Annotated in this window: 95 protein-coding genes, 1 tRNA gene, 3 pseudogenes and 3 riboswitches (2 of these 102 only partly in view); of the genes and pseudogenes, 29 read left to right on the plus strand and 70 right to left on the minus strand. The window is 72.6% G+C overall.

Annotated elements, in window-relative coordinates; genetic code table 11:
* The 3 genes from ACWCQK_RS00510 to ACWCQK_RS00520 all read right to left on the minus strand — a co-directional run.
* On the minus strand, positions 1–1,387 hold the 5' portion of the coding sequence (locus ACWCQK_RS00510) for a putative bifunctional diguanylate cyclase/phosphodiesterase (RefSeq protein WP_451150278.1). It extends 749 nt beyond the left edge of the window; only the first 1,387 of its 2,136 coding nucleotides appear in the window; it begins with the start codon at positions 1,385–1,387; the stop codon falls past the left edge of the window.
* Positions 1,384–2,196 carry an SAM-dependent methyltransferase gene (locus tag ACWCQK_RS00515; protein WP_451150280.1) on the minus strand — a complete coding sequence of 271 codons (813 nt, stop codon included), beginning with the start codon at positions 2,194–2,196 and terminating at the stop codon, positions 1,384–1,386. The genes ACWCQK_RS00510 and ACWCQK_RS00515 overlap by 4 nt, the downstream gene beginning before the upstream one ends.
* A 321-nt stretch (positions 2,197–2,517) precedes the next feature.
* A complete protein-coding gene (locus ACWCQK_RS00520) occupies positions 2,518–3,456 on the minus strand; it encodes an SCO0930 family lipoprotein (RefSeq protein ID WP_451150282.1) in 939 nt (312 codons plus the stop codon).
* A 766-nt stretch (positions 3,457–4,222) separates the two neighbouring features.
* Between ACWCQK_RS00520 and ACWCQK_RS00525 the strand changes: the two genes are divergently transcribed.
* The 3 genes from ACWCQK_RS00525 to ACWCQK_RS00535 all read left to right on the plus strand — a co-directional run bounded on the left by ACWCQK_RS00525 (position 4,223) and on the right by ACWCQK_RS00535 (position 5,889).
* On the plus strand, positions 4,223–4,351 hold the full coding sequence (locus tag ACWCQK_RS00525; RefSeq protein WP_451150284.1) for a hypothetical protein: 129 nt from the start codon (positions 4,223–4,225) through the stop codon (positions 4,349–4,351).
* Between the two features lie 16 nt (positions 4,352–4,367).
* Positions 4,368–5,132: a bestrophin-like domain gene (locus ACWCQK_RS00530; protein WP_451150286.1), complete on the plus strand. Its 765-nt coding sequence runs from the start codon at positions 4,368–4,370 to the stop codon at positions 5,130–5,132.
* 211 nt (positions 5,133–5,343) lie between these two features.
* Complete coding sequence (locus ACWCQK_RS00535; RefSeq protein WP_451150288.1) at positions 5,344–5,889, plus strand: hypothetical protein; 546 nt, start codon at positions 5,344–5,346, stop codon at positions 5,887–5,889.
* A 111-nt stretch (positions 5,890–6,000) separates the two neighbouring features.
* Here ACWCQK_RS00535 and ACWCQK_RS00540 read toward each other — a convergent pair.
* A pseudogene (locus ACWCQK_RS00540) lies at positions 6,001–6,402 on the minus strand (hypothetical protein); the annotation flags it as partial.
* 749 nt (positions 6,403–7,151) lie between these two features.
* Here ACWCQK_RS00540 and ACWCQK_RS00545 point away from each other — a divergent pair.
* Positions 7,152–7,823, plus strand: coding sequence for a class F sortase (locus ACWCQK_RS00545; RefSeq protein ID WP_451150290.1), 672 nt, complete (start codon positions 7,152–7,154; stop codon positions 7,821–7,823).
* A gap of 30 nt (positions 7,824–7,853) precedes the next feature.
* Here the strand turns inward: ACWCQK_RS00545 and ACWCQK_RS00550 are convergent, their stop codons facing one another.
* Both ACWCQK_RS00550 and lysX read right to left on the minus strand, forming a co-directional pair.
* Positions 7,854–8,693 carry a polysaccharide deacetylase family protein gene (locus ACWCQK_RS00550; protein ID WP_451150292.1) on the minus strand — a complete coding sequence of 280 codons (840 nt, stop codon included), beginning with the start codon at positions 8,691–8,693 and terminating at the stop codon, positions 7,854–7,856.
* An 89-nt stretch (positions 8,694–8,782) separates the two neighbouring features.
* Entirely contained in the window at positions 8,783–12,061 is a 3,279-nt protein-coding gene (gene lysX, locus ACWCQK_RS00555; protein WP_451150294.1) for a bifunctional lysylphosphatidylglycerol synthetase/lysine--tRNA ligase LysX, read from the minus strand.
* 87 nt (positions 12,062–12,148) lie between these two features.
* Between lysX and ACWCQK_RS00560 the strand changes: the two genes are divergently transcribed.
* On the plus strand, positions 12,149–12,610 hold the full coding sequence (locus tag ACWCQK_RS00560; RefSeq protein ID WP_385774276.1) for a universal stress protein: 462 nt from the start codon (positions 12,149–12,151) through the stop codon (positions 12,608–12,610).
* A 4-nt stretch (positions 12,611–12,614) separates the two neighbouring features.
* On the opposite strand, the gene ACWCQK_RS00565 is transcribed toward ACWCQK_RS00560, so the two are convergent.
* Complete coding sequence (locus tag ACWCQK_RS00565) at positions 12,615–13,763, minus strand: CapA family protein (protein ID WP_451150296.1); 1,149 nt, start codon at positions 13,761–13,763, stop codon at positions 12,615–12,617.
* 210 nt (positions 13,764–13,973) lie between these two features.
* On the opposite strand from ACWCQK_RS00565, the gene ACWCQK_RS00570 reads away from it, so the two are divergent.
* The 3 genes from ACWCQK_RS00570 (at position 13,974) to ACWCQK_RS00580 (ending at position 15,975) form a co-directional block, all read left to right on the plus strand.
* On the plus strand, positions 13,974–14,519 hold the full coding sequence (locus ACWCQK_RS00570) for a sigma-70 family RNA polymerase sigma factor (protein ID WP_451151746.1): 546 nt from the start codon (positions 13,974–13,976) through the stop codon (positions 14,517–14,519).
* A gap of 136 nt (positions 14,520–14,655) precedes the next feature.
* Complete coding sequence (locus ACWCQK_RS00575) at positions 14,656–15,171, plus strand: hypothetical protein (RefSeq protein ID WP_451150298.1); 516 nt, start codon at positions 14,656–14,658, stop codon at positions 15,169–15,171.
* 141 nt (positions 15,172–15,312) lie between these two features.
* Entirely contained in the window at positions 15,313–15,975 is a 663-nt protein-coding gene (locus tag ACWCQK_RS00580; protein WP_451150300.1) for a zf-HC2 domain-containing protein, read from the plus strand.
* A 21-nt stretch (positions 15,976–15,996) separates the two neighbouring features.
* On the opposite strand, the gene ACWCQK_RS00585 is transcribed toward ACWCQK_RS00580, so the two are convergent.
* The 3 genes from ACWCQK_RS00585 to ACWCQK_RS00595 all read right to left on the minus strand — a co-directional run bounded on the left by ACWCQK_RS00585 (position 15,997) and on the right by ACWCQK_RS00595 (position 19,484).
* On the minus strand, positions 15,997–16,860 hold the full coding sequence (locus ACWCQK_RS00585; protein WP_451150302.1) for an Fpg/Nei family DNA glycosylase: 864 nt from the start codon (positions 16,858–16,860) through the stop codon (positions 15,997–15,999).
* Positions 16,861–16,891: 31 nt separating this feature from the next.
* A complete protein-coding gene (locus ACWCQK_RS00590; protein ID WP_451150304.1) occupies positions 16,892–18,979 on the minus strand; it encodes a SpoIIE family protein phosphatase in 2,088 nt (695 codons plus the stop codon).
* Positions 18,980–19,049: 70 nt separating this feature from the next.
* Entirely contained in the window at positions 19,050–19,484 is a 435-nt protein-coding gene (locus ACWCQK_RS00595; RefSeq protein WP_451150306.1) for a hypothetical protein, read from the minus strand.
* A 127-nt stretch (positions 19,485–19,611) separates the two neighbouring features.
* On the opposite strand from ACWCQK_RS00595, the gene ACWCQK_RS00600 reads away from it, so the two are divergent.
* Positions 19,612–21,033, plus strand: coding sequence for a lipase maturation factor family protein (locus tag ACWCQK_RS00600; protein ID WP_451150308.1), 1,422 nt, complete (start codon positions 19,612–19,614; stop codon positions 21,031–21,033).
* Here ACWCQK_RS00600 and ACWCQK_RS00605 read toward each other — a convergent pair.
* The 8 genes from ACWCQK_RS00605 to ACWCQK_RS00640 are packed head-to-tail and all read right to left on the minus strand — an operon-like array spanning position 21,021 to position 28,996.
* Complete coding sequence (locus tag ACWCQK_RS00605) at positions 21,021–21,923, minus strand: amidohydrolase family protein (protein ID WP_451150310.1); 903 nt, start codon at positions 21,921–21,923, stop codon at positions 21,021–21,023. The two genes, ACWCQK_RS00600 and ACWCQK_RS00605, sit on opposite strands and share 13 nt — an antisense overlap.
* Entirely contained in the window at positions 21,920–22,234 is a 315-nt protein-coding gene (locus ACWCQK_RS00610; RefSeq protein WP_451150312.1) for an L-rhamnose mutarotase, read from the minus strand. The genes ACWCQK_RS00605 and ACWCQK_RS00610 overlap by 4 nt, the downstream gene beginning before the upstream one ends.
* A complete protein-coding gene (locus tag ACWCQK_RS00615) occupies positions 22,231–23,217 on the minus strand; it encodes an aldo/keto reductase (protein WP_451150314.1) in 987 nt (328 codons plus the stop codon). The genes ACWCQK_RS00610 and ACWCQK_RS00615 overlap by 4 nt, the downstream gene beginning before the upstream one ends.
* Positions 23,214–23,972 carry an SDR family NAD(P)-dependent oxidoreductase gene (locus tag ACWCQK_RS00620; protein WP_451150316.1) on the minus strand — a complete coding sequence of 253 codons (759 nt, stop codon included), beginning with the start codon at positions 23,970–23,972 and terminating at the stop codon, positions 23,214–23,216. The genes ACWCQK_RS00615 and ACWCQK_RS00620 overlap by 4 nt, the downstream gene beginning before the upstream one ends.
* Positions 23,969–25,309: an L-fuconate dehydratase gene (locus tag ACWCQK_RS00625; protein ID WP_451150318.1), complete on the minus strand. Its 1,341-nt coding sequence runs from the start codon at positions 25,307–25,309 to the stop codon at positions 23,969–23,971. The genes ACWCQK_RS00620 and ACWCQK_RS00625 overlap by 4 nt, the downstream gene beginning before the upstream one ends.
* A gap of 36 nt (positions 25,310–25,345) precedes the next feature.
* Complete coding sequence (locus ACWCQK_RS00630; protein WP_451150320.1) at positions 25,346–26,371, minus strand: ABC transporter permease; 1,026 nt, start codon at positions 26,369–26,371, stop codon at positions 25,346–25,348.
* Entirely contained in the window at positions 26,364–27,941 is a 1,578-nt protein-coding gene (locus ACWCQK_RS00635) for a sugar ABC transporter ATP-binding protein (RefSeq protein WP_451150322.1), read from the minus strand. Before ACWCQK_RS00635 ends, ACWCQK_RS00630 begins: the two co-directional genes overlap by 8 nt.
* A complete protein-coding gene (locus tag ACWCQK_RS00640; protein ID WP_451151748.1) occupies positions 27,938–28,996 on the minus strand; it encodes a sugar ABC transporter substrate-binding protein in 1,059 nt (352 codons plus the stop codon). Before ACWCQK_RS00640 ends, ACWCQK_RS00635 begins: the two co-directional genes overlap by 4 nt.
* Positions 28,997–29,182: 186 nt before the next feature.
* Here ACWCQK_RS00640 and ACWCQK_RS00645 point away from each other — a divergent pair, with 186 nt between their 5' ends.
* Positions 29,183–29,911, plus strand: a complete 729-nt coding sequence (locus ACWCQK_RS00645; protein ID WP_451150324.1) for a FadR/GntR family transcriptional regulator — start codon at positions 29,183–29,185, stop codon at positions 29,909–29,911.
* A gap of 125 nt (positions 29,912–30,036) precedes the next feature.
* Here ACWCQK_RS00645 and ACWCQK_RS00650 read toward each other — a convergent pair whose 3' ends face one another.
* The 6 genes from ACWCQK_RS00650 to ACWCQK_RS00675 form a co-directional block, all read right to left on the minus strand.
* Positions 30,037–33,057 (minus strand): alpha-mannosidase, encoded by a 3,021-nt coding sequence (locus ACWCQK_RS00650; protein WP_451150326.1) that lies wholly within the window; start codon positions 33,055–33,057, stop codon positions 30,037–30,039.
* Positions 33,058–33,088: 31 nt separating this feature from the next.
* Positions 33,089–35,161 carry an endo-beta-N-acetylglucosaminidase gene (locus ACWCQK_RS00655; RefSeq protein ID WP_451150328.1) on the minus strand — a complete coding sequence of 691 codons (2,073 nt, stop codon included), beginning with the start codon at positions 35,159–35,161 and terminating at the stop codon, positions 33,089–33,091.
* Positions 35,158–36,414, minus strand: a complete 1,257-nt coding sequence (locus ACWCQK_RS00660; RefSeq protein ID WP_451150330.1) for a glycoside hydrolase 5 family protein — start codon at positions 36,412–36,414, stop codon at positions 35,158–35,160. Before ACWCQK_RS00660 ends, ACWCQK_RS00655 begins: the two co-directional genes overlap by 4 nt.
* A 131-nt stretch (positions 36,415–36,545) precedes the next feature.
* Positions 36,546–37,451: a carbohydrate ABC transporter permease gene (locus tag ACWCQK_RS00665; RefSeq protein ID WP_451150332.1), complete on the minus strand. Its 906-nt coding sequence runs from the start codon at positions 37,449–37,451 to the stop codon at positions 36,546–36,548.
* Positions 37,448–38,350 carry a carbohydrate ABC transporter permease gene (locus ACWCQK_RS00670; RefSeq protein WP_451150334.1) on the minus strand — a complete coding sequence of 301 codons (903 nt, stop codon included), beginning with the start codon at positions 38,348–38,350 and terminating at the stop codon, positions 37,448–37,450. The genes ACWCQK_RS00665 and ACWCQK_RS00670 overlap by 4 nt, the downstream gene beginning before the upstream one ends.
* A gap of 6 nt (positions 38,351–38,356) precedes the next feature.
* Positions 38,357–39,649 carry an ABC transporter substrate-binding protein gene (locus ACWCQK_RS00675; RefSeq protein WP_451150336.1) on the minus strand — a complete coding sequence of 431 codons (1,293 nt, stop codon included), beginning with the start codon at positions 39,647–39,649 and terminating at the stop codon, positions 38,357–38,359.
* Positions 39,650–39,912: 263 nt separating this feature from the next.
* On the opposite strand from ACWCQK_RS00675, the gene ACWCQK_RS00680 reads away from it, so the two are divergent.
* Together ACWCQK_RS00680 and ACWCQK_RS00685 are read left to right on the plus strand one after the other, a co-directional pair.
* Positions 39,913–40,968, plus strand: coding sequence for a LacI family DNA-binding transcriptional regulator (locus ACWCQK_RS00680; RefSeq protein WP_451151750.1), 1,056 nt, complete (start codon positions 39,913–39,915; stop codon positions 40,966–40,968).
* Positions 40,969–41,244: 276 nt separating this feature from the next.
* Positions 41,245–42,609, plus strand: a complete 1,365-nt coding sequence (locus ACWCQK_RS00685) for an amidase (RefSeq protein ID WP_451150338.1) — start codon at positions 41,245–41,247, stop codon at positions 42,607–42,609.
* A gap of 39 nt (positions 42,610–42,648) precedes the next feature.
* Here ACWCQK_RS00685 and ACWCQK_RS00690 read toward each other — a convergent pair whose 3' ends face one another.
* Both ACWCQK_RS00690 and ACWCQK_RS00695 read right to left on the minus strand, forming a co-directional pair.
* Positions 42,649–43,131, minus strand: coding sequence for an N-acetyltransferase family protein (locus ACWCQK_RS00690; protein WP_451150340.1), 483 nt, complete (start codon positions 43,129–43,131; stop codon positions 42,649–42,651).
* A 61-nt stretch (positions 43,132–43,192) separates the two neighbouring features.
* Positions 43,193–43,366, minus strand: coding sequence for a hypothetical protein (locus ACWCQK_RS00695; protein ID WP_451150342.1), 174 nt, complete (start codon positions 43,364–43,366; stop codon positions 43,193–43,195).
* A 461-nt stretch (positions 43,367–43,827) separates the two neighbouring features.
* Here ACWCQK_RS00695 and ACWCQK_RS00700 point away from each other — a divergent pair, with 461 nt between their 5' ends.
* Entirely contained in the window at positions 43,828–44,277 is a 450-nt protein-coding gene (locus tag ACWCQK_RS00700; RefSeq protein ID WP_451150344.1) for a hypothetical protein, read from the plus strand.
* A 142-nt stretch (positions 44,278–44,419) separates the two neighbouring features.
* Entirely contained in the window at positions 44,420–45,229 is an 810-nt protein-coding gene (locus ACWCQK_RS00705) for an SDR family oxidoreductase (RefSeq protein WP_451150346.1), read from the plus strand.
* Here the strand turns inward: ACWCQK_RS00705 and ACWCQK_RS00710 are convergent.
* The 5 genes from ACWCQK_RS00710 to ACWCQK_RS00730 form a co-directional block, all read right to left on the minus strand.
* The gene (locus ACWCQK_RS00710) at positions 45,208–46,701 is read right to left on the minus strand and encodes an SDR family NAD(P)-dependent oxidoreductase (protein WP_451150348.1); all 1,494 of its coding nucleotides are present in this window, start codon (positions 46,699–46,701) and stop codon (positions 45,208–45,210) included. The two genes, ACWCQK_RS00705 and ACWCQK_RS00710, sit on opposite strands and share 22 nt — an antisense overlap.
* A gap of 104 nt (positions 46,702–46,805) precedes the next feature.
* On the minus strand, positions 46,806–48,146 hold the full coding sequence (locus ACWCQK_RS00715; protein WP_451150350.1) for a wax ester/triacylglycerol synthase family O-acyltransferase: 1,341 nt from the start codon (positions 48,144–48,146) through the stop codon (positions 46,806–46,808).
* A 207-nt stretch (positions 48,147–48,353) separates the two neighbouring features.
* Positions 48,354–49,574 (minus strand): glucose-1-phosphate adenylyltransferase, encoded by a 1,221-nt coding sequence (gene glgC / locus ACWCQK_RS00720; protein WP_451150352.1) that lies wholly within the window; start codon positions 49,572–49,574, stop codon positions 48,354–48,356.
* A 139-nt stretch (positions 49,575–49,713) separates the two neighbouring features.
* A complete protein-coding gene (glgA, locus tag ACWCQK_RS00725) occupies positions 49,714–50,865 on the minus strand; it encodes a glycogen synthase (protein WP_451150354.1) in 1,152 nt (383 codons plus the stop codon).
* Positions 50,866–50,912: 47 nt separating this feature from the next.
* A complete protein-coding gene (locus ACWCQK_RS00730; RefSeq protein ID WP_451150356.1) occupies positions 50,913–51,722 on the minus strand; it encodes a (2Fe-2S)-binding protein in 810 nt (269 codons plus the stop codon).
* Positions 51,723–51,931: 209 nt separating this feature from the next.
* Here ACWCQK_RS00730 and ACWCQK_RS00735 point away from each other — a divergent pair, with 209 nt between their 5' ends.
* On the plus strand, positions 51,932–53,230 hold the full coding sequence (locus ACWCQK_RS00735; protein WP_451150358.1) for a DMT family transporter: 1,299 nt from the start codon (positions 51,932–51,934) through the stop codon (positions 53,228–53,230).
* On the opposite strand, the gene ACWCQK_RS00740 is transcribed toward ACWCQK_RS00735, so the two are convergent.
* The gene (locus tag ACWCQK_RS00740) at positions 53,220–54,431 is read right to left on the minus strand and encodes a transglycosylase family protein (RefSeq protein WP_451150360.1); all 1,212 of its coding nucleotides are present in this window, start codon (positions 54,429–54,431) and stop codon (positions 53,220–53,222) included. The genes ACWCQK_RS00735 and ACWCQK_RS00740 overlap by 11 nt on opposite strands.
* 278 nt (positions 54,432–54,709) lie before the next feature.
* On the opposite strand from ACWCQK_RS00740, the gene gndA reads away from it, so the two are divergent.
* Positions 54,710–56,149, plus strand: coding sequence for an NADP-dependent phosphogluconate dehydrogenase (gndA, locus tag ACWCQK_RS00745; RefSeq protein ID WP_451150362.1), 1,440 nt, complete (start codon positions 54,710–54,712; stop codon positions 56,147–56,149).
* Positions 56,150–57,090: 941 nt separating this feature from the next.
* On the opposite strand, the gene ACWCQK_RS00750 is transcribed toward gndA, so the two are convergent.
* From ACWCQK_RS00750 to ACWCQK_RS00770, 5 genes and pseudogenes are all read right to left on the minus strand, one after another.
* On the minus strand, positions 57,091–57,729 hold the full coding sequence (locus ACWCQK_RS00750; protein WP_451150364.1) for an aspartate/glutamate racemase family protein: 639 nt from the start codon (positions 57,727–57,729) through the stop codon (positions 57,091–57,093).
* An 8-nt stretch (positions 57,730–57,737) separates the two neighbouring features.
* A complete protein-coding gene (locus tag ACWCQK_RS00755) occupies positions 57,738–58,085 on the minus strand; it encodes a GNAT family N-acetyltransferase (protein WP_451150367.1) in 348 nt (115 codons plus the stop codon).
* Positions 58,086–58,130: 45 nt separating this feature from the next.
* On the minus strand, positions 58,131–58,550 hold the full coding sequence (gene panD / locus ACWCQK_RS00760) for an aspartate 1-decarboxylase (RefSeq protein ID WP_451150369.1): 420 nt from the start codon (positions 58,548–58,550) through the stop codon (positions 58,131–58,133).
* Positions 58,551–58,780: 230 nt separating this feature from the next.
* The gene (locus tag ACWCQK_RS00765; RefSeq protein WP_451150371.1) at positions 58,781–59,026 is read right to left on the minus strand and encodes a chaplin; all 246 of its coding nucleotides are present in this window, start codon (positions 59,024–59,026) and stop codon (positions 58,781–58,783) included.
* Between the two features lie 152 nt (positions 59,027–59,178).
* Positions 59,179–59,589: pseudogene (locus ACWCQK_RS00770) on the minus strand (DUF2083 domain-containing protein); the annotation flags it as partial.
* 126 nt (positions 59,590–59,715) lie between these two features.
* A riboswitch (cobalamin riboswitch) is annotated at positions 59,716–59,993 on the plus strand.
* Positions 59,994–60,159: 166 nt separating this feature from the next.
* Here ACWCQK_RS00770 and metE point away from each other — a divergent pair.
* Complete coding sequence (gene metE / locus ACWCQK_RS00775; RefSeq protein WP_451150373.1) at positions 60,160–62,478, plus strand: 5-methyltetrahydropteroyltriglutamate--homocysteine S-methyltransferase; 2,319 nt, start codon at positions 60,160–60,162, stop codon at positions 62,476–62,478.
* A 618-nt stretch (positions 62,479–63,096) separates the two neighbouring features.
* Here metE and ACWCQK_RS00780 read toward each other — a convergent pair.
* The 4 genes from ACWCQK_RS00780 to ACWCQK_RS00795 all read right to left on the minus strand — a co-directional run bounded on the left by ACWCQK_RS00780 (position 63,097) and on the right by ACWCQK_RS00795 (position 67,695).
* Complete coding sequence (locus ACWCQK_RS00780; RefSeq protein ID WP_451150375.1) at positions 63,097–63,855, minus strand: CbtA family protein; 759 nt, start codon at positions 63,853–63,855, stop codon at positions 63,097–63,099.
* A 21-nt stretch (positions 63,856–63,876) separates the two neighbouring features.
* Positions 63,877–64,098, minus strand: a complete 222-nt coding sequence (locus ACWCQK_RS00785; protein ID WP_451150377.1) for a CbtB domain-containing protein — start codon at positions 64,096–64,098, stop codon at positions 63,877–63,879.
* 38 nt (positions 64,099–64,136) lie between these two features.
* Positions 64,137–64,287: riboswitch (cobalamin riboswitch) on the minus strand.
* Between the two features lie 156 nt (positions 64,288–64,443).
* The gene (locus ACWCQK_RS00790; protein ID WP_451150378.1) at positions 64,444–65,529 is read right to left on the minus strand and encodes an enoyl-CoA hydratase/isomerase family protein; all 1,086 of its coding nucleotides are present in this window, start codon (positions 65,527–65,529) and stop codon (positions 64,444–64,446) included.
* 258 nt (positions 65,530–65,787) lie between these two features.
* Positions 65,788–67,695 carry an ABC transporter ATP-binding protein gene (locus ACWCQK_RS00795; RefSeq protein ID WP_451151752.1) on the minus strand — a complete coding sequence of 636 codons (1,908 nt, stop codon included), beginning with the start codon at positions 67,693–67,695 and terminating at the stop codon, positions 65,788–65,790.
* Between the two features lie 171 nt (positions 67,696–67,866).
* Here ACWCQK_RS00795 and ACWCQK_RS00800 point away from each other — a divergent pair, with 171 nt between their 5' ends.
* Positions 67,867–68,799, plus strand: a complete 933-nt coding sequence (locus ACWCQK_RS00800) for a lysylphosphatidylglycerol synthase transmembrane domain-containing protein (RefSeq protein WP_451150379.1) — start codon at positions 67,867–67,869, stop codon at positions 68,797–68,799.
* Between the two features lie 156 nt (positions 68,800–68,955).
* Here the strand turns inward: ACWCQK_RS00800 and ACWCQK_RS00805 are convergent, their stop codons facing one another.
* On the minus strand, positions 68,956–69,708 hold the full coding sequence (locus ACWCQK_RS00805) for an SDR family oxidoreductase (protein ID WP_451150380.1): 753 nt from the start codon (positions 69,706–69,708) through the stop codon (positions 68,956–68,958).
* Positions 69,709–69,780: 72 nt separating this feature from the next.
* Here ACWCQK_RS00805 and ACWCQK_RS00810 point away from each other — a divergent pair, with 72 nt between their 5' ends.
* Positions 69,781–70,545, plus strand: coding sequence for a crotonase/enoyl-CoA hydratase family protein (locus ACWCQK_RS00810; protein WP_451150382.1), 765 nt, complete (start codon positions 69,781–69,783; stop codon positions 70,543–70,545).
* A gap of 108 nt (positions 70,546–70,653) precedes the next feature.
* On the opposite strand, the gene ACWCQK_RS00815 is transcribed toward ACWCQK_RS00810, so the two are convergent.
* Genes ACWCQK_RS00815 through ACWCQK_RS00825 form a run of 3 tightly spaced genes read right to left on the minus strand, consistent with a single transcriptional unit; the run spans position 70,654 to position 74,737 of the window.
* Positions 70,654–71,877: an NAD(P)/FAD-dependent oxidoreductase gene (locus ACWCQK_RS00815; RefSeq protein ID WP_451150384.1), complete on the minus strand. Its 1,224-nt coding sequence runs from the start codon at positions 71,875–71,877 to the stop codon at positions 70,654–70,656.
* Complete coding sequence (locus ACWCQK_RS00820; protein ID WP_451150386.1) at positions 71,874–73,301, minus strand: FAD-dependent oxidoreductase; 1,428 nt, start codon at positions 73,299–73,301, stop codon at positions 71,874–71,876. The genes ACWCQK_RS00815 and ACWCQK_RS00820 overlap by 4 nt, the downstream gene beginning before the upstream one ends.
* Positions 73,298–74,737 carry an FGGY family carbohydrate kinase gene (locus ACWCQK_RS00825; RefSeq protein ID WP_451150388.1) on the minus strand — a complete coding sequence of 480 codons (1,440 nt, stop codon included), beginning with the start codon at positions 74,735–74,737 and terminating at the stop codon, positions 73,298–73,300. The genes ACWCQK_RS00820 and ACWCQK_RS00825 overlap by 4 nt, the downstream gene beginning before the upstream one ends.
* Before the next feature lie 299 nt (positions 74,738–75,036).
* Between ACWCQK_RS00825 and ACWCQK_RS00830 the strand changes: the two genes are divergently transcribed.
* The 4 genes from ACWCQK_RS00830 (at position 75,037) to ACWCQK_RS00845 (ending at position 81,463) form a co-directional block, all read left to right on the plus strand.
* The gene (locus ACWCQK_RS00830; RefSeq protein ID WP_451150390.1) at positions 75,037–76,020 is read left to right on the plus strand and encodes a hypothetical protein; all 984 of its coding nucleotides are present in this window, start codon (positions 75,037–75,039) and stop codon (positions 76,018–76,020) included.
* Between the two features lie 113 nt (positions 76,021–76,133).
* Complete coding sequence (locus ACWCQK_RS00835) at positions 76,134–77,714, plus strand: amino acid permease (protein ID WP_451150392.1); 1,581 nt, start codon at positions 76,134–76,136, stop codon at positions 77,712–77,714.
* A gap of 201 nt (positions 77,715–77,915) precedes the next feature.
* Entirely contained in the window at positions 77,916–79,007 is a 1,092-nt protein-coding gene (locus ACWCQK_RS00840) for a mechanosensitive ion channel family protein (RefSeq protein ID WP_451150394.1), read from the plus strand.
* A gap of 236 nt (positions 79,008–79,243) precedes the next feature.
* Entirely contained in the window at positions 79,244–81,463 is a 2,220-nt protein-coding gene (locus ACWCQK_RS00845; protein WP_451150396.1) for an NADP-dependent isocitrate dehydrogenase, read from the plus strand.
* A gap of 238 nt (positions 81,464–81,701) precedes the next feature.
* Here the strand turns inward: ACWCQK_RS00845 and ACWCQK_RS00850 are convergent, their stop codons facing one another.
* On the minus strand, positions 81,702–82,043 hold the full coding sequence (locus ACWCQK_RS00850; RefSeq protein ID WP_451150398.1) for a DUF5713 family protein: 342 nt from the start codon (positions 82,041–82,043) through the stop codon (positions 81,702–81,704).
* A gap of 82 nt (positions 82,044–82,125) precedes the next feature.
* Here ACWCQK_RS00850 and ACWCQK_RS00855 point away from each other — a divergent pair, with 82 nt between their 5' ends.
* Positions 82,126–82,923 carry an N-formylglutamate amidohydrolase gene (locus ACWCQK_RS00855; protein ID WP_451150400.1) on the plus strand — a complete coding sequence of 266 codons (798 nt, stop codon included), beginning with the start codon at positions 82,126–82,128 and terminating at the stop codon, positions 82,921–82,923.
* A 17-nt stretch (positions 82,924–82,940) separates the two neighbouring features.
* On the opposite strand, the gene ACWCQK_RS00860 is transcribed toward ACWCQK_RS00855, so the two are convergent.
* From ACWCQK_RS00860 to ACWCQK_RS00870, 3 genes are read right to left on the minus strand one after another with little or no spacing between them, the layout of a single operon-like run.
* Positions 82,941–83,471: a hypothetical protein gene (locus ACWCQK_RS00860; RefSeq protein ID WP_451150402.1), complete on the minus strand. Its 531-nt coding sequence runs from the start codon at positions 83,469–83,471 to the stop codon at positions 82,941–82,943.
* A 5-nt stretch (positions 83,472–83,476) separates the two neighbouring features.
* Complete coding sequence (locus ACWCQK_RS00865) at positions 83,477–84,115, minus strand: RNA polymerase sigma factor (RefSeq protein WP_451150404.1); 639 nt, start codon at positions 84,113–84,115, stop codon at positions 83,477–83,479.
* Positions 84,112–85,548 (minus strand): S8/S53 family peptidase, encoded by a 1,437-nt coding sequence (locus ACWCQK_RS00870; protein ID WP_451150406.1) that lies wholly within the window; start codon positions 85,546–85,548, stop codon positions 84,112–84,114. Before ACWCQK_RS00870 ends, ACWCQK_RS00865 begins: the two co-directional genes overlap by 4 nt.
* 116 nt (positions 85,549–85,664) lie before the next feature.
* Between ACWCQK_RS00870 and ACWCQK_RS00875 the strand changes: the two genes are divergently transcribed.
* Positions 85,665–88,268, plus strand: coding sequence for a CHAT domain-containing protein (locus tag ACWCQK_RS00875; RefSeq protein ID WP_451150408.1), 2,604 nt, complete (start codon positions 85,665–85,667; stop codon positions 88,266–88,268).
* Positions 88,269–88,295: 27 nt separating this feature from the next.
* Here ACWCQK_RS00875 and ACWCQK_RS00880 read toward each other — a convergent pair whose 3' ends face one another.
* The gene (locus tag ACWCQK_RS00880; protein WP_451150410.1) at positions 88,296–90,152 is read right to left on the minus strand and encodes a LuxR family transcriptional regulator AbsR2; all 1,857 of its coding nucleotides are present in this window, start codon (positions 90,150–90,152) and stop codon (positions 88,296–88,298) included.
* A gap of 95 nt (positions 90,153–90,247) precedes the next feature.
* Here ACWCQK_RS00880 and absR1 point away from each other — a divergent pair, with 95 nt between their 5' ends.
* On the plus strand, positions 90,248–91,333 hold the full coding sequence (gene absR1 / locus ACWCQK_RS00885; RefSeq protein ID WP_451150412.1) for a beta-glucuronidase AbsR1: 1,086 nt from the start codon (positions 90,248–90,250) through the stop codon (positions 91,331–91,333).
* Between the two features lie 182 nt (positions 91,334–91,515).
* On the opposite strand, the gene ACWCQK_RS00890 is transcribed toward absR1, so the two are convergent.
* The 16 genes from ACWCQK_RS00890 to paaA form a co-directional block, all read right to left on the minus strand.
* On the minus strand, positions 91,516–92,646 hold the full coding sequence (locus ACWCQK_RS00890) for an LLM class flavin-dependent oxidoreductase (protein WP_451150414.1): 1,131 nt from the start codon (positions 92,644–92,646) through the stop codon (positions 91,516–91,518).
* A 14-nt stretch (positions 92,647–92,660) separates the two neighbouring features.
* Positions 92,661–93,740, minus strand: coding sequence for an LLM class flavin-dependent oxidoreductase (locus ACWCQK_RS00895; protein WP_451150416.1), 1,080 nt, complete (start codon positions 93,738–93,740; stop codon positions 92,661–92,663).
* The gene (locus ACWCQK_RS00900) at positions 93,737–95,113 is read right to left on the minus strand and encodes an NtaA/DmoA family FMN-dependent monooxygenase (RefSeq protein ID WP_451150418.1); all 1,377 of its coding nucleotides are present in this window, start codon (positions 95,111–95,113) and stop codon (positions 93,737–93,739) included. The genes ACWCQK_RS00895 and ACWCQK_RS00900 overlap by 4 nt, the downstream gene beginning before the upstream one ends.
* A gap of 18 nt (positions 95,114–95,131) precedes the next feature.
* Positions 95,132–96,340 (minus strand): LLM class flavin-dependent oxidoreductase, encoded by a 1,209-nt coding sequence (locus tag ACWCQK_RS00905; protein ID WP_451150420.1) that lies wholly within the window; start codon positions 96,338–96,340, stop codon positions 95,132–95,134.
* Positions 96,341–96,412: 72 nt separating this feature from the next.
* Positions 96,413–96,499, minus strand: a complete 87-nt coding sequence (locus ACWCQK_RS00910) for a putative leader peptide (RefSeq protein ID WP_451151754.1) — start codon at positions 96,497–96,499, stop codon at positions 96,413–96,415.
* 55 nt (positions 96,500–96,554) lie between these two features.
* On the minus strand, positions 96,555–97,271 hold the full coding sequence (locus tag ACWCQK_RS00915) for a GNAT family N-acetyltransferase (RefSeq protein WP_451150422.1): 717 nt from the start codon (positions 97,269–97,271) through the stop codon (positions 96,555–96,557).
* 75 nt (positions 97,272–97,346) lie between these two features.
* Positions 97,347–98,372 (minus strand): transporter substrate-binding domain-containing protein, encoded by a 1,026-nt coding sequence (locus ACWCQK_RS00920; RefSeq protein ID WP_451150424.1) that lies wholly within the window; start codon positions 98,370–98,372, stop codon positions 97,347–97,349.
* Positions 98,373–98,469: 97 nt separating this feature from the next.
* Positions 98,470–99,264, minus strand: a complete 795-nt coding sequence (locus tag ACWCQK_RS00925; RefSeq protein WP_451150426.1) for an amino acid ABC transporter ATP-binding protein — start codon at positions 99,262–99,264, stop codon at positions 98,470–98,472.
* The gene (locus ACWCQK_RS00930; RefSeq protein ID WP_451150428.1) at positions 99,261–100,238 is read right to left on the minus strand and encodes an amino acid ABC transporter permease; all 978 of its coding nucleotides are present in this window, start codon (positions 100,236–100,238) and stop codon (positions 99,261–99,263) included. The genes ACWCQK_RS00925 and ACWCQK_RS00930 overlap by 4 nt, the downstream gene beginning before the upstream one ends.
* A gap of 384 nt (positions 100,239–100,622) precedes the next feature.
* A riboswitch (SAM riboswitch) is annotated at positions 100,623–100,732 on the minus strand.
* 67 nt (positions 100,733–100,799) lie between these two features.
* Positions 100,800–101,705, minus strand: coding sequence for a glutathione S-transferase C-terminal domain-containing protein (locus ACWCQK_RS00935; RefSeq protein WP_451150430.1), 906 nt, complete (start codon positions 101,703–101,705; stop codon positions 100,800–100,802).
* 134 nt (positions 101,706–101,839) lie between these two features.
* A complete protein-coding gene (locus ACWCQK_RS00940; RefSeq protein ID WP_451150432.1) occupies positions 101,840–101,950 on the minus strand; it encodes a putative leader peptide in 111 nt (36 codons plus the stop codon).
* Positions 101,951–102,150: 200 nt separating this feature from the next.
* Positions 102,151–103,260 carry a 1,2-phenylacetyl-CoA epoxidase subunit PaaE gene (gene paaE / locus ACWCQK_RS00945; protein WP_451150434.1) on the minus strand — a complete coding sequence of 370 codons (1,110 nt, stop codon included), beginning with the start codon at positions 103,258–103,260 and terminating at the stop codon, positions 102,151–102,153.
* Positions 103,260–103,787, minus strand: a complete 528-nt coding sequence (paaD, locus tag ACWCQK_RS00950) for a 1,2-phenylacetyl-CoA epoxidase subunit PaaD (protein WP_451150436.1) — start codon at positions 103,785–103,787, stop codon at positions 103,260–103,262. Before paaD ends, paaE begins: the two co-directional genes overlap by 1 nt.
* Positions 103,781–104,632 carry a 1,2-phenylacetyl-CoA epoxidase subunit PaaC gene (gene paaC, locus ACWCQK_RS00955; protein ID WP_451150438.1) on the minus strand — a complete coding sequence of 284 codons (852 nt, stop codon included), beginning with the start codon at positions 104,630–104,632 and terminating at the stop codon, positions 103,781–103,783. The genes paaD and paaC overlap by 7 nt, the downstream gene beginning before the upstream one ends.
* Positions 104,633–104,642: 10 nt before the next feature.
* Complete coding sequence (gene paaB, locus ACWCQK_RS00960; protein ID WP_385774426.1) at positions 104,643–104,930, minus strand: 1,2-phenylacetyl-CoA epoxidase subunit PaaB; 288 nt, start codon at positions 104,928–104,930, stop codon at positions 104,643–104,645.
* Entirely contained in the window at positions 104,927–105,898 is a 972-nt protein-coding gene (paaA, locus tag ACWCQK_RS00965; protein ID WP_451150441.1) for a 1,2-phenylacetyl-CoA epoxidase subunit PaaA, read from the minus strand. The genes paaB and paaA overlap by 4 nt, the downstream gene beginning before the upstream one ends.
* Before the next feature lie 195 nt (positions 105,899–106,093).
* Here paaA and paaI point away from each other — a divergent pair.
* Both paaI and paaK read left to right on the plus strand, forming a co-directional pair.
* Positions 106,094–106,465 (plus strand): annotated as a pseudogene (gene paaI, locus ACWCQK_RS00970) (hydroxyphenylacetyl-CoA thioesterase PaaI); the annotation flags it as partial.
* 200 nt (positions 106,466–106,665) lie between these two features.
* Positions 106,666–108,021, plus strand: a complete 1,356-nt coding sequence (gene paaK, locus ACWCQK_RS00975; protein ID WP_451150443.1) for a phenylacetate--CoA ligase PaaK — start codon at positions 106,666–106,668, stop codon at positions 108,019–108,021.
* 113 nt (positions 108,022–108,134) lie between these two features.
* Here paaK and ACWCQK_RS00980 read toward each other — a convergent pair whose 3' ends face one another.
* The 3 genes from ACWCQK_RS00980 to ACWCQK_RS00990 all read right to left on the minus strand — a co-directional run bounded on the left by ACWCQK_RS00980 (position 108,135) and on the right by ACWCQK_RS00990 (position 112,465).
* Positions 108,135–110,216, minus strand: coding sequence for an NPCBM/NEW2 domain-containing protein (locus ACWCQK_RS00980; RefSeq protein ID WP_451150445.1), 2,082 nt, complete (start codon positions 110,214–110,216; stop codon positions 108,135–108,137).
* 699 nt (positions 110,217–110,915) lie between these two features.
* Positions 110,916–110,989, minus strand: a tRNA-Pro gene (locus ACWCQK_RS00985).
* Between the two features lie 42 nt (positions 110,990–111,031).
* Positions 111,032–112,465 carry an MFS transporter gene (locus tag ACWCQK_RS00990; RefSeq protein ID WP_451150447.1) on the minus strand — a complete coding sequence of 478 codons (1,434 nt, stop codon included), beginning with the start codon at positions 112,463–112,465 and terminating at the stop codon, positions 111,032–111,034.
* A 373-nt stretch (positions 112,466–112,838) separates the two neighbouring features.
* On the opposite strand from ACWCQK_RS00990, the gene ACWCQK_RS00995 reads away from it, so the two are divergent.
* A complete protein-coding gene (locus tag ACWCQK_RS00995) occupies positions 112,839–113,426 on the plus strand; it encodes a TetR/AcrR family transcriptional regulator (protein WP_451150449.1) in 588 nt (195 codons plus the stop codon).
* Between the two features lie 163 nt (positions 113,427–113,589).
* Here ACWCQK_RS00995 and ACWCQK_RS01000 read toward each other — a convergent pair whose 3' ends face one another.
* Positions 113,590–113,960, minus strand: partial view of an SRPBCC family protein gene (locus tag ACWCQK_RS01000; protein ID WP_451151756.1) — the 3' portion only. The gene runs 253 nt beyond the window's last position; the window shows 371 of its 624 coding nt (coding positions 254–624); the start codon falls outside the window, past its right edge; it ends in the stop codon at positions 113,590–113,592.

Here is a 113,960-nt window from a genome sequence, read left to right on the forward strand (position 1 = left end):
GCTCCAGGGCGGTCGGCAGCGCCGTGGTGAGCCCGTGCCGGGTGATGGCGCGGGCGTCGGCCTCCGGGTCGGCGAGCTCGAAGCGGTTGCCGCCCGCCGACTTGGCCCGGTACATCGTGATGTCGGCGCTGCGCAGCACCTCGGCCGCGCTGCGCTCCTGCGCCGCGCCCTCGACGACGCCGATGCTGCCGCGCACGGTCAGCTCGCGGCCGTCGACGCTGATCGGGGCGATCAGGGCGTTCATGATGCGGGTGGCGAGCTCGTCGACCTCGCGCTGGGTGTCCGGTCCGGTGGTCAGCGCCACGAACTCGTCCCCGCCGAGCCGTGCGACCATCTCGCCGGGCGCGGTGGCGCAGGACTGGAGCCGGTCGGCGACCTCGACGAGCAGCCGGTCGCCGGCCGCGTGGCCGAGGCTGTCGTTGATGGTCTTGAAGCCGTCCAGGTCGAGGTAGCACAGGCCGAACCGCTGGGCCGCGCCGGCGCCCAGCGCCTTCTCCAGCCGTTCGAAGAACAGCGTGCGGTTGGGCAGGCCCGTGAGCGCGTCGTGCGTGGCCTCGTAGCGCAGCCGGAGGTTGAGCAGGCGGCGCTCGGTGGTGTCCTCCATCAGCGCCAGCTGGTACTGCGGCGCGCCGTCGGCGTCGCGCAGCAGGGAGACCGTCAGGTTGGTCCACAGGACCGTCCCGTCCGGGCGGTAGAACGCCTTCTCCACGTGGTAGTGCTCGCGGTCGCCGCGGACCAGCTCCTCGTACAGCCGCCAGACCTGCGGCGCGTCCTCGGCGTGCGTCCACTCCCGGACGTTGCGGCCGCGCACCGTCTGCTCGGAGCCGCCGAACATGCGCAGCATCGCCCCGTTGACCTCCAGGACGTTGCCGTCCAGGTCGGCGATGCTGATGCCTATGGCCGCGCCTTCGAACACGGCCCGGAAGCGTGCCTCGCTGGCGTGCAGCGCCTGTGCGACCACGCCCTGGGCCTGGAGCGCGGCCTGGGCGATCGCCTCCTGTTCGGCGAGCGTGCGCTCGCGCAGCGCCTGCGCGTACCCGGCGGCCATGGCGTGCTGGAGCCGGGAGGAGCGGGTGCGCAGGTCCTCCTGGGAGCCGTTCTCGCCGCAGTAGAGCACGAGGTAGGCGTCGACGCAGTCCAGCGCGCAGCTGAGCGCGTCGGGGTCCGTGCAGTGCGTGGCGACGAGGGCGGCGCCGACCGCCTTGCCCGCGTCCGCGTCGAAGTGCCGGGCTCGCAGCGCCTCGCTCAACCGTCGTGCCAGCGGCAGCAGTTGCTTCTCGAACTCCGGCCGGGTCAGTGATGTCGAGGTGACCGGGAACACCGCCCGGCTCCAGATCGTGGCGAAGCGGCGCAGTCTGTCCTCCGGGCCGTCCGGCTCCGCGGTCACGCCGTACGCCCCACGCCCGCGAACCCGGAGAAGGCGTAGGGGTCCTCGTCCTCCGGCGCTGTGTCCGGCCGCCAGCGCGGCATCGGCACCAGTCCCGGTTCCACCATGTCGTACCCTTCGAAGAACCGCTCGATCTCGTTCCGAGAGCGCATGATGAGCGGGTTGCGAATGTCCTTGTATACGTCCACCGCGCCCTCGGCCCGCTCCGCCGACAGGGGAATTCCCTCGTACGAGGCATGCGTCAGGACCAGCAGGCTGCCGGGCGCGAGCGCCGCGCTCAGCTCGGCCACCGCCGCGTAGGGGTCGTCCGCGTCTTCCACGAAGTGAAGTATGGCAACGAGAAGCAGCGCCACTGGCCGATTCAGGTCGATCGTGCGCTGGACCTGCGGGCTCGACAGGATCTCCCGGGGCTTGCGCAGGTCGGCCGCGACGACGTCCGCGTCGTCGTTTCCCGCGAGCACCGCCTCGCTGTGCGCGACGGCCACCGGGTCATGGTCGACGTACATGACCCGGGCGCCGGGGGTCACGGCCTGGGCGATCTCATGGACGTTGCCGAAGGTGGGGATGCCGGAGCCGATGTCGAGGAACTGGGTGACGCCCTCGGCGGCCGCGAAACGCACGGCGCGGCGCATGAACGCCCGGTTCGCCTGCATGATCTTGGGCAGTCCCGGCAGGAACTCCATGGCCTTGCGGGCCGCTTCCCGGTCGACCTCGAAGTTGTGCGAACCGCCCAGGTAGTAGTCGTAGATCCGCGAAACGCTCGGCACCGAGATGTCGATGCTCCGTGGGGCCCAAGCGGGACGCTCCATCCATCACTCCAAGGCGTAGGCGATCCGGTGTTCGAGCAGAGGCTACTGATCGCCTGCCAAAGGGGCGAGCAGAAACGGAAATTGACCATCCGTTCCCGGTCACTGCCTGCGGCACGTGCCACGTCGAGGCCGGGCGCCCCGCGCCGGGAGAAGTACGCGGCGTGATCCGGAGAGTCGCGAAGACGCGTGAAGGGTGAGTCACCGTCAGGAAAATTTCGGGTGAACGCAGCACAGCGGTCCGCCCCCTCCGTGCGGTGCGGAGGGGGCGGACCGAGGGCCGTGCGCGCTGCGGGCAAGGATGATCAACCCTGGGGAGGCGATCTACTCCTTGGGCGCGCCGACCGGCTTTCCGTCGGGGGCCACGGCGTACCACGTGCCGCCGACGCCCTGACCGTTGATGTCCCCGGGAGCCTTGTCACCGGAGAAGGTGTAGATCGGCCAGCAGTTGACCGTCTGCTGCTTGACGCCGTCGGGCCGGGTGAAGCTCATCAGGCCCTTCTTCACGACACCCTCGGTGTCGTTCGTGGCCACGGGACCGACGGCCGGCCACTTCTCCAGGCAGGCGCCGGTGCAGGCGGAGACCGGCTTCGGCCACGCCTTGTCCTTCAGGAAGCGGTAGACCGTCATGCCGTCCTTGTCGACGACGATCTCACCCAGGTTGGCGTCCTTGCGGGTGGACAGCCCGGGCAGGCTGGCCAGCTTCGCCTTCTTGCCGTCGGGGGCCAGCGAGAACCACTTGCCGCCCACGCCCTGACCTGTGGTGTCGCCGGCCTTGGTGTCCTTGGCGTAGCGGTACGCGGGCCAGCCGCCGACGGTCAGCTGCTTCGTGCCGTCGGTACGGGTGACCTCGCCGAGCAGCGCCTTGTCGATGCCGGCGCCGGCCGTGGCGTCGTCCGCGGGAACGGGCGGCCAGGCCGTGGCGCAGTCGCCGTCGCAGTTCGACTTGGGCGGCTCCGCGGTGTCCTGGTCGAAGCGGTACAGGGTGAGACCGGTGCTGTCGGTGAGCACCTTGCCGAGTTCCGCGTTCTGGGAGACGGCCAGTTCACCGGCGGTGGAGGTCTGCGCCGCGGGGGCCTGCGTACCGGCCGCGGCACCGTTGCCCAGGCCGGTTCCGGCGCTTCCGTAGCTGCCGGCCGCGGCCGTGGCACCCACGTTCTGACTCGCCGCCGGCGTGCCGCTTTCCTGGCCGCACGCCGTCGTCAGCGCCAGCACGGACACAGCGCTCGCCACGAGAGAGGCGCTCCGCCAGGAGGTCTTCATCGTCAACTCCCCGATCGTCACAAAATGTTGCAACCCCCTCTGGGTCGCCGCACGACCATGGGTACGCAGCCGGACGGGGGTTGTGTTCAGCCGTATCGCGAATTTCTTTCCGGACCCTGTGACACGGGACGTGCCGTCTCGTACGCGTGTGCGTCCGGCGGGGTCCGCGGGGGCACCTCGCTCAAACCGCCGTACGAGACCTTTCCCCCCTTCGGGGCATTCCTCGGGCGCTGCGGCGTGTGGGGCACCGGCAGGGCGAATGATCTCCGTCGTGCATGGACCCCTAGCCGCCCGATCCGCCCTCGCCGCAAGGGTGTTGGCCCTCCTCGCGCTGACCTGGATCCTCGTGGGCGCACCGGCGGGGACGGCGGCGGCCGATGCCTGCGCGTGGGCCTCGACCGGCCCCGACGGCACGGACGCGGTGGCGGTCGCGGGAGACGACACCTGCCCCACCCCCACTCCCCCGCCGTGCCCGACGCCGACGCCGACCCCGAAGCCCACACCGACGCCGACCCCGACCCCGAAGCCACCGCCGAAACCGACCCCGAAGCCGACCCCGAAGCCGACCCCCAAGCCTCCGCCGCCCGCCCCGGCCCCGCCTCCGAAGCCCCGGCCCGAACCGCCGCCGCCTCCGCCGCCCCCACCGGCGCCGCAGCCCGCCGCACCCCGCCCGCGTCCGGTGCCCGTCGCGCCGCCGGCGCCCGCGCCGCCGAAGCCGCCGCCCGAACCGTCGCCCAAGCCCACCCCGCGCCCCTCCGTGACGCCGGTGAGCTATCCGCAGTACCGCACCGTGCCGCCCCGGCGGCGTACGCACGGCGCCACGTCGCCCGTCGTCTACGTCCTGCTCATCACGATGCCCGCGGTGGTCGCGGTCGCCGCGCTGCGCCCGCGCTGATCCCTGGAGGTACCTCTTGCCGGAATGGCTTGTTCTCACCCTCGCCATGGCGGCCGCGTGCGCCGTGGTGATCGTCATCACCTTCGTCCGCAATCGCCGGGCGGCCGAGGACGAGGACCCCGACGAGACCCCGGACGTCATCGAGTACATGACGATGTGGATCGGCGTGGTCTACGCGATCGTCCTGGGCCTGGCCATCGCGGGCGTCTGGGAGGCGCGCAGCGTCGCCCAGGACCACGTCCAGGCGGAGGCCCAGGCACTGCACGAGATCTCGGAACGGGTCCGGGCGTATCCGCCCGACGTACGTGACCGCATTCGGGCGGATGTCAACGCCTATGTCGGACACGTCGTGACCACCGAGTGGAAGGCGATGGCCGACCACGGGGACGTCACGGACCGGGGCACCGAACTGCTCCAGCACATCCGTGCGGACGTCACGGACTACCAGCCGAAGTCGGACTTCGAGGCCCAGGCCTATCAGCCGCTCCTCGACCAGGTCGCCGCCGCGGACCAGGCGCGCAACGCCCGCGCCGACTCCACCGGGGCCACCATGCCCGGCGTGGTGTGGTTCGGACTGCTCATCGGAGCCGCCATCACCATCGGGATGGTCTTCGCGCTCCAGATCCGGCGTACGGCCAGGGAGCTGATCCTGGCCGGGCTGTTCTCGGCGCTGATCGCCTTCCTGCTGTTCCTGATCTGGGACTTCGACGCGCCCTACAGCCGGGGTATCACCGCGTCGGCGGAGCCGTTCCTGAAGCTCTTCCCGCACGCGGGCGGCTGACAGGGATTCGCGGGGGGACGTCCACGACACGCCCCGGCGTCCCCCGCAGGCGGGACAGGACGTCCCCTGTACGGCCCACACGGTTAACCCGTTCGCGCGACAGCGATCGCGGGGAGGCGCTCCTCTTCCTAGCGTTTGGGTCATCGAGACGCGGCGTCGGCGCGGGCGGAATGAATCCCGCGGCCGCTCCTCGGAGACCGGAGGATCCGCCATGCCCGCGATACGCGTCGTCTCGGCCTCTCTGCTGGGCCTCGGCGCCCTGGCCATCTCCGCGTCGGCGGTCGTCGCGAGCGGCGGCGACGACGACCACGACGCGACGCCGTTCGGCTTCGGGCTGCTGCCCCACAGCGTCGCGGCGGGCGGACAGGTCACCTTGCAGATCGACCGCGACGACGATGACGGCTGCGAGGGGGAGGCCACGGTCACCTCCGGGGTCTTCGACACGGTGCGTATCGCCTCGGACCGGGCGTCGGCCACCGCGACCATCGACCGGGACGTACGGGCCGGCGCCGCGTACCAGGTGACGTTCACCTGTGACGGCGAGAGCGGGACCGCGGAGCTGACCGTCACCGAAGGCGGGCCGGACGGCGCCACGCCGTCGCCGACGCAGGTACCCCGGGCGGTCGAGGCCGGTGAGGGCGGCACCCTCGGCGGGTTCGACCTCAAGGAGATCGGTCTGGGCACCGCGCTCATCGCGGGCTCGATCGGCGTGGCCTACCACCTCGCGCGCCGCCGCGGCGAGGAGGACGGCGCCTGAGGGCGGCGACCGATGGCACCGCGCACCCCACGCGACCAGGTCCGCGCCCCGGACCCTGATTCCAGGATCCGGGGCGAAGGCCCTTCGAGGCGCGGGAGAACGGCAGAGGGGTCAGGCGCGCTTCTCGGCGCGGCGGCGCATCCAGAACACCCCGCTTCCGAGGAAGGCCGAGCCCACGAGCCCGCCGCCGATGGCCATGTCGGTCGGCGTCGCGCCGACGGAACTGCTGCCGCCGAGACCGCCGTTCACGCCGCCGATGACGGTGAAGATGCCCTGGGCGGTCTGGGTGCGGCCGTTGCAGTTGACCGTGATGTCGTAGGAGCCGGGAGCGGCGTTGCTGTCGATGGTCGCGGTGCCCCTGGAGGTGTCGTTGCCGCCTCCGCTGTACGGCCGCAGCGAGACGGTGCCGAAGGCGGCCGACGACGCGGTGCCGCCGTTGCGGCAGCCCTCCACGGTGATGGTGAGTTTGCCGCCCCTGGCGATCACACTGGGCTGGGCGGTGATGTTGCCCGGACCGAACCCGTTGTTGAAGTTGTTGTTGAAGCAGTTGTTGTTTCCGAAGCCGTTGTTGTTGTACCCGTTGTTGTTGTTGAAGCCGTTGTTGTTGAACCCGTTGTTGTTGTTGAACCCGTTGTTGTTGTTGAACCCGTTGTTGTTGAAGCAGTTGTTGCGCCCGCCCCCGTTGTTGCCGAAGCCGCCGCCCCAGTTGTTGCCCGGCCCGATCACAATGGTTCCCGGCCCGACACCCGGGACGACGCCGCCGACACCTCCGACGCCGCCGATTCCGGGGACGGCCGGCCCGACCCCGGGGACGGCGGTACCACCGGTGACGCCCCCGCTGCCCATCCCGTCCGCGACGGCCGCGGGGGCGGCGAGCCCGAGGACGGTGACCACTGAGGCCGCGGCCGCCAGGGCACGTGAGTTTCGCATGTCATCCTCCGCGGAAGACGCCCCGGGAACCGTCCCCGGAAGATCGGCGAGAAAGCGTCTCCCGATAGCACCCTCAGTTGCCGTGCACGCGGGCGCATTTCGGGAATGGTCCGTCCTGGTGAGGAGACACGCCGAAGGAAATCCCACAATCTGATATTGCCGCAGGTCACGGACCGTCAGAAATTTCCTGGTCGGGGCCGACTCGGATGGCGCACCGCGCGACACGGAGCCACCCGTTCGCCTGCACCCCGTCGCCGGTTCCGTCCCCGGGACTTAGCGTTGACGCATGCGCGAGATGACGCGGCGACGGCCGTGTCGAGAGGGGATGGCGAATGTCTTTGTACGGGCTGTCCGAGGTGGCGGAAGAGGAGGAGCGGCAGCGGAAGCGCGCACCGTGGGGCGTGATAGCGCTGGTCCTGCTGACCGGTCTCGCGCTCATCCGCAATGGGTCGGGCGAGTTCGACGTCGGACCGCCGCAGCCCGCGGCCGCGGCGGCCACGGACAGCCGCAGCGCCCAGAGCACCTTCGCCGGAACCCCCGCCTCGCTGCCGTACTCCGCGGTCGACCGGGTCAGGATCCCCGCGATCCAGGTCGACGCGCCCGTGACCCCGGTCGGACTGGACGCCAACGGCTGGGTCGACGCGCCGCCGCCGGAGGACCCGAACCTGGCCGGCTGGTTCACCGGTGCCGTCTCGCCCGGCGAGAAGGGCACGGCCGTGATCGTCGGTCATGTCGACAACACCAAGGGCCCCGCCGTGTTCTACGGTCTCGGCGCCCTGAAGAAGGGAAACCGCGTCGAGGTCCAGCGCAAGGACGCAAAGACGACGGTCTTCGAGATCTACGGCGTCGAGGTCTTCGACAAGGACACCTTCCCCGGCGACCGCGTCTACGCCTCCAAGGGAACCCCCGAACTGCGGGTCATCACCTGCGGCGGCGGTTTCACCAAGCAGAACGGCTACGACGGGAACGTCGTCGTCTTCGCCCGCCTGGTCGAGGTCCGCTGAGCGTCCCCCGACCGGGCGGGCACGGGCCTGTCACACGTACTGCCGGCGCGGGACCGTGATGTGGTAGCCGGAGTCCAGCAGCCACGGCAGGTACTCGCGGAGCGCCCGGACGCTCTGGGAGCGGTCGCCCCCGGCGTCGTGCGAGAGGATCACGACGCCGGGGGCGGCTCCGTTCTCCACCCGGTCGACGACGGTGGCCGTGCCGGGGGTGGTCCAGTCGAGGGAGTCGACGGTCCAGGCCAGGGAGTCCATGCCGAGTTCGGCGCCGAGCTGGAAGGCGGCCCGGTTCCAGGCGCCGTAGGGGGCCCGGAACCACTTCGGGCGCTCGCCGTACGCGTCCTCGATGACCTCGCAGGTGCGCTCCATCTCGGAGCGGATCCGGGAGCGGCTGAGCTGGGTCAGCAGGGGGTGGGTCCAGGTGTGGTTGCCGACGATGTGTCCCTCGTCCGCCATCCGCGCCAGCAGGCCCTTGTTCTCGGCGGCCATCTCCCCGCACACGAAGAACATGGCGCGCACGTCGTACTCGCGCAGGGTGCTCAGGATGCTGGGGGTGTAGCGCGGGTCGGGGCCGTCGTCGAAGGTCAGCACCATGGTGCGGCCGCTTCCCGACATCTTCAGCAGCGGTTCGCGGCGGACCGGGGTCCGGCCGGGCGAGGCGTGCGGGGGCCCGTATCCGGTCAGCGGCTCGAGGCGGTTGGCGGAGGGCTTCGACGGCAGGCGGCGCGCCGGGGCGCCCGCGGCCGACACCGCGGCCCTGACCGGCTCGTCACCCGTGTCGAGCGCGAGCAGACCGGCGGCTCCCGCCGCGCTCAGGGCGGCGGCGCCCGCGAGCAACGCGCGGCGCCGCGTGAGGAACTGATCACTCTTCATGACTCATCAGTCGCCCGCCCCGGGCCCGGCGCACCACAGCGACACCGGGGCGGCCGCGGAAATCCACCCGCCCGGCCCAGCGTTCGGGGTCAGCGGCGGCGCACGAGGGGGAACGGCAGTGTCTCGCGGATGGTGCGGCCGGTGAGGAACATGACGAGCCGGTCGACACCGATGCCCAGTCCGCCGGTGGGCGGCATCGCGTACTCCAGGGCGTCGAGGAAGTCCTCGTCCAGCTCCATCGCCTCGGAGTCTCCCCCGGCGGCGAGCAGGGACTGCTCGGTCAGGCGGCGGCGCTGCTCGACGGGGTCGGTCAGTTCGGAGTAGGCGGTGCCGAGTTCGGTGCCGAAGGCGACGAGGTCCCAGCGTTCGGCGAGGCGCGGGTCACGGCGGTGCTGCCGGGTGAGCGGGGAGACGTCGGTCGGGAAGTCCTTGTAGAAGGTGGGCGGTCCGGTCTTCTCCTCGACCAGCCGTTCGTACATCTCCAGGACGACGTCGCCCCGGCCGTCGTCGGCGGTGTACGGCACGTGCGCCCGGTCGCACAACCGGTGCAGGGCGGGCAGTTCCGTGTCGGCGTCGACCGTCTCCCCCAGTGCCTCGGAGATCGCGCCGTGGACGGTCTTGACCGGCCAGTCGCCGGAGATGTCGTACTCCGTGCCGTCCCTGTGGGCGACGGGGCGGCCGAACGCGGCGGTCGCGGCGCCCTGGATCAGCTCGCGGGCGAGGTCGCGCATGACGTCGTAGTCGGCGAAGGCCTGGTAGGCCTCCAGCATCGTGAACTCGGGATTGTGCTTGTGGGAGACGCCCTCGTTGCGGAAGGTGCGGCCCAGCTCGAAGACCTTCTCCAGGCCGCCGACGCACAGCCGTTTCAGATACAGCTCGGGGGCGATGCGCAGGTACAGGTCGAGGTCGTAGGCGTTGATGTGGGTGGTGAAGGGGCGGGCGTTGGCGCCGCCGTGGATCTGCTGGAGCATCGGCGTCTCGACCTCCAGGTAGCCGCGGTCGAGCAGCCCCTGGCGCAGGGCCTGTACGGCGGTGGAGCGGGTGCGGACGATGTCGCGGGCGGCGGCGCTGGTCGCCAGGTCGAGATGGCGCATCCGGACCTTGGCCTCGGGGTCGGTGAGGCCGCGGTACTTGTCGGGCAGCGGGCGCAGGCACTTGCCGGTGAGCTGCCAGGAGGTGACGAAGACGGTGGGCTCCCCGCTGTCGCTGGTGCCCGCGCGGCCGGTGACGCTGACGAGGTCGCCGATGTCGGTGTCGGCGGTGAACCGGTCGAGGGCGGGGCCGGAGTCGGCGCGGGTGAGGGCGATCTGGCGATCGCCCGACCAGTCCCGCAGGACGGCGAAGACGATGCCCCCGAAGTCGCGCACCAGCAGGACCCGGCCGGCGACGGTGACCCGCCCGTCGCGGGGGACGCCCGCCAGGGTGTGGGTGCGGGGCGGGACGCCGACGGGGTAGGGGTCGACGCCGGCTGCGCGCAGCCGGTCCAGGGTGCGGTGGCGGACGCGGACCTGTTCGGGCAGGCCCGCGTCCGGTCCGGCTCCCTGGACCTCGTCCTCTCCGTCGAGGCCGAGCGCCGGCGGCGACGGCGGCTGCCCGGTGGCCGCCCGCTGCCGCGGGTTCTTGGCGTGCCCCTTCCCCCAGAGGGTGCGCAGCGAGGGTACGGAGACGAAGCCCTCGGCGATGCCGGAGGCGAGGCCGATGCGGGCCAGGGCGGCGGCGTCGCCGTAGCAGAGGAAGCGCGGGTACCACTCGGGGCGGTACTTGGCGTTGGCGCGGTAGAGGGCCTCCAGCTGCCACCAGCGGGAGAAGAACAGCAGCAGGCGGCGCCAGAGGCGCAGCACGGGTCCGGCGCCGATGCGGGCACCTTCCTCGAAGGCCGAGCGGAACACGGCGAAGTTGAGGGAGACGCGGCGCACGCCCAGTTTCGGGGCGGCGGCGCACAGTTCGGCGACCATGAACTCCATCACGCCGTTCGGGGCGCTGCGGTCACGGCGCATCAGGTCCAGGGAGACGCCGTCCGTGCCCCAGGGCACGAAGGAGAGCAGGGCGAGCAGCCGGCCGTCCTCGCTCAGCGCCTCCACGAGGAGGCAGTCGCCGTCGGCGGGGTCGCCGAGGCGGTCCAGGGCCATGGAGAAGCCGCGTTCGGTCTCGGTGTCGCGCCAGGTGTCGGCCTTGTCGACGATCTCCTCCATCTCCGCCTCGGTGAGGGTGCGGTGGCGGCGGATGCGGCAGGTGGCGCCGGTGCGGCGGACGCGGTGGACGGCCTGGCGGGTGACGCGCATCTCGCGGCCGCCGAGGTCGAAGCCGGCGGGGTGCACGATGGCCTCGTCGCCCAGGTGGAAGGCGCCGAGGCCGGCTCGGGCGTACGCTCTGGCGCCGTTCTCGGAGGCGCCCATGACGGCGGGTGCCCAGGCGTGGTGGCGGGCCACGTCGAGCCAGGCGGCGACGGCGTGCGGCCAGGCCTCCCGGTCGCCCACGGGGTCGCCGCCGGCGAGGCAGACGCCGACTTCGACGCGGTAGGTGACCGCGGCCTTGCCGCTGGGCGAGAAGACGACGGCCTTGTCGCGGCGGGTGGCGAAGTAGCCGAGGGAGTCCTGCTCGCCGTAGCGCCCCAGCAGGGCGCGGACGCGCTGCTCCTCGTCGTCGTGCAGGGCGGCTTCCAGGCGCTGGGAGCGGAACAGCGCGGCGGCGGCGTTCAGCAGGGCGAGGGCGCCGAACAGGCCCAGCAGGAAGTACAGGGCGCGGGGCGGGCGGCCGTCGAAGGAGCGGGCCGGGACCAGACCGCCGAGGACCCGGGCGGCGGCCCAGGCCAGGTGCTGGCTCGCGGGGAGGGTGCCGGGGAAGAGCGAGACGAGACCCCAGCCGGCCAGGACCGCCACGCCGAGTCCGGCGATCAGCACGGCGAGCGCCCGGCGCACGGCGCCGCGGCGGGAGGCGGCGTAGAACTCCCCGCGGGCCACGACGAGCAGGACCAGGGCCAGGCCGCACACCACGAGGGAGGGCAGTGACTCGGCGTAGAGGCCGACGGCCACGCCGACGGCGTCGGTCAGGACCAGCAGGCCGAGGTAGACCACGACCAGCCACCAGGCGATCCGTTTGCGGGCGGCGGTCGCGCCGGCCAGCAGGAACAGGAAGACGGCGTAGGCGAGGCTGCCGCCGACGGGGACGGTGAGCAGTTCGAGGAAGCGCACGACCGGACGCAGCGGGACGCGCAGGGGCGGGATCAGGGACGGCAGCGCGCACAGCAGGCCGAGGGCGCCGAAGAAGGCCGCGAAGGCCCCCGGCACCCTGGCGAGGATGCCACCGCCGGGCGGCCGTATCGGGCCCGGGGCGTCCTTGGCCGCGGCGGGCTCCACGGTGGCACTCATGGTCCGACTCTAGGAAGACCGCGGCCGCTCCGCCCGTCGAGCGTCCCGCGCGGCGACCGGACCGGAAGGCTCCGATAGCCTCGGGGCGTGACGGAACAGCATGCTTCGCGGTTCGAGCGGGGCACGGACGGCCCCAAGGTCATTGTGGTCGGAGTGGACGGCTCCGACTCCTCGCTCCGGGCCGCGGCATATGCCGGTGGCCTGGCCCGTCGGCAGCGGGCGTTGCTCGCCGTGGTCTACGTGCAGCCGGTGATGGCGGCGGGCGCGGCCCTGGGGGCGCCGGTGGCCGAGACCACCGACGAGATCGCCGAGGAACTGATCGAGCAGATCCGGGACGCCGCCGAACGGGTCAAGGGGATATTCGAGGTGCGCTGGGAGTTCCACACGTTCCGCGGCGATCCCTTCGGCGGCCTGGTGAAGGCGGCGGACGAGCTCAAGGCCGACGCGGTGGTGGTCGGCGCCTCCGAACAGGCCGGCCACCGCATCATCGGCTCCGTCGCCATCCGCCTGGTGAAGGCGGGCCGCTGGCCGGTCACGGTGGTGCCCTAGGGCGTCACTCGCCCATCACCAGGCCGTCCTTCGCCGCGCCGCGGCTCAGGACCACGTCGCGGATCCGGTCGCGTACACCCTCGACGTCGGCGCCCTGGGTGAGCGCCTGGTTGAGGTTGACCAGGCGGCCGGCGTCGACGTCGAACACCTGCGGGACGAACTCGGCCTTGGTCACCTCCCAGCGTGCGCCGGGCCTGGCGGGCGGGGTGAAGGTGAAACGGCCGAGGGTGGACTGGTTGCCGCGCGGTTCGCGCACGCCCTGGTGGTCGAACATCTCGCCGGCGATCTGGTCACCCATCCCGTAGATCACCCAGGTGCCGTTGACCTTCTCGTACGCCTGCGGGACATGCGCGTGGGTGCCGACGATGAGGTCGATGTCCGGACGGCCGCCGGTGCGCGAGGCGGTGAGTTGCCGGGCGAGGGTCTGCTGCCGCGCGTCCGGCTCGTCCTGCCACTCGGTGCCCCAGTGCACGGAGAGCACGACCACGTCGGCGCCCGCCTTCCGGGCGGCCCTGGCGTCGGCGACCATACGGTTCTCGTCGATCAGGTTGACGGCCCACGGCTGGTCGACGGGCAGCGCGTTGCCGTTGGTGTCGAAGGTGTACGCGAGGTGGGCGACCGTCGCCGACCCGGTGCGCAGCATGGTGACGGTGCGCGCCTCCGCTTCGCTGCGGGCCGTCCCGGCGTGCGCCACCCCGAAGGCGTCGAGCGCGTCGAGGGTGCGCCGGATGCCCGGGGCGCCGTCGTCGAGGCTGTGGTTGGAGGCCGTGGAGCAGCCGTCGTAGCCGGTGGCGGCGAGGCCCTCGGCCACCTCGGGCGGGGACTTGAAGTCGGGGTAGCCGGTGTAGGCGCCCGGGGTGCCGTACACCGTCTCCATGTGACACAGCGCCAGATCCGCGCGGGAGACGACCGGTTCGATGTCGGCGAACATCGGCCGGAAGTCGTAGCCCGTGCCGCCGGCGTCGAAGCGGGCCCGGTCGATGATCGAGGTGTGCGGGAGTACGTCACCGGAGGCGACGAGGGTGAAACTGCGGGCCCCGGTCGGGGCGGGCCGGCCCACCCGGTCGGGCTGGCGCTCATGGGCCTGGCAGGCGGCTGCCGCGGCGAGAAGGGCCGTCAGGGCCAGGGCCACCTGTCGTCTGCGTGCGATCATCACTCACCCCGTCGTGATCGTATTTACGCACAAATAGGTATGAGTTTGGCGGCCGCCGCAAACAACCCCGGGGTTCCCATGACCCCATTGGGTCGCAGAGGTGACGCGGGCGGACCGTTCGTCGGACCGTTCGTCGACGCGATCGACCGTCCGTCGCAGATCCGTGTGCGTGCCCTGTCCCCGGACGGCCCCCTGCGCTCCCATACGGCCATGACGGCCGCAACCCTCCTCACGAAGTCGACGACCGCCGAACACGAGCTGGTCGCGTTGCAGCGCGAGCACGGCCGACCGCTCTTCGCGCTGCTGCTGAGGCTCTGCGACGGCGACCGGCAGCGCGCCGAGGATCTCGTGCAGGAGACGCTGGTGCGCGCCTGGCAGCACCCCGAGGCGCTGCGCGCCGACGCCTTCGACTCCGTACGGCCCTGGCTGCTGACCGTGGGACGGCGGCTCGCGATCGACGCCCGGCGGGCCCGGCAGGCGCGTCCGGCGGAGGTCGGGGACGCGGTCCTGGAGCACGCCCCGGTCTGCGCCGACCACGCCGAGCGGTCGGCTGCCACACTCGACGTGCGCGAGGCTGTGAAGACACTCACTCCGGAACACCGCGAAGTCCTGGTGCTGGTGTACTTCCAGGGGGCCAGTGTGGCGGAGGCCGCGGCGGCCCTGGGGATCCCGCCCGGTACGGTGAAGTCCCGCGCATACTACGCGCTGCGGGCCCTGCGCCGGGTTCTTCCCGGATACGCGGCCGACCTGCGCTGAAACCAATGGGAAAGTCAAACCTCCGTAAAGCGCCTTGCTGAGGACCCCTGTTGAGTAATCGGCTGTCCTCATCCGTGTTCCGGACCGGGGGCCCGGGTTCGGGCGACGCGCACGCACCGGAGGAAGGCAGGAAGGGATGCTGCACAGAGGTCAACAGAACACGGACGGCACCGACGGCGGTGAACTGGTCGTCCCCATGGCGTGGTTGTACGCCGAGTACATCGCCGACGAGCTGCTGCGGACCGGCGATCTGATGCCGCCGACGTCCTTCGAGTTCCGGGCCGGGCGGGACGCCCTGGCGCTCACCATCTTCCTGTCCGACACCGACGGCGAGCTCTCCGGCATCCGGGTGGTCACCCAGCTGGAGACCTGGCTCTCGCTGACCGCCTACGACCAGCCGTGGCAGGACTGGGTGCACGACCGGATGGCCGAGCTCACCGCCGGGGCGAGCGAGTCGGCGGGGCCGACGCCGGACCTGGAACTGGCCGCGGCGGCCTGGCGCTGGCTCCAGGAGACGGAGCTGCTCGCACCCGATCTGAACGCGGTCCCGGGCGGCGGAGCGCCGGTCGGCGAGGACGACGGACCGAAGGTGTGGACACCCGCGTGGCAGCTCGGGCTGCCCTTGGGACATCTCGCGATCCATCTTTTCTAGAATCCGACCAATCCGCGGGCCGGACCGCTACGAACTCGTTAGTTGCGATTCTCCGCGGGGCTTGAGTGATTCGGCTGTCGGGTGCGTACCGGTGGGAGCAAGCAGTAACCCCACCAACACCCAACGGCACGAGGATTCTGCATGAGGTCCCTGGAAAGGCATCGCGACGTCGGCGCGTACGCGCTCGGCCTCCTGGACGAGGTGGAGGCCTTCCGCTTCGAGGACCACCTCATGGAGTGCCCCCAGTGCTCCGCGCAGGTCACCGAATTCGGCCCCACGACAAGGCAGTTGCAGCTCTACCGGCGGGCGACGCCGCGTACCGTCCATCCCATGGCCGGTCCCGGCCCCCAGCTGCTGGACCGCCTCCTCGGCGAGGTCACGACCCGGCACCGGGCCCAGCGCCGGCGGCTGGTCTTCGCCCTGGCCGCCTCCGTGGCGGTGGCGCTGGCCGGGTCCGCGCTCTCGATGACGGCGGGCGGTGGCGGCGCCGACGGTTCCGACGACGTACGGGTCGCGGCCACCGACGAGCGGTCGGGGGTCTGGGCCCAGGTCACCGCCCACGACGAGAACTACGGCAGCGACGTGGAACTCCAGGTCAAGGACGGGGCCGGCCCCCGCTCCTGCCGCCTGGTCGCCGTCGGCCGCGACGGCTCGGAACAGACGCTGGCCGGCTGGATGGTCCCGAAGCACGACGCCCGCCCGCTCACGATGCACGGCGGCTCCGCCTTCCACCACGACCAGGTCGCCCGCTACGAGGTCCGCACGGACGAGGGCGAACACCTGGTCACCCTCACCCCGGAGTAGGCACCGCGCGCGGACCGATCGTCACTTCAGCAGCCGTGACAGCCTGCGGTCCGCCAGCGGCCTGCCGCCCGTCTGGCAGGTGGGACAGTACTGGAGCGAGGAGTCGCTGAAGGAGACCTCGCGGATGGTGTCGCCGCACACCGGGCAGGGCTCGCCGGTACGGCCGTGGACGCGCAGGCCGGTCTTCTTCTCGGCCTTCAGCCGGCCGGCGGCCAGGCCGCGGGAGCGCTCGACGGCCTCCGTCAGCGTGCCGCGCAGGGCCGCGTACAGGCCGCGGACCTCCTCGGGAGTCAGGGAGGCGGTCAGCTTGAACGGGGACATCCGCGCCGCGTGCAGGATCTCGTCGCTGTAGGCGTTCCCCACCCCCGCGATCAGGCTCTGGTCGCGCAGGGCGCCCTTGATCTGCCGGCGCTCCCCGGTGAGCAGCGCCGCCAGCCGGGCCTCGTCGAAGTCGTCGGCGAGCGGGTCCGGGCCGAGCCGGGCCACGCCCGGGACCTCCTGCGGATCCCGTACGACGTGGACCGCGAGGCGCTTCTGGGTGCCCGCCTCGGTCAGGTCGAAGCCCGCGCCGGTCTCCAGGGCCACGCGCAGGGCGAGCGGGCCCTTGCCGGGGCGGGGTGAGCCGTCCGGGAGGGGGTCCTTCCAGTGCAGCCAGCCCGCGCGGGCCAGATGGGTCACGAGACGGAGCCCGCCGTCCGTCGCGATGTCGAGGAACTTGCCGTACCGGCCCACGGCGGTCACCTCCCGGCCCTCCAGGGCGGTGACCGCGGGGTCGTACGTCTTCAGCACGCTGATCGCGACGGGCAGCACCCGGACCAGCTCGTGACCGACCAGGTTTTCGGTGAGGAAGTCCTTGAGCGCTTCCACCTCGGGGAGTTCCGGCATACGTCCAGGGTGCCATCCCGGCCCCGGCCGGTCAGGTCCGCTCCGGCACCGCGAACTCGCACCACACGCACTTCCCGCCGCCCCGCGCCTCCACCCCCCACACGTCGGCGAGCAGCTCCACCAGGAGCAGGCCCCGTCCCGAGACCCGGTACTCCCCGGCCTCGCGGCGGCGCGGCAGGGCGCTGGAGGAGTCCTCGACCTCCACCCGCATCCGGCGCCCGGAGCCGATCAGGAGCCGCAGGGTGACGATGGCGGCGCCCTCGGTGTGCATGAGCGCGTTGGTGATCAGTTCGTCGGCGACCAGTTCGACCTCGTCGGCGCGCTCGCGGGCGCCCCAGGCGCGGACCGCGGCGCGGATCATGTGCCGGGCGTGGGTGAGCGCCTCGGGGTCGCCGGGGGCCACGTGCTGCTGGAGGCGCCCGCCGGTCTGCCGGGAGTCCGGGCCGCGGCGGCGCAGCAGGAGCAGCGCCACGTCGTCGTCCCCGCCCCGTTCGTCGGCCATCTCGATGAGCAGGTCGGCGAGGGCGCGTACGTCCTCGGGGCCTCCGGCGACGAGCCCGGTGAGCATCTTCATGCCGACGTCGAGGTCGGCGCCGGGCTGTTCGACGAGGCCGTCGGTGCACAGCAGCAGGGTGTGGCCGGGGTCCAGTTCCATGGTGCAGACGGGGTAGTCCAGGGCGCCGAACTCCGCGGACAGGCCGAGCGGCAGCCCGCCCGGGACGACGACGCGGCGGCAGCTGCCGTCGGGCGCCCGCAGCAGCGGGTCGATGTGGCCCGCCCGGACCATCTGGACCACGCCGGTGGACAGGTCGGCCTCCGCGTACAGGCAGGTGGCGAAGCGGTCGGTGTCCAGTTCGTGCAGGAAGACGGAGGCGCGGGCCATCACGGTGGCCGGGGTGTGGCCCTCGGCCGCGTAGGCGCGCAGCACGATGCGCAGCTGGCCCATCACCGCGGCCGCGTGCGTGTCGTGGCCCTGGACGTCGCCGATGACGGCGCCCACCCGGCCGCCGGGCAACGGGATCAGGTCGTACCAGTCGCCGCCGATGTCCCGGCCGTGGGAGCCGCCGATGGTGGCGGCCCGGTACCGCACGGCGACGTCGGCGCCGGGCACGCTCGGGATGGTGCGCGGCAGCATGGCCTGTTGCAGGCCCTGGGCGATGTCCTTCTCCTGCTCGTAGAACATGGCCCGTTGCAGGCTCTGCGCGATGCTGCTGCCGAGGGCGACGAGGATGTTGCGTTCCTCGGGGGTGAAGCCCCGGCGGTCGCCGTAGAGCAGGCCCATGGCGCCGATCGGACGGGCCTGGACGATGAGCGGGAGATAGGCGGCCGCGGTGATCTTCAGGTCGGTGATGTTCGGCCACAGGATCGGATAGCCTGCGGCGAACTCCTCGGCGGACTCGATGAACCGGGGGGTCAGGGTGCGCACGACCTCGCTCATCGGGTACGGCTCGTCGATGCCGGTCACCAGGGTGTCGGGCACGAAGCTGCCCTCGGGGCCCTCGGCGACCAGACGGATACGGCCGGCCTCGACCAGGCCCATGACCAGGCTGGTCGCGCCGAGGTGGGTGAGACCGCGGGTGTCCTTGAGCACGTCGATGACGTCCCGCACGGTACGGGCGTGCGCGAGGGCGGCCGTGGTGAGCTGCACGACGTTGGTCTGCTCCCGGCGGGCGTCGTCGAGGGCGGCCTCGTCGCGGCGCTCCGCGAGGTCCTCGAGCTCTTGTCTGGCGTCGCGGACGATGCCGACGATCCGGCGCGGGCGGCCCGTCTCGTCGCGGCGGATGTAGCCCTGTGTGTGGGTCCAGCGCAGGGTGCCGTCGCGGCAGCGGAGGCGGAAGTAGGCGCCGTAGTTCTCGCTGCCGTCCTTGATCGCCTGGGCCAGCAGTGTGTCCAGACGCAGGCCCTCGGACGCCGGGACCCGCATGGAAAGGGTCTGGGGGTGGCCGTCGTACTCGTCGGGGCGCACGTCGAAGATCTCGTGGGCGAGGGCGTCCATGTGGAACAGACCGGCGTCCAGGTCCCAGTCGAAGCTACCCATGCGGTTGAGCGCGAGGATGGGGTCCGGGTGGGCGGGCCAGTCGTCCGGGAGTGACTGGGCGCTCCCTCCCCGATCAGCCATGGGGCCACCTTGCCAGGGTTTGTCTGATTCTTCGACCGGTGAGTGCACGGTCAGTCGTGGTCCGTCCTGGTCAGCCGGCGAAGAGGTCGGTGGGGCTGTCGAAGATGCTGGCGGCGGCGCCGGAGCCGTCGAGCTCAGCGGTCCCGCCGACCTCGGCGCTCTCGTCGGCCCCAGGGACCTCGGGGACCTCGGAGATCGCACTGCGATCGTCGGTCCCGTCGGGGTAGTCGGGGAGGAGTCCGCCGCCGAGGCGCAGGTCCGGTATCTCCGGCACCATCAGGGGACCGATCACGTCGGAGAGCGACTCGGAGCGCGAGCCGGAGCCTTCCGGCGCGCCGGCGCCGCCGAGGACGGTGGTGTCGGCGGTGACCGGCCGGGGTGCCGTGGTCCGCGTCGGCCACTGTTCCCCGCCCTCGCCGCAGGCGGCGACGAGAAGCGCCCCGGAGAGCGCGCAGACCGTGAGAAGGGATCTGAAGTACGTCTGCACCGCGCGCTCCCGGATCATCTCGGCATCCCGCACCCTCTCGGGTGATTCAGGACTATTGTCTGCTTCGCTCACATGGGTTACGCAACCGGAGGAGCGAGGCACGCAGAGTGACGGGCCGCAGAATGGAGGAGAGGAGCGCACGGCTGTGGACTGGTTCACCGCATCGGAGTACTGGCTGAGCCGGCTGGTCTTCCAGCGCGGTCTGGCCGCCGTGTACCTCCTCGCGTTCCTGACGGCGGCCCGGCAGTTCCGCGCGCTGATGGGCGAGCGCGGGATGCTGCCGGTGCCCCGCTTCGTCGCACGGGTGCCGTTCCGGCGGGCGCCCAGCCTGTTCCAGCTCCACTACTCCGACCGCTTCTTCGCGCTCTGCGCCTGGTCGGGGTGCGCGCTGTCGGCCGCGCTGCTCGCGGGGCTGGACTCCCTGCTGCCCCTGTGGGGCGGGATGCTGCTGTGGCTGGTGACCTGGGCGCTGTATCTGTCGATCGTCAACGTGGGCCAGACCTGGTACGCGTTCGGCTGGGAGTCCCTGCTGCTGGAGGTCGGCTTCCTCGCCGTGTTCCTGGGCAACGACGAGGTGGCCCCGCCGGTGCTCGTGCTGTTCCTGCTGCGCTGGATCCTGTTCCGGGTGGAGTTCGGGGCGGGCCTGATCAAGATGCGCGGCGACGCGTGCTGGCGGAAGCTGACCTGCCTCTACCACCACCACGAGACGCAGCCGATGCCCGGCCCGCTGAGCTGGTTCTTCCACCATCTGCCCAAGCCGGTGCACCGCGCGGAGGTGGCCGCCAACCACGTGACCCAGTTGGCCGTCCCCTTCCTGCTGTTCACCCCGCAGCCGGTCGCCACCGCCGCCGCGGCCCTGATGATCGTCACGCAGCTGTGGCTGGTGGCGTCGGGCAACTTCGCCTGGCTGAACTGGATCACCATCGTGCTGGCCCTGTCCGCGCTGCGGATCCCCGGCTCACGGCCGTCCGTGCCCGCGACACCGCTCTGGTACGAGGTCGTGGTCCTCGCCGCCTCCGCGCTGGTCCTGTTCCTGAGCTACCACCCGGTGCTGAACATGGTCTCCCGCCGCCAGGTCATGAACCGGTCCTTCGACCCGCTGCACCTGGTGAACACCTACGGCGCGTTCGGCAGTGTCAGCCGGGTCCGCTACGAGGTCGTGGTCGAGGGCACCCTCGACGCCGTACCGCGCGAGGACTCGGACTGGCGGGAGTACGAGTTCCGGGGCAAGCCGGGCGGTCCACGGCACTGGCCGCGCCAGTTCGCGCCGTACCACCTGCGGCTCGACTGGCTGATGTGGTTCGCCGCGCTGTCGCCCGCGTACGCCGAGACGTGGTTCGGCGCGCTGGTGGAACGGCTCCTGGAGAACGACCCTGACACGCTGCGGCTGCTGCGGCGGTCGCCGTTCCCGCCGGACGAACCGCCGCGCTACGTCCGTGCCCGCCTCTTCCGCTACCGCTACACGACCTGGCGCGAACTGCGCGAGACCGGTGCCTGCTGGGAACGGGTCCACGTGCGCGAGTACCTGCCGCCGACGCGGCTCTCGCACACCGCTCAGCGGCCCTGAGCGGGCGGGCCGACCGGGCGGTCGCGTGGAGCGGCGCCCCGGCTGGCGGCCCCGAGGCCGTAGACGGCGGTCGCGGTGCCCTCGTGCACCCGGGCCCGCTCCGCCGCACCGAGGCCCGCGGTCAACTCGTCCGCGGTGGCCATGACTTCGGCGTAGGTCGCGGCGAGCGTGCACACCGGCCAGTCCGATCCGAGCATCAGCCGGTGCGGGCCGAAGGCGTCCAGCACGGTGTCCGCGTACGGGCGCAGGTCCGCGGTGCGCCAGGTCCGCCACCGCGCCTGCGTGACCAGACCCGACAGCTTGCAGACCGTGTTGGGGAGGGCGGCGAGGGCGCGGACCGCGGTGGCCCACGGCTCCCGTCCGTCCGCGGCGACGGGCGGTTTGCCGAGGTGGTCCAGGACGAAGGTGAGTTCTTCGTGGCGGGCGGCGGCCGCGGCGCAGGCGGGCAGCTGGTGCGGCAACACCACGAGGTCGTAGGCCAGGCCGGCCGCGGCGACGGCGGCGAGGCCCCGGCCGACGTCCGGACGCAGCAGCCACCGCGGGTCGGCTTCGTCCTGCACCTGGTGGCGGATGCCCTTGAGGTAAGCGCCGCCGGGGAGTTCGCGCAGCCGGGCGAGTTCGTCGGCCACGTCCGGGCGGGTGAGGTCGGTCCAGCCGACGACCCCGGCGATCAGCTCGTGCCCGGCGGCGAGGGCGAGCAACTCCGGGGTCTCCTCGGCCACGGTGACGGTCTGGACGAGGACAGTGCGGTCGACTCCGGCCGCCCGGGTCTCGACTTCGAGGTCGGCGACGGTGAAGTTCCGTCGCAGCGGACCGAGTTCGGGGCCGGTGATCCAGTCCTGGTCACGGACGGACAGGTCCCAGACGTGGTGGTGCGCGTCGACGGTCACGGCAGCTCCCAGACCACGGGCAGGCCTGCGTCGGTGCCCTCCCGGGAGTAGTCGTGCACGACGTCCAGCAGTTCCGCCATGCGTGCCTGCCAGGCCACGTTGACCGGCAGCCGCTCCAGCTCCGCCAGCAGACGCGGGTAGTCGTCGCACTCCAGGAGGTGGAAGAGGTCGGTGCCGCTGCGCCAGATCGTCCAGGACGTCGCGCCGGCCGCGCGGATCGCGTCCGTGAGTTCCTTCGGGACGGCGCGGTGGGCGGCCTCGTACGCGGTGACACGGTCGGCGCGGACCCTGGTGTGCAGGGCGATCCTCATGACGGGTCCTCCCCCGGGACGGGCACGTCGGCGGGCAGCAGGCCGGTCTCCCGCAGCTCCCGCCAGAAGGCCGCGGGGACGGCGGCGGCGAACTGCTCGGCGCAGTCGGCGACCTCGGACGCGGAGCGGGCGCCGACGAGCACGCCGGCCACGGCGGGGTGGGCGGCGCTAAAGGCGAGCGCGGCGGCCCGCAGCGTGGTCCCGTGGCGCTCGGCGACCGACTTCAGCCGCAGGGCGCGGGCGAGCAACTCGTCCGACGCTTTTGCGTAGTCGTAGGTCGCGCCGGGCTTCGGGTCGGCCAGCAGACCGGAGTTGAAGGCGCCGCCGACGACGACCGCGGTGCCGCGGGCGGCCGCCGCGGGCAGCAGATCGGTGAGCGCGCTCTGGTCGAGCAGGGTGTAGCGGCCCGCGCACAGCACCACGTCCACGTCCGTGTCCCGGACGAACCGCGCGAGCATCTCGGCCTGGTTCATGCCCGCGCCGATCGCGCGGACCACACCCTGCGAACGGAGCTTCTCCAGCGCCGGGTAGCCCTCCCGGAAGGCCTGTTCGGCGTGGTCGTCGGGGTCGTGGAGGTAGACGACGTCCACCCGGTCGAGGCCGAGCCGGTCCAGGCTGGCCTCCAGGGTGCGGCGTACGCCGTCGGCGCTGAAGTCCCACACGCGGCGCCGGTCGGCGGGCACGGCGAAGCCGTCGCCGAGGTCGTCGCCCGTGCTCTCGGCGGGTTCCAGGCGGCGGCCCACCTTGGTGGAGAGGGTGTACGCCGACCTCGGACGCGTGCGCAGGGCGGCGCCGAGGCGGCGCTCGGACAGGCCGAGGCCGTAGTGGGGCGCGGTGTCGAAGTAGCGCACGCCCTTCTGCCAGGCGGTGTCCACGGCCCGGTGTGCCTCCTCCTCGCCGACCTCGGTGTACAGGTTGCCGATGCCGGCGGCGCCGAAGGCCAGGCCGGTGATCTCGACGCCGCTGCGGCCGAGCGCGCTCACCGCTGTCCCGCCGGACGCGGCCGCAGGCCCTGCATGCCGCCGTCGACCGCGAGGGACGTGCCGGTGGTCGCGCCCGACAACGGGCTCGCGAGATAGGCGATGGCGCCCGCGACCTCGGCCGCCGTGACCAGCCGGCCGGTGGGCTGGCGGGCCTCCAGGGCGGCGCGCTCGGCGGCCGGGTCGTCGGCCGCGTCCAGCAGCCGCCCGATCCATGGCGTGTCCGCCGTACCGGGGTTGACGCAGTTGACGCGGATGCCCTCGCGGACGTGGTCGGCGGCCATGGCGAGGGTGAGGGAGTACACGGCGCCCTTGGTGGCGCTGTACAGCGCCCGTTGCGGCAGGCCCGCGGTGGCCGCGATGGAGCAGGTGTTGACGACGGCCGCGTGCGCCGACGCGCGCAGATGCGGCAGGGCGGCACGGGCCGTGCGGACCATGCCGACGACGTTGACGTCCAGGACGCGGTGCCACTCGGCGTCGTCGTTGTCCTCGACGGTTCCCTGGGCGCCGACGCCCGCGTTGTTGACCAGGACGTCGAGACCGCCCAGTTCGGCGACGGCGGCGGCCACCGCCTCGCGCACGGACGTGTCGTCGGTGACGTCGGCCCGGTGCGCGAGCAGGGGTTTCGGCACGGACGAGGGGTCCAGGTCGAGGACGGCGACCCTGGCGCCCCGGGCCGCGAGGAGTTCGGCGGTGGCCCGGCCGATGCCGGAGGCGCCGCCCGTGACCAGCGCCGTCAGTCCCTCGAAGTCCGTCATGCCGCCTGCCCCTTCTCCGGGTCGGGACCGGCGGCCCAGTAGGTGCCGCCGGGGAACGTGTACCGCGCGATGGACTCGGGCCGCATGGTGGCCGAGAACCCCGGCGCGGTGGGTGCCGCGTAGTGTCCCTCACGGATCACCACCGGGTCGACGAAGTGGTCGTGGAGGTGGTCGACGTACTCGATGACCCGGTCGTCGGTGGTGCCCGAGAGCGCGACGTAGTCGAACATCGACAGGTGCTGGACGAGTTCGCACAGGCCGACCCCGCCCGCGTGCGGGCAGACGGGGACGCCGAACCGGGCCGCGAGGAGCAGCACGGCGAGGTTCTCGTTGACCCCGCCGACGCGGGCCGCGTCGATCTGGACGATGTCGACGGCACCGGCCTGGAGCAGTTGTTTGAAGACGATCCGGTTCTGGACGTGCTCACCCGTGGCCACCTTCACCGGGGCGACGGCCCGGCGGATCGACGCGTGGCCGAGGATGTCGTCGGGGCTGGTCGGCTCCTCGATCCAGTAGGGGTCGAACTCGGCGAGGGCCTTGGTCCAGGTGATCGCCTCGTCGATGCCCCAGCGCTGGTTGGCGTCGATCGCCAGCCGGATGCCGGGGCCGATCACCGAGCGGGCGACCCGGCAGCGGCGTACGTCGTCCGCCAGGTCGGCGCCCACCTTCAGCTTGATCTGCCGGAAGCCGTCGGCGACCGCCTGCGCGGCGAGCCGGCCGAGCTTGTCGTCGTCGTAGCCGAGCCAGCCCGCGGAGGTGGTGTAGGCGGGGAAGCCGCGCTCCAGCAGCCGGGCCCGGCGCTCCTCCGCGCCCCGCCTGCCGCGGCGCAGCAGGTCGAGGGCCTCCTCAGGGGTCAGCGCGTCGGTGAGGTAGCGGAAGTCGATCTGGCGCACCAGCCAGGCCGGGTCGGCGTCGGCGAGGAGTCGCCACAGCGGTTTCCCGGCGCGTTTGGCGGCGAGGTCCCACACGGCGTTGACGACCGCTCCGATCGCCATGTGCATCACGCCCTTCTCCGGCCCGAGCCAGCGCAGTTGGCTGTCGCCGACCAGGTCGCGGTTCAGGCTGCCCGGGTCGGCGCACAGTTCGGCCACGTCCCGTCCGACCACGTGCCCGCGCAGTGCCTCGATCGCGGCGACCTGGACCTCGTTGCCCCGCCCGATGGTGAAGGTGAATCCGTGCCCCTCGTGTCCGTCGGCGGCGTCGGTGCGCAGGACGACGTAGGCGGCCGAGTAGTCGGGGTCCGGGTTCATCGCGTCGGAGCCGTCGAGCTCGCGCGAGGTGGGGAAGCGGATGTCGTGGGTGTCGACCGCGGTGACGCGGGCCAAGGACGCGGACACAGAGGGCCTTTCGGTCGGTGACAGGGAGCGCGGGTGTCAGTCCTGGGCACGACCGGTCGTCACCCGGGCGATCATCAGGGCGACCAGGATGATCCCGCCGTAGATGGCCTGGATCCAGAAGGACGGGACCTGGGCCAGGGTGAGCAGGTTCTGGACGACTCCCAGCAGGAGTACGCCGGTCAGGGCGCCGAACATGGTGCCCTTGCCGCCGTCGAGGCTGATGCCTCCGATCACCGCCGCCGCGAACACGGTGAAGATCATGTTGTTGCCCTGGTTGGCGCTGATCGCGCCGACGTACCCGGTCTGCATGATCCCGCCGACGGAGGCGAGGACACCGGCGACGACGAACACGCCGAGCATCACGCGCTCGACCCGGATGCCGGCCGCGCGGGCCGCCTCCGGGTTGCCGCCGATGGCGTACAGGGCGCGGCCGACGCGGTGGTACCTCAGGACGAATCCGGCGACGCCGAACGCGATCCCGGCCAGCCACACCGACATCGGGACGGAGACGAAGGTCGTGGTCGCCAGCGAGTAGAAGGAGTCCGGCATCCCGAACAGGGTCTTGCCCTTGGTGGCGCCCACCAGCAGTCCGCGCAGCACGATCAGCATCGCGAGGGTCACGATGAACGCGTTGAGCTTGAACCTGACGACCAGCACGCCGTTGAACGCGCCGACGACCGCTCCCGCCACGAGGACGGCCAGCAGCGCGAGCGGGGCCGGGAGTTCGGTCCCCCAGCCGGACTGGGCGGCGGGCAGCACGAGGAGCGCGCCCACGGCGGGCGCGATGCCGACGACCGACTCCAGGGACAGGTCGAACTTGCCGGTGATCAGCACCAGCGACTCGGCGAGCACGACCATGGCGAGCGCGGCGGAGGCGCCGAGGATCGAGATGAGGTTGCGTTCGGTGAGGAACGAGTCGTTGACCACCGCCCCGAGCACCATCAGCAGCAACAGGGCGGGGACCAGGGCTAGTTCGCGGGCGCGGCGCAGAAGCACCGTCCTGGCCGAGCCGGGGACCGAGGCGCGGGGTGGTGCGAGGGGCGCGCGCTTCGTCTCAGTCATCCGGGGCCCGCTCTCCTCGGCCGGTGGTCCGGGGGTGGTCCCCCGGGGAGATGCGGTGGCCATGGTCCACTCCTTCGATGGAGGCGATCAGCTCGTGGTCGCGCCAGCCCGCCGGGTGCTCGGCGACGACGCGGCCGTGGAAGAGGACGAGGACGCGGTCGCAGCGGCGCAGGTCGTCGAGTTCGTCGGAGACGACGAGCACGGCGGTGCCGTCCTCGCGGGCGCTGTCCATCCGGGCGAGCAGCGACTGCTTCGACTTCACGTCGACGCCCGCGGTGGGGTTGATGAGGACCAGCAGGCGCGGGTCGGAGGCGAGGGCGCGGGCCATGACGACCTTCTGGGCGTTGCCTCCGGACAGGTCGGACACCGGCTGCTGCGGGCCCTCGGTCTGGATGTCGAGTCGCTCGATCAGCTCGCCGGCGAACCGGCGTCTGCGGTCGGTGGCGACGAAGCCGAAGCGGCCCAGCCGGTCGAGGACGGCGAGGGTAGTGTTGTCGCCGACGGTCATGCCGGACACGAGGCCCTGCTCGTGCCGGTCGCGCGGGACGCAGCCGACACCGGCCCGCTGCGCGCCGCGCACATCGCCGAACGGCAGCGGCCGGCCGTCGAGCAGGGCCGTCCCGGCCGTCGGGGTGTACAGGCCGGCCAGGGTCTCGGCCAGTTCGGTCTTGCCGCTGCCGCTGGAGCCGGCGAGTCCGACGACCTCCCCGCGCCGGACGGTGAGATCGATGCCCTCGTACGACGGTGAGGTGAGCCCCCGTGCGTCGAGCACCACGGGGGAGCCGGCGGGTACCGCGTCCCGGGCGTGCTCGCGCGACTCGGCCACCGTCTCCGCGGCCATCGCCTCCACCAGGGCCGTCCTGGGCAGTTCGGCGACCGGGGCGGTGGTGATCCAGCGGGCGTCGCGCAGCACGGTGACGGTCTGGCAGACCTCGTACACCTCCTGGAGGTGGTGCGAGATGAACAGGAAGGTGACGCCGGAGTCCTGGAGGGCGCGCATGCGGGTGAAGAGCCGCTCGATCTCCCGGCTGTCGAGCTGGGCGGTCGGCTCGTCGAGGACGATGAAGCGGGCGCCGAAGCTCAACGCCCGCGCGATCTCGACCATCTGACGGTCCTCGACCTTGAGGTCGGCGGTGCGCGCCTCGGGGTCGACGCGCACGTCCCAGGTGTCGAGCAGCCGGGCGGCCTCGGACTTCAGCCGCCGCCAGCTGATGAATCCGCCGCGGGCGACGGGCTGACGGTTGATGAAGAGGTTCTCGGCGACGGTCAGTTCGGGGACGACGGTGGGCTTCTGGTAGACGCAGGCCACCTTGCGTCGCCAGGCCTCGCGGTCGGCGAGCGGCGGGGCGGGCTCGCCGTCGAAGCGGATGTCGCCCTCGTCGGGGGCCTGGAGGCCGGTGAGCAGGGTGACGAGGGTGGACTTGCCGGCGCCGTTGCGGCCGACGAGGGCGTGGGACTCGCCGGGCAGCACGGTGAGCCGGCCGTCGGCGAGGGCGACGGTGGGGCCGTACCGCTTGACGATGTCCCGCGCCTCGACCAGGGGTGTGCGCGGGGACTCCTGGGCGTTCATCCGACGGTGTTGCCCCACAGCTCGGGGTCGTCCACGTTGTCCTTGGTGACCAGCGGCGCGGGCAGTTGGTCCTCCAGGATGCCGCCGGGCAGTTCCACGATCGTGGAGTCGTGGTCGGTCGGGCCCGGCTGGAACGTCTTCCCCTCCATCGCCGCCTTGATGTAGTACATGCCGTACTTGGCGTAGGCGTCGGCGGGCTGGGAGACGGTCGCGTCGATCTCGCCCTTGCGGATGGCGTCGAACTCCTGCGGGATGCCGTCGTTGGAGACGATCGCGATGTGGCCCGCCTGCCCGGCCTTCTTGAGCATGCCCTTCGACTTGAGGGTCTGGAGCGTGGGCGCGAGGTAGACGCCGCCGGCCTGCATATAGATGCCCTTGAGGTCGGGGTTGGCGTTGAGGAGGGTGTCCAGTTTGGAGGCGGCGGTGTCGGACTCCCACTTCGCGGGGATCTCCAGCACCTCCAGCTTCGGGAAGTTCTTCTTGACGCAGGCGCGGAACGCCTCCGAGCGGTCCCGGCCGTTGACCGAGGCGAGGTCGCCCATGATCTGGACGACCTTGCCGGACGGGATCTGCTTGCCGAGGTACTGGCAGGCCTTCTCCCCGTAGGCGACGTTGTCGGCGCGCACGACCATCGCGACCTTGCCCTTGTCCGGGGCCACGTCGACGGCGACGACCGGGACGCCCTTACGTTCGGCCTGGTCGAGTCCGGCCTCGATGGCCGCGCTGTCCAGCGGGGCGACGACGAGACCCTTCACGCCCTGGTTGAGCTGGTTGTTGATGTCGGTGATCTGCTGCGAGGGGTCACTGTTGGAGTTGACCGTCTTCAGCGCGTCGACACCTTCCGACGTGGCCATCTTCGGCACGTAGTCGTTGTACGACTGCCAGAACGGCGAGGTCAGCAGGGGCAGGATCACCCCGACCTTGCCGGTGCCGCCGCCCCCGGCGGCGGCACCGCCGGTGTCCTTGGTGCTGCCGCAGGCCACGAGCGTGAGAGCGGCGCAGGCGGCCAGCGCCGCCGCACGCGTCACCCGGGAGGAAGTCCGTCCGCCCCGCAGTCCGTTCCGCGATCCGTTCCGCACTTGTCAGCTCCTCGTTGAGCGTCATCGAGCAGTTGCCCGCATATTTATCAGACCACTTCGGGCCCGCAACACCCTTCGACAGCAATTCTCCGGGGTTTCGAGGCATAGTGGTCCGACCACCTTGGTGGCTAGACTGCGGCGCACAGCAACAGGAGGAGCGGTGTGGACGAGACCGTGACGCGAGGGGCGGACTCCGGACCCGCCGCGCAGAAGGGCACGGTGACGCAGCGCGCCATCGAGCGGATCAAGGCGCTGATCGCGGAGGGGCTGCTGGAGCCGGGCCAGCGGCTGCCGACGGAGCGCGACCTCGCGGCCCAACTGGGCATCTCGCGCAGCTCGATGCGCGAGGCGATCCGCGCGCTGACCGTCATGGGCGTCCTGGAGGCCCGGCACGGCTCCGGCATCTACGTCACCCAGCTGGAGGCCGGGGACCTGCTGGAGACGTTCGGCGTCGTCGCCGACCTGTCCCGCGGCCCGCGTCTGGTGGAACTGCTGGAGGTGCGCCGGGTGCTGGAGTCGACGGCCACCGCGCTGGCCGCCGCGCGGATCACACCGGAGCGGCTGGCCGAGGTCGAGAAGCACCTGACGGCGATGAACGCGACCGACGATCCGGAACGGATCCTCGCCCACGACCTCGCCTTCCACCGCGAGATCGCGGCGGCCGCCGGCAACGACACCATGGCCGCCATCCTGGAGGGTCTGTCCTCCCGCACCTTCCGCGCCCGCGTCTGGCGCGGTTACCAGGAGGAGGGTGCCTTCGCACGCACCCGCCGCGAGCACGCCGCGATCCACCGCGCCCTGGTCGCCCGGGACCCGGAGGCGGCCAGGGCGGCCGCCGCCGCGCACGTGGGGGAAGTGGAGGAGTGGCTGCGCGGCCAGGTGGGGGCGTAGGCGACAGGTGCTCGCGGGCGGGGTGCGTGGGCGGACGGGGCGCGGGCGGGGACGTGGCCACCGGGGTGCGGGCGGGGGCCGGCGCGCTCCCGCCCTGACCGCCGGCACCCCGCCCCGCCCCGGGTTCAGGCCCGCGTGAGCCGCAGCGTGACCAGCTCGAAGGGACGCAGCCGCAACCCGACCGCGCCGCCGTCGGCTTCGGGCGCCGCCGCCCCGGCGAGCGGACGCTCCAGCAGATCGGTCACCGTCACGCGCGCCACCTCGAAGCCCGCCGTCAGCGTGGCCCGTACCCGTCCCCCGTGCGCCTCGTGGCAGCGCACCACCACGTCACCGCTGCCGTCGTCGGCCAGCTTGACCGCCGTGACGACCACCGCGTCCCGGTCGACCGTCACCAGCGGGACGACCTCCCGCCCGCCGCCGACCCGCCGCGGGGGCTGGTTGATCCGCCAGCCCTCGCGCACCGCGTCGCCGACGGCGGCGCCCGGCACCAGCGCGTGCCGGAAGCGGTGCACACCCTGGTCGGTCTCCGGGTCGGGGAAGCGCGGGGCACGCAGCAGGGAGACGCGGACCGTGGTGGTCGTGCCCCGGTCGCCCTCGGTGCGCACGGTACGGGTCACGTCGTGGCCGTACGTCGAGTCGTTGACCAGCGCCACGCCCCAGCCGGGCTCCTCCAGGTGCACGAAACGGTGGTTGCAGGCCTCGAACTTGGCCGCCTCCCAACTGGTGTTGGTGTGCGTGGGCCGGTAGTGATGCCCGAACTGGGTCTCGGACGCGTACCGTTCGGCGTGCACGTCCAGCGGGAACGCCAGCTTGAGGAACTTCTCGGTCTCGTGCCAGTCGACCTCGGTGTCCAGGACCAGCCGCCGCTCCCCCGGCGCCAGCGTCAGCACCTGGGTGACGCGCGAGGCACCGAAGGACCGCACGATCCGCACCGACCCGGCGTCCGCGCCGGGGGCGACCTCGTCGGCGTCGGTCAGGTCGGTGACCGTGTTGCGGTAGAACTCGTCCACGTCCCAGGCGTCCCACAGGTTGGGGAAGTCGGGGTGGAGCTGGAGAAGGTTCGCCGCCCGGCCGGGTGCGACCGTCTCGCGGTCCGCCGCGATGTCGTACGCCGACACGACGAGACCCTCGGCGTCGATCCCGACGCGCAGGAGGCCGTTGTCCAGGACGTACCCACCGTCGGGTCGCGGGGTGAGCGCGGTCCGCCCCTCGTTCACCGCGGTCGCGGCACCGCCCGCCGGGATCCCGTCCCTGGAGTGCGGCGCCGCGTTGAAGACCAGCGGGATCGTGCCCTCACCGGCCAGGGCGCGCTGGGCCGCGTCGATGATCGCGTCGAGCTCGCCGGCCAGCCGCGCGTAGGTCGCCCGGGCCTCCCGGTGCACCCAGGCGATCGACGAGCCGGGCAGGATGTCGTGGAACTGGTGCAGGAGCACCGTCTTCCAGATCCGGTCCAACTCCTCGTAGGGGTAGGGGAATCCGGTACGGACGGCCGCCGTGGCGGCCCACAGTTCGGCCTCCCGCAGGAGGTGTTCGCTGCGCCGGTTGCCCTGCTTGGTCCTGGCCTGGCTGGTGAGGGTGGCGCGGTGCAGTTCGAGGTAGAGCTCGCCGACCCAGACGGGAGCGTCGGGGTACTCGGCCTCGGCCTTGTCGAAGAACTCCCGCGGGCTCTCCCAGACCACGGTCGCCGAGCCTTCGAGGTCGCGCAGCCGGGCCGCCTTGGCGACCATCTCCCGGGTGGTGCCGCCGCCTCCGTCGCCCCAGCCGGTGGGGGCGAGGGAGTGCCGCGCGACGCCCTTGTCCTTGAAGTTGGCCGCCGCGTGGGCTATTTCGCTGCCCTTCATCGAGCAGTTGTAGGTGTCGACGGGCGGGAAGTGGGTGAAGATCCGCGTCCCGTCGATGCCCTCCCAGCGGAAGGTGTGATGCGGGAACTTGTTCACCTGTGACCAGGAGATCTTCTGGGTCAGCAGCCGGGTGGCGCCCGCGGCCCTGATGATCTGCGGCAGTCCGGCGGCGAAGCCGAAGGTGTCGGGCAGCCACGCCTCGTCGTTCTCGACGCCGAACTCGTCGAGGAAGAACCGCTTGCCGTGCACGAACTGCCGGGCCATCGCCTCGGAGCCGGGCATGTTGGTGTCGGACTCGACCCACATCCCGCCGGCCGGCACGAACCGGCCGTCCGCCACCGCCTTCTTCACCCGGGCCCACACCTCGGGCCGGTGTTCTTTCACCCAGGCCCACTGCTGGGCCTGCGACATGGCGAAGACGAAGTCCGGCTCGTCCTCCAGGAGCGCCGTCATGTTGGAGGTGGTGCGGGCGACCTTGCGGACGGTCTCGCGCAGCGGCCACAGCCACGCCGAGTCGATGTGCGCGTGGCCGACGGCGCTGATCCGGTGGGCGGAGGGCACGGCGGGGGCGGCGAGCACCTCGGTGAGGTGGGAACGGGCGCCCGCCGCTGTGGAGTTGACGTCCTGGAGGTCGATCGTGTCCAGGGCCCGCTCCACCGCACGCAGGATGTCCCAGCGGCGGGCCGACTCCACCGGCAGCTCGGCCATCAGCTCGCCGAGCACCTCCAGGTCCATGACGAGCTGCCAGACGGTCTCGTCGAAGACCGCCAGGTCCATGCGGGCGAGCGTGTACTGGGGTTCGACGCCGGCGGTGTCCTTGTCGCCGAGCCGGGTGGGCAGGAAGGGGTGGTAGTCGAGGATGACGGGGTTGGAGGCGGCCTCGATGTGCAGCAGCACCTCTTCGCCGCCCGCCGCGGGCGCGCCGACGCGGACCCACTGGTTGCGCGGGTTGAGGCCCTTCACCGGGGTGCCGTCGGGCCGGTAGACCAGGCCCTCGCACTGGAATCCGGGCATGTTCTCGTCGAAGCCGAGGTCGAGGATCGCCTCGACGGTCCGGCCGGCCCACGCCTCGGGCACGGTCCCGGCGACCCGGAACCAGCTGGTGCCCCAGGGAGCACCCCACCGGGCGCCGACCCGGATCGGCTCGGGTTCGCCGGCGAGTCCCTCGGCGACCGGCACCGGTTCGCCGGGGGCGTGCCACACCGACACGTCCAGCGGCACCGACTCGGGGTACACGGCGGGGCGGACGCGCTCGTCGAGGACGCGCCTGAGGCGGGCTTCGACCAGGCTGCGGTCGTCATGCATGCGGGGTGCTCCGTTGCTGGGTCGGGGATGGTTACCAGGTGTGCGTGACGGTCACGGGGGCCGACGACGTGTACAGCTCCCCCACGGCACGCAACTCCAACCGCGCCTGTGTCTCTCCCTGTTCGGGCCGCAGACCGGTGACGAAGTAGGCGCGCTGGCAGGTGCCGCCCAGGAAGCGGCGGGTGCCGTCGGGCAGCAGCCGGTGCAGCGTGTAGTGGCGTACGTCGCCGGGGGCGGCGGTCCACGCCAGGCGCAGGTCGCCGCCGGACGCCGCGGTGACGTGCGGGTCCAAGGGCGCGGCCGGCGTGCCGACCGTGTCGCGGACCGCGAGCCCGCCCAGCCGCCAGCGCACCGGGCCTGCGGTCGCGGTGAGCCGCACGCCCAGCGCGTGGACGGTCCCGGACAGGCCGCTGAGCGGGACGGCCACGGTCCGCCAGCCGTCGGGCGACTCGTCGGCCGAGCCGGCCCTCCTGCTGCCCGCCCGGTTCACGGGGTTCACGGGCAGATACGTGTACGCGGGTGTCGCGCCCGCGGCGCTCGGCTCCGTGGTGGCCACGGCGAGCTCGACAGTCACCGCGCCCGCGTCCGTCCGGTGCGTCAGCTCGACGACCGTGTCGGCACCGATCGGCAACCGGGTCGCGTACACGTCCAGCACGGCCGGCTCGTCGAGTCCGCCGTCGACCAGCACGCTGCTGCCACCCCGCCAGGCGTCCGCGAAGTCGAAGGCGACGGTCGGCCGCTCCCCCCGCGTCCGCACCACCCACTGCCGAGACGGCAGCCGGTCCTGGAGCCCGAGATGGTTCCACGGGACGTCCGAGGTGACCGCCCCCTCCTCGTACCACCGCAGCCCGTGCCCGGTGTTGAAGACGCTCGCGAACGGCAGCGAGGTCACCGTCGAGCGGTCCGCGACCGACACCGCGGGGGCCCGCCAGGGGTCGGTGGTGTCGGGCCGCGAGGGATCGAGCGACCGCCCGCTCCAGAACCGGTCGTCGGCGGCGTGGAAGGCACCCGGGGTCCTGCCGCCCGTAGGCAGGTGGTTACGGGTCCACTCGGGGCGGTAGAAGCCGAGGGAGGCGATGTGCGCTCGGTTCGCCGGCACGATCGCGTCCCAGTTCACGCCCGAGTTCGAGCCGTTGGACTCGACGTCGACGCCCGCCCACAACTCGTAGGGACTGCGGCCGAGTTGCAGGGCCTTCTGGCCGGAGGAGGCCAGGGTCCCGGCCGACCAGCGGAAGTCGACGAACATGTCGTCGGCCGCCTGGAAGAACGCCTGGTTCTGGCTGTCGAGCGCGCCCTGCCAGCTCACCGTGCCGTTGACGGTCATCGCGTCGTACCAGGTGACCCGCTGTCCGCGGGCCGCCGCGAGGGACTTCAGCTCCCGCACGAAGCCGAGCATGTCCGTGCCCAGCGCGGTGTTCCCGCCACTCGTCTCGGCGTTGACGAACCAGCCGTCGAAGCCGTACGCGGCCGCGACCGCGACGAGCCGCTCCGCGAGCGGGTAGTGCCCGGCCGCGTCCTTCTGCACCAGATCCCGCGTCCACCGCAACTGCCCGCCGTAGGCGGTGGGCGGCAGGAAGATGTTGCCGAGGACCGGCACGCCGTGCCGGTGGGCCGCGTCGACGATCGGCGCGTTCGGGGCGAGGATCAGCCCCTCGCCGGACGAGCCGCCCCAGAACACCAGCTCGTCGAGGTAGGACCAGTGGGTGAGCGCGTAGTAGTCGGCGGTGGCCGAGCCCTGGGACGGATTGCCGGAGGTCGGTCCGAAGGAGACCAGCGACTGGACACGGGCCTGTCCCGTGCGGGCGGTGCCGTTCGCGGGGGCCGGGGTGAAGCGGGCCGCGAGCGGCACGGACGCGGCGTTGAAGGCGAGGTCCGCGTCCCCGGCGGCCGTCCAGGTCTTCAGACTGCGCCAGGTGATGCCGGTGCCCGGGGTCCCGGAGGGCAGCGAGTCCGGGTACCAGTAGGAGGCGTACGGCGGGAGCGCGGTGGCGTCGGCCTCGGCGGCCGTGGTGGCGTCGGCGTTCGGCGCCGCGAAGGCGGGCGGCGGCGACAGCAGGGCGGCCGTCGCGCCGGCGAGCAGGACGGTGCGTCTGGTGGGGTTCACGAGCTGGTGCCTCCTGGTGGGGTGTGGAGTACCTGATCGGGAGTGACGACCTCGGTGATCCCGCGGTCGGCGAGGTGGTCCTTGTCCTCCGCGCGCGCGTCGAGGACGGTGGTGGGGCGGGCGCCGTCGGCGGTGAGCCGGAAGAAGGCGTCGAAGACGGGGCCGCCGGGTGCGCAGACCGAGCGGGTCGAGGGGTCGGCGGGTACGACGAGCGCCGTGGTGCGGGCGGCCGGGGCCGACCGGGGTTCGCGGGCCGCGCGCGCGAGTGCGTGCGCGAGGTCCTTGGGCCGCCGGTCGTTCGTCAACAGACCCAGTCCGTATTCGAGTTCGGGAAAGTCCGCGAGATCGCGGGACACGTCGTGGGAGCACCACCAGGTGATGCCCCACAGTCCGGGGCAGTCCAGGGCGTTCGCGACGGTCGCCGCGGTGAAGGCGGCGGCGTGCTCGGGCGGCACCAGCGGCGCGGGGGCGCCGACCTCCTGGAGCCAGACCGGGCGCCGCGGGTCGTCGGCCCAGGCCTTGCCGAGTTCGATCAGGTACGCGGCGTGGTGCTCGGCGGGGACGGAGGTACGGCCGTGCCGCTGGGCGGTGCCGTTGAAGACCCAGGAGTGGACGGCCGTCAGGGCGCCGCGCCGGGCGGCCTGGGCGGGGGTGAAGGGCTGGTCGTCCTGGTACCAGGTGGCGTCGTACTCGGCGTGCAGATGGAGCCTGCCGGGCGCGCCCTCCTCGCAGGCGGCGAGCATGCGCTCCAGCCAGGCGTCGATCTCGTCCGGCGTGGCCCGGTCGGGGTCCGGGTGGGGGCCGGCCGAGAACTGGTTGACCTCGTTGCCGAGGGTCATGCCGAGGAAGTTGGGGCGGTCGGCGAGGGCCGCGGCCAGGGTGCGCAGATAGGCCGCCTGGCCGTCGAGGACGTCCGGGTCGGTGAAGAGGTTGCGGCGGTGCCAGGTGCGGGTCCAGGCGGGCAGGAAGTCGAAACTGCTCAAGTGGCCTTGCAGGCCGTCCACGTTGACGTCGAGACCGCGTTCGGCGGCGGCGTCCACGAGCCGGACCAGGTCCTCGACGGCGCGCGGGCGGATCAGGGTGCGGTTGGGCTGGAAGTAGGGCCACAGCGGGAAGACCCGGATGTGGTCCAGGCCCAGCGCGGCGATGGAGTCGAGGTCGGCGCGCACGGAGTCGAGGTCGAAGTCGAGCCAGTGGTGGAACCACCCGTCGCTCGGGGTGTAGTTGACGCCGAAGCGCACGGCAGCAGGCATACGGAAGTCCTTGGACGGGGCGGCCACTGGAACGGGAGCGGGAGTGGGAGTGGGATGGGGAACAGGAGCGGGAGCGGGAACAGGAACGAGCTCCGGAGCGGCAGCAGGAAGGGGAACGGGCATCAGGCGGTTCAGCCCTTCACCGCGCCCTCCCCCACCCCGCGGAAGAAGTACCGCTGCAGACAGGCGAACAGGGCGATCAGGGGCGCGACGGCGATGACCGTGCCGGCGGCGACGAGCCGTTCGTCGTTGGCGAAGGTGCCGTGCAGGTAGTTGAGGCCGATGGTCAGGGTGAACCGGGACGGGTCGCTGAGCACGATGAGCGGCCACAGGAAGTCGTCCCAGGCGCCCATGAAGGCGAAGATCGCGACGACGGCGAGGGTCCCCTTGACGGCGGGCAGCGCGATCCGCAGGAACCGCTGCCACACGTTCGCGCCGTCGACGTAGGCCGCCTCCTCGATCTCGTAGGGCAGGTTGCGGAAGGCGTTGCGCATGAGCAGCACGTTCATGGCGCCGATGCTGCCGGGCAGCACCACGGCCACGAGGGTGTTGTTCAGGCCGAGTTCCCGCATGGTCGTGAACTGGGCGATGATGATGCCCTCCACGGGCACGAGCATCGCCAGGACGAAGGCGAGGGTGGTGGCGCGGCGGCCTCGGTAGCGCAGCCGGGCCAGGGCGTAGCCGGCGAGCGCCGAGCCGACGCAGTTCGTCACGACGTTGGCGCCGGCGACCTTGAGCGAGTTGAGGGCGTAGTCCCAGACGGGGATGGTGGCGCCGACCCGCTCGTAGTTGTGCGGGGTGGGGTGTTCGGGCAGGAACGTCGGCGGCGTGTCGTAGATGTCCTCGGTCGGACCCTTGAGCGAGGTGGACAGCTGCCACAGGAACGGGCCCACGGTCAGGGCGAGCACGGCCAGCAGCAGCGCGTAGCGCAGGACGAGTTCTCCCACCCGGACGCGGCGGCCGTACTCGTCGGCGACCCGGGGTTCCCGGGCGGCGGCCGCCTCCCGGACGGGCCGCACCTTCTCGGCGACGCTCATGCCCGCTCCCTCCGGTCGGCGCGCAGCACGAGCAGCATCAGCGCGACGGTCACGACGAAGACGACGACGGAGAGCGCGGAGGCGTAGCCGACCCGGCCGGTCAGACCGGTTCCGGTGCGCTGGACGAGCATGACGAGCGTGGTGTCCTCGCCCGCCGGGCCGCCGCTCGGGCCCGCCATCAGGTACACCTCGGAGAACACCTTGAACGCGGCGACCGAGGACAGCGCGGCGACCAGCACCATCGTGGAGCGGACGGCGGGGACGGTGACGCTGAGGAAGCGCCGTACCGGGCCCGCGCCGTCCACGGCGGCGGCCTCGTGCAGTTCGCGCGGCACGTCGGCGAGCGCCGCCAGATAGATGATCATGTAGTAGCCGAGGCCCTTCCAGACCGTGACGGCCATGGCGCTCAGCAGAAGCAGCCACTGGTCGCTGAGGAAGCCGACCCGGCCGAGGCCGACGGTCTCCAGCAGCGAGTTCACCAGGCCGCGTTCGTCCAGCAGCCACACCCAGATGAGCCCGACCACGACGATCGAGGCGACGACCGGGGTGTAGAAGGCGGAGCGGAAGAAGGTGATGCCGGGGATGTTCTTCCGCACCAGCAGGGCGAGCAGCAGGGGCAGGACGACGAGTGCGGGGACGACACCGACGACGTAGAGGGTGCTGTTGCGCAGGCCGATCCAGAACATGTCGTCGTGGAGCAGTTCGCGGAAGTTGGCGAGTCCCACGAAGTGGCCCGGGATCAGGGTGCGGCGGTCGGTGAAGGCGTTGACCAGGGTGGAGACGAACGGGTAGAGGATGAAGACGCCGATGATCAGCAGTCCGGGGGCGGCGAACAGCCAGGGGCTGCTGGGCAGTTGGCGCCGAACCCGGGACGCCCGGGGCACGGTGGGACTCGTCATGACGGTTCAGCCCTGCTGCTGGAGCAGCCGGTCGCAGGCCTTGACAGCGTTGTCAAGAGCCGCCTTGGGGCTTTCCTTGCCCTGGAGGGCCTTGGCGACCTCGTTGCGCAGCGCGGTCTTCATCTGCTCGCTGAACAGCACCGGCGTGTAGTTGACCGCCGTCTTCAGGGACTTGGCGGCGGCGACGCGGACGCGCGTCTCGTCGGTCCCGTCCTCCTTGGTGAAGTAGGGGTCGTCGAGCGAGCCGGCGGTGCTGGGGAAGATGGCGACCTGCTCGGCGAACGACATCTGGTGGCGGGCGTCGGTCACGTAGTGCGCGAACGCGACGGCGGCGGGTTTCCGCCCGCTCCGCGCGTTGACCATCACGCCCATGACGTACATGTTGGCGTGGCCGGTGCTGGTGATCTGGTCGGTGATGCCGATGTTCTTGTAGAGGCCGGGCGCCTGCTTCTTGAAGTTGCCGAGGTCCAGGGCGCTGCCGGGGTTCATGGCGACGGCCTCGGTGAGGAACTTCTTGCCGGACGACTCGGGGGTGGCGGTCAGCGCCTGCGGGTCGAGGGCCTTGGCGTCGTAGAGCTGCTTGTACCGGGTGAGGAGTTCGACGCCCTTCGCGTCGTTGAAGGCGAAGCCGGTGCCCCGCTGGTTCATGAGCGCGACGCCGTAACGGCCGAAGTCCTCGACGGTGGGCACGTTGGCGAGGGTGGCGACCTTTCCGTCGCTCCTGTGCGCCAGTTCCAGCGCGTCCGTGAAGAGTTCGTCGTACGTCCTCGGCGGCTGCTCGGGGTCCAGTCCCGCCTTCTCGAACAGCGACTTGTTGTAGAACAGCGGGCCGGTGTTGAGGTACCAGGGGAAGGCGTACGTGCCGGTCGTGCCCGGTATCCGGTGGCTGGCCCAGGCGCCGTCCAGGTACTCCTCGCGGTACTGGGCCGCCGCCTTGTCGAGGTCGAGGGCGAGGCCCGCCCGGGCGAGCGGGGCGACGAGGTCCGGGGAGACGTTGACGACGTCGGGGAGGGTGCCGCCGGCCGCGTCGGCGCTGATCTTGTCGGCGTAGCCCTCGGCCGGCTGGTCGATCCACTTCACATGGGTGCCGGGGTACTGCTTCTCGAAGTCGGCGATCAGGCCCTCGAAGTACGGCTTGAAGTTGGCCCTCAGGTTCCAGGTCTGGAAGGTGATGTCGCCCTCGACCTTGCCCGAGGCGTCGGCCGATCCGCCGTCGTCGCCTCCCGAGCCGCAGGCGCTCAGCGGCAGGAGGACCACGGCGACGGCAGCGGCGACGAGGGATCTGCGGGAGATGCGCACGAGGGTGGCTCCTTTTGCGGGTGGGGGGTGGCCGTTGGGTGCCGGGGCAGACCTTGCACGTCACACTCCGGGCACGTCAATGGATTCGACCCGACTAAATTCATTAGTTCAGAGAATGTGCAGGTCAGACGGCAATTGATCACTCCTTGCGGACGATCACTAATGCGCATTAGATTTATCTCACTCAAGCGCATTAGTGCGTCGTTTCGGTGGAATGAGGAACAGCGGTGGCGGAAAAGCGCTCCCTGGCACGCCGGCCGACCATGAAGGACATCGCGCAACGCGCGGGTGTCTCCCAGAGCGCGGTCTCCTTCGCGCTCAACGGCCGTCCCGGGGTCTCGGAGGTCACCCGGGACCGGGTGCGCCGGGTGGCCGAGCAACTGGGCTGGCGGCCCAGCACGGCCGCCCGCGCACTGTCCGGGGAGGGCGCGGCGACGGTGGGCTTCGTGCTGGCGCGGCCGGCGGCGACGCTGGGTGTGGACTCCTTCTTCCTGCAACTGGTCTCCGGCATCCAGGAGGTGCTGGCGGAGCGTCATCTGGGCCTGCTGTTCCAGGTGGTGGAGGACATCACCGACGAGTGCGCGGTCTACCGGCGGTGGTGGGCCGAGCACCGGGTCGACGGCGTGCTGGTGGTGGACCCCCGCACCGACGACCCGCGCCCCGGGCTGCTCGACGAACTCGGCCTGCCCGCGGTGGTGATCGGCGGGCCGCCGGACGAGCGCCACCCCGGGTTGTCGACGGTGTGGGCGGACGACGCGGCCGCGATGGCGGCGGCCGTGGACCGGTTGTGCGCGCTCGGCCACCGGCGGATCGCGCACATCGCCGGGCTGCCCGGGCTCGCGCACACCGAGCGCCGGATCCGCGCGCTGCGGGCCGAGGCCGAGCGGCGCGGTCTGACCGAGGTGCGCTCGGTGACCACCGACTACTCGGACGCGGAGGGCGCCGCCGTGACCCGCCGGGTGCTGCGCGGCACGGATCCGCCGACCGCCCTCGTCTACGACAACGACGTGATGGCCGTCGCGGGCGTCGACGCGGCGGCGGACCTGGGTTTCTCGGTGCCGGCCGACGTGTCGGTGGTGGCCTGGGAGGACTCGGCGCTGTGCCGCATGGTCAAGCCGTGGCTGTCGGCTCTCTCCCGCGACAGTGTGCAGTTCGGACGTACGGCGGCCGAGGAACTGGTCGCGCTGCTGGACGGGGGCAGGGCCCGGACCGTCCGCGTGCCGGTGCCACGCCTGGTGGAGCGGGACAGCACGGCGGTGGCGCGGGCCGGTGACCGGGACGGCAGGCGACGCACGGAGGTGGCCGGCACCGGCGGGTGAGCGGGAGAGCGGGAGAGGAGAACGGAGCACACGGGTGGCCCCGGCCCCCGCCGGGCCGGCGGGGGCGGCCGGGTCCGCAAGGGTCGGCGGGAGCGGCCGGGTCCGCAAGGGGTCGGCGGGAGCGGCCGCGTCCGCAAGGGGTCGGCCGAGGTCCGCGGGGGTCGGCCGGCGGGTCGCGAGAAGGCGATCACCACCTCTCGACGCGGGGCGTGCGCCGGTGCAGAGTTCTCCCTACGTACGCGCCAGTAGCACCACTCCGTCCCTATAGGAGCGCCCGTGACCAACTGGGTCGGCCGGACCGCCGCCGAGATCGCCGCCGCCGTCCGCGAGAAGCGGGCCACGCCCCGCGAGGTGGTGGCCGAGCACCTCGCCCGCATCGAGCGCCTCGACGGCCGCGTCGGCGCCTTCCGTACCGTGCGGGCCGAGGCGGCCCTGGCCGAGGCCGACGCGCTGGCGGAACGAACCGACCTCGGCGAACTGCCCCTGGCGGGCGTGCCGGTGGCCGTCAAGGACAACCTGGCCGTGCGCGGCGAGTCCACCCGGGTCGGCTCGGCGGCCACACCCGACACGCCCGCCGACGCCGACCATGTCACCGTGGCCCGGCTGCGGTCGGCGGGCGCGGTGGTGGTGGGGCTGACCAATGTGCCGGAGCTGTGCATCTTCGGCACCACGGAGGGCGTGCACGGCACGTCCCGCAATCCGTGGGACACCTCGCGCACGGCGGGCGGTTCGTCGGGCGGCAGCGCCGCCGCGGTCGCCGCCGGGATGGTGCCGATCGCGCTGGGCAACGACGGCATGGGCTCACTGCGCATCCCGGCCGCCAACTGCGGGCTCGTCACCGTCAAGCCGGGCCACGGCGTGGTGCCCGCCGGCATCAGCGACGGCGACTGGTTCGGCATGTCCGAGAACGGTCCGCTGGCCACGACGGTCGAGGACGCCCGGCTGATGTTCTCGGTCCTGGCCGACACGGAGGTCGTACGGGAGGCGGAGCCCGGCAGCCACCGGATCGCCGTCTCGGTGCGCAGCCCCCTGGCCGGGGTCACGATCAGCGCGCCGTACGCGACCGCCGTACGGGAGGCCGCCCGGCTGCTGGCCGACGCGGGGCATCAGGTGCGGCGGGCCGAGCCGCCGTACCCCCTGTCGCTCGGTGTCACCTCGCTGGCGCACTGGACGGCGGGCTCGGCCGTCGACGCCCGGGGGCTCGACCCCCGGCTGCTGGCCCGGCGCACCCGGGTGCACGCCCTGGTCGGGCAGCGGTTCCTGGAGGGGGTACGCACCGGGGAGGGCCGCGAGCGGCTGCGCCGGCGCCTGGAGCCGTTCTTCGCCGAGCACGAGGTGCTGCTCACCCCGGCCCTCGCCCGGCGTTCTCCGAGGTCGGCGCCCTGGCACGAGCGTGGCTGGCTGCGCAACGTGCTGGTCAACACGCACTACTCGCCGCTGACCCCGCCGTGGAACCTCACCGGCTGGCCCGCGATGGCGGTGCCGTTCGGCACGCTGCCCTCGGGCGCCCCCACCGCCGTCCAGCTGGTGGGTCTGCCCGGGTCGGAGGGGCGGCTGCTGCGGCTGGCCGAGCAGCTGGAGGAACTGCGGCCCTGGCGCCGGACGGCGCCGCTCGACCAGGGCTCCGCGACATCGGGCTGATCCCGAACGGCAGGCTCCGGGCCTCGCTTCGGGCGGGTGTCAGAGCGCCTTGTGCATGAGGTGCAGTCCGACCGGGCCGTGCCGCGGGTGCTCGTACGCCTCCGGCACGGTGCCCAGGACGGTGAAGCCGAGGGACGTCCACAGCCGTACGGCCGGGTTCGTCTCGACCACGGCGTTGAACACCATGGCGCGGTAGCCGGCGGCCTTCGCCTCGGCCAGGACGTGCTCGGCGAGGGCGCGGCCGGTGCCCCGACCGGCCCGGTCGGGGTCGACCATGAAGCCGGCGTTGGCGACCCGGGCGGCGGGGCCGGCGTAGTTGGCGGTGAGATAGGCGGAGCCGACCACCGCTCCGGCCGCGTCCTCGGCGACGTAGACGCGCTTGGCCGGGCTCATCCACAGGGCGCGTGCCGCCTGCTCGGAGGTGTCCGGGTCCCAGGTGTACGTCTCGGCGGCGGCGACGATGCGGTGCCAGAAGGGCCAGATCCGCGGCCAGTCGTCGGCGGTGGCTTCTCTGATCGGCATGGGCGTGAGTCTCGCACGCCCATGCGTCCGGCGATCGCGATGGTCCTGCCCCGGGACGGGGTCAGTCCACGCTGGGCAGGATGTGCGGCTCGGCGAGGTCGTCCTCGTAACCCGCCAGGCGGATCGGGGCGGACCGGGCCCACACGTCGAGGCTGCCGAGCTGTCCGTTCCGGCGGCCCGCGCGCTCCGAGGGTTCCTTGGGGCGCTCCTCGCGATTCGTCTTCTCTGGTGTCACCGCGCACTCCTTATGTGTCGGTCACCCTCGGGACGTGCCGACCGGTTCTCCGGCCTCTTCTCGACGCCCGCTCGGGTCCTGCTGACGGCGGTTCGGACGCGGTGGCGCCGGTTGAGTCACAGTGAGAGCAGGCCGTTGTGGACCGGCTTGTCCCATGACGGACTCCGGGTGTGGGTGGGACCCCTTGCTGCTGTCCGTCGGCTACAGAGTAACCAAATGAGCGGGTAAGCGCTCAGTGGGGAGTGAAAACTTGGGGTAACTATCGCAAGTCACTCACGCGCACTCTCCTTTGATTTAAACCTCATTGAACCGCTTCGCGCCTTTCGTCATTCACTCGTTCGGCCTACTTCGCCCAAAGTGACGCCGAGACGGCCAGGCAGTTCAAGTGCCGTTGGCCCGGTGGCAAGCAGGCCATGATCTGCTGGCGTACCGCAACGGCTGTCTCGCGGGAGGACCGACGCATGGAGCTGCGCAGCGTCGAGGAGCTGATGGACCTGCTGTACGCCTCCCGGGGCGTCCGCGACACCCGGGTGCCCGGCCGCACTCCGGTCGACCTGCACGAGCACGCGCTGCGGACGGCGGCGCTGCTGCGCCGGAGCCGCCCCGCGGACAAGGAACTCCAGGTGACCGGGCTGGTGCACCCCATAGGCCAGCTGCTGCGGCCCGGCGACCCGGCCGGGCAGGCCGACCACGCGGCCGACGCCGTGCGCCTGCTGCTCGGCGACCGGATCTCCCGGCTGATACGCCGGCACCCCTGGCTGGGCCCTCCGGCCGACGACGAGCTGGCGACCCTGCGCCACGCGGCCGAGGAGGGCCGCACCACCGGGTTCGACGCCGGCGTCCTGGAGGACTGGCGCACCGTCCTGGAACTGGTGGCCGAGCGCCACTCGACACTGCGCACGGTGGACTGAGCACCGTGAGCACCACGGACTGAGCACCGGGCACGGCGGATCAGGCGGGGCGGATCATCCCGTACGTCGGATCGCTTACGGCGGACCACGCACGGTGGACCGAGGGCTGTCGTCCCACGGGCCGCCGTGAGACGGTACGGCGGTGACGTCGTCCGACGCGCTGGCGGGCAGGGCCGCCGTGGTCACCGGGGGCACGCGCGGGATCGGGCGCGCGGTCGCCCGGGAGCTGGCCGCGGCCGGGGCCCGGGTGTGCGTGACCGGGCGCGACGCGGACGCGGTACGGCGGACCGCCGAGGAACTGGACGGCATCGGTCTGGCGGGCGGCGTGGCCGACCCCGCTCATCCACGGGAACTGACGGACCTGGTCCTGCGCGAGTTCGGCCGGATCGACATCGTGGTCAACAACGCGGCGACGAACCAGCCGCTCGGGCCGCTCATGGACGTCGGTCCGCAGGCGTGGCGCGAGGCGTTCGCCGTCAACGTGGAGGCGCCGCTGCGGCTGGTGCAGTGCGCGTGGCGGGCATGGCTGCGCGAGCACGGGGGCGCCGTGGTCAACATCTGCACCGAGGGCGCGGAGCATGTCGGGCCGAACGTCGGCGCCTACGGCACCAGCAAGGCGGCCCTGCTGCACCTCACCCGGCAGCTCGCGGGCGAGCTGGCGCCCGGGGTGCGGGTGAACTCCGTCTCCCCCGGTCTCGTCCGCACCGAGATGGCGCGGTTCGTGTGGGAGCCGGGAGAGGCGGAGGTCGCCGCCGGCCTGCCGACGGGCCGGATCGGGGAGCCGGAGGACGTCGCGCGGGCCGTGGCCTGGCTGGTCTCCGACGCGGCGGAGTGGATCACCGGGGCCGATCTGCTGGTGGACGGCGGGACGCGGGTGCGGGCCGCGTACTCCTCAGGGGCGTACGCGGTCCACGACCGGTTGCGCGGGGCTCACCACTTGCCCGGCGCGTAGTCCTTCAGGAAGACGCCGTACAGGTCCTCGCCCGCCTCGCCGCGCACGATCGGGTCGTAGACGCGGGCGGCTCCGTCGACCAGGTCGAGCGGGGCGTGGAAGCCTTCGTCGGCCAGGCGCAGCTTGTCGTAGTGCGGGCGCTCGTCGGTGATCCAGCCGGTGTCCACCGAGGTCATGAGGATGCCGTCGGTCTGGAACATCTCCTGGCCACTGGTCCGCGTCACCATGTTCATGGCGGCCTTGGCGGCGTTCGTGTTCGGGTGGCCCGCGCCCTTGTAGCCGCGGCTGAACACCCCTTCCATCGCCGAGACGTTGACGACGTACGCGCGCTCGCCGGTCGCCCGGCGGGCGGCCTCGGCCATCAGCGGCCGCAACTTGCTGATCAGGATGAACGGCGCCGTGTAGTTGCACAGCTGGGTCTCCAGCAGCTCCACGGGGGAGATCTGCTCGATGGTCTGCACCCAGGTGTTGCTGTCGACCACGTCGGGGAGCAGGCCGCCCGCGTCGATGGCGGTGCCCTCCCGGTGCCGGACCACGCTGGCGTTGCCCGCGACCAGGGCGAGGTCGGCCACCTTCTGCGCGTCCAGCCCGGTGGCGCCGACGGGCAGCGCGGTCAGTCCGTCGACCGCGCCGGAGTTGAAGGCGCCGATGACGTGGCGGGCGGGCAGCTCACCGGCCGGCAGCGGGGCGCTCTCGCTCTCGACGAGCGCGGCGTAGGCGGAGGGCAGGCGGCGCACGGTCTGGGTGGCGTTGTTGATCAGGATGTCGAGCGGACCCCGCTCGGCGACCTGGTCGGCCAGCGCCACGACCTGCGCCGGGTCGCGCAGGTCGATGCCGACGACCTCCAGGCGGTCGATCCAGTCCGCGGAGTCGTCCATGGCCTTGAAACGGCGGATCGCGTCGTTGGGGAACCGGGTGGTGATGGTGGTGTGGGCACCGTCACGCAGCAGCCGCAGCGCGATGTACATGCCGATCTTGGCGCGGCCGCCGGTGAGCAGCGCGCGCTTGCCGGTGAGGTCGGTGCGGGCGTCACGGCGGGAGCGGTTCAGCGCGGCGCAGTCCTGGCAGAGCTGGTGGTAGAAGTAGTCGACCTCGACGTAGCGGGTCTTGCAGGTGTAGCAGGAGCGCGGGCGCTGGAGTATCCCCGCGATCTGGCCCTCCTCCGTCACCGACGACGGCAGGATGCCTTCGGTCTCGTCGTCGATGCGCTGGGCGGAGCCGGTCGCGGTGGACTCCGTGACCGACCTGTCGTGCGCGGTCTTGGCGGCCCGGCGCTCCTGGCGGCGGCGCTGCTTGACCGTGCGGTAGACGCCCGCGGTGGCCCGGCGCACGGCGATCGCGTCGGGGTGGTCGACGTCCAGCTTGTCGAGTTCCTCGAGCACGCCGAGGCAGACGGCCAGCCGCTCCGGGTCGATACCGGGCCCGTACACCACCTCGTCCGTGGTCGCCGTGCCGTCCTGCGTCACCGTCATCGCGCTGCCGATCCCTGGAGTCCCGTCGCGGCGCTCCTACCGCGCTCGCTTTCGAACGCGGAATTCTAACGGAGCGCCGGACCTCGGGGCCAAAACGCCGATGATCAAGCGCCGCAGGCCTCGATCAGCGTCCGGACCTCCTCGGACAGCGCCTGGGCGAGCCGGTCCAGGTCCGGCACGGCCTTCGCGTCGGCGACGAGCCCGTAGTGGACGCGTCCGCGGTAGGTCGAGACGGCGACCGCCAGGGACTGGCCGCGGGCGAGCGGGGCGAGCGGGTACACCTCGGTGACCGGGTTGCCGCCGAGCTTCAGTCCGAGGCTGGGCAGCGGCACGCTGGTGACCAGGATGTCGAACCAGAGCCGGGCCGCCTGGCTGACCAGCGGTCCGCCGAGCCGGTGGCCGAGCGCGGGCACGTGGTCGGCGAGCAGGGCGACCGCGCCCGCGCCGCGGTGCGACCCGGCGTCCTTGTTGCGGTCCATGGCGGCGCGGACCGCGCCGAGCCGGCCGAGCGGGTCGGGCTCGTCGACGGGCAGCCGCATCAGGTAGCCCGACAGCCGGTTGCCCTGGGGGTGCGCGGTGCGCGGCCGGCGCCGGGAGACCGGGATGAGCGCGCGGGGCGCGACGCCCTCGCTGCCGTCGCCGCGCTCGTCGAGCCAGTGGCGCAGCGCGCCGGCGACGACGGCGATGAGGACGTCGTTGACGGTGCCTCCCACCGTCTTGCGGACCCGGTGCACGTCGTCGAGGTCGATGACCACCCCGGCGGTGCGCCGGGTGCCGGTGGACTCAGCGGTGAGCGCCGGGACGGGACGCATGGCGAGGGTGGACGCGGCGACGGAGGCACCGATGTCCAGGGCCCGGCCCGCGTCGGACAGCGCGCCCCGCAGCAGCCCCGGCAGCCTGCGCACATCGGGCAGCAGTCCGCGTGAGGGCGGCTGGACCGGGCGCGGCCGGGGCGCCGGCATGTCCATGGGGTCCAGGACGGCGGCGGCGAGCGTCAGCGCCCGCAGGCCGTCGGCGAGGGCGTGATGGAACTTGAAGAGCACCGCGAAGGACACGCCGTCCGCGCCCGGCAGCACATGGGCCTCCCACGGGGGACGGCCGCGCTTGAGCGGGCGCTCCATGAGCCGGCCGGCGTCCACGTGGAAGTCCGGGGTCGGGGCGTGCAGCCGGACGTGGTGCAGGGGGTCGAACTCGGGGTCGCTCTCACGGGTCGCGCCGCCGAAGGCGAGGGGCCGGCGCAGGTCGAGCGGCTGCCACACGTCCCGGATCCGCATGCGCAGCCCCGGTACGGCGGCCGCGCGGGCGGCGAGCAGGTCGGCCGCGTGCGCCGCGGCGGTGGGCGAGCCGGCCGAGAAGACCCCGAGCGCTCCGATGTGCATGGGGTGCTCGGCGGACTCGATGTTCCAGAACGCCAGGTCGAGAGGGGCGAGCAGGTCGGAAGTCAAAGGCTTGCCTCGCGTCGACGTGGGGACGGGTCAGCAAGCAGTCAATCGCCCGCGGGCGATTACGGTCAAGCGCGGTCAGGCTACGCACAGTAAACAGCGTATTAAGTCCCGGTCACGTCGCCTCACCAATCCCGCTGGTCACAGGGGTGTGACCGGCGTGGCCGAGAACAACCCGTGCGGGCTATGACACCAGCTGGCCCGTGCGGGCTATGACACCAGCTGGCCCTTGCCCAGCGCGATCACTCCGCCCGCCGACACGGTGTACAGCTCCGTGTCCCGCTCCGGATTCACCCCGATGGTCGCACCCGGCGGCACCTGGACGTTCTTGTCCAGGACGGCCCCGCGCACCACCGCGCCCCGGCCGATGTGGACGTTGTCGTGCAGGATCGAGCCCTGGACGACGGCTCCCGGGTCGACCACGACCCCGGGGGACAGCACGGACCCGGTCACCTGGCCCCGGATCAGACAGCCGGCGCTGATGATCGACTCGCCGGCGATCCCGCCGGAGCTGAAGCGGGCGGGCGAGAGCTGGTTGGAGTGGGTGTAGATCGGCCAGTTGCGGTTGTAGAGATCGAAGGCGGGGCGCTCGGCGATCAGGTCCATGTGGGCGTCGTAGTACGCGTCGAGGGTGCCGACGTCGCGCCAGTAGCCCTGACCGCGGGTGGTCTCGCCCGGCACGTGGTTGGCGCTGAAGTCGTACAGGTGCGCCTCACCTCGGCTGGTGAGCTGGGGCAGTATCGAGCCGCCCATGTCGTGCACGGAGCCTCGGTCCTCGGCGTCCCGCTGGAGCGCCTCGATCAGCACCTTGGTGGTGAAGACGTAGTTGCCCATCGAGGCGAACACCGACTCCGGATCGTCGGACAGCCCCGGCGGGTCGGCGGGCTTCTCCAGGAAACGGTCGACGGTCTGGCCGTCCGAGCCCGGGGTGATCACGCCGAACGACGACGACTCGGTGCGCGGCACCCGTATCCCCGCCACCGTCACGCCCGCCCCGCTGTCGATGTGCTGGGCGAGCATCTGTCGCGGGTCCATGCGGTAGACGTGGTCGGCACCGAACACCGCGACGTACTCGGGCCGTTCGTCGTAGATCAGGTTCAGCGACTGGAGGATCGCGTCGGCGCTGCCCAGGTACCAGTGCGGGCCGAGCCGCTGCTGCGCCGGGACGGGGGTGACGTAGTTGCCGAGGAGGCTGGACATCCGCCAGGTGGTGGTGATGTGCCGGTCCAGCGAGTGCGACTTGTACTGCGTCAGGACGCAGATGCGCAGGATGTCGCCGTTGACGAGGTTGGACAGGACGAAGTCGACGAGACGGTAGGTGCCGCCGAAGGTGACCGCGGGTTTCGCGCGGTCCGTGGTCAGGGGCATCAGACGCTTGCCCTCTCCGCCCGCCAGCACGATGCCGAGCACCGAAGGCCCTCCACGACGCATGGCCGCTCCCCTCACCCTGGTTGACCCATGCCTGCCCCTGAGCAGTTCGCACCAAGCCTGTCCGAGGAGTCCCGAGCCCTGCTTCGTGCGGTCCCCGAGCCCTCTTTCCCGCGATCCCCGAGCCGTATGCTCCGTCCGGCTAGGCCGGTTTGAGGACCTCCTCGTACAGCCCGACCGTGCGCCGCGCCACCGCGTCCCAGCCGAACTCGCCCACCGCGCGCTCCCGTCCGGCCTCGCCCATGCGCCGGGCCGCCTGCGGGTCGCCCAGCACGGAGTCCAGCGCCCGCGCGAGCCCCGCCTCGAAGTCGTCGTCCACGGACACCAGCAGGCCGGTCCTCCCGTCCTCCACGACCTCGGGAATGCCGCCGACCCGCGAGGCCACCACGGGTGTGCCGCAGGCCATCGCCTCCAGGTTGACGATGCCGAGCGGCTCGTACACCGAGGGGCAGACGAACACGGAGGCCTGGGTGAGGAGTTGGATCACCTCCGGACGCGGCAGCATCCGCGGGATCCAGTGCACGCCGTCACGGGCGCGGCTCAACTCCGCGAACAGCTCTCGGAACTCACGGTCGATCTCCGGTGTGTCGGGCGCGCCCGCGCACAGCACGACCTGTGCCGACGGATCGATGTCCCGTACCGCGCGCAGCAGATGGGGGACGCCCTTCTGACGGGTGATCCGTCCGACGAACAGCACGTACGGCCGGGCCGGGTCGATGCCCAGGCGGGCGAGCACGTCGGTGCCGTGGTCGGGCCGGTACAGGCGGGTGTCGATGCCGTTGTGCACGACGTGCACCCGCTTCGGGTCCAGGGCCGGATAGCAGGCCAGGATGTCCTCGCGCATCGCGCCCGACACCGCGACGACCGCGTCGGCCGCCTCGACCGCGGCCCGCTCGGCCCAGCTCGACAGGGCGTATCCGCCGCCGAGTTGCTCGGCCTTCCAGGGGCGCAGCGGCTCCAGCGAGTGGGCCGTCAGCACATGCGGGATGCCGTACAGGAGCTTGGCGAAGTGGCCGGCGAGGTTCGCGTACCAGGTGTGCGAGTGGACGAGATCGCGTCCTTCGACGGCCGCGGCGATCGACAGGTCCGTGGAAAAGGTGCGCAGCGCGTCGTTGGCTCCGTCGAGGGCGGACCAGGAGCGGTGGCGTACGACGCCCTCCGCCCGGCCCTCTCCCCAGCAGTGCACGTCCAGGTCGACGAGGGACCGCAACTCCCGGGCGAGGAACTCGACATGGACCCCCGCGCCGCCGTACACGTCCGGGGGGTACTCCCGGGTCAGCAGTCCCACTCGCACCCGGAACCCCCTGTCTCGGCCTGTCTCGACGGCTGGTTCCCTCATGGTCACCCAGATGCGTCGCGCGGGGAAGAGCACGGGGGTCGTGTGAAGCAACAGTCGCCGCAGACACCCCCGCCGGGCACCCGGTAGTACAGGCAGCAGCTGCGGCGCCGGAACGCGGCACCGGTCAGGGTGCCGGTCCCGGCCAGGAGAGGGTGGCCGAAGAGCTCCGCCGTCAGCGAGCGGGCTCCCGCGGCAACGTCCGGACGGCCGTTCGCCCACGCCCAGCGCTCCAGCTCCCGGGCCGCCCCCGCCAGCGCGGATCCGGCGTTGCCCCACAGCAGGCCGGACGCCACCCGGTAGCGGGCCCGTACGAGCTCCGTCAGCGGCCGGAGGTGACCGTCCAGTACGGCACCGGCGATCGTCGCCGCGTCCCCCGGCAGCGGACGCACCCGCGACAGCCACAGGTCGTCGGGAGCACCGCCGTCGGCGTCCCAGTGCAGCAGGCCGGGGTCGAGGTCGGGAATCCGGCCGTACAGCACGGCACACCCGAGCGCCGCCGACCACAGCCGGGCCGCGAGCGCCTGGTGCGCCACCGACGCCCCGACCCGCACCTCGGGCGTCCGCAGACTCCGCGCGACCTTGGCGACACGGAAGGCGAGAGGATCCGCGGGGATGCCGGGGACGCCGGAAATCCCCGATGCCTGATTTCTATAGATTTCCTCCATGGTCGACGATGGTCCGGACGGCGCTCCGGACGATGTCGCGGCCGCGGGTGGGACCGTGCGCAGGACGAAGAAGCCGCCGAGCGGGCGGAGGGCGGCGAGAGCCGGGTCGAGATCGGGTTCGAGGTCCACGACCAGCAGTAGTACCAAGACCGGTAGGAGCGGTGATCAGCCGGTTCCCCTCCGTGTCACCCACCCTGGGGAGGAGCGCCCTCCTTTCGTACTCCATCGGCAGTAGGACCCATTGACTGCTCAGGGACGACGACGGGAAGGGATCGGCAGGGCAGGGTGTTCTTCATGGAAGACGACCGTTCGCCGCGCCGGGCCCAGCGCCCCCGCCTCACGCAGAGGAGCCGACCGTGAGTGGCCTCGCGTTGTCCGTGGTCCTGTCGCTCGTCTCCGCCGTGGCGTACGCAGGCGGCGCGATCGTGCAGGAGCAGGTGGCGGTGTCCTCACCCGAGGAGCAGTTCGCGCCGCTGCGCCGGGCGGGCTGGTGGGCGGCGGTCGCGCTGAACGGTCTCGGCGGACTCCTCCACGTGGTGGCGCTCGCGTACGGACCGCTGAGCCTGGTCCAGCCGCTGGGCGCGCTGACCATCGTCTTCGCGCTGCCCATGGCCGCCCTGTTCGTCGGCCGCAAGGCCGGTGCCACGGCCTGGCGGGGCGCGATCATGGCGACGGTCGGACTCGCGGGTCTGCTCTCCCTGGTGGGCTCGGCCGACGCGCAGTCGCTCGACACCGCCCAGCGGGTGGGCGCGGCCGTGGTCACCGGTGGTGCGGTGGTGGCACTGATGCTGGCCGCCCGGGCCGCGCACCGGCACCCGGCGGTGCGCAGCGTGCTGCTGGCCATCGCGGCCGGCGTCGCGTTCGGCATGTCCTCGGTGTTCACCAAGACGGTCGCGGTCGACTGGACCGGCGGCTTGGTGGCGGGCGACCTGCCGTCCCTGGCGGTGATAGGCGTTCTGGCCACGGCCGGCATGCTGCTGTCGCAGGCCTCCTACCGGGGCGCCGGACTCGCCGCTCCGCTGGCCACGCTGACGGTCGTCAACCCGGTGGTGGCGGCCGCGGTGGGCATCACGATGTTCGGCGAAACCTTCCGCTACGGCACCACCGGCACGGCGCTCGCCCTGAGTTGCGCGGTGGTGGCGGCGGGCGGCCTGATCCTGCTGACGACCGAGCGCCTGACGCGGACGGCGGCGGAAGAGGCGGCCGCGCAGCACACGGCCGAACCTGCGGCTGCGGAGCTCACGAGTGCGGAGCTCGTGGACGCGGAACTCGTGGACGCGGGGACGGCGGAGACCGTATTGCGGACCGGCGCGGTGACGGTCGCCGGAGCTGCTCCGGTGCCGGAGCCACGGGCGGAGGCGGACGCACTCCTCCTCGCGGAGATCGCTGAGATCGCGGAGATGCGGGACATCGCGGAGATGCGGGAGGCCGAGCAGGTCACCGGGGTCCCGCGGATCCCCGGGCAGGCGGTCGCCGCGCGGCTGCGGGTGGACGGCCCCGAGCCGGTCCCGCTCGTGCGGCGGCTCCCCGACGCGGACGGGCAGCCGGACGAGCGGCCGCAGGACGAGCCGCCGTACTACTACAGCTCCTTCTACGGCGGCCCGTTCGTCCTGATGCCCGTCGTCGCCCGGCGTCGTACGCGCGTCAGATCCTGACGCCGCCGGCCCGCAGATAGGCCACCGGGTCGACGTCCGAACCGAATCCGGGCCCCGTCCGCACCTCGAAGTGCAGATGCGGGCCCGTGCTGTTGCCCGTCGACCCCGAGCGGCCGATGCGCCGGCCGCCGTCCACCGACTGCCCGGGCTTCACCGAGATCGCCGACAGGTGCGCGTACTGGGTGTAGCGCCCGTCGGAGTGCCGGATGACCACCTGGTAGCCGAAGGAGCCGGACCAGCCGGCGCTGACGACCTGCCCCGCCGCGACCGCCTTGACGGTCGTCCCCGTGGCCACGGGGAAGTCGACGCCCGTGTGGTAGCCCTTCGACCAGGAGGAACCCTGCGCGTGGTACGGCGTGCCCGTACCGGCGTCGACCGGGGCGACCAGGGAGTGGCCGGTGGTGGTCGACCCGGTGTCGCTCGAGACGGCCTTCCGCGCGGGGTGCGCGGGGGTCGTGTGGCTCGGGGTGGTGTGACTCGGGGTGGCGTGGCTGGGGGCGGTGTGGGTCGGGGTCGTCGTGCCGGCGGCCTTGGCGCGCAGGTTCAGCCGCTGGCCCGGCAGGATCAGGTCGGGATCCGCGCCGACGGTTCTCCGGTTGGCGTCGTAGAGCCCCCGCCAACCGCCTCGGACCCGCTGCTCGTCGGCGATCCCGGAGAGCGTGTCCCCGCGTACCACCGTGTACATCTCGGCTGTGCCGGCCCGGGACTGGGGCGTGGTCTGCGGCTGCACATCCGGTGCCGAGGCCCGCGTGGAGGTCGGCGCGGAACCCTTGGCGGTCCGGGTCGACGTAGTGCCGGCCGGGTGAATGTCGGGCGTGTCGCCGCCGCGGGTCAGTCCGGCCCGTCCCGAGCACACCGGCCAGGCACCGGGCCCCTGTCCCTTCAGCACCTTCTCCGCGACGGCGATCTGCTGGTCCCGGGTGGCCAGATCCGCCCGTCGCGCGTACGCGGTGCCGCCGTACGCCTCCCAGGTGGACTGGCTGAACTGCAGTCCGCCGTAGTAGCCGTTGCCGGTGTTGATGCTCCAGTCGCCGCTGGACTCGCAGGCGGCGACCTTGCTCCAGGTGTCCACGTCGGCCGCCTGAGCGGCACCCGCGCCGATCAGCGGGATCGCGATCCCGGCGCTGCCCGCCGTGACGGTGAGTGAGGCGCGGTTGATCCTGTTCGGCTGATACCGGCGGTGCCGGCCGCGTACGGCCATGGGGAGCCCCCTCGACATGCGTCAGGAGGGCCAAAAGTAAGCGCCGCGAACAGGCCAGGACAAGACAGCAATCAGCCGCCCTGTCACACAAGTGACGAGTAATCCATCCGAGTTGCGAAACGGCTGAGGCAGGTGGGGGTTCCCGCGCGTATCTGCGTAGGCAACATGGAACAGCCCGGACGTGCGGTCGGCGTACCGGAACGTCAGGATGGTCGATGCGGCAATACTGGCGGACACGACCGGCACGACCGAGATCAGGATCCTTAGGAGCCAACCGTATGAGCACTACAGCCCAGATCGGCGTCACGGGTCTCGCGGTCATGGGCCGCAACCTCGCCCGCAACTTCGCGCGCAACGGTTACGCGGTCGCGCTGCACAACCGGACGGCGGCGCGTACGCACGCCCTGGTGGAGGAGTTCGGGCACGAGGGGGACTTCGTCGCGGCCGAGACCGCCAAGGACTTCGTGGCGGCACTGGAGCGGCCGCGTCGTCTGGTCATCATGGTGAAGGCCGGCGAGCCGACGGACGCGGTGATCCAGGAGTTCGCCCCGCTCCTGGAGCCCGGCGACATGATCATCGACGGCGGCAACGCGCACTTCGCCGACACCCGGCGCCGCGAGCGGGCCCTGCGCGAGCAGGGCATCCACTTCGTCGGCATGGGCGTCTCCGGCGGCGAGGAGGGCGCGCTGAACGGACCGAGCATCATGCCGGGCGGCCCGAAGGAGTCGTACGACTCCCTCGGCCCCATGCTGGAGAAGATCTCGGCGAAGGCCGAGGACGGCGCCCCCTGCGTGACGCACGTGGGCCCCGACGGCGCCGGGCACTTCGTGAAGATGGTCCACAACGGCATCGAGTACGCCGACATGCAGCTCATCGCCGAGGCGTACCAGCTGCTGCGTGACGTCGCCGGGTACTCCCCCGCGCAGATCGCGGAGATCTTCCGCACCTGGAACACCGGCCGGCTCGACTCGTACCTGATCGAGATCACGGCGGAGGTCCTGTCGCACGTGGACGCGGCGACGGGCAGGCCCTTCGTGGACGTCGTCGAGGACCAGGCCGAGCAGAAGGGCACGGGCCGCTGGACGGTCCAGATCGCCCTGGACCTGGGCGTCCCGGTGTCCGGTATCGCGGAGGCGGTCTTCGCCCGCTCCCTGTCCGGCCACAGCGCGCTGCGCGAGGCCTCGCGGGGCCTGGCCGGCCCGACGGCCTCGGCGCTGTCGGACTCCGAGGCGGCCTCGTTCGCGGACCGCGTGGAGCAGGCGCTGTACGCGTCGAAGATCGTGTCGTACACGCAGGGCTTCCACGAGATCGCGGCGGGCAGCGACGAGTACGACTGGGACATCGACCTCGGTGCCGTGTCCTCGATCTGGCGCGGCGGCTGCATCATCCGCGCGGCCTTCCTGGACCGCATCCGGGCCGCCTACGACGCCCGGCCCGACCTGCCGAGCCTGCTGTCCGACAAGACGTTCGCGCAGGAGATCGCCGGCGCGCAGGACGACTGGCGCGAGGTCCTGATCGCGGCGACCCGCGAGGGCGTCCCGACCCCCGGCTTCGCCGCGGCGCTCGCGTACTACGACGCGCTGCGCGCCGAGCGGCTGCCGGCCGCGCTCACCCAGGGCCAGCGGGACTTCTTCGGTGCGCACACCTACCGGCGGACGGACCGCGAGGGCTCGTTCCACACGCTGTGGGGCGGGGACCGGTCGGAGGTCGAGGCGTAACAGCGGCGCTGTCGGCGCTGGACACCGGACGGCGGGCGACCTTCGAGGCCGCCCGCCGTCGGCATGCCGTCCGTCGTGTCAGGTGAGCGGCGGCCCCGGCTCGGGGGCCGGCACCGGTTCCGGGCCCGGCGGGACCGGCGACGGGGCGGGGCCCGGGGGCGGGCCCGGACGCGGGGGTACCGGCGGTCCGGGCGCCGGGGGCGGCGTCGGCTTCGGAGGCCGCGCGGGATCCGGGACAGGGGCCGGGGGCTGTACGGGGTCCGGAGGCGGCGTCGGGGTCGGCGGCTGTGCGGGATCCGGGTAGGGCTCCGGGGGCCGCGGGTCGGGGCCCGGCGGTGTCGGTCCGGGTGGGGCGGGGTCGGGATAGGGGTTCGTCATGGCGTCCCTCCGGCCGATCGATGATCCTTCGCACAGGACTACTCCCCCGCGTACCCGGGGTCCGCGCCACCACTCACCTGCGGGCGCGGCCGACCGGGGGACGGTCGACTGACTCGCGGGCGTCGACGACGGGGGCGGTCGGCTCGCTCACGGGCGTCGGCGACAGGGAGCGGGCTGCCCACTCGCGGGCGACGACGACGGGGGACGGTCGACCCACTCGCGGGCGTAGACGACAGGGGACGGTCAGTCCACTCGCCGGCGCCGACGACAGGGACCGGGCGGCCCGCTCTCGGGCGACGACGACGGGGGACGGTCGACCCACTCGCGGGCGTCGACGGCAGAGGACGGTCGACCCACTCGCGAACGTCGACGCCAGGGCCGGTCCACCTCGTCCGGGGCTCCACCGCCCCGCCTCGCCCCGCCCCGCCTCGCGCCCCAACCCGCCCCACCCCGCGCGGGGGACGGCGGGGATCTCGCCCGTCCCGCCCGCCGCGCGGCAGGCGTGTCCACCGCCCGGTCCGGCGCGCGACGGATGCCCCACCGTTTCCGCGCTCGCGCCGGTCTCAGGCGCGCCGGGTGGCCTCGGCGGCGGCCGTCAGGCCTGGGCGGGGGCTGGAGAGCAGCGGGATCGGGGTGGTGGCGAGGTACTGGGCCGGGGCCATGGAGGCCTGGGCCAGGACGATCACGTCGGCGGCGGTGACCTCGTCGGCGACGGCGGCCACCCGGCGGACGTACGCCGCGCCGTCGCCCGCCTCGAAGCGGGCCCAGGCGCCGTCGACCAGCACGGTGCGGACCGTGACCGGGCGGCCGGCCCGGCGGGCCTCTTCCTCGATCAGCGCCGCCGTCGGCGCGAGGGTGCTCTCCAGCGCGGCGAGGACGACGACGCGCGCGCCCCGCGCCACCGCGGCCGCCGCCATCGGGCGGTCGACGCGCAGGACCGGGACCCCGGCCTCGGCGGCGTACGCCTCCGCGACGCCGCCGAGGGTGGAACAGGTGCACAGCACCGCCCGCGCGCCGTCGGCCACGGCACGGTCGACGACGACGCGTACGTCCGCGGCCACGGCGTCCGGGCCCGCCGCGCGCGCCCGCTCCAGCAGCCCTTCGTCGACGAAGTGCCGTAGTTCCAGGCCTGGATGGGCCTCGTCGCGCAGGGCGTCGAAGACCGGCACATGGACGGGCGACGTGTGCAGGAGGGCGAGCACGGGAGGGGTCAGAACCTTCCGGGGTGCGCGATCAGCCAGTCCTTGGCCGCCCGCAGCAGCTCGGGGGCGACCGCCGGTGCCTCGTCCGGGTGCCGTTCGGCCCACTTGACGACGTACGGGCACAGCGGTGCCACGGGCACGCCCTCACGCCCGGAGATGGCGTAGAGCTCGCGCGCCAGCGAACCCGCGATGCCCTTCCCCTCGTGGGCGGGTTCGACGACGGTGTGCACGGGGACCAGCGCCCGCTCAGGGGCTTCCAGCACGAAGTACTCGATGTGGCCGACCACTTCGCCGTCGGCGCCCAGCGCCTCCAGGCGACCGGCCGGACGGTCGTCACGGATCTCGATGTCGCTCACACGCACTCCTCGAAGGACGGAAGAACAGTCGAACGGTCCCGACGGTCAGGCACCGGCCGCCTGCGGACTGCGCTCCTGGTCCGAGCCCGGTACCGGCTCCGACGGGTCCGCGCCCAGGGCGACGATCCGGTTGCCGGCGTCCACGTGCACGACCCGGGGGCGCAGGGTACGGGCCTCGGTGTCGGTTACCTGAGCGTAGCTGATGATGATCACAAGATCGCCGGGGTGGACCAGATGGGCGGCGGCGCCGTTGATCCCGATCACCCCGGAGCCGCGCTCCCCCTCGATGACGTACGTCTCGAGCCGGGCGCCGTTGGTGACGTCGACGATGTGGACCAGCTCACCGGGCAGCAGGTCGGCGGCGTCCAGCAGCTCGGCGTCGATGGTCACCGATCCCACGTAGTGCAGGTCGGCCTGGGTGACGGTGGCCCGGTGGATCTTGGACTTGAACATGGTGCGCAGCATGGAGGTACTCCCGAAGCTAGGCTCCCTGCCTGCTTTCTTGCAGGTCAAGGGCTGTCTACGCACCATACAACCGGTCGCCTCCCCGGTGCACGGGCCGGTGTCCCGGTCGCGCGGGGCCCGGCCCGGCGGTGTTCCGTGAGGTCGCCGGGACGGGAGTCCGCGGTGCTGTCCGGCGCCGTCGCCTCGACGGCCAGGTGTCGGGGCGACGGCGGCGGGGCGGGTCGGTCGGCTCAGCCGACGTTGGCGCAGGTGTTGCCGAAGGCCGGGTTCAGCAGGCCGATGACGTTCACCGAGTTGCCGCAGACGTTGATCGGGATGTTCACCGGGATCTGGATCACGTTGCCCGACAGCACGCCCGGGGAACCGGCCGCGACACCCTGGGCGTCGCCGTCCGCCGACGCGACGGCGGCGCCGCCCAGCACCACGGCGCCCGCCGCGACCAGCAGACCGGCACCGCGCATCACACGAGACCTCATACAGCTCTCCTTCACTGAGTGACCATCGGCGGAAGAGACCGCCGTCCGTCGCTCCATCGCGGCGGACACGGGGAATCCGCGCCCGCGGCGGCCGGGGATGGGTGCGGTCCGTCGTATCCACCCGGACGGAGTACATGCGTCACGCTGTCCGGTCAGGGCGTCGGATCGGTGACGGGGTACGGCACGAAGGTGCTGGTGTTCTGGTCGATCCGCAGGGGGTGACCCAGGGGCGGCGCGGCGCGCTGGGGGCAGTCGAGGCGTTCGCAGACGCGGCAGCCCATGCCGATGGGGGTGGCGGCGGAGGCGTTCGCGAGGTCGAGGCCGTCGGAGTGGACGAGCCGGCGGGCGTGGCGGAGTTCGCAGCCGAGTCCGATGGCGAAGGTCTTGCCGGGTTCGCCCCAGCCGCCGCGGTGCCGGGTGAGGGCGCGGGCCGTCCACAAGTAGCGTTGACCGTCGGGCATTTCGGCGATCTGGACGTGGATGCGGCCGGGGGCGGCGAACGCCTCGTAGACGTTCCACAGGGGGCAGGTGCCGCCGGCGCGGGAGAAGTGGAAGCCCCGCGCCGGCCGCGCGGCCATGGAGGCGCGGGGTGCGCTTGCCGCCCCGGTCCGTGCCACGCCGGTCCGCCACGTGGCCCACCTCACCATCCGAATGACGGACGTGACACGGCACGCGTGCCGCCGTCCCCTAGGGTGGCGGGTGCAGCTGGTTCGCCCCGTCCGCCAGGCGGGATGCGTCGCAAGAGGGAACCCGGTGGAAATCCGGGACTGCCCCGCAGCGGTGAGCGGGAACGACCGCCGTCATACGCACTGGGTCCACAGAACAGGGCCTGGGAAGCGACGGCCAGTAGGTGTCCTCGTACGAGTACGACGTACGACTTCGCGCGGCTTGATCCGAAGCCGCACGGAACTCGCACGACGAGGACGTGCCCGCGAGTCCGAAGACCTGCCAACTGCCCGCGCGCGGACGACTCGTGCGCGGACATCCCGGTGACCGCGAGGGCGGGTCGGCGACCATACCAGGCGGAGTCGCCCGCGCCCTGTCGCGCGAGGTCGCACCCGTCCGGTCGTCACCCTTCGCGCTCTCGTCCCGTCTCCGGGATCTCAGGGATTCATCTCGCGAAGGAGATCTCCGTGACCAGCAAGCCACCGGCCGCGTCAGCACGGGCCACCGTGTACGGCTACCCCCGCCAGGGACAGAACCGCGAACTGAAGAAGGCGATCGAGGGCTACTGGAAGGGCCGCATCAGCGCCGACGCCCTCCGTGCCACCGCCGCCGAACTGCGCCGCGCGAACTGGCGGCGACTGACCGCGGCCGGCATCGACGAGGTGCCCACCGGCGACTTCTCGTACTACGACCACGTGCTGGACACCAGCGTCATGGTCGGCGCCGTCCCCGCACGCCACCGGGCCGCCGTCGAGGCGGACGCCCTGGACGGCTACTTCGCCATGGCGCGCGGCACCCAGGACGTGGCGCCGCTGGAGATGACGAAGTGGTTCGACACGAACTACCACTACCTGGTGCCGGAGCTGGGCCCGGACACCGTGTTCACGGCCGACTCGGCCCAGCAGGTCGGTGACCTGACACAGGCGCTCTCCCTGGGCCTGGCCGCCCGGCCCGTCCTCGTCGGTCCCGTCACCTACCTCCTGCTCGCCAAGCCCGCCCCGGGCGTCGCCGCCGACTTCGACCCGCTCACCCTGCTCGACCGTCTGCTCCCGGTGTACGCGGAGGTCCTCGCCGACCTGCGCGCGGCCGGCGCGCAATGGGCACAGCTGGACGAGCCCGCCCTCGTCCAGGACCGCACCCCGGCCGAACTGAACGCCGCCGCTCGCGCCTACCGTGAGCTCGGCGGTCTCGCCGACCGGCCGAAGCTGCTGGTCGCCTCCTACTTCGACCGGCTCGGCGACGCCCTGCCGGTGCTGGCCAAGGCGCCGGTGGACGGGCTCGCGCTCGACTTCACCGAGGCCGCGGCGGCCAACCTGGACGCGCTGGCCGCCGTGGGCGGACTGCCCGGCAAGCACCTGGTCGCCGGAGTCGTGGACGGCCGCAACATCTGGGTCAACGACCTGGAGAAGTCCCTCGCCACCCTGGGCACCCTGCTGGGGCTGGCCGACCACGTCGACGTCTCGGCCTCCTGCTCACTGCTCCACGTCCCGCTCGACGCCTGCGTCGAACACGACATCGAGCCGCAGATCCTGCGCTGGCTCGCCTTCGCCCGGCAGAAGACCACCGAGATCGTGACCCTCGCCAAGGGACTCGCCCAGGGCACCGGCACGATCACCGCGGAACTCAGCGCCAACCGCGCCGACCTCGCCTCCCGCGCCGGTTCACCGATCACCCACGACCCCGCCGTACGGGCGCGCAGCGGCGCGGTCACGGACGCCGACGGACGCCGGTCCCAGCCGTACGGCGAGCGGGCCGCGGCCCAGCGCGCCCACCTCGGCCTGCCCCTGCTGCCGACGACCACCATCGGCTCGTTCCCACAGACCGGTGAACTGCGCACCGCGCGGGCCGATCTGCGCGCCGGCCGCATCGACACGGTCGGCTACGAGGAGCGCATCAGGGCCGAGATCCGGGAGGTGATCTCCTTCCAGGAGAAGACCGGCCTGGACGTCCTGGTGCACGGCGAGCCCGAACGCAACGACATGGTGCAGTACTTCGCCGAGCGGCTCACCGGCTACCTCGCCACCCAGCACGGCTGGGTGCAGTCGTACGGCACGCGTTACGTCCGGCCGCCGATCCTGGCCGGTGACATCTCCCGTCCCGAGCCGATGACCGTACGCTGGACGGCGTACGCCCAGTCGCTCACCGGCCGTCCGGTCAAGGGCATGCTCACCGGGCCGGTCACCATGCTGGCGTGGTCCTTCGTCCGCGACGACCAGCCGCTCGGCGAGACCGCGCGGCAGGTGGCCCTCGCCCTGCGTGACGAGGTCGGCGATCTGGAGGCGGCGGGCACCTCGGTCATCCAGGTCGACGAGCCCGCCCTGCGGGAGACGCTGCCCCTGCGGGCCGCCGACCACGCCGCCTACCTGGCCTGGGCGACGGAGGCGTTCCGTCTCACCACCGGCGGGGTACGTCCGGACACGCAGATCCACACCCACATGTGCTACGCCGAGTTCGGTGACATCGTCCAGGCCATCGACGACCTCGACGCGGACGTCATCAGCCTGGAGGCCGCCCGCTCCCACATGCAGGTCGCCCGTGAACTCGCCGCCCACGGCTACCCGCGCGAGGCGGGACCCGGTGTGTACGACATCCACTCCCCGCGCGTCCCGGAGGCCGAGGAAGCGGCCGCGCTGCTGCGCACCGGCCTCAAGGCCATCCCCGCCGAGCGGCTGTGGGTCAACCCGGACTGCGGTCTGAAGACCCGCGGCTGGCCCGAGACCCGCGACTCCCTGGAGAACCTGGTCGCCGCGGCCCGCACGGTCCGCGGGGAACTGCCGCCCGCCTGACCCGGACACCGCTTCGGGCCGGGGTGCCGCGCGCGGCCCGGCCCGTCGCATGTCCCGTGCGTGGTAGTCGAGTTGCCCGGTGACGGTGATCCCGTCGAGTGAACGGGCCGTGTGGTTCGAGCGGTTCAGGAGGTCAGGCCGCGGTGGCCGCGCAGCAGGTCCGCGACGGCGCAGCGCAGGCAGTCGGTGACCGTGCCGGGCTGCGCCGGCGTGGCGGTGGGGCAGGGGCCCGGGTGGTCCGGCCCGGCCGCTCGCCGCGCCGGTGGCACGCCTGCGGCGGCGCGGAGACCAGGTCCTCCAGTGCCCGCAGCAGTCGCTCGGTCCGCTTGGCCTGATGGGCGAGGACCCGCACGCGGGCGCTCTGTCCGCCGATCTACCGTCGGCCGGCCATGAGTTGGTCGTACTCCGCCGGGGTCAGGGCGACCACCTCGTGGCCGCCGAGTGTGATGCGGCGCGGCTGCGGCTGTCTGCTCACTCGGGTCCTCCGCTTCTCGCCCGCGTGGTCAGCGGGTGATCGGCCGGGTCGATGCGTGCTGTCCGTGGTCCGGGTCGCCGGTGTCCGGAGAACGCGAGAGGGCCCCCGGACGGTTCCGCGGGCCCTCTCGTGTCTCGGCTCGTTCAGTTGGAGGCGGCGACTGCCCGCCCTGGTGCGACGGTCTCCGGCTCGGGGTGCAGCAGCCGTTCGGCCAACTCCCCGAACACGAGGCCGAATCCGGCCCACAGGGTGACCTGCATGGCGAGAGCCGATACGCGGAAGCGCCACAGCAGCGCGGCCGGGAAGTCGCCCGGTACCTCGTTGATGACGGGCAGGAACGCGTAGGCCAGTCCGATCACCACGGCGAAGGCGAGCACGGCGACGACCGTGGCGTACCAGGTGCCCAGGGCCGGCGCGAGGCGCTTGCCGAGGATCGTGGCGCCGACGGCCAGCAGCACGCTGAGGACCATCATCAGGAAGTACAGCGTGGTCCGCTTGCCGATGGTGTCGGGGTCGCCGACGGACGGCGGGTTGGCCGGGTACTTCAGGAACGGCACGACGTACACCGCGAGCAGTGCCACGCCGGACAGCAGCAGGGCCGTGGCCCGCGCGGAGAAACGGCCGACCCGGCCGAGCGCGAAGCAGTAGGCGAGCGCGGCGATACCGCCGAACGCGATCCCGTAGACCAGGACGCCGGTGGCGAGACCGGCGGTGGACTGGAGGGAACGGGAGACCAGTTCGACCTCGTGCTCGTGCGCGGGGGCGTGCGCCTCCTCGAAGCCGATGGCGCTGTCGACGCTGGGTTCACCGAGGAAGTAGGCCACGATCAGGGTCAGCACGCCGGCCGCGAGGCCGGCGAGCATGCCCCGCACGAGAAGGTTTCTTACGGTTGCGGAGTTCATGGGTCTGCGGCGTCCCTCGGGTCAGTGGCAGGGGAAGCCGAGAAGGTGGCGGGCGTCGTGCACCCACTCGTGGACTTCCGCGCCCGAGACGACGGAGGTGGCGCCCTGCTCCGCGCCGACGAAGTACAGCAGGACCAGCATCAGGACGCCGAAGAAGACCGCCCAGGGAGCGATCGCCGCGATCGGCAGTTTGGCGGGAAGGACAGGGGTGGTTGCGGTCGGCTGGGCGACGTGCTGCGCCATGGCAGGGGCCTCCTTTGGGAGTTCGCGTCCCATCTCGGTGGTGCACATGACGACGGCTACGGGTCTGACTCACGGGCCGCCCCGGCGGGGCTGCTCGCTCACAGTGGCGCGACCGTGCCGGATTTCCACCGGCTTCCGTTCTGTCGTCGTCGATACCGCACCGACGGTACCGCCTGGCGCGAACATGGCCAAGACCGGGCCACCTGCGTGATCTTCCTCTCGCGGCGGGCGGCCAGGCCCGGGTGACGTGCGCGGTCACGACCACGGATCCGTGACCGGCCTACCCGGGCCCGGCGTGCGGGGGCCCGCCCAGGAGCACGCGTCAGATGAGCGCGACGGTACCGCTCACCGGGCCCCCTCCGGCGGGATGTCGGGTCCGGCCAGGCCGAGTTCGCGTTCGCCGAGGGGGGCGAAGAAGCGGGCGACGTCGGCGTCGGTGACCTCCGCGAGGGTGGCCGGCGACCAGTGCGGGTCGCGGTCCTTGTCGATGACCTGGGCGCGGATTCCCTCCACCAGGTCGGGGGTCGACAGGGCCGCGCAGGAGACGCGGTACTCCTGGTCCAGGACCCGTTCCAGCGAGCCGAGCCGGCGGGCACGGCGCAGGGCGGCGAGGGTGACCTTCAGGGCGGTGGGCGACCTGCCGAGCAGGGTCTGGGCGGCCTCCTTGGCGGCCAGGTCGCCGTGGACGAGCAGCCGCTGGACGATCTCCTCGACGCTGTCGGCCGCGTAGCAGTCGTCGATCCACGCCCGGTGTCCCGCCAGTTGTCCGGGCGACGGCTGCCGTACATGGCGTGCGAGGGCGTCCCGTACGGGCGTCCCGGCGAGGTCGCCGACGAGGTCCGGCAGCGCGGCGGACGGTACGCAGTGGTCGGCGAGTCCGCACAGCACGGCGTCGGCGGCGCCGATCTGCGCTCCGGTCAGCGCGAGGTGGGTGCCCAGTTCGCCGGGCGCGAGCGCGAGCAGGTGGGTGCCGCCCACGTCCGGCACGAACCCGATGCCGGTCTCCGGCATGGCGATCCGGGACCGCTCGGTGACCACGCGGACGCCGCCGTGGGCGGAGAGGCCGACGCCGCCGCCCATGACGATCCCGTCCATGACGGCGACGTACGGCTTGGGGTAGCGCGCGATGCGCGCGTTGAGCCGGTACTCGTCGCGCCAGAACGCGGCGGCGACGCTGCCGTCCCCGTCGCGGGCGTCGTCGTGGACCACCCGGATGTCGCCGCCCGCGCACAGGGCACGGTCCCCGGCACCGGTGAGGACGACGGTCTCGACGGCCGGGTCGTGCTCCCAGGCGGTGAGCGCCTCGTCGATGCGGCGCACCATCGCGTGGTTCAGCGCGTTGAGGGCCCTGGGACGGTTGAGGGTGATGTGGGCGGCCCGTCCGGTGATGCTCAACAGCACCGCCTCCTGGCCGTCGCCCGTTCCGCTCATGCCACTCGCTCCGTTCGTCGCGTCCATGCCGGTCTTGCGCACGCTCCCGTCGAGCCGCGGCCCACGAGGTCGCGCTCGCCCGGTCTCGTCGGAGCCTTCCAGCGTCCCGGGCCCCGTCTCTTGATCCTCTCCGGGAGACGGGGCAGGTCCAAATCCTCGCGCCGTCGTGGTCCCGTGACCGGCTCGTCCGGTGCGCACGGCGCCCCGGGGGCGCCCGGGTGGGTACGGGGTCGCGGGGCGGCGGGGCAGCTGGTTCGCCTACGCGGCCGTTCCCTCCGCCGATGCGATCTCCGCCACGGTGTCGGTGGCCGCGGGCTGCGCGAACTGGGTGCGGTACAGCTCCGCGTAGCGGCCGTCGGCCGCCAGGAGCTGTTCGTGGGTGCCGCGTTCCAGGACGCGGCCCGACTCGATCACCAGGATCTGGTCCGCCGCCCGCACCGTGGACAGCCGGTGGGCGATCACGATCGCGGTGCGGCCGGCCAGGGCCTCGGTGAGCGCCTCCTGGACGGCCGCCTCCGAGGTGTTGTCGAGGTGGGCGGTGGCCTCGTCGAGGATGACGACCCGCTGGCGGGCCAGCAGCAGCCGGGCGATGGTCATGCGCTGGCGTTCGCCTCCCGAGAGGCGGTAGCCGCGTTCGCCGACGACCGTGTCGAGGCCGTCGGGCAGGGCGCGGACGAGGTCGTCGAGACGGGCGCGGCGCAGGGCGTCCCACAGTTCGGCCTCGGTGGCGGCGGGCCGGGCGAGCAGCAGGTTGGCGCGGACCGACTCGTGGAAGAGGTGGCCGTCCTGGGTGACCATGCCGAGGGTGGCGCGCAGGGAGGCGGGGGTGAGGTCGCGGACGTCGACACCGCCGAGGCGTACGGCGCCCTCGTCGACGTCGTACAGGCGCGGCAGGAGCTGCGCGATCGTGGACTTGCCGGCGCCGGAGGAGCCGACGAGGGCGATGGTCTGGCCGGGTTCGGCGCGGAAGGAGACGCCGTGCAGGACCTCGGAGCCGTCGCGGGTGTCCAGGACCGCGACCTCCTCCAGGGAGGCGAGGGAGACCTTGTCGGCGGACGGGTAGCCGAAGCGGACGTCGTCGAACTCGACGGAGACCGGCCCTTCGGGCACCTCGCGCGCGCCCGGCCGTTCCGCGATGAGCGGTTCGAGGTCGAGCACCTCGAACACCCGCTCGAAGCTGACGAGTGCGCTCATCACCTCGACGCGGGCCCCGGCGAGCGCGGTGAGGGGGGCGTAGAGGCGGGTCAGGAGCAGGGCGAGGGAGACGACCGCGCCGGGCTCCAGGGTGCCGCGCAGCGCGAACCAGCCGCCGAGGCCGTAGACGAGGGCCAGGGCCAGGGCCGAGACCAGCGTCAGGGCCGTCATGAACACCCACTGGGTCATGGCCGTACGCACCCCGATGTCCCGGACATGGCCGGCCCGGACCGCGAACTCCGCCGACTCGTCCTCCGGCCGGCCGAACAGTTTCACCAGGGTGGCGCCGGGGGCGGAGAAGCGCTCGGTCATCCGGGTGCCCATCGCCGCGTTGAGCGTGGCCGCCTCGCGCTGCATACGGGCCATCCGGCCGCCCATGCGCCGGGCGGGCAGGACGAAGACGGGGAGCAGGCCCAGGGCGAGCAGGGTGATCTGCCAGGACAGGGTGAGCATGACGGCGAGGGTGAGCAGCAGCGTGACCAGGTTGCTGACCACCCCGGAGAGCGTGTTGCTGAACGCGCGCTGGGCGCCGATGACGTCGTTGTTGAGACGGGAGACGAGCGCCCCCGTACGAGTGCGTGTGAAGAACGCCACCGGCATCCGCTGCACATGATCGAACACCGCCGTCCGCAGATCGAGGATGAGCCCCTCGCCGAGCGTCGCCGACAGCCCTCTGCCCAGGATGCCGAGCGCCGCCTCCAGCACCGCGATGAGCGCGATGAGCAGGGCGAGGCGGACGACCGTGCCCTCGTCCCCGTGCGTCACGATCGCGTCGACGACACGTCCGGCCAGGACGGGTGTCGCCACCGCCAGCAGCGCGGTCAGCACGCCGAGGAGGACGAACAGCGCGATGCGGCGGCGGTGCGGGCGGGCGAACACGCCGATGCGGCGCAGGGTCGCACGGGCGTAGGGACGGCGTTCCTGCTGGGCGTTCATGACGCTGTACAGCTGCGTCCAGGCGGTGGTTTCCATGCTCATGAGAGAGAACGTAGAACCTCAAGTTTCGTTGAGGTCAATGTCCGGCCGAAACACGCGCAGACGAAGGACCCGATGACCTGCACTCCCCAGCCGCTTCCCGTCCGTAAGCCGCCGTCCCCACTGTCGCAACCCCTCGTTGACGTGGTGCGGAAACCCTCTCCGAATGTGACACGCGTCCCCGTCCGCAAGATTCTGTGCCTGCTTCCGTTGCTGATCCTCGGCGTGGTCGCGGTCCAGCACCGGTCGGTGCTCGCCGAGGGCTTCGGCCATCTCAGGGGCGCCGAGTGGCCCTGGCTGCTGGCCGCGGCCGCCGCCACCTGTCTGACCTGGGTCGCCGCGGCCTTCACCCGGCAGGGCGCGGTGGTCGAACGGCTGCCCAAACGGCGGCTGCTCGCCACCCAGTTCGCGGCGGGCGCGGCCAACCACCTGCTGCCCACCGGGCTGGGCGCGAGCGCCGTCAACCTGCGCTTCATGACGGTGTGCGGGGTGCCGCTGGCCCGCTCCTCGGCCGCCCTCGCGCTGTATCTGCTCGCCGAGTCCGTGGGCCGGCTGGGCCTGCTGACGGCCCTGCTCCTCGCCTTCCCGCACGCGCTGCGGATCGGCACGCTGCTGCCGCACGCCGCGCTCGGCCCGCTGCTGTGGGGCATCGGCGCCGTCGTGGTGGTGGCCACGGGCGTGCTCGTGCTGGTCCGGCGGCTGCGTACGGCGGTGTTCTCCTTCCTGCGCACCGCGCTGGGCGAGGCGCGCTCGGTGCACACCCGTCCGTCGCGCGCGTTCGCCCTGTGGGGCGGTTCGCTGGCGTTCCCCGCCCTCCAGGCCGCCGGTCTGGCCGCGGTGGGACAGGCGCTGGGGCTGCCGGTGCCGCCCACACACATCGCGCTGGCGTATCTCGCGGCGACCGTCGCCGTGGCCCTGGTGCCCACGCCGGGCGGACTCGGCTCGGTCGAGGCGGCCCTGATCGTGGCGCTGGTCGCGGCGGGCGGGCCGGTGGCGCTGGCCACGGCGGTGGTCCTGGCGTACCGGATCATCACGGTGTGGCTGCCCTTGCTGCCGGGCGCGCTGACGCTGGGCGCGCTGGTGCGCCTGAAGGTCATCTGACCGGGACACGCGCGCCGGGGCTGTGACTGCGCCGGGGCTGCGCGGCTGCGGCTGCGGCTGCGGCTGCGGCTGCGGCTGGTCACGATCCCGGGGGATGCGTCGGGGTTACGGCCGCTCACGACCCACCACCCCCTCGTGTCCCATATGTCACACCTGTCACCAGGGCACGGGCCTGCCGTCCCGGAAGAAGCCGCCGTTCGGGCCGTCGTCGGGGAGGGTGGCCGCCCAGACCACCCCGGCCGCGCCCTCGGGCACGGGGCGGCCGCCACCGCCCATGTCCGTGGCGGTCCAGCCCGGGCAGACGGCGTTCACCAGGACCCCGTGCCGGCCCAGCTCGCCGGCCAGGAGCCGGGTGAGGGCGTTGAGCGCGGCCTTGGAGACGCTGTAGGCGGGCGTGCCTCCGGTCATCCCGGCCAGCGAGCCGCCCTCGCTGCTGACGTTGACCACCCGGGGGTGCGGACTGCGCCGGAGCAGCGGCAGCAGCGCCTGGGTGACCCGCCAGGCGCCGAACAGGTTGGTCTCCATGGCCCGGTGGACCTCGTCGAGGTCGGCCGAACGGGCCTGCGCCCAGGTGTCGTAGAGGATCGCCGCGTTGTTGACCACGACGTCCACGCGCCCGAGGTCACGGGTCACCCGGTCCGCCATCGCGGCCACGCTCGCCTCGTCGGCGACGTCGAGCCGAACGGCGGTCACCCGTCGGCCGCCGGGATCGACGCGCTGGGCGGCGGCCTCACCCTTGGCGAGGTCGCGGGCGCCCAGCACCACGTGATGGGCGCCGCCGTCGGCGAGCTGGCGCACCACCTCGTAGCCGATGCCGCGGTTGGCGCCGGTGACCACGGCGACGAGCGGTGTTCCGGTACTGCCGGTAGTGCCGGTGCCTCCGGTACCGCCGTTGCGTCGTACTGCCATCGGGAACTCCTGTGAGTAACTCGTCCCGGAGGACACGTCGTACGGACGCGTCGTACAGAAGGGGATTCCACCATGCCGATCCGGACGGAACGCCGGGGACACGTCACCACTGTGGTGCTCTCCCGCCCCGAGGTGCGCAACGCGGTGGACGGCCCGACGGCCGCCGAACTCGCGGCCGCCTTCCGTGAGTTCGAGGCGGACGACGAGGCGCGGGTGGCGGTGCTGTGGGGTGAGGGCGGTACGTTCTGCGCGGGCGCCGATCTCAAGGCGATGGGCGGCGGGGACGGCAACCGGGTGGCCGAGGACGGCGACGGGCCGATGGGTCCGACCAGGATGCGGCTGTCCAAACCGGTGATCGCCGCCGTCGCCGGGCACGCCGTGGCCGGCGGCCTGGAGCTGGCGCTCTGGTGCGATCTGCGGGTGGCCGAGGAGGACGCCGTGTTCGGGGTCTTCTGCCGCCGCTGGGGCGTGCCGCTCATCGACGGCGGCACGGTACGGCTGCCCCGGCTGATCGGTACGAGCCGTGCCCTGGACCTGATCCTGACGGGCCGCCCGGTCCCGGCCCGGGAGGCGTACGAGATGGGACTCGCGAACCGGGTGGTCCCCACCGGCACGGCGCGCGCCGCGGCCGAGGAGCTGGCCGCGGCGATCGCCGGCTTTCCCCAGGCGTGCCTGCGCGGCGACCGGGCCTCGGTCCTCGACCAGGAAGGCCTGGACGAGACGGCGGCCCTGCGCGGCGAACTCCACCATGGAAGAGCCGTGTTGGAGGAGGGGCTGGCGGGTGCTGCACGGTTCGCCGGTGGTGCGGGGCGGCACGGGTCGTTCGACGACCGGTGAGCGGCCAGGCGTCCAGGCGGTCAAGCGGTCAAGCGGTGAGACCGCAAGGCGGTCAGACGGCCAGGCGGTCAGACGGCCAGGCGGCCACGCGGTCAGGCGGCCAGACGGTCAGGCCGTCGACACCCGCACCGGGCCGCCTGTCGGGTCGACCCGACGGGTCCAGGCCGCGGTCAGGGGCAGCGGGCGGTTCGGCAGCACCGTACGGAGCCGCGGGGACTCGGTGTGCAGGAGCCGGCCGTCCTGGGTGACACGCAGGACAGGGCGGGTGAGGACCACCGAGGTGCGCAGGACGTACGGGATGCGGTCGGCCGGGGTGACCCGGTTCGGGGCGATCCAGCGCAGGGGCGCGGCCACGAGCAGGGGGACGCCGTCGGGCCGCTCGCCGGTCGCGAGCCACGCGCGGACCTCGGCCGCCGCGTGCGCGCCCTCACGGACCGCGGTCGCCGCGCTCTCCACGGCGTGCAGCACACTGCCCACGGCGAACACGCCCGGCCGTGAGGTGTGCAGCGTGCCGTCGACGGCCGGCCCCCGGGTGCCGGGGTCCAGCGACAGCCGTCCGCGCCGCGCCAGTTCGTGGTCGGGGACGAAGTCGCCGGTGAAGACGACCGTGTCGCAGGCGAGCGTGGTCGTACGGCCGTCGCGGTGGCGGACGCGGACACCCGACAGGCGTCCGTGTCCGACGAGTTCGGTGACGGTGGTGTCGGTCAGCAGGGGAACGCCGTGCCGCAGCCGGGAGTCGGCGGCGCGTGCCCGCGCCGTCTGGGCGCACGGCAGGTCGGTCACCAGGGCGACGACGTCGGCTCCGGCGGCCCGTACGGTGGCGGCGGCGCGGTACGAGACGTCCTGCGCGCCCACCACCACCGCGCGCGTGCCGATGTGCTGCCCGTACAGGTGCACCGCCTGCTGGAGTTCGCCGGTGGTGTACACACCGGCGGGGCGGGTGCCGGGCACCAGCCGTGCGGCGCGCGGGCGTTCGCGGGCGCCGGTGGCCAGGACGACCGCCCGCGCGGCGATCGGCTCCGGGCCGCCGGGGCCGACCGTGTGCAGGGAGAGCGGTCCGGCCCAGTCGAGAGCCGTCACGCCGGTGCGGACGCGCGCGCCGGCGCCGGTGGCCGCCTCCGTGAGCAGGCGCGCGTACCGCGGGCCGGTGAGCGGGTGCGCCCAGGTGCCGTAGCCGCCGTGCGCGCAGTGCCGGGGTACCCCCCCGGCCTCTTGCTCACGCTCCAGCACCTCGACTCGGCCCGCGCCCGCGGCGGCGAGCCGGGCGGCCGTCGCGAGCCCGGCGGGCCCGGCTCCGACGACGAGGACGTCGACCTGGCGCACGGCCGTCACGACCGGGCCTCCTCGAACAGCGCCCGGACCGTCGCGCCGCAGTAGAACCCCTGGCAGCGGCCCGCCCGCGCCCGGGTGCGGCGGCGCAGGCCGTCGAGGGTGGCCGGGGGGATCGTGGCGGCCAGGGCGTCACGGATCTCGCCGCGTGAGACGCGTTCGCAGTGGCAGACGAGGGTGCCGTACTCCGGGTCGGCGGCGATGAGTTCGGCCCGCTGGTAGGGGCGCGTGAACGCCTCGCCGAGGTTGGGCATGCGGACCGGCTCCAGCTCCCGTACCGGGGCGGGGTCGAGCCCGTCGGCGACGAGCAGTTCGACGACGTGCGCGGCGATGGCGAGGGACGCCGTCAGCCCGGTGGAGCGGATGCCGCCGACGGTGACGTACGCCTGCCCGGGGTGCGCGCGGATGCGGTAGTCGTCGTGCTCGGTGGCGGCGCGCAGGCCCGCGTAGACGGCGGTGACCTCCTCGGCGAGCAGCTCGGGCAGGATGCGACGGCCCCTCTCGCGCAGCCGTGTGAGCGCCTCGGCGGTCGAGCCGGTGGCCCCTCTGTCGTCCAGGTCCTCGGCGGTGGGGCCGAGCAGTACGTTGCCGTAGACGGTGGGGGCGACCAGGACGCCCTTGCCGAGCGCGGTGGGGACGGGCAGCAGGATGTGGCGGACCAGGTCGCGGGCGGGCTTGTCGAAGACGACGAGCTGGCCCCGGCGCGGGGTGACCGTGAAGTCGTGGTGGCCGAGCAGGCGGTCGAGGGTGTCGGCGTGCAGACCGGCCGCGTTGACCAGCCTGCGGGCGCGCAGTTCGCCCCGGGGGGTGCTGAGGACGTGGACGCCGTCCCGCCGGTTCACCTGCTCCACAGGGGTGTTGAGGTGGAGGTCGACACCGTGCCGGACCGCCTGGGTGGCGTAGGCGAGGGTCGTCGTCCAGGGGCAGACGATGCTCTCGCCGGGCACGTGCAGGGCGCCCAGCGCGCCGGGGCCGAGGCGCGGCTCGCGGGCGTACAGCTCGGCGACGTCCAGCAGCCGGGTGGTGTGATGGTCGTTGCGCTCGGCCTTGTCCGCGAGCCGGGGCAGGGCGGCGAGCTGTTCCTCGTCCCAGGCGACGAGCAGCGCGCCGACCGGTTCGACGGGGATGCCGCACTCGGCGGCGTACGCGGTCAGCAGCCGCGCGCCCTCGCGGACGAGACGCGCTTCCAGGGAGCCGGGGACGGCGTCGAAACCGGTGTGCAGGATCGCGGTGTTGGCCTTGGACGTGCCCTGGCCGACGTCGTCCTGCGCCTCGACGAGCGCGACCCGCAGCGCCGGGTGCCGGGCGAGCTCCCGGGCGATCGCGCACCCCACGACTCCGGCCCCTACGACGGCCACGTCGTACGTCGTCGCGGGCAGGGGACCGGGCGGAGGATCGAGCGGGGGGTCCGGTGTGCCGACCGTCACGCGGGCGTTCCGTCGAGGAGGCCGGTCACGGCGGTGTGGAAGGCGGCGCGGCGTTCGGCCGCCTCGTCGGCGGTGATACGCGGTTCGTAGACGGCGGCGGGCTTCCAGTCGGGCAGGGCGTCGGCGACCGTCAGCCCGGGGGTGGCGCCGAGCTGGGCCAGCGCGCCGGTGCCCAGGGCGGTCGCGTCGGGCAGCGCGGAGACCTCCACGGGCCGTTGCAGCAGGTCGGCCTGGGTCTGCATGAGCAGGGCGGAGCGGGTGAGGCCGCCGTCGACGCGCAGTTCGGTGAGCGGGACGCCCTGGTCGGTCGCGGCGGCCTCGGCGAGAGCGGTCACCTGGGCGGCGAGGCCCTCGCACAGGGCGCGCACCACGTGTCCGGGACCGGTGTCGAGGCCGAGCCCGCTGAGCGAGCCGCGGACGTCGCCCCGCCACCAGGGAGCGGCGAGGCCGGCCAGCGCCGGTACGAAGGTGACGCCGCCGGTGTCGGGGACCGTGCCGCCCACCCGGTCGAGGTCGGCGGCGCCGGTGATGACGCCGAGTCCGGTGAGCCAGCGGACGGCGGAGGCCGCCGTGTAGACCTGCCCGTCGAGGCAGTATCCGGTGCAGCCGTCCAGGCGCCAGGCGACGCAGCTGACCAGTCCTGAGGTGCCGCGTATCGGGGTGTCACCGGTGTGGGAGAGGAGGAACGCGCCGGTGCCGTAGGTGCACTTGGCGCCGCCGGGCTCGGTGACGCGCTGGGCGAGCAGGGCGGCCTGCTGGTCGACGACGAGGCCGGTGAGCGGGATCTCGGGGCCGAAGGCGGTGGTGGTGCCGACGGGCACGGCGTTGTCGACGACGTCCGGGAGCCGTTCGCCGGACAGCCCGTACAGGTCGAGGGCGCGCGGCGACCAGGTGGTGAGGTCGAGGTCGAGGAGCTGGGTGCGGCCGGCGGTCGCGGCGTCGGTGACGTAGGCGCCGGTGAGGCGGTGCACGAGCCAGGTGTCGCTGGTGGTGACGACTCCCTCGCGGGTGAGGTGCCGTCGTATCCAGGCCATCTTGGGCGCGGCGAAGTAGGGATCGAGGGGCAGCCCGGTGAGATCACGCAACTCATCGGCGTGGTGGGCCATTTCGGCGCAGACCGAGTCGGCGCGGCGGTCCTGCCAGACGAGCGCGTCGGTCAGCGGGCGGCCGCTTCCCGGATCCCAGGCGAGCACCGTCTCGCCCTGGTTGGCGAGACCGAGGGCGGTGACGGGCTCCCCCGCCTCGGCCAGCGCGCGCGTCCCGGCCTCGACGACCGAGGCGAAGAGCTCGCCGGGGTCGACCTCGACCAGTCCACCGGGCAGATGACGGGGGTGCACGGCGGTGAACCCGGTGCCGATGACGCCGCGTTCGGGGCAGATCACCAGCGCCTTGGTTCCGGACGTGCCCTGGTCGACAGCGAGCACCGGACCTGTCATCGCGCCCCTTTTCCGAGTGATCCGGAAGTGATCACAGCCCGACAGCCTGCCGTCGCCGCAGGTACCGCGTCAAGCGACGGCCGCCCCCGCGCCCACCTCGTCGTTCGCTGGCTGAAGAACAGTCAACTACCCGTGTACATAACGAAGTTCGCGACGAACGGGAAAGCATGGGTGATGCGGAACGGCCGCCTCTATAGTGACCGCCGTCCCGGCGATCTCCTCGACATGCCGCCCAGAGGAGGGCTGTTGTTACTCCACCCTGCCGTCTTGCCCCGCCCTCGCCCGAGGACGGCCGGCTGATGGCCAGAGAAGGAGCCCGGCCCTCCTACGACCCGGCGGGCCACGACTCCGCGCTGCGCGCCGCCCTCCAGGAGCTGCGCACCGGACGGTGGATGTCGATGCGCGGGCTGCTCGCCGAGACCACGGCATGGTGGCAGTGGACGCGGCGCACCCAGGTGCTGGCGACCGCGGCAGCCGGTACCGACGTGGTGCGGGCCTGGCTCGCGGAGGAGCCGTCCAGTGTCCCGGCCACGGTGATGCACGCCAGGGTCGCCGTGGAACGGGCCCTGCGGGCGCACCGCGAGGGCCACCGCCGGGCCCATGAGCTGTGGATCGAGGCCTGGGACGCGAGCAGGACCGCCGCCGACGCCGCCGCACCGGATCCGGTCCCGTGGGTGTGCCTGCTGTCGCTCGCCCAGCTGGACCGGCGGCGGCTGTGGGACGAGCACCGGGTGGCGGCGCCCGAGCCGACGCTGCCGCCCGGCCCGTGGGGCCTGCTGGCCGAGGCCGACCGGCGCGACCCGTACAACCGCGAGGCCCACCACCGGATGCTCCAGTTCCTGTACAAGCACGCGGCCTCGGAGCGGCTGGCCGAGGCGACCGACTACGCGCAGCGGGCCGCCGCCGCCGCGCCGCCGGGCTCCGCGCTGCATCTGCTGCCGCTGTACGTCCGGGCCGAGCGCTACCGGCGCGGCGGCGGCCGCGACGCCGCGCTGGACCTGCACTGGGTGGCGGAGGACGCCACCCGCGAGGCGCACCGGGCGCTGCTCTCCTGGTTCGAGCGGACCGGCGCCGAGGAGCGTTCTCCGCTGGACCTCAACCATCTGGCGCACGCCCTCTGGGGCGCGCTGCGGTTCCCGGACGCGGCCCGGGTGTTCGAGGCGCTCGGGCCGTACTACACGCCCGTGCCCTGGGCGTATCGCGCCCCGGAGGGCGGCGGCGGCATGGAGATCTTCCTCCAGGCCCGGACCCGCTCCCGGGCCGCCGCGGACGACCCCGGCTGACGGCCCGGCGGACGGCCCCTGCCGACGGCCCCGCCGACGCCCCCGCCGGATGGTCCCCGACGTTCCCCCCACCGATGTTCCCCCGATCACCCCTCTCCCTACGGAGGTTCCGTATGTCCCGCACCTCTGATCCGTCCGATCCGCCCCTGTCCACGGCGAGTTCCCTCGACGCCTCCCTGGAGGGTCCGCGGGCCGCGCACAGTCCGCACGACGAGGAACAGCGACTGCGCGAACTCGGCTACCGTCCGGTGCTGGCCCGCCGCATGGGCGGCTTCGGCAACTTCGCGATCAGCTTCTCGGTGATCTCGATCCTGTCCGGCTGCATGACCCTGTACGGATTCGGCATGGGCGCCGGCGGCCCCGCCGTGATGCTGTGGGGCTGGGCCGGAGTCGGCCTGTTCGTGCTGTGCGTGGGGCTCGCCCTGGCCGAGGTGACCAGCGCGTATCCGACGTCCGGCGCCCTGTACTACATGGCCGACCGGCTCGGCGGCCGACGCTGGGGCTGGTACACGGGCTGGCTGAATCTGCTCGGCCTGCTCGGCGCGATCGCCGGTATCGACTACGGCGCGGCGCTGTTCGCCGGGGCCTTCGCCAACCTCCAGTGGGGCTTCGAGCCGACGCCCGGCAAGACGATGCTGATCTTCGCCGCGATCCTGCTGCTGCACGCCGTGCTGAACCTGTTCGGAGTGCGGCTTGTCAGCGTGCTCAACTCGATCAGCGTGTGGTGGCACCTGGCGGGCGTCGCGCTGATAGTCGGCGCGCTGGCGATCGTCCCCGACCACCACCAGTCGCCGTCCTTCGTGTTCACGGAGTTCGTCAACGACACCGGCTGGGACAACCCGCTGTACGTGGCCGCGATCGGCCTGCTGCTCGCCCAGTACACCTTCTCCGGCTACGACGCCTCCGCCCATCTCTCGGAGGAGACCTCCAACGCCTCGGTGTCGGCGGCACGCGGCATCGTCCGCTCCATCTGGGTGTCGTGGCTGGCCGGATTCGTCCTGCTCGCCGGTCTCACCTTCGCCATCCAGGACTACGACGCCACCCGGGCCAGCGAGACCGGGGTGCCGCCCGCGCAGATCCTGCTCGACGGGCTCGGCACGGACGGCGCGAGCGCGCTGCTGATCGTCGTGATCATCGCCCAGTTGTTCTGCGGGAACGCCGAGGTCGCCGCGGCCAGCCGGATGGTGTTCGCGTTCAGCCGGGACAAGGCCCTGCCCGGCTCCGACCTCTGGCGCCGGGTCAGCAGCCGTACCCAGACCCCGGTCGCGGCCGTATGGCTGTCGGTGGTGGTGGCCGGCCTCCTCGCGCTGCCGTCGCTGTACTCGGCGACCGCGTACGGGGCGGTCACCGCCATCAACGTCATCGGCATCACCCCGGCGTACGCCATCCCCGTGCTGCTGCGGCTGCGCGCGGGCGACCGTTTCCAGCCGGGCCCCTGGCACCTGGGCCGCTGGAGCAGGCCGATCGGCTGGATCGCCGTGGTGTGGGTGGCCTGTGTGACGGTGCTGTTCTGCCTGCCGCAGTCGTCGCCGGTGACGGTGGACACGATGAACTACGCGTCCGTGGCCCTCGCCGTCGTACTGGTCCTCGCCACGGTGTGGTGGTTCGTCGCCCGCCGTTCGTACGGGACGCCCACGACCGCCGCCTACGGCTCCGACCGCGAACAGGCCGAACTGGCCGAGGGAATCGTCTGACCGGCGCATTCGGTCCGCCGCTCCTGGTACGAACTGCTGTGCCGGATACGGCAGGATGAGCGGTCGCGCCCGTCACCGTCGTCCCGGACGGGGCCGGCGCGACCGCACATCCCGCAATCGAGCAGGTGACAACGTGACGAGACTTCACAGCCGGCCGCCGGCGGCCCGATCCGCCGCGGACCATCCCACCGGAGGTGACCGGTGAACCGCGCGCTGACCCTGGACGACCTCATCCTCGCCGGAATAGCCGTGGCGGCGGGCCTGTTGGCGGCGTTCCTGTCGCGCACGGTGCTGCGCTGGCTGGCCAAGCACGCCAAGCGCACCCGCTGGAGCGGCGACGACGTCATCGTGGACGCCCTGCGGACCGTCATCCCCTGGTCCGCGATCGCCGGCGGCGCGGCCGCCGCGGGCGCGGTGCTGCCGCTGACCAGGCCCCTCCAGCGGACCGTCAACCAGAGCCTGACGGTGCTGCTCATCTTCGTCGTGACGGTGTCGGCGGCCCGGGTGATCGCCGGGCTGGTGCAGTCGGTCACGCAGTCCCGCTCCGGTGTCGCCGGTTCGGCGACGATCTTCGTCAACATCACCCGGATCCTGGTCCTGGCCATCGGCTTCCTGGTGGTGCTCCAGACGCTGGGCATCTCGATAGCGCCGATGCTCACCGCTCTGGGCGTCGGCGGTCTGGCCGTCGCGCTGGCACTCCAGGACACCCTGGCCAACCTCTTCGCGGGCATCCACATCCTCGCCTCCAAGACCGTGCAGCCCGGCGACTACATCAAGCTGAGCAGCGGCGAGGAGGGGTACGTCGAGGACATCAACTGGCGCCAGACGACGGTCCGCGCGCTGTCCAACAACCTGATCGTCATCCCCAACGGCCAGCTCGCGAAGTCGAACATGACCAACTTCATGCGCCCCGAGCAGCAGTTGACGATCCTGGTCCAGGTGGGGGTCGCCTACGACAGCGATCTCGACGAGGTGGAGCGGGTGACCCTGGAGGTCGTCGCCGACACGATGACCGAGATCGCCGGAGCGCTGCCCGAGCACGAGCCGGCGATCCGCTTCCACACCTTCGGCGACTCCCGCATCGGTTTCACGGTGATCCTGGGCGTGGGCGAGTTCAGCGACCAGTTCCGGATCAAGCACGAGTTCGTGAAGCGGCTGCACCGGCGCTACCGCGAGGAAGGGATCCGGATCCCGGCGCCGACGCGGACGGTCGCGTTGCAGCAGGGGGCGGTGGTGATCCCGCAGCAGCGCGTGGGGGACGACGTCGTACCGGCGGACGTCACCGCACCCTGAGGGGAGGCGACCGGAGAGGCGGTCCCGGAGACGACTCCGGGATCGACACCGGGATCGGACCCTGAAGGGTTCCAGGAGTCGGCCGCTCGCACTGTTCGCACACCTGTTCGCATTCGGGTGATTCGGGCGCCCCGCTCCCCGGCGGGGCGCCGCACCGGGCGGACCCCTGTCGAGCGGAGGACTCCCACGAGATATCTTGATATCGAGCAATGTTGCAGACGTGGAGCGGAGCACCGGTGACTGACTCGACCATCATCTATACGCACACTGACGAGGCCCCGGCCCTGGCGACGTATTCCTTCCTGCCGGTGGTCCGGGCGTACGCCGCGCAGGCGGGTGTCGACGTGGAGACGCGCGACATCTCGCTGGCCGGGCGCCTCATCTCCGTGTTCCCGGAGTACCTGGCCGAGGACCAGCGCATCCCGGACGCGCTGGCCGAGCTCGGTGAGCTGGCCAAGACGCCCGAGGCCAACATCATCAAGCTGCCGAACATCTCGGCGTCGATCCCGCAGCTGAAGGCCGCGGTCGCCGAGCTCCAGGCGCAGGGCTACGCGCTGCCGGACTACCCGGACGACCCGAAGACCGACGAGGAGCGGGAGATCCAGGCCCGCTACGACAAGGTCAAGGGCTCCGCCGTGAACCCGGTCCTGCGCGAGGGCAACTCCGACCGCCGTGCCCCCGCGTCGGTCAAGAACTACGCCAAGACCCACCCGCACCGCATGGGCGCCTGGTCGGCCGACTCGAAGACGAACGTCGCCACGATGGGCGTCGACGACTTCCGCTCCACCGAGAAGTCCGCCGTGATCTCCGAGGCGGGCACGCTGCGGATCGAGCTGGTCGGCGACGACGGCTCCACCACCGTGCTGCGCGAGTCGGTACCGGTCCGCGAGGGCGAGGTCGTCGACGCCTCGGTCATGCACGTGGCGCCGCTGCGCGAGTTCCTCACGGCGCAGATCGCCAAGGCCAAGGCGGACGGCGTGCTGTTCTCCGTGCACCTCAAGGCCACGATGATGAAGGTCTCCGACCCGATCGTCTTCGGTCACGTGGTGCGTGCCTTCTTCCCGAAGACGTTCGCGCGCTACGGCGAGCAGCTCGCCGCCGCCGGCCTGACCCCGAACGACGGTCTGGGCGGCATCCACAAGGGCCTGGAGTCCCTGCCCGAGGGCGCCGAGATCAAGGCCTCCTTCGACGCCGAGCTCGCCGAGGGTCCGGCGCTGGCCATGGTCGACTCCGACAAGGGCATCACCAACCTGCACGTGCCGTCCGACGTGATCGTCGACGCCTCGATGCCGGCCATGATCCGCACCTCCGGTCACATGTGGGGCCCGGACGGCCAGGAGGCCGACACCCTCGCGGTGCTGCCGGACTCCTCGTACGCCGGTGTCTACCAGGCCGTGATCGACGACTGCCGGGCCCACGGCGCCTACGACCCGTCGACGATGGGCTCGGTCCCGAACGTCGGTCTGATGGCGCAGAAGGCCGAGGAGTACGGCAGCCACGACAAGACCTTCGAGATCCCGACCACCGGCACGGTCCGCCTCGTGGACCAGGCCGGCAACGTGGTGATCGAGCAGACGGTCTCGGCCGGCGACATCTTCCGCGCCTGCCAGACCAAGGACGCCCCGATCAAGGACTGGGTGAAGCTGGCCGTCACCCGGGCCCGCGCCACCGGCAGCCCGGCCGTGTTCTGGCTGGACGAGACCCGCGCGCACGACGCCAACCTGATCGCCAAGGTCCACGCGTACCTCGCGGAGCACGACACCGAGGGCCTGGACATCCGGATCCTCGCCCCGGTCGAGGCGACCAAGCTGTCGGTCGAGCGCATCCGCCGCGGCGAGGACACGATCTCCGTCACCGGCAACGTGCTGCGCGACTACCTCACCGACCTGTTCCCGATCCTGGAGCTGGGCACCAGCGCCAAGATGCTGTCGGTGGTCCCGCTGATGGCGGGCGGCGGCCTGTTCGAGACGGGCGCCGGCGGCAGCGCGCCGAAGCACGTCCAGCAGCTGGTCAAGGAGAACTACCTGCGCTGGGACTCGCTGGGTGAGTTCTTCGCCCTGGTGCCGTCCCTCGAGCAGTACGCGAAGACCACGGACAACGCCCGTGCCCAGGTCCTCGCCGACACCCTCGACCGCGCCACGGCGACCTTCCTCAACGAGGACAAGTCCCCGACCCGTCGCGTCGGCGGCATCGACAACCGTGGCAGCCACTTCTTCCTGTCCCTGTACTGGGCGCAGGAGCTGGCCGCGCAGACCGACGACGCGGACCTGGCCAAGGCCTTCGCCTCGCTCGCCGAGACGCTCGCCACGAACGAGCAGCGCATCGTCGACGAGCTGAACGCCGTCCAGGGCCGGCCGGCCGACATCGGCGGCTACTACCAGCCCGACCCGGCCAAGGCCGCCGCGGTGATGCGCCCGTCCGCCACCTGGAACGAGGCGCTCGCGTCCCTCGCCTGAGCCTGACGCGCCGGGCCCCCGGGCCCGTCGTCCCGTACCCGCGCCCCCGGTCGGCATCGCCCGACCGGGGGCGCGGGCATGTCACCCACCGCGGCGAGGCGGAGTGACGGATCTCCTTCGGCCGCGCGAGGTGGTCGCGTCACCGTGAGGGCGTGACGGCCTCCTCATGGGGACGGAGCAGGCCGCCGGACTCGTGCGGGAGATCTCCGGGTGAGCGACGACTTGACCGGGGTCCCGGTCACCACTCCCGCGTCGCGATGAGCTTCTCCACGTCCGCGTCCGAGAAGCCGTAGGCCCGGGCGACGAACCGGAAGTCCTCGGCTATCTCCTCGCGCGCCACCGTCTCGATCTCGCTGCCGGCCGCCTCGAACTCCGCCTCCAGGTCGTTGAACTCCTCGGTGGCGGCGCGGGTGAGGGCGTAGAGCGCGGTCAGGTCGGCGGGCCGCTCGGCCTCGATGCGCTCGCACAGGCGCAGCAGGATCCCCCGGCCCCGGTCCAGCACCCGGTCCGGGTAGTAGTCGTCGGCGTACAAGGCCCGCAGAAACGGGTGCGTGCTCACCCGCGCGTCGCTGACCGGCATGGCGCTGCCCGCCCTTCCTCGGCGTTCGATGTGACACCTTGATCGTGCACCACGCCACTGACAACGCTCCCGGAGCCGCCGTATGACCCCCGCCGCACCCTCCTTCGAGCTGCTGCCCGGCGCCGACGACTCGCCCGTCCTCCTGCACGTGCCGCACTCCGCACGGGAGATCCCGCCGGCCGTGCGCGCCGGGATCCTGCTCGACGACGCGGCGCTGGAGAGGGAGCTGGACCACATCACCGACGCGCACACCGCGCGGCTCGCCGCCGAGGCGGCCGAGGTGGCCGAGGTGCCGCCCTGGCGGTTCGTCAACCGGCTGTCCCGGCTGGTCGTCGACCCGGAGCGGTTCCCGGACGAGCGCGAGGAGATGCTGGCCGTGGGAATGGGCGCGGTGTACACCCGCACCACGCACCGCGACGCGCTACGGCCCGGGGACACCGATCCGGAGCCGCTGGTCGCGCGCTACTTCCGCCCGTACGCACAGGCCATGACGCGGGCCGTGGAAGAGCGGCTGGCCGCGGTGGGGCGGGCCGTCGTCGTCGACGTGCACTCGTACCCGACCTCGCCGCTGCCCTACGAACTGCACGGCGACGGTCCGCGACCGCCGGTCTGCCTGGGCACCGACGCCTTCCACACCCCGCCGGGCCTGCTGGCGGCGGCGCGAGAGGCGTTCTCCGGGTTCGGGGAGGTCGGGCTGGACAGCCCGTTCGGCGGAGCGTACGTGCCGCTGGAGTTCTACGGCCGGGACGCGCGGGTGAGCGCCCTGATGGTGGAGATCCGCCGGGACACGTACATGAGCGAACCGGGCGGCCCGGCGGGAGCGGGGCTGACCCGGCTCGCCGCCGCGCTGGCCGCCCTGGTCGACGCCGTCCCGCGCTGACCCCTCGAGGCCGTGGCTCAGGCGCGCAGCCACTCCGTGACGACCACCTCGCCGCCGGTGCGCAGCCGTAGCGCGAACGGACCGGAAGGGGGCGCGTCGCAGGCGAAGCGGCCCAGGTCGTCGGCGGTGAGCGGGGCGGCCGACTGCGGACCGCTGAGCACCTCGATGCGGGCCGTCTGTGGCGGGAGCACCTGCCCCATCAGGCCCTCGGCGGTCACCTCCACGTCCACGGTCAGCTCGCCCGTGGAGAAGGTCAGCATCCGGGGCGGGTCGTCCGCTCCCCTGACCGGAAGGGCGTCGGTCAGCGAGTCGAAGGTCAGCTCGGCGACCCGCGCGTCGAAGTCGTGCAGCGCGTAGGCCTCCACCGCGATCCGGTACAGCTCGGCCGGTACCGGGTCGAGGATGGCGGCGGCCTGCCGGAGTTCCTCCTCCAGGCTGTCGCAGTCGAGTTCGGCGTCCAGACCGTCGTCGTAGGCGTCCTCGTCGAAGACGTCGTCGCGGGTGCCGTCGCCGCGGTTCGTGTCACCGATGTCGTTCATGTCGCTCATGTCGTTCACCGTGCTCCCCGTGCGTCGAGTCGGGCCCGCAGGCGCCGCAGACAGCGCTGGCGCGTCGGGCCGATGCTGCCGACGGCGATGCCCAGCGCGGCGGACACCTCCTGATAGCTGGGCGGCTGCGCGGCCATCAGGACACGCAGCAACTGGCGGCAGCGGTCGCCGAGTTCCTCGAACTCCTGCCACAGCCGCCGGACGCGCTCGCTCTCGGCGGCGGCCTCCTCCGAGTCGAGGACCGACTGCTCCGGCGTCCGGTCCTCGCTGACCCGGTCGAGCAGGTGCGGATCGTCGGTCGGGGTCAGCCGCCGCAGGCTCTTGATCACCTTCAGGCACTCGTGGCGCGCGGTGCTGGCCAGCCAGGAGCCGGCCTTCTCCGGCTCGCGGATCCGCCCCAGGTGCTGGGCGAAGCGGAACCACACGGTCTGGTACACCTCGTGCCCGTCGGCGTCGGAGAGCCGGTGGGCCCGCACCACGGACCACACCAGGGGGCTCAGCCCCTCCACGAGCGCCTTCCAGGCGGCCGCGTCACCGTCGACGGCCGACCGGACGAGCGCGCCGACATCTGTACGGTCCACGGCCCCACCCCTCGTGTACGGCAAGTCATCGTACGCCGTGGAAGGGGCACTTCCGGCCCTCATGCCGGAGGAGCGAACTGCACGACCGACACCGGGCGCCACGTCGGCGGGCGCAGCGCCGGCACGTGCGCCCCGCGCACCTCCGCGAACTCGGTGTTCGCCGCCAGCAGTCGCTGACGGGCGGCGCGCGCGTCGGACTCCGTGTTGGCGGTCATGTACGAGGCGATCAGGCCGGCGGCGACCGGGGTGGCGAAGGAGGTGCCGCTCCACTGCGCGAACCCCTCGAACATCACCTGGTCGGGCTTGCCCGCGCCGCTGTCCCGTTCCTCGCTCAGCATCCCGGTGTGCCGGGGCGCCTGGCAGGTGCAGGAATAGGTGAAGCCGTAGCGGCAGGCGTCGTACGTGGAGTGCCGGTAGACGTACGGGACGGGCGCGTCGAAGCCGGTGAGGGAGCTGGTGAGCCGCTCGCCGGGGGCGTAGACCCGCACCCAGGAGCCGTGGTTGCTGAAGCAGGCGCCGAACTCGCCGTCGCCGCGCAGCGCTCCGACCGAGAGCACGGTGTCCTCGTACTCGGGCAGGGAGGCGTAGGCGGCGGGCCAGAAGGGGGTGGCGCTGGCGTTGTTGCCGGCCGCGGCGACCAACAGGGTGCGCTGGGTGCGCAGTTCCTGCATGAAGGCCTCGACGCCGAGCAGACCGTCGGTACGGCCGTTGGAGGTACCGGCGGAGAGGCTGATGATGTCGGGCCAGCCGTCGCGGTCGACGGCAGCGAAGAGCGCCTCGCCGAAGTCGGACTCCAGGATGGCGCCCGCGTCGTTGAGCGTGTTGCGCACGGTGATGTCGGTGTTGGGCGCGACGGCGGCGAGGAGTCCGGCGATGAACGTGCCGTGGCCGACGTACTGCTGGAGCACGCCCTCGTCGTCGGTCTCCTGGAGCTGGGCGTCCCCGGTGGTGTGCGCGAGCAGCGGGTACGACCGGTGGTCGTGCATCAGGCCTGTGTCGATCACCAGGACGCCGACGGCGGTGCCCTGGTCGTAGGCCGTCCCGGCCGCCGCCGGGTTGGGCGCCTCGGTGAGCGGGGCGGGCACGGGCTCGTCGCCGGGGCAGGCGTTGACCGCGATGGACACGACGTGGTTGCGGCTGACCAGGCGCCGGCCCGCGCGGCCCTCCGCCTCCCGCAGGGCGCGCAGGGCGCCCGCCACCGCGCGGTCGCCGCGCCGGTCGCCGTGTCCGGGGTCGCCGACCTGGATCCGGGTGATGCCGGAGCGGTTGGTCTGCGGGCCCGCGCGGCGCACGTGGTCCGCGTCCAGGCCGGTGGTGTCGGTGAAGTGGGTGCGCACGGCGTCCTCGACGACCCGTGCCTCCTCGCCGTCGCGGGCGAGCACGACACCCTTCTCGTAGATGAACTCGGCGGAGTCGTCCGGGCCCAGCGCGAGGGAGACGTCCGGAAGTGAGCGCTGGATCTGGTCGAACTGCTCGTGGAATCGCTGAGGTGCCATGCGTGTCCTCCCACTGAGGCGGTGGTCGTCAATCAGAGCCGCGGAGCCGTCGATTGATACAGCGCCGGACCCGGGTGACATGGTTACGGAAGCCCTGGAGCACTACCATCCGTTGAGTGACAGCGGGAAGCGAATCGGTTCTCGAACTGCTGCCGATGGTGTTCGCCGCCCCCAACGACGCGCTGGCGCGGGCGGAAGGTGTGCTGGGCGCCGATCCGCCGCCGTTGCACGCCTCGATCGCCCACCAGGTGATCGGCATCTGGCAGCGGGACTGGGGCGACCTGCGGATCGCCCTGCGGCATCTGCGGCGTGCCCGGGACCTGGCGGCGCGCGCGGAGTCGGCCGAGCGGGAGGCTGACGTGCTCGGCACGCTCGGCGTGGCCCTCGTGCACGCCGGCCGCACCCGGCAGGGCCTGGCGGCCTTCGAGCGGGGCGTGGGACGCGGCAGCGGACACACCCGGGCGCGGGTGCTGTTCCGGCGGGCGTACGCCTGGTGGGTGCTGGGTCACCATCGCGAGGCGCTGGAGGACGTACGCAAGGCGATCCCGGTGCTGCGCCAGGCCGACGACGTCATCTGGACGGCACGCGCGCTCACGCTGCGCGCCACCGTGCACCTGGCCCTCGGCGCGGTGGACCGGGCGGACGCCGACTTCGGCGCCGCCGAGGCACTGTGGGACACCACCGGCCAGGAACACGACAAGGCGGACGCCGTGGAGAGCCGGGGCCTGGCCGCGTTCCGCTCCGGTGACGTGCCGGCGGCGCTGCGGCTGCTGGACGAGGCCGAGGAACGGTACGCGAAGCTCGGCACACCGACGTTCATGCTCAACATCCGGCGCTGCGAGGTGCTGATGGCCGCGGGGCTCGCGCCGGAGGCGCTGACCGAGGCGGACGCGGCGATCGGGGTCCTCGACGGGATCGGCGGGCAGTCCACCCGCAAGGCGGAACTGCTGCTGGGCGCCGCGCGGGCGGCCCGGCTGTCGGGTGATCCGCACACCGCGATAGCCCGCGCGGACCTGGCGGTGCGGCTGTTCGCCGCGCAGCGGCGCGGCTGGTGGGAGACGCACGCCCGGCTGGTGCTGATCGAGGCGCGGGTGGCCGCCGGGCGCGGCTCGGGGCGGCTGGTCGCGGACGCGGCGGCGGTGGCGGAGCGGCTGGCCTCCTTCGGCGCGCCGGCCGCGCCGGAGGCCTCGCTGCTGGCGGGCCGGATCGCGCTCGGCCTCGGCTGGACGGCGGACGCCGAACGGCATCTGGCGGTCGCCGCGCGCGGCCGGTACAGCGGGCCGCCGCTGGCCCGGGTCACGGGCTGGGCCGCGCAGGCGCTGAGCGCCCGGGCGGCCGGTTCGGGCCGGGGTGTGCTGGAGGCCTGCCGGCGCGGTCTGGACGTGCTCGACGACCACCGGATGACGCTGGGGGCCTCGGAGTTGCGGGCCCGTGCCACCGAGCAGGGCGCGGAACTGGCGGCGCTGGCTCAGCAGGCGAGCCTGGCCCGGGGCGGGCCGCGGCGGCTGCTGGAGTGGAGCGAGCGCTGGCGGGCCACCGTGCTGTCGGCGCCTCCCACCCGGCCGCCCGCCGACCCGGCGCTGCTGAGCGGGATGACGGCCTTCCGCGAGATCGCGGCGCGGGCGGAGGAGGCGCGCAGGGACGGCCGTCCGGTGCCGGCCCTGGAGCGCGAGCAGCGGCGGCTGGAGCGGGAGGTCCGCTCCCGGACCCTGCACATCCGCGGTGCCGATCCCGGCGGCGGGGACCGGTTCGACACCGGCCGGCTGCTGGAGCGGCTGGGCGACGAGCGGCTGGTGGAACTCGCCGTGGTGGACGGGCGGGTGCACGTGCTGCTGTGCGGCCGGGGCCGGGTGCGGCGCTACGCGGCGGGGCTGCTCGTCGACGCGGAGCGGGAGGCCGAGTACCTCCAGTCGGGGCTGCGGCGGCTGGCGCATCCGGGGGCGGAGGGCCGGCTGCCGGTGGTGGAGGCGGCGGGGCGGCGGCTGGAGGAGCTGCTGCTCGGTCCGGTCGCCGGGCTGCTGGGCGGCGGACCGGTCGTGGTGGTGCCGCCGGGCCGGCTGCACCGGGTGCCGTGGGCGGTGCTGCCCTCGCTGCGTGAGCGGGTGCTGAGCGTGTCGCCGTCGGCGAGCAGCTGGCTGCGCGCCCGGGAGACCGATCCGCCGCCGGGCGGACGTCATGTGCTGGTCCGTGGGCCGGGGTTGGCGACCGGGGGCGCGGAGGTGCCCGACCTGGCCGACCGGTACGGCACGCCGACCGTGCTGGAGCACGCCGACGCGCGCGTGCCGAGGGTGCTGGAGGAGCTCGACGGGGCCGCCCTGGCCCATATCGCGGCGCACGGCACCTTCCGCGCGGACAGCCCCCTGTTCTCGTCGCTGCGGATGGCCGACGGGCCGCTCATCGTGCACGACTTCGAACGCCTGGACCGCAGCCCGTACCGGATCATCCTCTCCAGCTGCGACACCGCCCGGCTCGCCTCGGTCGGGGCCGACGAACTCCTCGGTCTGGTCACCGCGTTGCTGCCGCTGGGCACCGCCGGCGTGGTGGCGAGCAGCGCGCCCGTCAACGACGCGGCGGTGGTGCCGCTGATGCTCGCCCTGCACAAGGGCCTCAGCGTGGGCCTGTCGCTCGCCGAGGCGCTGCGTGACGCCCGGGGCGCGCTGCCCGGCGACGCGACGCACCAGGCGACGGGTTGGGCGTTCACGGCGTTCGGGGCGGCGTGAGGGCCCCGGGACCGGCCTCGTCCCGACTCAGGCCGACCGTGTCCGCGGCTCCTCGGCCGTGAGCGTGGGCAGCGCGCCCCGGTCGCCGGTGCCCAGGCGGCTGTAGGCGCTGTAGAGGTGGTTGCCGACGGTGCGCACCGAGAGGGTGAGCTGTTCGGCGATCTGGCGGTTGGTCAGGCCGGCCGCCGCGAGGGTGACGATCTGCCTCTGCCGGGTGGTGAGTTCGCCCAGGACCAGGCCGGACAGGGCCGGGGTGCGGGCGCCCGGGCAGCGGCGGGCGAGGGCGACGGCGCGGGTGCGGGAGGTGCGGGCGGCGCTCGGGTCGCGGTGCGCCCGTACGGCCTGGGCGTGCGCCTCCGCGGCGAAGAGCAGGAAGCCGCGTTCCTCCAGCGCCTCGGCCGCACGGTCAAGGGCGGGTCCGTCGCCGTGCGCGAGGGCCCGCGCGTGCGCCGCGAGCACGCCGTCGGCGGGGAGCCGGCGGGCGGCCTCGCCCGGGTCGCCGAGGCGGACCGCTTCGTAGCGGGCGTACACGTCGTGGTCCCCGGCCGGTTCGCGCAGCGCCTCCCGTGCCGCGTCCAGGTCGCCGCGAGCGGCCGCCCGCCAGGCCGCCGGGACACCGTCGGCGACGGCCGCGTCCTTGGCCGTGACCTCGCCCGTCTGGGCGACGGCCAGGGCCAGTTCGGCGCGGCAGGCGGTGCCGTCGGGATCCCCGGGCGGTGCCTCCCGGTCGTCGCGCAGCCCCTCCCGCGCCCAGGCCGCCGCCTCGCGCAGCTGCCCCCGCAGACGGGCGGACCGGGCTCGTACGGCCGCGTGCCCGGGCGGCAGCGGCGCCCCCTCCGCCACGAGCCACCGCCCCACGGGCGCCGCCAGGTCCCGTACGTCCGCCTGCTCGATGCGGTGTTCCAGCGCGGCCGTCTCCGTCTTCAGGGCGAGTTCCCGCTCGCCCGGGGTGCCGGCCAGCCGCCTCGCCCGCAGCCGGCCGGCCGCGGCCCGCAGCACCGGGCCGTGCAGGGGGTGGGCGAGACGGACGTGGCCGTGGTCGTCGACGCCGATCAGGCCGTCCTCCTCGAGGCGTTCGAGGATCAGCGGATCGAGGGCGTCTACGTCCAGCGGAAGGGGTTCGGCGAAGGCGAGCCGGTCGAGGATCTCGCGTTCGTCGGGGCACCCGCGCCGCAGCAGGTGGGCGGCGCGTTCGCGGACGGCGGTGGTCAGCGGCACCGGGCCGCGCCAGGCGTGCTCGCCGGTGTCCGGGACGCGGGTGAGCGCGCCCTGTTCGCGGATCGCGCCGAGCAGGTCGCGCAGCAGCCGCAGGTCGCCTCGGACCAGGCGGTGCAGCCGGTCGGCGGTGAGTGGTTCGAGGGCGCGGCCGGCCCCTGCCGACAGCAGTCGTGCGGTCTCCTCGCGGGGCAGCGGTTCCAGGGCGAGGCGGGGCAGCAGTTCGCCGGTCCACAGCCGGGTCACGGCGGCGGGCGCCGGGGCGCCGTCCGTGGCGACGACCAGCAGCCGGGTGCGGCCGTGCACCGCGAGGTGGTGCACCAGGGCGGCCGAGGCGTCGTCGAGCAGATGAGCGTCGTCGACCAGCAACAGGCGCACACCGGACAGCCGTTGTACGGCGCGGTGCAGGGAGACGGTCTCGGGCAGCAGGTGAGCGAAGGCGCCGAAGCGCAGATCGCGGCCCTCCGGGGTGCCGGTCACCCTGGCGCAGTCGCTGCCGCGCAGGGCCTCGGCGGCCAGCCGGGTCTTGCCGCGGCCCGGCGCTCCGGTCACCACCACGCCGGGCCGTCCGGCGGCCAGGGACTGCCGGACCAGCTCCAGTTCGTCCTGCCGGCCGGTGAACGGCCAGGGCAGTTCGAAGGTGTTCGCGTCCCGTCGGAAAGTCGTCACGACGGTATGAGCCGGGATACTCACCCCTGATACAGGGGGACTTGAGTAGCCCCCGACTCAGGCGCCCGGCGCGCGGCGGTCGGCAGGCTGGGTCCATGACCGCTCGCTACTGCTCCCTCGCGCAGCAGTCGGCCCCCGCCTTCCCGGCCGGGCTGACCGCCGAGCGGATCAGCGCGCTCGTCGGCGGACGTCCGATGTGGGTCAACGGCACGGTCATGCACTACTGCTTCCTCGACGGCGAGGCCGACGGGTCGGTGATCGCCGTACCGGGCGGCGCGGGCACCCGGTGGGTGTCGTGGGTCGGCGCCAAGGAGCAGCAGGATGTGGTCCGCGAGTGCTTCCGGGAGTGGCAGGACCTCGGTATCGGCGTGTCCTTCGCCGAGGTCGGCGACCGCTCCGAGGCCGAACTGCGCATCGGGTTCCAGCTCGGCGACGGCTCCTGGTCGACGGTGGGCAGGGACGCGCTCCGGGTCGGGCTGAGCGAGCGCACCATGAACTTCGGGTGGGATTTGACCGCGCCCGGGGAGCGCGGGACGGCCCTGCACGAGATCGGGCACGCGCTGGGCATGCTGCACGAGCACCAGAGCCCGTTCGCCGGCATCCACTGGGACGACGAGGCCGTGTACGCCGATCTGGCGGGCTCGCCCAACTACTGGAGCCGGGACCGCACGTTCTTCAACATCCTGCGCAAGCTGGACCCGGCCGAGGTCAACGGCTCGGTCTGGGACCCCCTGTCGATCATGGAGTATCCGTTCCCGTCGGGGCTGATCCTGGAGCCCGAGCAGTTCCGCGGCGGTCTGAACCCGCCCGGCAGCCTCTCGCCCCTCGACAAGGAGTTCGTGCTCCGCTGGTACCCGCCCCAAGGCGCGCGGCAGCCGTCCGCGCTGGTGCCGTTCCGGTCGGCGCCGCTGCGTCTGGGGCCCGGCGGTCAGGCCGATTTCGTCGTCGAGCCGCCAGAGACCCGCGAGTACACCCTGGGCACCTTCGGTGACAGCGACACCGTCGTCGTGGTCTTCGAGGAGCGGGACGGGGAGCCCCGCTTCCTCTGCGGCCAGGACGACGGGGGCACCCCGCACAACGCCACGGTCAGGGCCCGTCTCGTCAAGGGTCGTCGCTACTTCGTCCGGGTGCGCCTGTACTCCGCCTGGGGTTCGGGCGAGACGGCGGTCATGTGCTGGTGAGCACACGACCGGCGGGACCCGTGCGCGCAGACCACTGTCCGGCGCCGGGGGAAAGGGCCGGGGACGCCACCTTCGGGGGAGGGTGACGTCCTCGGCCCGGCCACCGGGTCACGCGCGCGTCGCCGCCGGCACGGCTCCGCGCCGGTCGCCGGACCGGCCCGGAGGGGCGAGGCGGGGCCCGTTCACCGCTTCCGCCACTCCTCGGCCAGCAGTTCGTACGACCGCACCCGTGCCGCGTGGTCGTGGGTGATCGTCGTGATGAGCAACTCGTCGGCGCCGGTGGCCTCCTGGAGCTGTTCGAGGTGGTCGGCGACCCGGGCGGGCGATCCGACGAACCGGGTGTCCAGGCGGTCCTGGACCAGCGCGCGGTCCTCGTCCGTCCACACGTGGGCGCGGGCCTGTCCGGGCGTCGGGTACTCGATGGCGCCCTCGGCGGTGCGGATGCTGCGGACCCACGGGCCGTAGCCTTCGGCGAGTTCGCGGGCCGTCTCGTCGTCCTCGGCGACGACGACGTCGGCGGAGACACTGACGTACGGCTTGTCGAGGTGGTCGGAGGGCTGGAAGAAGGCGCGGTAGCCGTCCACCGCCTCCAGCACGGTGGCCGGGCTGACATGGTAGTTCGCGGCGAAGCGCAGGCCGCGCGCGCCCGCCGTCTCGGCACTCGGGCCGCCGCTGCTGCCGAGGATCCACACCTCGACGTCGGCGCCCTCGCCGGGCACGACGTGGGCCTCGACGCCCTCCGGGGAGCGGTAGGTGCCGGCCAGCAGGGCGAGGATGTCGTCGATCTGTTGCGCGTAGTCCTGGGACGCGGCGCCCGGCAGCAGGAGCAGCCCGCGCTGGAGGGCGATCCGGGGCGAGCCGAGCAGCTGCTCGAAGGAGAACCGGGGCGGTATGACGAGGCCGTTGGGTGCCCTGCCGTCGACCACGGGGGTCGCCGTCGGCGGCGGGGCCGCGGGCTGTCCCGGTGGGCGCCCGCCCGAGCGGCCCAGGCCCAGGTCGAGGCGGCCCGGGTGCAGGGCGTCGATCAGGCCGAACTCCTCGACCGTGGACAGGGCGGTGCGGTGGCCGAGCTGGACGGCCCCCGAACCGAGCCGGATCGTGGAGGTCGCGGCGGCGGTCAGCGCGATGACGACCGCCGGGGACGTACCCGCGACGCCGGGGTTGAGATGGTGTTCGGCGAACCAGTGGCGGGTGTAGCCGAATCTCTCGGCCCGCCGGGCGAGGTCGATCGAGTTGCGCAGGGCGTCGGCCGCGGTGGAGCCGGTCGGGATCGGGACCAGGTCGAGAACGCCGAGGGGTGTGCCGGAGGACATGGGCCTGCTGCTCCTCAGTGGTCGGCGGGCTCGGGGACGGGGAACACCGGTCCCCAGGCGAAGGGCGGGTCGGGGATCTCGCGCCGCAGCACGGGGGCGACGGCGGACTGGAAGAGCGCGAGCGAATCGCGGTGCTGATGCTCCGTCAGTCCGCTCGCGTCCGCGTGCAGATGCACCACCGTGTGGCCGAGCCGTTCGTGGTAGCGGTGCACCTTCTCGATGACCTGCTGCGGGCTGCCGATCAGCGCGGAGCTGCGGGCCACGAAGTCGTCCAGGGTCTCGAAGACCACGGGCAGGCCCGTCTTCCGCTGGAACGCCAGGTTGCTCTCGAACACCGGCCGGTACGCGGCCAGCGCCTCCTGCGAGGTGCGGGCGACATGGAGACCGGCCGTGCCCGCGCCGACCGCGATGGCGGCCGGGTCGTGGCCGTAGTGCTCCCAGCGTTCGCGGTAGTGGCGGATCAACTCGGCGTACGGCTCGACGGGGTGGGTGACGTTCGCCGAGAAGAGCGGGTCGCCGTAGCGGGCGGCGAGGTCCACCGACTCCTTGCTGGTGGCGCTGCCGTGCCAGACCCGTACCGGCTGCTGGTACGGCCTCGGCCAGACCTCGGCGTCCTCCAGGCGCGGGCGGAAGCGGGTCGCCGCCGTCACCCGGTCCTGGCGCCAGATCTGGCGGAACACCTCGTAGCCCTCGGCGTTGCGCTCCCACTGGTCGTCGGGGGTGACGTGGAACAGGTCGCGCTGGGCGGTTCCGTTGCCCTTGCCGATGATCAACTCCAGCCGGCCGCCGGAGAGGTGGTCGAGGGTGGCGTAGTCCTCGTAGGCCCGCACCGGGTCCAGCAGGCTGAGCGTGGTCACCGCGGTGAACAGCCGGATGCGTTTCGTCAGCGCGGCGAGGTGGCTGAGGACGACCGGCGGCGAGGAGGAGATGAACGGGTACTCGTGCCGCTCCCCCACGCCGAACCCGTCGAAGCCCAGTTCCTCGGCCAGCAGGGCGTTGTCGACGACCTCGCGGAACCGCTCGTGCGTCGGCTTCAGCACCCCGGTGACGGGGTCCGGGCGGTGCACGATGAGCGTGATGGCGAGGAACCTCACGACGCCTCCCGCGCGCCGCGGGCGTCGTCGTCCGGGTGGGCGAGGCCGAGGTGGTCGCGCAGGGTGGTGCCCTCGTAGTCGGTGCGGAAGACGCCCTGTTCCTGGAGGAGCGGGACGACCCGGTCGGCGAAGGCGTCGAGGCCGGTCGGGGTGATGTGCGGAACGAGGATGAAGCCGTCGGCGGCGTCGGCCTGCACGAAGTCGTTGACGGTTTTGGCGACGGTCGTCGGGGAGCCGACGAAGTTCTGCCGGTTGCCGGTCTCGATGACCAGGTCGCGGATGGACCAGCCGTGGGCGGCGGCCCGTTCGCGCCACTCGCGGGCGGTGGCCAGCGGGTCGCGGTACATGCGCACCTGGGCGCGGCCCCTGGCGATGGTGTGCTCGCCGAGGTCCGGGTCGATGTCGGGCAGCGGGCCGTCGGGGTCGTACCCGGACAGGTCCCGGTTCCAGACGAACTCCAGGTGTTTGATCGCCGTTGCCCCGCTGACCTGCTGGCGGCGGACCTCGCGGGCGATCTCCTCCGCCTCGGCGTCGGTGTCGCCGAGGACGAAGCTCGCGGCGGGCAGGATCAGCAACTGGTCGGGGCGGCGGCCGTACTTCGCGAGGCGGCTCTTGACGTCCGTGTAGAAGGCCCGCCCCGCATCGAGGGCGGCGTACCGGCTGAAGATCGCGTCCGCGGTCGACGCGGCGAACTCGCGGCCCTCGTCGGAGTCACCGGCCTGGAAGATCACCGGACGGCCCTGGGGGGAGCGCGGGACGTTGAAGCGGCCCTCAATGTCGAAATGCTGCCCGTGGTGGGCGAAGGCGCCGGCCGCGGCGTCGCGCAGGAAGGCGCCGGTGGTCTGGTCGGCGAGGATCTCGTCGCCGACCCAGGAGTCGAAGAGCTCGCCGGTGGTGGCGAGGAACTCCTTGGCGCGGGAGTAGCGCTCCTCCTGCGGCAGGAAGCCGCCGCGGCGGAAGTTCTCGCCGGTGAAGGCGTCCCAGGAGGTGACGACGTTCCAGGCGGAGCGGCCGGCGGAGAGGTGGTCGAGGCTGGCGAACTGCCGGGCCACCTCGTAGGGCTCGTTGAAGGTGGAGTTGATGGTGCCGGTCAGTCCGAGGCGGTCGGTGACGGCGGCCAGCGCGGCGAGCACGGTGAAAGTGTCGGGGCGGCCCACGACGTCCAGGTCGTAGATCTCGCCGCCCTGTTCGCGCAGGCGCAGGCCCTCGGCGAGGAAGAGGAAGTCGAACTTGGCGCGTTCGGCGGTCTGGGCGAAGTGCGCGAAGGAGCTGAACTCGATGTGGCTGCCGGCCTTCGGGTCGCTCCACACGGTGGTGTTGTTGACACCGGGGAAGTGGGCGGCCAGGTGGATCTGCTTCAGGGGCTTGGTCATCGTCGGTCTCCCTCCCGCTCAGGCGGCGGCGTAGCGGTTGGCGGGGCGGGTCAGGCCGAGCAGCCCCCGCAGGGTGTCGGCCTCGTAGGCGTGCCGGAACGCCTCGCGGCGCTGCAGTTCGGGGACGAGACCCCGGGTGATCGCCGGGAGGTCGTGCCCGGCGACGGCGGGCCGCAGCCGGAACCCGGTCAGCCCGGCCGCCTGGAACTCCTGCAACAGATCGGCGAGTTGGGTCGGTGTCCCGGTGAAGACGCGGGCGTCGCCGGTGAACTCCTCGCCCGCGAGGGTGTCGAGGCGGTCGCGGCGGGCGGCGGCCTCGGCCGGGTCGTCGTCGAGAAAGACCAGCAGGTCGCCGAAGACGTGCAGCGGTTCGGCGGCGCGCCCGGCGGCCAGTTGTTCGGCGCGGATCTCGGCGACGATCGCGCGGGCCTGGCCGGCGTCGTGCGGGGTGACGAAGCCGACGTCGGTGGCGCGGGCCACCAGCCGGTAGGGGACCGTGTCGTGCGCGAGCGCCGTGACCAGCGGCTGGCCCTGGGGCGGACGCGGGGTGATGGAGGGGCCCTTGACGCTGAAGTGGCGCCCCTCGAAGTCGATGTAGTGCAGCTTGTCGCGGTCGATGAAGCGTCCGGTGGCCGCGTCCCGGATCTCCGCGTCGTCCTCCCAGCTGTCCCAGAGGCGGCGCACCACCTCGACGTGGTCGGCGGCCTCGTCGAAGAGGTCGGCCACCAGTTCCCGGGTGGCCGGGGCGTCGTAGGCCTCGATGCGGGGGATCGTGCGGCGGCCGAAGTGGGCGGCCTCGGTCGGCCGGGCGGTGATCTGGACGCGCAGGCCCGCCCGGCCGGTGCTCACGTAGTCGAGCGTGGCGATCGCCTTGGACAGGTGGAACGGCTCCGTGTGGGTGACCACCGCGGTCGGCACCAGGCCTATGTGGCGGGTGAGGGGGGCGATCCGGGAGGCGACGAGTACGGCGTCGAGGCGGCCCCGGACCTGGTCGGTGCGCTCGTCCGGGTCGAGGAAGTGCGAGGACTGCGGGCCCAGGCCGTCCTCGATCGTGACGAAGTCGAGCAGGCCGCGCTCGGCCTCGGCGACCAGGCCGGCCCAGTATCCGGCGGTGAACAGCTCACGGGGGCGGGCGGCCGGATCACGCCAGGAGGCGGGGTGCCAGCCGGTGCCGTCGAGGGCGACGGCGAGATGGAGGGAGGGCGAAGCAGCGGGAGTCGAGGACACGGGGGTGCCTTCCTGGAGGTCCGTACGAGAGAGCCGGCCGCACGCGACAGGGCGGGCCAGGCGGGGAACGGGTCAGGAGCAACAGAGCGCGCCGGCCACGCGCTGGAGGTCGATGTGCTGCCGGGAGTGGAGGTGCGCGGAACGCGGTGTGCCGATCACGTTCGTCCCTCCCTCGTCAGGGCGTGCTCACACGCGCGGTACGACTCGTCCTGGCTCACAACGCCTCGACCTCACCGGTTGTTCCCGGTGCGCGCACCGACAGGATGGTCGAGCGGCGGCGGAGGGTGAAGCCGAGGGACTCGTAGAGGCGGATCGCCGGGGTGTTGTCGGCGGCGGCGTGCAGGAAGGGGGTGTCGCCGCGGTCCCGGATGCCCGCGGCGACCGCGCGGATCAGCCGGGTGCCGAGGCCCCGGCCGCGGTGGTCCGGGTCGGTGCAGACCGCGCTGATCTCGGTCCAGCCGGGCAGCCGGAGCCGTTCGCCGGCCAGGGCGATCAGCCGACCCTGGTGCCGGATGCCGAGGTAGGTGCCGAGGGCGACGGTCCGTTTCAGGAACGGGCCCGGACGGGTACGGGCGACCAGGTCGAGGATCTCCGGCACGTCGGCGGGGCCGAGCCGGACCGCCTCCGGGGCGGCCTCGGTGAACAGCGTCTCGGTGGCGACGAGTTGGACGCCCACTCCCCCGCCGACGGTCTCCCAGCCGGCCGGGACCCCGTCGACCGGTTTGATCGTCACGGCGGTTCCGGGACCGACGAGGGTGCGCAGGTCGTCCCAGGCGGCCGGGTCCGTGGGGTCGGCGAGCGCGGCGAAGGCGTAGACGTCGGCCGGGTAGCGGGCGGCGCGCCCGAACCGTTCGGCGAGGTGGGCGTGGGGGCCGGTGAGCGCGGCCCAGACGGCGTTGTCGAGCGGGTGCGGGTGGGGCGGGCGGGCCACGGAGGCGGGGTCCTTCCTGCACGGATTCGGCCGAGCCGGCTCGGCTCGCGGGAGCGCGGGTCCTCCCCGCGCCGGTCAGGAGTCGGTCAGCGGCAGGCCGGGCGGGTCGATCTCGGACTTGGCGACGGCCTCGTTGGAGAGGTTCCAGGCGGCCAGCCACTTGGCGTACTGGCCGTTGTCGATGAGGTGGTTGATCGCGTCGGCGAGGGGCTTGGCGAGGCCGCTGTCCTTCTTGGCGGTCGCCGCGATCAGACCCTGGAGGGACGCGCCCGCGCCGGAGTACGTGCCCGCGTTGGCGGTCGGCGTGTTCGTGCTCGCCGTCTGGGTGACGTGGTAGGCGACGCTCGGGTTGGGGGCGAAGTAGACGTCGATCTTGCCGCTGTTGAGCGCAAGGTAGGTGCTGTTGGCGTCCTGGAAGTACTTGATGGTGAGCTTCTTCCCCTCGCTCTCCAGCTTCTTCTTCCACGCGATGAGGATGCGTTCCTGGTTGGTGCCCGCGCCGACCGAGACGGTCTTGCCCGCGAGGTTCGCGTAGTCGCCGTCGAACTTCCAGCCGGCGGACTTCAGCGTCTCGAAGGCGAGGTTGTCCTGGCGGTAGGAGGCGAACTCGTACTTCTTCTTGCGCTCCTCGGTGTCGGTGACGTTGGTGAAGGCGACGTCGACCTTGCCACTGTCGATGCCGACGAAGAGGTTCTCCCAGGTGAATCTCTTCACCTCCGGCTTCAGGCCGAGCACCGCGGCGACCAGGCGGGCGAGGTCGGGCTCGGAGCCGGTGAGGGTCTTCTGGTCGCTGCCGACGTACCCCAGCGGGGCGGAGCCCGAGGGCAGGGTGCCGCTGCCGATGACCAGGGTGCCGCTCTTGCGTACGGAGGCGGGCAGTTGGGCGCTGATGGACTTGACCTCGGAGACCTTGACGGTGGTCTCCTGGGCGGCGCCGTTGGAGACCCGGCCGAGGGTCACGCTGCCCGAGGCGGCGCTGTCGGTGGTGGTGGCGGCGTCGCTCTCGCCGCCGCAGGCGGCGAGTCCGGTGGCGAGGGTGGCCGCGGCGGTCGCCGCGGTGATGCCACGGAGGAGGCTGCGTCGGGTGAAGTGGGCAGGCATGGCCGTCCTTTGTCGCTGAGGGGCGGAAGCTGATGAGGCAGGACTGAGGAGACGCAGGGGTGGTGCTGTGTGGGGGGAAGCCGGGGCCGAGGCGGGGTCAGAGCACCTTGCTGAGGAAGTCCCGTGTGCGCTCGTGCCGGGGCTTGTCGAGCACTTCGGAGGGCGGTCCCTGTTCGACGATCTTTCCGCCGTCGATGAAGACGACCCGGTCGGCGATCTCGCGGGCGAAGCCGACCTCGTGGGTGACGATCACCAGCGTGGTGCCGCTGGTCGCCAGATCCTTGATGACGGCGAGGACCTCGCCCACGAGTTCGGGGTCGAGCGCGGAGGTCGGCTCGTCGAAGAGAATCACGCCGGGACGCAGGGCGAGGGCGCGGGCGATGGCCACGCGCTGCTGCTGGCCACCGGACAGCTGACGCGGATAGGCGCCGGCCTTGTCGGCGAGGCCTACCCGGTCGAGCAGTTCGCGGGCCAGTGCCTGGGCGGCGGCCTTGCCGAGCTTCCCGGTCGCCACCGGCGCGGCGGCGACGTTGTCCAGCACGGTCAGATGCGGAAAGAGGTTGAAGTTCTGGAAGACGAAGCCGATACGGCCGCGTTGGGCCAGGATCGCGCGCTCGCTCAGCTCGCGCAGCCGTCCGCCGTGCCGACGGACGCCGATCGGTTCGCCGTTGAGGCTGACGTGGCCGATCTCCGGCTTCTCCAGGTGGTTGATGACCCGCAGCAGGGTCGACTTGCCGGAGCCGGACGGGCCGAGGATCACGGTGACCTCCCCGGGCCGTACGGTCAGGTCGACTCCGTCCAGCACCCGGTGGGTGCCGTACCACTTGTGCACGTCGTGCACCTCGACGGCGGCGGGCGCGGCCTCGGCGGTGGTGAGCGTCTCGGTGGTCATACGGCGGTCTCCCTGCGCGCACGGTCACGAAGGTCCCGCAGGCCGGTGCGCAGCTTCTGCAGCGGGGTCGGCGGCAGGGAGCGCGTGGCGCCCCGGGCGTAGTACCGCTCGACGTAGAACTGGACGACGGACACGAGGCTCGTGAGGATCAGGTACCAGACGGTGACGACCAGGAGCAGCGGCACGATGTCACCGGGGTAGGTGGAGCCCATGCTCTGCGCGGAGCCGAACAGGTCGAGCAGCGAGACGTAGAAGACCAGTGAGGTGCTCTTGATCAGGCCGATCAGCTGGTTGACGTAGTTCGGGGTGATGGAGCGCAGTGCCTGTGGGAAGACGATCCTGCGGAACTGGTAGCCCTTGGGCAGGCCGAGGGCCGAGGCGGCCTCGTGCTGGCCCTGGTCGACGGAGAGGATGCCGCCGCGCACCACCTCGGCGGCGTAGGCGGCCTCGTTCAGGCTCAGGCCGATGACGGCGACCACCATGTCGGTGGCGAGCCGGGACTCGTCGAAGGAGAAGAAGGCGGGGCCGAAGGGGACTCCGACGCTCAACGTCCGGTACAGGGCGGAGAAGTTGTACAGGAACAGCAGCACCACGATGAGCGGGATGGAGCGCAGCGCCCAGACGTAGGTCCAGCTGGCGGCGCGCAGCACCGGGCTCTTCGAGAGTCTGGCGAGGGCCAGCAGGATGCCGCCGAGGAGGCCCAGCACCGCGCTGTAGGCGGCCACTTCGAGGGTGATCAGCAGTCCGTCGAGGATCGTCGGGCGCAGGAACCAGTAGCCGAAGCGGTCCCACTGGTAGAAGGGATTGGTCACCAGGCCGTGGACGAACTGGGCGATCAGGACCAGGGCGACCGCGGTGGCGATCCACCGTCCGGGCCTGCGCAGTGACTGAACACGCTGTGCGGTGAGCTTTTCTGACGGAGTGTCGGTAATGGGTGCGGCGGCGAGGGTGACGGCGCCTGGGGGTTCGCTCATGAAGGGCTCCGGCGGGAGTCGGACACCCCGGTTCACGGCCGGCGTGGGCCTGCTCACGGCCGCGGCAGGGTGGCGGGAGCCACTCCGGGAGGCGTACGCGGGCACGGCGCACGGATGCGTGCGAAGAACCGGGGCGAGGCGGACAACGGCACACCGCGCGGGCGGTGTTCGTCAGGAACGCGAGGTCGGGGCGGTGTGCGGAGTCAGCCCCGACAGCGGGCACGGCCCGGTGCGGTACACAGTGCGCTGTTCACGCGGAGCAGGTCGACGGCGCGGTCGACGACGAGTGGGCGGGCGTACGGCCGTACGCAGCCCTGGGCACGGCGGGCGGCCGTCCTCACAGCTGCGTACATGTCCGTCACCGTCACTCTTCCGGCCCGTGGGGCCTCGCGCTTACCGAAACGTCATCCGGTCCGGTCGTCACCTGGGGCACCCCACCGCGGTGCGAGGGTTGCCGGTCAGCAAGCCAGGGCTTGTCGCTGACGCTCATGACCGATCTGGTCCGTATGTTAGGTCAGTCGCCCGAACGTATGTCAACGCCCGTCCACTTGGCGGACCGGTTCACGGCCGGTCGACCTGCGGCCGGGTGCCGCCGTGGCCCGCCGCGTGGGCGGCCCAGTCCAGGATCTGGACGGCCGATCCGGCGGCCTCCAGGCCGCGGCAGTGGGCGTGGTGGCGGCGGGCGATGCCGTCGAGGTCGAGGTGGGCGCCGAAGGCCGGGTGGGCGGCCAGGCGCCGGGCGTAGGCCCACAGGGCCGGGTGGCCGACGAGGCGGTGCACGGCGGCGGCGTCCAGGTGGTGCCGGTGCACGGTGTCCAGCCTGACCAGCGTCACCCACAACTCGACGTCGGCGGCGGTGAGTTCGTCGCCGACGAGCCAGGGCCGGCCGGAGAGGCGGCGGTCCAGCGTACCGAGCGCGCCGAGCAGGAGGTCGAGGGCGTCGGCACGCTCGGCCGCCCCGGCGTCGGCCTGTCCGGCGCGCTGCGCGGCCTCGTCGATCCCCTGCGCGCACAGCCGTCGCACGGTCTCGGTCTCCGCCTCGGTACCGCACGGGTACAGCGCGGGACGGCCGCCGCCGAAACCGCGCGCCAGGTCGCGCATGATGTCCGGGGCGTGGGTGCTGACGATCCGCCCCGACCAGCTGTCGCTGAGCACGGGCGCGAGGGCCGGTCCGGTGTAGTGGTGGGCGCTCGCCTCGTACAGCGGGCGCAGTGTGGCGTGGCCGCCGTCGGGACAGTCGGGGACCGCCGGCAGAAGCGTCACCGGACAGTCCTCGGCGAGGCCGAGCAGGCTGTGGGTGACGGCGATGCGCAGGCCGTCGGGACAGGCGGTGGACAGGTGCAGACGGTAGCGGCGGGGCACGGCGTAGTGCCCGCTGCGCGCGTCCCGGCCGATGCGGCCCCGGAAGGCGCGGGTGGACGGTACGGACCGGGCGGACGACACGGTGGCCTGAGGTGTGACGGACATGGCTCTCCCCTGGAGCGGGCGCGTGGACGTGGGCGCGGCGGAAGCGACGTCGGACGGGGAACGGGGTGCTCACCGGTACGGCCGGCGCGGGCCTCCTCGGCCGGGCGCCGTGGGTACGCCGGTGGTGGCCCGGCTCAGGTCAGGGGGCTGATGGCGCTGCACACCCGTTGCAGATCGATGTGCCGGCGGGAGGTCAGCAGAGGCGAACGGCCCACTCGCGCGGTGACCGGCCCAAGGCGCCTCATGTTTCCCTACCTGTTCACTAGGATTCCCCACTGGAGTGTCGATCCGCCCCGGGCCGCCGTCAAGAGGGTGTCCACGCAGCGGTCGGGAATCATCCGCGAGACCCCGCCGGTCCGCGTGCCGGGGCGCCTCGCCCGCGCCTCCGCCGTGGGGTCCGGGCCGCCGCGCGGAAAACGTCACGAAGCGGCGGCCCGGCGGGTGTTCAGCTGTCGTAGTCGACCGTCAGCTTCTCCGAGACCGGGAACGACTGGCACGTCAGGACGTAACCCGCGTCGATCTCGGCGCGCTCCAGCGCGAAGTTGCGGCGCATGTCCGCCTCGCCCTCGGTGACCAGCGCACGGCAGGTGCCGCACACCCCGCCCTTGCAGGCGAAGGGGAGGTCGGGGCGGGTCCGCTGGGCGCCGTCGAGGAGGGACCGCTCACGGGAGAGGGCGGAGGTGGTGGAGCGGCCGTCGAGGGTGATGGTGACCTGGCTGACCGGGCCGGACTCGATGGCGTCCTCGTGGTGGCGCACCTCGCGCACCGGTTCGTCGTCGGCGTAGAACAGCTCCTGGTGGACGCGGTCGCCGGGCACGCCGAGGCCGGCCAGCACCCGCTGGGCGTCGCGGACCATGCCGTGCGGGCCGCACAGCCACCAGTGGTCGGCGCCCGGCACGTCGACGAGCGCGCCGACCAGGGCGGTGAGCCGCTCGGCGTCGAGCCGCCCGGAGAGCACCTCGGCCTCGCGGGGCTCGCGGGAGAGCACGTGGGCGAGCTGGAAGCGGGTCGGGTACAGATCCTTGAGGTCCGCCAGTTCGTCGGCGAACATCACCGTGTCGGTGCGCCGGTTGCCGTAGAAGAGGGTGACCCGCGAACGGGAGTCGGCGGCCAGGACGGACTCGGCGATGGACACCATGGGCGTGACGCCGGAACCCGCCGCGACCAGGACGTGGTGACCGGGCTCGGTGAGGTCGGGGGTGAACGCGCCCGTGGGAGCCATCACCTCGACCGTGTCACCGGGCCGCACCTCGCCGACCAGCCAGGAGGAGAACAGCCCGCCGGGCACCACGCGCACACCGATGCGCGGCACCGATCCGGCCGGGGAGCAGATCGAGTACGAGCGGCGCTCGTCCCGCCCGTCGATCTCGCGCCGCAGGGTGAGCGACTGGCCGGGCGCGAAGGCGAACTCGGCGGCCAGTTCGTCGGGGATCTCGAAACTGACGGCGGCGGCGTCCGCGCACAAGGGCTGGACGGCGGCGACCCGCAGCGCGTGGAAGGCCGGCCGGCGGCGCGGGCTCGGACGTACGGCCGAGGCGGGGGCGGTCGGGGCCATCAGATCTCCTTGACGTACTCGAACGGCTCGCGGCAGGCGAGGCAGCGCCACAGCGCCTTGCAGGACGTGGCGGAGAACCGGGAGGTCTCCTCGGTGTCTAGCGCGCCGCAGCGGGGGCAGGGCACCGCCGTGCGCCGGGTGGCCAGGAGCACCAGGGGCACCGGGCCGGCGGCACGCCGGGGGGCCGCGCCGGGCGGGGCGATGCCGTGCTCGGCGAGCCTGCGGCGCCCTTCGGGGGTGATCCAGTCGGTCGTCCAGGGCGGGTCGAGGACGGTGCGGATCTCCACGCGCGGGTAGCCCGCGGCACGCAGCCGGGCCGCCACGTCCGCGCGCATCTCGGCCATGGCCGGGCAGCCCGAGTAGGTCGGCGTGAGGCTGGCGACCACGGTCCCGTCCGGGCCGACCTCGACGTCCCGCAGCACCCCGAGGTCGGCCAGGGTCAGCATGGGCAGCTCGGGGTCCGGGACCTGCGCGGCGATACGGCGGGCCCGCCGGGCGTCGCCGAGCACGGCGGGCCCGGTCACCATGTCGCCCCCGGGTACGCGCGTGCGACGCTCTGCAACTCGGCCAGCAGGGGCGCGAGATGCTCGGTGCGGTCGCCGTCGCGGCCCGCGCCGGACAGCGCCGGGACCTCGGGCAGGGGAAGTCCGGCCGCGTCGAGCACCTGGCCGAGCACCGCCGTCACCTCGTCGCGTACGCCGGCCGCGTCGATGCCGAACCACGGTGCGGCGGCGAGCAGTTCGTCCAGGTGAGGGAGGACATCGACGAGGGCGGCGCGCATCCTGCGGTGCGACTCGTCCGTGCCGTCGCCGAGGCGCACGGCCCAGTCGGCGGCGTACTGCCGGTGGTAGGTCAGCTCCTTGACGCCCTTCGCCGCGATCGCCGCGAGCACGGGGTCGGGGGCCGTGGCGAGCCGCTCGAACAGGGCGAGGCGCCAGGCGGACAGCACCAGCAGCCGCACGATCGAGAACGCGAAGTCCCCGTTGGGGAGTTCGGCCAAGCGTACGTTGTGGAAGGCGTCGGCGTCACGGAAGTACGCGTAGGCGTCCTCGCCGCGGCCGCTGCCGTCGACCTGGCCGCAGCGCGCGTACAGCAGGCGGGTCTGGCCGAGGAGGTCGAGGCCGATGTTGGCCAGCGCCACCTCCTCCTCCAGTTCGGGGGCGCGGGTGGTCCACTCGGCGAGCCGCTGCGCGGACACCAGGGCGTCGTCGCCGAGCGCGAGGCAGCAGGCCGCCAGCTCGGCGACGTCCACGCCGGCGGGCACGGTGGTGTCCACACCGTGCAGCGGGTCCTCGAACCCGGTGCCGAACGCCCAGCGGGCGTCGTCCCCGTGGTCCTCGGCGAGGCTCAGGTAGACGTGGTCGTCGCTCATGCCCTGCTCCTCAGATGTGCGGGACGTCGTCGGGGATGTCGTAGAAGGTCGGGTGGCGGTAGACCTTGTCCGCGCTGGGGGCGAAGAACGGGTCCTTCTCGTCGCGGCTGGACGCGGCGATGTGCTCCGAGCGCACCACCCAGATGCTCACGCCTTCGTTGCGCCGCGTGTAGAGGTCGCGGGCGTGGGTGAGGGCCATCTCGTCGTCGGCCGCGTGCAGCGAGCCGACGTGCACGTGGTTGAGGCCCCGCTTGCCGCGCACGAACACCTCGTACAGAGGCCAGTCCTGCTGTGTCATGCCCTCGCACCTTCCTGCGCCCGCTCGCTCCGCCTGGCCGCGTGGGCGGTGGCCGCCTCGCGCACCCAGGCACCCTCGTCGTGTGCGTCCCGGCGACGCGCCACGCGTTCCTCGTTGCACGGTCCCTCGCCCTTGATCACACGCATCAGCTCGTCCCAGTCCGGGGTGCCGAAGTCGTGACGCCCGCGCTCCTCGTTCCAGCGCAGCTCGGGGTCGGGCAGGCTCACGCCGAGCTTGTCGGCCTGCGGGACGGTCATGTCGACGAACCGCTGACGCAGCTCGTCGTTGCTGTGCCGCTTGATCTTCCAGGCCATGGACTGCGCCGAGTTGGGCGAGGCGTCGTCGGGCGGCCCGAACATCATCAGGGACGGCCACCACCAGCGGTTCACCGCGTCCTGGACCAGCTCACGCTGGGCCTCGGTGCCGCGCATCATGGTCAGCAGCAGCTCGTAGCCCTGCCGCTGATGGAAGGACTCCTCCTTGCAGATCCGCACCATCGCGCGCGCGTAGGGCCCGTACGAGCTGCGGCACAGCGGTACCTGGTTGCAGATCGCGGCGCCGTCCACGAACCAGCCGATCACGCCGACGTCGGCGAAGCTCAGCGTCGGGTAGTTGAAGATCGACGAGTACTTCTGCCGGCCCTCGACCAGCTTGCGGGTCAGGTCCGCGCGGTCGGCGCCCAGGGTCTCGGCGGCCGAGTACAGGTACAGCCCGTGACCGGCCTCGTCCTGGACCTTGGCGAACAGGATGGCCTTGCGGCGCAGCGACGGCGCCCGCGTGATCCACTCCCCCTCCGGCTGCATGCCGATGATCTCGGAGTGCGCGTGCTGCGCGATCTGGCGGATCAGCGTCCGGCGGTAGCCGTCCGGCATCCAGTCCCGGGGCTCGATCCGCTGGTCGTGCGCGATGGTCGCGTCGAAGTGCTCCTGGAGGCCCTGGAGGGAGGGCGTGGACTCTGTCGTGGTCATCGATACCAGCTTCCCAACCGACCATTCGTTCGGTTCCAGTGTGCCGGGTCGTCACCGGCCGGGCAAGACCTTGACAGCCGATGCCGGTGCTGGATTACTTTGGCGGAGCGCACGCTAACCGAATGTTCGGTCGGTTCACAAGGCGGTGAGTACGTGACGCAGGCCCGTGACACGGAGCCCGGTCCGACGCGGGAGATGTTCGCCGCGGACGAGGCCGCCCGGCAGCTGGGCATCGAGCTCGTCGAGCACGGCGCCGGGACGGCCGTCCTGCGGATGACGGTGACCCCGGCGATGGTCAACGGGCACCGGATCGCCCACGGCGGCTGTGTGTTCCTGCTCGCCGACACGGCCTTCGCCTGCGCCTGCAACAGCCATGGGCCCGTGACCGTCGCCGCCGGAGCCGACATCGACTTCGTCGCCCCCGCGTACGAGGGTGACGTCCTCGTCGCGACGGCGACGGAACGCACCCGCTTCGGCCGCAGCGGCCTCTACGACGTGAGCGTGCTGCGCGGCGACGAGGTGATCGCGGAGTTCCGCGGACGCAGCCGCACGGTGGGCGGGGCGCGGGCGGTTCAGGAGGGTGCAGCGAAGGTTCAGGACGGTGCGCAGGCGGTTCACGACGGCCCGCGGACGGTTCGAGGTGACGCGGCGACGGTTCGAAGTGATGGGCCGGCGGTTCGAGGCGATGCGTCGGCGGTCCGAAGTGGTGGGCCGACGGTTCGAAGCGATGCGCCGGCGGTTCGGAACAGCACGACGAGGGAGTCGTAATGAGCAGCGGAAGCGGACTGACGGCCCCCGCGGCCACCGGCGGCGGACGACTGGGGGAACCGCTCCCCCGGGAGCTGCTGGACGACGGCGAGCGCCTGACCCGCGAGGAGCTGCGGGAACGCCAGCTCGACCGGCTGCGCGCGACGCTGCGGCACGCCTACGACAACGTGGAGCTGTACCGCGAGAAGTTCGACGCGGCGGGTCTCAAGCCCGACGACTGCCGCACCCTGGAGGACCTGTCCCGGTTCCCCTTCACCACCAAGGCCGATCTGCGGGACACGTACCCGTTCGGCATGTTCGCCGTGCCCATGGCGGACGTACGGCGCGTGCACGCCTCCAGCGGCACCACCGGACGTCCCACGGTCGTCGGCTACACGGAGAACGACATCTCCCTGTGGGCGGACGTCGTCGCCCGCTCGATCCGCGCCGCGGGCGGCCGCCCCGGCCACAAGGTCCATGTCTCCTACGGCTACGGCCTGTTCACGGGCGGCCTCGGCGCGCACTACGGCGCCGAACGCGCCGGCTGCACGGTGATCCCCGCCTCCGGCGGCATGACCGCGCGCCAGGTGCAGATCATCCAGGACTTCAAGCCCGAGATCATCATGGTCACGCCGTCATACATGCTGACCCTCCTCGACGAGTTCGAGCGCCAGGGCGTCGACCCGCGCACCAGCTCGCTGAAGGTGGGCATCTTCGGTGCCGAGCCGTGGACCGAGGAGATGCGCCGCGAGATCGAGGAGCGGCTCGACATCCACGCCGTGGACATCTACGGGCTGTCCGAGGTGATCGGTCCGGGGGTGGCGCAGGAGTGCGTCGAGACCAAGGACGGCCTGCACGTCTGGGAGGACCACTTCTATCCCGAGGTCGTCGACCCGATCACCGACGAGGTCATGGCCGAGGGCGACAGCGGCGAACTCGTCCTCACCTCCCTCACCAAGGAGGCGCTGCCGATCATCCGCTACCGGACCCGTGACCTGACCCGGCTGCTGCCCGGCACCGCCCGGCCCGCCTTCCGCCGGATCGAGAAGATCACCGGCCGCTGCGACGACATGATCATTCTGCGCGGGGTGAACGTCTTCCCCAGCCAGATCGAGGAGATCGTGCTCCGCACTCCGGGTGTCGCCCCGCACTTCCAGGTGCGGCTGACGCGGCGCGGCCGGATGGACCACATGGACATACAGGTCGAGGCCCGCCCCGGCACCGGTCCCGAGCCGCGCGAGGCGGCCGCCCGGACGATCGCCCGGGGGGTGAAGGACGGGGTCGGGGTCAGCGTCGAGGTGACGGTCGTCGAACCGGAGACCCTGGAACGCTCCCTCGGCAAACTCCGGCGGGTGAAGGACCTGCGCGGGCAGTAGCACCGCACCGCGGTCGGCGAGGCGTGCGGTGTGCCGACGGCGTCCCGAAGTCTTGAGTCTTGGTGAAGCGGCCGCACCCGGGTGAGATGTCACCCGGGTGCGGCCGGTCCGCGTCAGCAGGTGGCGTTCAGGCCCGCCCAGTTGGCGCGGTCGTTGTAGCCGCCGTCGCCGGCGTCGCCGACCACGAGGTCGAGCACCCGGACTCCGGTCAGGTCGACGTCGGCCTGGTGGACGGCGTCCCGGTTCACCACACCGCTGTCGAACAGCACCTTGCCGTCACCGATCACCTGGAAGGTGGACGTGCCGCCCTCCGGGCCCACGTTGCGCACCGCGTCGTCGATGCCGACGGTCGCGGTCAGGCGGCTGCACCGGTCGCCCAGGTAGTAGCGGATCGTGGACGGCGAGGCGACCCCGATACCGGTCGGGTGGACCTGGCCGAGCATGCTGATCGGCGACCAGCCGCCGACGCTGTTGTCGACGGTCGGGCTCATCCAGCCGCTGGTGGCGCTGATCCACTGGTGGTGCGAGAGCACGGTGTCGCCGTGCGGCGCCGCCGGTGCGACGGTCACCGCGGCCTTCGTCTCCTGGCGCTGACGCCCCTTGCCGATCACCTCGTACGACGTGGTGGCGGTCAGCGTGGCGTCGCCCGCCTCGGCGGTGGCCGGCACGGTCACCGTGAAGGCCAGGGTCGCCGAGCGGTTGGAGCCGAGCAGCGTCGGCGCCTTGCCGAGCGGACGGGCCGTCCAGCCGGCGGGCACCGCCAGCTCGACGCGCGGCACGAGGACCGGCAGACCACCGTCGTTGCGGACGGTGACCTCGACCCGGGCCTGGTCGCCGCCGGCGACCATCGGGGCGGTTCCGGCCGGCACCGTGTCGCTGCCGACCTGCGTCACCTGCGGCAGGCCGGCGACGACGTGCGGAAGACCGGGCTTGCCGGTGGCCCGGCCGACCCGGAACAGGGCCGCGCCGCGGGCGGGGACGGCGGCACTGATGGTGCCGGCGCTCTCGGTGACCTGGTCGGTCCAGGCGTTCTTCAGGGTGAACCGGTGGCCGGACAGGCCCACCGACGACGCCTTCGCGGTGAGGGTCGCCGGGCTGTCGCCGCGGTTCAACAGCACCACGGCACGGTCACCGTTGGCGAGCCGCTTCACCCAGGTCTCCGTCGTGCCGGCGGGGCCGACGCGGACGGCCTGGACGACGGCGGGGTCCTGGTTGATCGCGAGCACGTCGGGGTCGGAGAGCGTGCTGAGCGAGGTCTTGCCCAGCTTGGTGACGTCACTGCCGATGATCAGCGGGGCAGCCGCCACCGACCAGAGCGTCATCTGGGTACGGAACTCCTCGTCGGACATTCCGTGCTCGGGACCGAGGTAGTCCGGGTCGTTGAAGTGTCCGGGACCCGCGGCCTCGGGGTGCCGCGCGTTCGCGTCGTAGTTGCGCAGCACGTCCTTGAACTTGATCTCGTCGACGAAGCCCACATCGGTGTACGTCCGCCACGACTGCGCGATCTTCGGCGCGTAGGACCAGGAGTACGTCGACTGCTGCTCCTCCGGGTAGTTGCCCCAGTCGGGGGAGGTCACCGGGTTGCAGAGGTTGAAGATCATGGGGCGCTTGCTCGCGTTGTTCCGCAGCGCCTGCGCGAACTCGGTGTAGACGGTCTTCGGGTCGAGGTCCGCGGCGATACCGCAGAGGTAGTCGACCTTGACCGCGTCGAACTTCCAGGCGGCGAACTGGTCCGCGTCGCGCTGGTAGTGGCCGCCGCTGCCGAGACCGCACTTGCCCGGGATGTACGGGCCGGCGTCGGTGTAGATGCCGGCCTTCAGGCCCTTGGAGTGGATGTAGTCGACCAGCGGCTTCAGCCCGTTCGGGAACTGGGCGGGGTTGGGCGTCAGGTCGCCGGCCGCGCTGCGCGGGGTCGGCGCGGCCCAGTTGCCGTCGATCCAGACGTAGTTGTAGCCGGCGTCGTGCAGACCGCTGCTGACCAGGAAGTCGGCCGTCGACCTGATCTCGGCCTCGGTGGGATCGCCACCGAACGCGTAATAGGTGTTCCAGCCCATGTACGGCGTCGGGCTCAGCGCCTGCTGAGGTGCCGGTGCCGTGGCGGCGCCGGCGTCGGCCGCCGGGCCTGCGTGGGCTTGTGCCGGCACGACCAGCAAGCCCGTCAGGAGGGCGAGGAGGACGGTGAGATGTCGTTTCACATCGGGACCTTCGCTGTCCGATCGAGCAGGCGTGCCGACCGGTCCTGGTCGTGAGCATGAGGCATCGCTCCCTCGCGGAGGGTGCGGTGGTCGGGCTTCGGACCAGGCAGTGCCTGTGCGCCTGCTGTCTGTTTCCAGGATCTTGCAGCGGTTACCGACGGGCGTCAATAATAATTCCTAAATTAATAGTTACCCGTAGGGCCTGGCCGGGTACCCCAACTTCGCCCTGCCGGGCGGCGCGTGATCCTGCCTCAGGTGTGACACCTGAGGGGATGCGCGAGATCAGTCCTCACTTGTCCGATTTCGACGTCTTGCGGGCTGGATGCGTGCCAGGACCCGGCGACGTGGTCTCCGGTGACGTGGTCCGGCCGAGCAGGTACGCCGGAGGCATGCGATGTCCGGAAGCGGGCGGGCCGAGCGCTGAGCAGCGCAGATGCCGGGAAGAGGTACGCATGCGGGGCTCTTTCGCCGCGATGTCGACGAGAATGCCTCCATCACCGGGAAGGCCCGCTGACCGGCGGCTACAGGGGCGCGATCGCCGCCGGGATCCAGCGGGCCCCGCGGCGGGCGGCCAGAAGTCCACGGCGGTACCGCGGCGCCCTGACCATCGGTACGCCGGCCCTCACGCGGTCCCCAGAAACGGCCAAGGGCCGGTTTCGGACATCTCCGAAATCGGCCCTGACCTGCGACTGTCTCCAGTCGGGACGACAGGATTTGAACCTGCGACCCCTTGACCCCCAGTCAAGTGCGCTACCAAGCTGCGCCACGTCCCGATGCGCCTCTCGCGGTGAACCGCGAGATCACGCAGGTCAACACTACCGTACGCGCACAGGTGCTTCCGCCGGGACGCCGGCCGCGCGGGCCGGTCCGAGGGTCCCCGCGGCACGCCGGACCGGGACCAGCAGGGCGGCCAGGGCCGCGCCGAGGCAGAGCAGCGCCAGCAGGGCGAAGGCGTGGGTGTAGCCGGAGCCGTAGGGCAGGCCCGAGGGCTGGAGCCGGCCGGTCACCAGGACACCGGTGAGCGCGGCGCCTATGGAGCCTCCGATGGTGCGGATGTTGGCGTTCATGCCGGTCGCGGCACCGGTCTGCTCGGGCGGGACGCTGCCGACGATGAGGTTCGCCATCGAGGCGAAGGCGAGTCCGATACCGAGGCCGAACACGCCCGCGACCAGGCCGATCTGCCACTGGAGGTCGTGCCAGAAGGTGAGGATGCCGAGCGCCAGCGCGCCGAGTCCGGCGCCCGCGGTGAGCAGTGCCTTGGCGCCGACGCGGGGTTCCAGCCGGCCGCCGATCACGCCCGAGAGGAACATCGCGACCAGCATCGGCAGCATGAGGAGCCCGGACGCGGTGACGCTCGCGCCGAAGCCGTAGCCCGCGGTGCGCGGGGTCTGGACGAAGCCGGGCAGGAACGACCAGATCGCGTACATCCCGGCGCCGAACAGCAGCGCCGCGAGGTTGGTCGTCCACACGGCGGGCAGCCGCATGACGCGCAGGTCGATCAGCGGGGTGGCGGAGCGGGCCTCGGTGCGCAGCCACAGCGCGCACAGCACCGCGGCGAGGACGAACAGGCCGATGACGCGGGTCGAGCCCCAGCCCCAGTGGGTCGCCTGGCTGAGCGGCAGCAGCAGGGCCACCAGCCAGCCGGACAGCAGTACGGCGCCGGCCCAGTTGACCTGACCGGCCGCCCGGCCGCGCGATTCGGGGACGTAGCGCAGGGCGATGAGCGCGGCGGCCGCGACCACGGCGACCGGGATCCAGAACAGCCACCGGTAGTCGAGCGCCGAGACGATGGGTCCGGCCGCCACCATGCCGACGCCGCCGCCGGCCGCGATCACGGCGGAGAGGTTGCTGATACTGCCGCTGACCTCGGACGCGGCGAACTCGTCCCGGATGATGCCGAAGGACAGCGGGAACAGCGCGCCGCCGACGCCCTGCACGACCCGGGCGAGGATCAGTACGCCGATGTTCGGCGCGAGCGCGGCGAGCAGACAGCCCGCGAGCACGGCCACCAGGACGGCGACGAGGGTGCGCTTCTTGCCCATCAGGTCGCCGACCCGGCCGAGGATCGGGGTGAAGACCGAGGCGGACAGCAGATAGGCGGTCATCACCCAGGTCACGGTGGACTGCGAGGTGTGCAGCGCGTGCTGGACGGTCGGCAGGGCCGGCGCGATCAGCGACTGCAGCATGGAGAACACGCCGGCACCGGTCGCGAGGACCGCGAAGGTGAGGCGGGTGGACGTGCGGGGCATGGAGGGCCTCTCCGAATCCGAGCAGGGGTGTGGGCCGGGGCGTCCGGCCGCGTCCGTACGGACCGACGCGCCGCGGGGCGGCGTCGGGCAGGCCGACGGCCGCGGGGGGACGGTCACACGGGAGGGTGGGGTGGAGTGTGAGGTGAAGTGCGGTGGAGCGTGAAGTGCGGTGGCACTGAAGAGTGCGATGGTGCGGGCTGCGGGGCGCAGGATGGATCGTGGTGCGTGACAGGGGGTACGGCGGAAGGACGAGCGGCCGGTGCGAGGAGACGCGCCGCGACAGGAGCAGCCCCGCACTGGTAAAGTGGAGGCACTCCTCCACTGTAGCGGAGGTGAACCTCCGTTTCAACCGATGCCCGCCCGGGAGGCAGCAGTGACGGCCGAGCCCTTCCCCGTCAGCGAGATCGTCGCGAGCCAGCGTCCGCACCGTAAGGACGCGGCCCGCAACTACGACGCCCTGCTGGCCGCCGCGCGCGAGGCGTTCGCCGAGCACGGCGCGGAGGCGTCCCTGGAGGACATCGCCCGGCGCGCGGGCGTCGGCATCGCCACGCTCTACCGCAACTTCCCCACCCGCCGGGCCCTCTTCGAGAGCGTCTACGCCGACGAGGTCAACGAGCTGTGCCGGGTGGCGCGGGAGGTGGCCGGGCAGGAGCCGTGGCAGGCACTCACGGCCTGGCTGAGCCGCTTCGCCGGCTACCTGGTCACCAAGCGGGCCGTGCGCGAGGCGCTGGAGGACGAGTCGGGGATCTTCCTGGCCTGCCGGGACTCGATGTACGCGGCGGGCGGTCCGCTCTTCGAGCGGGCGCAGCGCGCCGGGGCGGCCCGCCCGGACATGGACTTCGGCGACCTGCTGCGCCTGATCGCCGGAGTCACCGCGACCACCTTCGTGGACGACGCGCAGCGCGACCGCGTCCTGGCCATCGCCCTGGACGGCGTACGGACCTCGCGCGACGCGACCTAGACGCGACCTGCGCGGTTCTCGGGCATCGGCGGCGTAGGGGGCGGGCCCGTTGGCCCGCGCCCTACAGCCCCGTCGGCCTCCCCCTTACGTCGTCAGGCCGCCGTCAGGCCGACTCGCGGGTGTCGCGGTGAAGCCGCCTTCGGAGCCCCCCGGCCGGGCGGCCTCACTCCGTCGCCGTGTACGCGGCCGCGGTCCGCCGTGCCGACTCCCGCGCCCGTGTCTCGTCCTCGCCGCCCGCGATGTCCGCCGCGCACCAGGCCTCACCGCTGGCCGTGACGAAGCGGCGCCCCTCCTCGGACCCGAACCAGGTCATGGCCGCCGCGGGGTCGACCGCGGCACCGGTGGACAGATGGCGGGCCAGCCCCGACAGCGCCATGTCCCAGCCGACACCGACCGCGCCGGGGCCGAACTCGGCCCACTTCTCGTCGTCGACGTGGGCGATGTGCTGAAGTTCGAAGCGGGTCGAGCCGTCACCCTCCGCCGTCAGCCGCAGCTCGATCCAGCTCACCTCGCCGCCGAACTCCCAGGTCGCGA

It is taken from the genome of Streptomyces sp. NPDC002306 (assembly GCF_053593435.1).

Excerpts from the sequence above, each read along its gene's own strand:
- ACWCQK_RS00550 (WP_451150292.1), bottom strand. The coding sequence starts at position 8,693 with ATGAAGAGTGATCAGTTCCTCACGCGGCGCCGCGCGTTGCTCGCGGGC.
- ACWCQK_RS00700 (WP_451150344.1), top strand. The coding sequence starts at position 43,828 with ATGGAGCTGCGCAGCGTCGAGGAGCTGATGGACCTGCTGTACGCCTCC.
- ACWCQK_RS00610 (WP_451150312.1), bottom strand. The coding sequence starts at position 22,234 with ATGAGGATCGCCCTGCACACCAGGGTCCGCGCCGACCGTGTCACCGCG.
- paaD (WP_451150436.1), bottom strand. The coding sequence starts at position 103,787 with ATGGTGACCGGGCCCGCCGTGCTCGGCGACGCCCGGCGGGCCCGCCGT.
- ACWCQK_RS00630 (WP_451150320.1), bottom strand. The coding sequence starts at position 26,371 with ATGACTGAGACGAAGCGCGCGCCCCTCGCACCACCCCGCGCCTCGGTC.
- ACWCQK_RS00765 (WP_451150371.1), bottom strand. The coding sequence starts at position 59,026 with ATGAGGTCTCGTGTGATGCGCGGTGCCGGTCTGCTGGTCGCGGCGGGC.
- ACWCQK_RS00585 (WP_451150302.1), bottom strand. The coding sequence starts at position 16,860 with ATGCCGGAACTCCCCGAGGTGGAAGCGCTCAAGGACTTCCTCACCGAA.
- ACWCQK_RS00890 (WP_451150414.1), bottom strand. The coding sequence starts at position 92,646 with ATGTCCTCCGGCACACCCCTCGGCGTTCTCGACCTGGTCCCGATCCCG.
- ACWCQK_RS00740 (WP_451150360.1), bottom strand. The coding sequence starts at position 54,431 with ATGGCCGTACGCGGCCGGCACCGCCGGTATCAGCCGAACAGGATCAAC.
- ACWCQK_RS00825 (WP_451150388.1), bottom strand. The coding sequence starts at position 74,737 with ATGACAGGTCCGGTGCTCGCTGTCGACCAGGGCACGTCCGGAACCAAG.
- ACWCQK_RS00650 (WP_451150326.1), bottom strand. The coding sequence starts at position 33,057 with ATGCATGACGACCGCAGCCTGGTCGAAGCCCGCCTCAGGCGCGTCCTC.
- ACWCQK_RS00990 (WP_451150447.1), bottom strand. The coding sequence starts at position 112,465 with ATGCCCCGCACGTCCACCCGCCTCACCTTCGCGGTCCTCGCGACCGGT.
- ACWCQK_RS00785 (WP_451150377.1), bottom strand. The coding sequence starts at position 64,098 with ATGGCGCAGCACGTCGCCCAGCCGACCGCAACCACCCCTGTCCTTCCC.
- ACWCQK_RS00805 (WP_451150380.1), bottom strand. The coding sequence starts at position 69,708 with ATGGCAGTACGACGCAACGGCGGTACCGGAGGCACCGGCACTACCGGC.
- ACWCQK_RS00860 (WP_451150402.1), bottom strand. The coding sequence starts at position 83,471 with ATGAGCGACATGAACGACATCGGTGACACGAACCGCGGCGACGGCACC.
- gndA (WP_451150362.1), top strand. The coding sequence starts at position 54,710 with ATGAGCACTACAGCCCAGATCGGCGTCACGGGTCTCGCGGTCATGGGC.
- ACWCQK_RS00680 (WP_451151750.1), top strand. The coding sequence starts at position 39,913 with ATGAAGGACATCGCGCAACGCGCGGGTGTCTCCCAGAGCGCGGTCTCC.
- ACWCQK_RS00570 (WP_451151746.1), top strand. The coding sequence starts at position 13,974 with ATGACGGCCGCAACCCTCCTCACGAAGTCGACGACCGCCGAACACGAG.
- ACWCQK_RS00850 (WP_451150398.1), bottom strand. The coding sequence starts at position 82,043 with ATGCCGGTCAGCGACGCGCGGGTGAGCACGCACCCGTTTCTGCGGGCC.
- ACWCQK_RS00635 (WP_451150322.1), bottom strand. The coding sequence starts at position 27,941 with ATGAACGCCCAGGAGTCCCCGCGCACACCCCTGGTCGAGGCGCGGGAC.
- ACWCQK_RS00535 (WP_451150288.1), top strand. The coding sequence starts at position 5,344 with ATGCCCGCGATACGCGTCGTCTCGGCCTCTCTGCTGGGCCTCGGCGCC.
- ACWCQK_RS00925 (WP_451150426.1), bottom strand. The coding sequence starts at position 99,264 with ATGACCACCGAGACGCTCACCACCGCCGAGGCCGCGCCCGCCGCCGTC.
- ACWCQK_RS00940 (WP_451150432.1), bottom strand. The coding sequence starts at position 101,950 with ATGAGGCGCCTTGGGCCGGTCACCGCGCGAGTGGGCCGTTCGCCTCTG.
- ACWCQK_RS00595 (WP_451150306.1), bottom strand. The coding sequence starts at position 19,484 with ATGATCCGGGAGCGCGCGGTGCAGACGTACTTCAGATCCCTTCTCACG.
- panD (WP_451150369.1), bottom strand. The coding sequence starts at position 58,550 with ATGCTGCGCACCATGTTCAAGTCCAAGATCCACCGGGCCACCGTCACC.
- ACWCQK_RS00520 (WP_451150282.1), bottom strand. The coding sequence starts at position 3,456 with ATGAAGACCTCCTGGCGGAGCGCCTCTCTCGTGGCGAGCGCTGTGTCC.
- ACWCQK_RS00660 (WP_451150330.1), bottom strand. The coding sequence starts at position 36,414 with ATGCCTGCTGCCGTGCGCTTCGGCGTCAACTACACCCCGAGCGACGGG.
- ACWCQK_RS00515 (WP_451150280.1), bottom strand. The coding sequence starts at position 2,196 with ATGGAGCGTCCCGCTTGGGCCCCACGGAGCATCGACATCTCGGTGCCG.
- paaK (WP_451150443.1), top strand. The coding sequence starts at position 106,666 with ATGAGCAGCGGAAGCGGACTGACGGCCCCCGCGGCCACCGGCGGCGGA.
- lysX (WP_451150294.1), bottom strand. The coding sequence starts at position 12,061 with ATGAGTGCCACCGTGGAGCCCGCCGCGGCCAAGGACGCCCCGGGCCCG.
- paaA (WP_451150441.1), bottom strand. The coding sequence starts at position 105,898 with ATGACCACGACAGAGTCCACGCCCTCCCTCCAGGGCCTCCAGGAGCAC.
- ACWCQK_RS00790 (WP_451150378.1), bottom strand. The coding sequence starts at position 65,529 with ATGAGCGGAACGGGCGACGGCCAGGAGGCGGTGCTGTTGAGCATCACC.
- ACWCQK_RS00870 (WP_451150406.1), bottom strand. The coding sequence starts at position 85,548 with ATGGCACCTCAGCGATTCCACGAGCAGTTCGACCAGATCCAGCGCTCA.
- ACWCQK_RS00670 (WP_451150334.1), bottom strand. The coding sequence starts at position 38,350 with ATGACGAGTCCCACCGTGCCCCGGGCGTCCCGGGTTCGGCGCCAACTG.
- ACWCQK_RS00780 (WP_451150375.1), bottom strand. The coding sequence starts at position 63,855 with ATGAACTCCGCAACCGTAAGAAACCTTCTCGTGCGGGGCATGCTCGCC.
- ACWCQK_RS00690 (WP_451150340.1), bottom strand. The coding sequence starts at position 43,131 with ATGCCGATCAGAGAAGCCACCGCCGACGACTGGCCGCGGATCTGGCCC.
- ACWCQK_RS00710 (WP_451150348.1), bottom strand. The coding sequence starts at position 46,701 with ATGACGGTGACGCAGGACGGCACGGCGACCACGGACGAGGTGGTGTAC.
- ACWCQK_RS00930 (WP_451150428.1), bottom strand. The coding sequence starts at position 100,238 with ATGAGCGAACCCCCAGGCGCCGTCACCCTCGCCGCCGCACCCATTACC.
- ACWCQK_RS00830 (WP_451150390.1), top strand. The coding sequence starts at position 75,037 with ATGGCCAGAGAAGGAGCCCGGCCCTCCTACGACCCGGCGGGCCACGAC.
- ACWCQK_RS00835 (WP_451150392.1), top strand. The coding sequence starts at position 76,134 with ATGTCCCGCACCTCTGATCCGTCCGATCCGCCCCTGTCCACGGCGAGT.
- ACWCQK_RS00920 (WP_451150424.1), bottom strand. The coding sequence starts at position 98,372 with ATGCCTGCCCACTTCACCCGACGCAGCCTCCTCCGTGGCATCACCGCG.
- paaC (WP_451150438.1), bottom strand. The coding sequence starts at position 104,632 with ATGAGCGACGACCACGTCTACCTGAGCCTCGCCGAGGACCACGGGGAC.
- absR1 (WP_451150412.1), top strand. The coding sequence starts at position 90,248 with ATGACCGCTCGCTACTGCTCCCTCGCGCAGCAGTCGGCCCCCGCCTTC.
- ACWCQK_RS00545 (WP_451150290.1), top strand. The coding sequence starts at position 7,152 with ATGTCTTTGTACGGGCTGTCCGAGGTGGCGGAAGAGGAGGAGCGGCAG.
- ACWCQK_RS00590 (WP_451150304.1), bottom strand. The coding sequence starts at position 18,979 with ATGGCTGATCGGGGAGGGAGCGCCCAGTCACTCCCGGACGACTGGCCC.
- ACWCQK_RS00935 (WP_451150430.1), bottom strand. The coding sequence starts at position 101,705 with ATGTCCGTCACACCTCAGGCCACCGTGTCGTCCGCCCGGTCCGTACCG.
- ACWCQK_RS00855 (WP_451150400.1), top strand. The coding sequence starts at position 82,126 with ATGACCCCCGCCGCACCCTCCTTCGAGCTGCTGCCCGGCGCCGACGAC.
- ACWCQK_RS00565 (WP_451150296.1), bottom strand. The coding sequence starts at position 13,763 with ATGATCGCACGCAGACGACAGGTGGCCCTGGCCCTGACGGCCCTTCTC.
- ACWCQK_RS00620 (WP_451150316.1), bottom strand. The coding sequence starts at position 23,972 with ATGACGGACTTCGAGGGACTGACGGCGCTGGTCACGGGCGGCGCCTCC.
- ACWCQK_RS00900 (WP_451150418.1), bottom strand. The coding sequence starts at position 95,113 with ATGACCAAGCCCCTGAAGCAGATCCACCTGGCCGCCCACTTCCCCGGT.
- ACWCQK_RS00575 (WP_451150298.1), top strand. The coding sequence starts at position 14,656 with ATGCTGCACAGAGGTCAACAGAACACGGACGGCACCGACGGCGGTGAA.
- ACWCQK_RS00795 (WP_451151752.1), bottom strand. The coding sequence starts at position 67,695 with ATGGAAACCACCGCCTGGACGCAGCTGTACAGCGTCATGAACGCCCAG.
- ACWCQK_RS00865 (WP_451150404.1), bottom strand. The coding sequence starts at position 84,115 with ATGAGGGCCGGAAGTGCCCCTTCCACGGCGTACGATGACTTGCCGTAC.
- ACWCQK_RS00580 (WP_451150300.1), top strand. The coding sequence starts at position 15,313 with ATGAGGTCCCTGGAAAGGCATCGCGACGTCGGCGCGTACGCGCTCGGC.
- paaE (WP_451150434.1), bottom strand. The coding sequence starts at position 103,260 with ATGGCCCCGACCGCCCCCGCCTCGGCCGTACGTCCGAGCCCGCGCCGC.
- glgC (WP_451150352.1), bottom strand. The coding sequence starts at position 49,574 with ATGCGTCGTGGAGGGCCTTCGGTGCTCGGCATCGTGCTGGCGGGCGGA.
- ACWCQK_RS00665 (WP_451150332.1), bottom strand. The coding sequence starts at position 37,451 with ATGAGCGTCGCCGAGAAGGTGCGGCCCGTCCGGGAGGCGGCCGCCGCC.
- ACWCQK_RS00810 (WP_451150382.1), top strand. The coding sequence starts at position 69,781 with ATGCCGATCCGGACGGAACGCCGGGGACACGTCACCACTGTGGTGCTC.
- paaB (WP_385774426.1), bottom strand. The coding sequence starts at position 104,930 with ATGACACAGCAGGACTGGCCTCTGTACGAGGTGTTCGTGCGCGGCAAG.